The sequence below is a fragment of the Citrobacter sp. RHBSTW-01013 genome, assembly GCF_013781985.1.
Classification (GTDB): Bacteria; Pseudomonadota; Gammaproteobacteria; order Enterobacterales; family Enterobacteriaceae; genus Citrobacter; species Citrobacter braakii.
In genome coordinates this window covers 4,833,353-4,948,695 of the sequence record NZ_CP056185.1, presented here as the reverse complement: position 1 = coordinate 4,948,695, position 115,343 = coordinate 4,833,353, and the positions used below count along the sequence as shown (strand labels likewise).

Here is a 115,343-nt window from a genome sequence, read left to right as displayed (position 1 = left end):
TCAGTCATATTTAGCGCCAATAAAAATGGGGCTTTATCAGCCCCATCAACAGTGATGAAAATGCATTGAACGCGATTATAGGATAAAACGGCTCAGATCTTCATCTGCGACCAGCGCATCCAGATGTTTGCTCACATATTCGGCATCAATTGTGATGCTTTGGCCGTTTAAATCGCTCGCATCATAGGAAATATCTTCCATCAGACGCTCGAGAACGGTATGCAGACGACGTGCACCGATGTTTTCGGTGGTTTCATTGACCTGCCAGGCCGCTTCGGCAATGCGTTTAATGCCCGATTCGGTGAAGTTGATGTCCACACCTTCGGTCGCCATCAGCGCTTTGTACTGGACGGTGATGGAGGCATTCGGTTCGGTAAGGATACGCTCAAAATCGCTGGTGGTCAGCGCCTGCAGCTCGACACGAATCGGCAGACGACCCTGAAGTTCCGGGATCAGGTCAGACGGTTTCGCTACCTGGAATGCGCCAGAGGCGATAAACAGAATGTGGTCTGTTTTCACCATACCGTGTTTAGTGGAGACCGTGCAGCCTTCAACCAGCGGCAGCAGGTCGCGCTGTACGCCTTCACGGGACACGTCCGGGCCGGAGGATTCGCCGCGCTTACAGATTTTGTCGATTTCGTCGATAAACACGATTCCGTGTTGCTCAACGGCGTCGATAGCTTCCTGTTTCAGCTCTTCCGGATTCACCAGTTTGGCCGCTTCTTCTTCAATCAGCAGCTTCATCGCGTCTTTGATTTTCAGCTTACGCGGTTTTTGCTTCTGACCGCCCAGGTTCTGGAACATGGACTGTAGCTGGCTGGTCATCTCTTCCATTCCCGGAGGCGCCATGATTTCAACGCCCATCGGTGCGGCCGCGAGATCGATTTCGATCTCTTTATCATCCAGCTGGCCTTCACGCAGTTTTTTACGGAACGCCTGACGCGCTGCAGAAGGTTCCTGCGGCTGCTCTGACTGTCCCCAGTTATTTTTAGCCGGTGGGATCAGCACGTCGAGAATGCGCTCTTCCGCCATCTCTTCGGCACGGAAGCGGTTTTTCTCGATGGCCTGAACGCGGACCATTTTGATGGCAGCATCGGTCAGATCGCGGATGATAGAGTCAACTTCTTTACCAACATAGCCGACTTCGGTGAATTTTGTTGCTTCAACTTTGATGAACGGCGCGTTGGCCAGTTTTGCCAGACGACGGGCGATTTCGGTTTTACCGACGCCGGTTGGGCCAATCATCAGAATGTTTTTCGGCGTAACTTCATGGCGTAGCTCTTCGTTGAGCTGCATGCGGCGCCAGCGGTTACGCAGGGCAATCGCCACGGAACGCTTAGCGTTATCCTGGCCGATGATGTGTTTGTTCAGTTCGCTGACAATTTCGCGTGGGGTCATTTCAGACATGGGGGATCCTTACGCTTTGGAGTTCAATTCTTCGATGGTATGGAAGTGGTTGGTATAAATGCAGATATCCCCTGCAATATCCAACGCTTTCTCAGCAATCTCGCGTGCGCCAAGCTCGGTGTTTTCCAGCAGAGCGCGTGCAGCAGCCTGGGCGTAGGGACCGCCGGAGCCGATGGCAATCAGATCGTTTTCTGGCTGGATGACGTCGCCGTTACCGGTGATGATGAGTGATGCAGTTTCATCCGCAACGGCCAGCAGCGCTTCGAGTTTGCGCAGCATACGGTCAGTACGCCAGTCTTTTGCCAGTTCAACGGCAGCTTTCACCAGGTGACCCTGGTGCATTTCCAGCTTGCGTTCAAACAGTTCAAACAGCGTGAATGCATCCGCAGTACCGCCCGCAAAGCCCGCGATGACTTTGTCGTTGTACAGACGGCGGACTTTCTTCACGTTGCCTTTCATTACGGTGTTACCCAGTGTGGCCTGACCATCACCGGCGATTACCACATGGCCGTTACGGCGTACGCTTACTATTGTTGTCACGAGCAGACCCCTTGGTTACAAATGCAAAACACAGGCCCCGCGCAGTATGCGGGGCGTAATGCAAGTATAGATGGGGGGGATTTTGGGGGTTTCAACCCCCAGTGGCGAGTCGAATGCAGTTTGTGTGACCAGCCACTTTCAGGCGGCTGATGGTGTTGTCGGCATTCTCTTTGCCTTTGACCGGACCAATGACCACGCGATTCCAGCCGTTATTGGTGGTAATACGTGAGTTGAAGCCTTCAAAAGCCAACTGCGCGCGCACGGTTTCTGCCTGCTCAGCGCCTTTAAATGAGCCGCACTGTACCATCCAGCGGCGTTCATCTTTTTTCTCCGCCGTCTGTTTTGGCGGCTGCGTTTCATTTGTTATCGGCGCGGCCGGCTGCGTTTTCGGCTGAGCGGCGGTGGTATGCGCAGGTGTTTGCAGTAGATCCTGATACGGCTGTTGGGCCGCAGGTTTTGGCTGCGCCTTCGGCTGCTGTACCGGTGCGGTTTGCGCAGTACGCGTTTGCTGCTGCTGGTACGGCTGTTCCGTTACCCGTTGGCGCGGCTGTTGAGCCTGCTGTTGGGTGTTATTCCACTGCTGCTGTTGCACCTGACGTTGACGCTGCAGCGTTTGCTGGCGTTGTTCCGCAGTTTGTTCGTTCCACGGTACTTCGTTGAGCTGCGTTGGCTGTTGGCGCATATCGGCCTGCATTTGCGCCAACAACTGGCGCTGCTCATTGGTAAGCTGATCGGCGTTCAGTACCTCGCCGCCTGCAGACGGTTCGGTAGGCGCACGTACGCCAGGCTGACGGCTTTCCAGCTCTTTGATGTATCGCCAGCGCTCTTCCGGTTTTGGCGGGATGCCATTACCGGTGACTTTCTGGTTTTGCAGCGTTTCGGACTCTTCTTTCTTGTGATGCGTAATGAAGTACAGACCACCGATAAAGGTCACGAGTACGGCTGCAGCAATAGCAACCATAGCGGGCGATACCGCAGGCGTATTGCGTTGTTTTTTCCGTGATGTGCTCTTCTTGCGCCGCGAAGGTGCCGGTTGGCCGCGACGTACATAATCTCGTTGTGCCACTATCGTTTCGCTGTATTTATTCGTTCGTCAGCCCGCCATGTTACTTAAGCGGCGGGCCTTTGACCAGACAGGGGAGTCCGAAAGCACTTTACTTTACGTCAGTGCCCGGGTAGTGCCCCGAATAATAAGCTCGCAGTCCAGTAAACGTGAGCCACTGCTGACGTTCTGACCTTGTAATTGATCGAGCAGTAACAGCATAGCTTCACGTCCGATATCGAAACGCGGCTGTGCGACGGTTGTCAGGGGTGGATCACAAAATTCCGTGAGCGAAATATTATCAAAGCCAATGATGGATAAATCGTCAGGTACCTTCAGACCCTGACGTTTGGCGTAAGAGAGTGCCCCCAGCGCCATGACATCGCTGTGGCAAAAGACCGCAGTAGGTGGCTGTGGAAGCTCAAGGAGTTGCTTAAGCGCATTGGCTCCCGCTTCATAGGTAAAGTCACCACGCGCGATGAAATGCGGATCGACCGTAATTCCACTGCGACGCAATGCCTGAACGTAACCTTGCAGACGGTAATGGCACAGCGGCATATCCTCTGGTCCGGCGATACAGCCAATGCGTTTATGCCCCAGTTCCAGCAGATAGTTCATCGCGTTGAAGGCGGCAGTGAGATTATCAATGTGCACGGTGGGGAGTTCCAGCTCTGGCGCGAACTCGTTGGACATGACCATCGGCGGCAAGTTGCGCTGCTCTTCCACGCTGGCATCAAACGGCAGGCGCGAACTGAGCAGCACCATGCCATCGATCTGCTTGGTGATAATGAGGTTGAGGAAGGTCTTTTCCTGCTGATTCTGGTGGGCGCAGTCGCCGATAAGCACCAGATATCCCTGCTCAGCGGCGGTCACTTCTATGCCGCGAATCACTTCGCTAAAAAACGGATCGCAGATATCCGGCACAATCACCAGAATGGTACGTGATTCATTACGCTTAACGTTGCGTCCCATTGATTGGGGTAAATATCCCACTTCCAGCGCTGCCTGTTCAACCTTGTTACGGGTTGACTGCGAGACTTTGTCCGGGTTCATTAATGCGCGGGATACGGTTGCCGTTGAGACTTTCGCCTTCAGAGCAACATCTTTCATCGTAGCGGCGGCAACCTGCTTATTCGGTTTCACTCTTTCTCCTCGCCAGAGAGCTGCTGGCACAGACTCGTCCTTGAATAGCCTTCATCTGAAACATTTTTATCAGATAGTTAATGGAAGCGGTTACAGAATTTTCATAAAAAGTGTGATGGATCTTTAATTTTACGATCCGCCTCGCATCGTGAGGGATTATCCCTCGATGGGATCGACATCCAGCACCCATTTAACCTTACGTGCATCGGGTAACGTATTGATCAGCGCCAGTGTGCCGCTGACGATATGCTGCAGGCGAATTCGCGACGGATGTTGCAACAAAATTTGCCAGCGATAGCGACCGCCGCGCTTGGGGGCCAGGGCGGGAACTGGGCCGAGCACCCACAGTTTGTCATCTGCAAGCGGACTGGCCTGGATCAGATTTCGCAACTGTTGTAAGAACATAGGCGCATGCTGGTTGTTATGATCTTCTGCCCGCACGATCACATGGCTGGTCCACGGTGGAAGCTGGAGCGTTTGTCGCTCGGCCAGCGCCTGCTCGGCAAACGCGTCATAACCTTTGTACAGCAAAGTTTGCAGCAGCGGATGTTCAGGATGGTGCGTTTGTAGCACCACTTCGCCCTGTTTCCCGGCGCGTCCTGCTCGCCCGGAGACCTGCGTGTAAAGCTGGGCGAAGCGTTCTGCCGACCGGAAATCTGCAGAAAATAGTGCGCCGTCAACGTCCAGAAGCGCCACCAGGGTGACGTCCGGGAAGTGGTGGCCTTTGGCCAGCATTTGCGTGCCGATCAGAATTCGTGCGCCGCCGCGATGTACTTCCGCCAGATGCTGCTCCAGCGACCCTTTACGGCTGGTGGTGTCGCGATCGATGCGTGAGATTGGCACGCCGGGGAAAAAAGGGGTCAGAGCCTGCTCAAGCTGTTCGGTGCCGAGTCCAACCGGAACCATATGCGTTGAGCCGCAGGAAGGGCACTGACGTGGTATTGGGCGCTGGCTGTCGCAGTGGTGGCAGCGTAAATGGTGCTGTGCCTGATGCAGCGTGTAGTAGTGATCGCAGCGCGGACATTCGGCAATCCAGCCGCAGTCATGGCACAGCAGCGCAGGAGCAAAGCCCCGGCGGTTCAAAAACAGAATCACCTGGTTATCCGCCTGCAGGTGCTGACGCATACGGGTGATAAGCGCAGGGGCAAGTCCGGCCTGCACCTGCTGACCTTTGAGATCCAGCACGTGCTGAGTGGCGGGGCGCGCATTTCCGGCACGGCGCGTCAGGCGCAGCATGCGATATTTTTTCTGTCGCACGTTGCACAGCGTTTCCAGAGCCGGAGTGGCTGAGCCGAGAATAATCGGGATCTGCTCGCTGTGGGCGCGATAAACCGCGAGATCGCGCGCATGATAGCGCCAGCCTTCCTGCTGTTTATAAGAGCTGTCGTGCTCTTCGTCGATGACAATCACGCCGAGATTTTTAAACGGTGTAAACAGCGACGAGCGCGTGCCGATAACAATCGCCGCTTCGCCATTTTTTGCTTTCAGCCAGGCCGAAAGACGTTCGCTGTCGTTCAAACCGGAGTGCAGGACTTCGACCGGCGCATTGAAGCGTTCGCGAAAACGGGCAATAGTTTGCGGCGTCAGGCCAATCTCCGGCACCATCACCAGCGCCTGTTTGCCCTGGGCCAGGACATTTTCCAGTACGCTTAGATAGACCTCTGTTTTGCCTGAGCCCGTCACGCCCGCTAATAGCCAGGCGCTAAAACTGTCCGCGGCGCTGTGAATTGCTCCGACGGCGGTGGCTTGCTCGGTGTTCAGTCGAAGACGCTCACCTGAAACCGCGTAGTGGGTACGCCAGTCGCTAAAGCCTGGTGTTTCGCTCGCCAGATCGCACAGCCCTTTTTTCCGCAGCGCCTGTAATGCGGCGTCATTAAATTCGAGCTCAGCCACCTGGTCGCGCCAGATTTTTCCCTGGCGTAGCGCAGCCAGCGCCTGCTGCTGCTTGGGAGAGCGCTTCAGGCTGTTGAGATCAATAACCTGACCTTCTTCAGTGGCAAACCAGTACCATATGGGCGCGTTTGTCGCCGGGCGTCCCTGGCGCAGCAGAATCGGTAGGGCGTGAAACAGTACGTCGCCGATAGGATGGTGATAATAGTCAGCCGCCCACAGCAGCAGACGCCAGACGGAGGTCGAATAAACCGGCTCGCTGTCCAGCACTTCGAGAACGGCTTTCAATTCGCTCAGCGGCAGTTCGCTGTGCTCGCTGACGGATAGAACGATGCCCACGCGCTCCTGTTGCTTGCCAAAGGGCACGCGTACACGACACCCAGCTTTGGCGCTCATGCCTTCTGGCAGAAGGTAGTCAAAGGTGCGAGGTAGCGGAACGGGTAAGGCAACGTGCGCAACGGGCATTGAATCATCCTGACTTGAAATCTGGCGGGTTAGTATACACATTAGTGAAGGGTAGAATGCGGATCAGTTTGCATGAGCAGGTTAATTTCTGTATGATTCGCCGCCTTTGATGCAAATTGATTGCGTCAAACAATGACCATTACCCGAGAGTTTCAGGCTGTTGATGCAGCGTGAAAGGTGACGGGGAATAATTAACATCGCGTGGTGTCTGGCGTTAGGGCTGGAAGAGCGACGCGGCCTTAAACCGAGGTTTTCCCATGAAAAAAGATATTCACCCGAAATACGAAGAAATTACTGCAAACTGCTCTTGCGGTAACGTCATGAAAATCCGCTCTACCGTCGGTCACGATCTGAACCTGGACGTGTGCGGTCAGTGCCACCCGTTCTATACTGGCAAGCAGCGTGATGTTGCTACCGGTGGCCGTGTTGATCGCTTCAACAAGCGTTTCAGCATCCCAGGCAGCAAGTAAGTTTCAGCTGTCAGAAAAAAGCGCCTTATGGCGCTTTTTTTGTATCTGCGCCTGCAGACTGAAATTCGTATTGATGTATTGAATGATGTCTTTTATTTAATAAATAAAACAGCGTTTTTATTTTTACGACAAAATGTTTCAACTGGTGATCTGCATCGTTTTTATCTTCTTGTTTTTGCCACTTATGCCAATCTTTGGCAAAATACCAAAGGTTTCTTCCTTCTTTCTAAAATACACTTTCGTGGAAATATAAAATTATTCTTATTCCTTCATCGTTTCTTCATTTATGGACGGAGCGAGATGGGCAATTTCCTAGATTTAGTGTGAAGAGGGATGGTCATGAAATTTAAATCCGCGTTATTACTGATTTCATTATTCTCTGCGGCCGCGCAAGCGGGTTATGTTGATTATCGACATGAATATTATGATGATGGTCGTAATTACGACCGTGTTTATATGTCGCATCGTTTTGCTACTGGTTTTGGTGTCGCAGTCGAGGCCATTTCACGTTCCGAAAATACGCAATCTAATGATGCGTGGAATAATATGGAAAGTAATGGCAACGAGTATACGGCAAGCTACCAGTTCACCTGGAAGGACCTTATCTGGCAGCCGGGTATTGCGATCGAAACGGGCGATAACATCGCGATTTATAAGCCTTATATTCGTGTGCAGTATAACATCAATGACCATTGGTGGACCGCGTTCCGCTATCGTCAGGAGTACATGCGCAGAAACACTGACGGCAAGGATGATCGCATGGTCTATCGTCCGGAAGCATGGCTCGGTTACAACATCAATGACTGGATGTTTGAGCTGAACGGTATTTATAAAATTGCCGATAGCGAAGATTTATATAACAACCGAAAAGACGATTACGAATATAACTTCCGTGTGGCGTATAAAATAGGCTCATGGGTTCCATTTGTTGAGGTAGGTAACGTTTCCTCGGGGTATAACACCACAACCACAGACGATCGTCAGACCCGCTATCGCGTTGGTCTCGGTTATAACTTCTGACCGTTAATACACTTCGTATCGATTTATTACGCTGAGCATCGGTATACGCATAGTTTGCGTGAATAATGTGTCTAAGGAGTTAACATCATGTCTAATGATGGAACAATGATCGGAAGCAGTCAAAATATTGCCGTCAGGCCTTTCGGATTAAGAGATAAATTCGGTTATTTATGTGGTGACCTCGGAACCTGTTTTATTCTTGGACTGGTAAATAGTTTTTTAATGATTTATTACACCAACGTACTCGGTATTTCCGGTGTTATTGTTGGTTCACTCTATTTTGTGACCAAACTCTTTGATGCGTTTGTCGACGTTGGCGTAGGGCGCTTATGTGATACCTCTAAACTGACGGTTCATGGACGATTTAACCCCTGGGTGCGCCGCATGAAGTACCCGTTTTGCATCATTGCGGTCGTTCTGTTCCTGCCGTTTGTGCATGATTTTTCTTATACGGCGAAAATTATCTACATCTGCTGTTCCTATTTTATTTACGGTTCGCTGTTATCGACAGTGAGTATTCCGTATGGCGCCATGTCTGCGGCGATTAGCTCGAATCCGGAAGATCGCGTATCGCTGTCAACCTGGCGCAGCGTTGGGTCCGCCATCGGTGGCGGGACAACCGGCTTTTTTATTCCGATCCTGATGTACACCACTCTGGTGGACGGAAGCCAGGTGATCTCTGGGCAGCATTTCTTCTGGATTGCCATTGGTTGTTCTGTGCTGGGGTTTATCTTTTTAACGTTGACCTGTCAGTTAACGACGGAACGCGTGCGGGTGGAAAGAAAAGAGAGCATGCCGGTTTCTGTGCTGCTGAAGGGGTTGATACGCAATAAAGCGCTGATTGTTTTAGTGGTTGTGGATCTGCTGATTGTGATTAATCAGGGGTTGTCTGGTACCAACATGACTTACCTGTTTAATGACTATTTCCATAACAAAGAGGCCATGTCCGTTGCATTGCTCTTCACCTTTGGCTCTCTGGTTTTGCTGGCACCCTCAGCATCCTGGCTCACGAAGCGTTTTGGTAAGAAAGAAGCCAGCGTAGGCGCGCTGCTCTTTGCGGTAGCCATGTATGTGATTATGTACTTCACCCACATTACCGACGCGAAGGTTTATTTGGTTTTCCTGTTCCTGGCGACGCTGGGAGCCGGGTTATTCAACCTGATGATTTGGGCGTTTATGACCGATGTGTGTGATTATCACCAGTATGTCACTGGCGATCGTGAGGATGGGACCGTTTATGGCGTGAACTTCTTCGCCCGCAAGGTTGGCCAGGCGTGCGCTGGGGCTATTGGCGGCTTTATGCTGGCCATCATTGGTTATCAATCTTCGTCAACGGGTGGCGCTGTGCAAACCAGCATTGTGCAGGAAAACATCTATACGATGGCAAATCTGTTACCGGCTTTATGCCTGTTCTTGGCAGCGGTCATTCTGATTTATTTCTATCCATTGAACCGTAAAGAGACGCTCAAAATGGAAGAAACATTGAATAAGCTTAATGGTATCAGTAAGTAACGTAGTGAGAAGCGGCGGGAGTAATCCCGCCTTTTCTCATCTGTCTTGAAAAATCAGTATTCCCACGTTTCCGGGTTGATACCCAGTTCACGCATGATTACCTTTGCTTCTTCCGGGATTTCATCGCTGCGCTCTTTACGCAGGTCGTCATCGTTGGGTAATGGTTGCCCGGTAAAAGCATGCAGAAACGCTTCACACAGCAGTTCGCTGTTGGTGGCGTGACGCAGGTTGTTAACCTGACGACGCGTGCGTTCATCGGTAAGGATTTTTAACACCTTCAGAGGAATGGAAACCGTAATTTTTTTGACTTGCTCACTCTTCTTACCGTGCTCAGCGTATGGGCTGATATATTCGCCGCTCCATTCAGCCATGAGATACCTAATCCTCTTTGTCATTAATATTGAGGCCAGAACCTGAGCCCGGACCATAATTGCGCGTAGTTTATCGTAGTGGCGTGGCCCTGACACGAAGTAAGCCGACGCAGATGTACGCTAATGCATATAATTTTAACGGCTATTTCCGGTTTGCTCAATCTATACGCAAAGAAGTTTAGATGTCCAGATGTATTGACGGCTATCGTAACTATGATTACTCTGGTGTCTGACTTTTCACCGACTCAGCCAGGATCTCCTCAATATGACGCGTAAACAGGCCACCATCGCAGTGCGTAGCGGGTTAAATGACGACGAACAGTACGGTTGCGTTGTCCCGCCGATCCACCTCTCCAGCACCTATAACTTTACCGGTTTTAATGAGCCTCGCGCCCATGACTATTCGCGCCGCGGTAACCCAACGCGTGATGTCGTTCAGCGTGCGCTGGCGGAACTGGAAGGTGGGGCGGGGGCTGTACTGACCAATACCGGCATGTCGGCGATTCATCTGGTGACCACGGTATTCCTCAAGCCTGGCGATCTGCTGGTCGCACCACACGACTGCTACGGCGGGAGCTATCGTCTGTTTGACAGCCTGGCAAAGCGTGGCTGTTATCGCGTACTGTTTGTCGATCAAGGAGATGAGCAGGCGTTGCAGGCGGCACTGGCGGAAAAACCGAAGCTGGTGCTGGTAGAAAGCCCAAGCAACCCGCTGTTGCGCGTGGTGGATATCGCGAAAATCTGCCAGCTGGCGCGCGAGGCTGGTGCGGTCAGCGTGGTGGACAACACTTTTTTAAGCCCGGCACTGCAAAATCCACTGGCATTAGGCGCCGATCTGGTGTTGCATTCATGCACGAAATATTTAAACGGTCACTCCGACGTAGTGGCTGGTGTGGTGATAGCAAAAGATCCGGAAATGGTCACTGAACTGGCATGGTGGGCGAATAATATTGGTGTGACCGGCGGCGCGTTTGATAGTTATCTGCTGTTGCGCGGCCTGCGTACTCTGTCACCTCGTATGGAGGTGGCGCAACGTAATGCTCAGGCGATTGTGGATTATCTGCAAACTCAGCCGCTGGTGAAAAAATTGTATCACCCGTCATTGCCGGATAATCAGGGCCATGAGATTGCCGCGCGTCAGCAAAAAGGGTTTGGCGCGATGTTGAGTTTTGAGCTGGATGGCGATGAGCAAACGCTGCGTCGCTTCCTCGGCGGGTTGTCATTGTTTACGCTGGCGGAATCGTTAGGGGGCGTTGAAAGTCTGATCTCCCATGCCGCAACCATGACACACGCGGGAATGGCGCCAGAAGCGCGTGCTGCTGCCGGAATTTCGGAAACGCTGTTGCGTATCTCCACCGGTATTGAAGATGGCGAAGATTTAATTGCCGACCTGGAAAATGGCTTCCGGGCTGCAAACAAGGGGTAAACATGAGTGTGATTGCGCAGGCAGGGACGAAGGGTCGTCAACTGCACAAATTTGGTGGTAGTAGTCTGGCTGATGTGAAATGTTATCTGCGTGTCGCAGGCATTATGGCGGAGTACTCGCAGCCTGATGACATGATGGTTGTTTCAGCCGCAGGCAGTACCACTAACCAGTTGATTAGCTGGCTAAAATTAAGCCAGACCGATCGTCTGTCTGCGCATCAGGTTCAACAGGCGTTACGTCGCTATCAGAGTGAGCTTATCAGCGGTTTGTTACCTCCTGAGGTGGCGGATGGGCTGATCGGCGCGTTTATTCACGATCTGGAGCGTCTGGCCGGGTTACTCGACAGCGGCGTGAATGATGCCGTCTATGCTGAAGTCGTCGGGCATGGCGAGGTGTGGTCGGCGCGTTTGATGTCTGCCGTCCTTAACCAACAGGGGCTGGAGTCAGCCTGGCTGGATGCGCGCGATTTTTTACGTGCCGAGCGCGGCGCTCAGCCGCAGGTGGATGAAGGTCTTTCTTACCCATTGCTGCAACAACTGCTGGCGCAGCATCCGGGCAAACGCCTGGTCGTTACCGGTTTCATTAGCCGCAGCAACGCCGGTGAGACGGTACTGCTGGGGCGTAACGGCTCCGACTACTCGGCGACGCAGGTTGGCGCGTTGGCGGGGGTTTCCCGCGTAACCATCTGGAGCGATGTGGCCGGGGTTTACAGCGCGGATCCGCGTAAAGTAAAAGATGCCTGTCTGCTGCCGCTGCTGCGTCTGGATGAAGCCAGCGAGCTGGCGCGTCTGGCGGCTCCGGTTCTTCATGCCCGCACCCTCCAGCCGGTTTCCGGCAGCGATATCGATCTCCAGTTGCGTTGTAGCTATACGCCGGAGCAGGGATCGACGCGTATTGAACGCGTGCTGGCTTCCGGTACCGGGGCACGTATTGTGACCAGCCATGACGACGTTTGCCTGATTGAGTTTCAGGTTCCCACTGGCCAGGACTTTAAACTGGCCTATAAAGAGATTGATCAGATTTTAAAACGCACCCAGGTGCGTCCGCTGGCAGTGGGTGTGCATCCTGACCGCCAGTTGCTGCAATTTTGCTATACCTCCGAAGTCGCTGATGGCGCACTGAAAATTCTGGATGAAGCTGGCCTGCCGGGCGAACTGCGTCTGCGCCAGGGGCTGGCGCTGGTGGCGATGGTTGGGGCGGGCGTCACCCGTAACCCGCTGCACTGCCATCGCTTTTGGCAACAGCTGAAAGGTCAGCCGGTCGAATTCACCTGGCAGTCGGAAGAGGGCATTAGCCTGGTCGCCGTCTTGCGTACCGGGCCAACGGAGAGCCTGATTCAGGGTCTGCACCAGTCAATCTTCCGCGCGGAAAAACGCATTGGTCTGGTGCTGTTCGGCAAAGGCAACATTGGGTCGCGCTGGCTGGAGCTGTTTGCCCGCGAGCAGAGCACGCTCTCGGCGCGTACCGGATTAGAGTTCGTGCTGGCAGGAGTGGTTGATAGTCGCCGTAGTCTGCTGAATTACGAAGGGCTGGATGCCAGCCGCGCGTTGGCCTTCTTCGATGACGAGGCGCTAGAACAGGATGAAGAGTCATTGTTCCTGTGGATGCGCGCCCACCCGTATGATGATTTAGTGGTGCTGGACGTCACTGCCAGCGAGCAGTTGGCGGAGCAGTATCTGGATTTCGCCAGTCATGGCTTCCACGTTATCAGCGCCAACAAGCTGGCGGGGGCGAGCAGCAGTAATAATTACCGCCAGATTCATGACGCCTTTGAAAAAACCGGTCGCCACTGGCTGTATAACGCCACCGTCGGCGCAGGTTTGCCGATCAACCATACCGTGCGCGATCTGATTGATAGCGGAGATACTATTCTGTCGATCAGCGGGATCTTCTCCGGCACGTTGTCGTGGTTGTTCCTGCAATTTGATGGCACGGTCCCGTTCACCGATCTGGTGGATCAGGCGTGGCAGCAGGGTCTGACTGAACCTGATCCGCGCGTGGATCTTTCCGGCAAAGATGTGATGCGCAAGCTGGTGATTCTGGCGCGTGAAGCGGGTTACGACATCGAACCGGACCAGGTGCGCGTAGAGTCGCTGGTGCCTGCGCACTGTGAAGCAGGTTCTATTGACCATTTCTTTGAAAATGGCGATGAGCTGAACGAGCAGATGGTGCAACGCCTGGAAGCGGCACGTGAAATGGGACTGGTGCTACGCTATGTGGCGCGTTTTGACGCTAACGGTAAGGCACGCGTTGGCGTTGAAGCGGTACGCCCTGAGCACCCGCTGGCGGCACTACTGCCGTGCGATAACGTCTTCGCCATTGAAAGCCGTTGGTATCGTGATAACCCGCTGGTCATTCGCGGACCGGGGGCGGGCCGCGATGTGACCGCCGGGGCGATTCAGTCAGACATCAACCGTTTGGCGCAACTGCTGTAGTTTTTGTTGCCGGATAACATGTGTAAACATCGCCCTCAATGAGGGCGTTGTATTTATCTGCCAGCGATCTTATCGCCTGAAACACCGAATGGGCAGAGTAACGGGTACTTTGCTCAAATTCCGTCTGTTGCCGCAACCAGGCGAGAAAACGATGGCTTGCCGCCAGGGTTATTGACGCGCTTTCTTCAACCCGCCCCTGCGTTAACAAACACACCATTTTACGCATATCGCCTCGTTGCCAGATTTGCCACTGATTTCGCCACCATCCCTGATACGTTTTACCCAGCAATTGCCAGGGCAGCGTGCGCTTATCGCTATTCATTTCTTCATCAATAAACCACAGCGAGGCGCGATGATGGCGAAACTGTTCCGCCCATGCGGTTATCGCTGCGCCGCGCAGGAAGCATTCGTGGGCAATAATATGGGTTTTTACCTCTGGCCACAGATGGCTCAGCAGGCGGAAATGCCCATGGGCAGTAATGACCGGGCGTAAAATCGCGCCGCTGGCGTTCCGTTTGAGTATGGCGCTGCCGTACTGGATTTCATCAAACTGGCTGCGGCGTAAAAACTGGGTTTCCCGCTGACTCACTCGCTCAATGATATCGTCGTGAATGACTGTTGGCTCAGCACTGCCACGCCAGCGGTAAAGCAATGATATGCCGGCAGTGTGCGGCGTGAAGTTGCTGGAAATATGCAGAACATTGCCGCGAATAGCGTCAAAAGAGAGTAATACATAGAGTTGCTGGCCTGCACTAACGCCCTGAAAAGGGATGAGCAAGGGAATCGTCGCTATTTGTTCTGGCAAAACGATGCTGGTGGGAGGCGCCTGCTTTGGTGTCCACACTTTTTTGCAGTTTCGGCACTGGACGCGCTGGCTGCCCTGGGGATTATGCCCATAGCGGATGATTTCTCGTTGGTAGCAACATGGGCAAAACTGACCACGATTAGCGGCAAAATCCGCTAAATATGCCGACAACCAGCAACGGAACTGTTCCTCATCAAACAGCGGTGGAAGGCTGCCGCATGCCCGACAATGCAGTGCGGCATAACCCAGCCGATATTCTGGCCAGCTGTAATCAGCTGAACTCGCCAGCCCCAGATTTTTGCAGCCAAAGGATTTGCAGCAATTGATAGTGAACAGTGACGTCATCCTGTTACCAACGATTTTTAATGGTCGTTGATTTTGGCCTGCAACTATCACCGATGGATGTGAGTTTTCTCACATAAAAAAACCTTTCAGAACGTAACGTAGCGAATCTTTATATGACTGAAAGGGATTGGTTATGAAGCTAAAAATGCTTGCTGTCGGTGTTCTGGTATCTTTACCGCTCTGGGCGAGTGCCAAAGATGTCACGATTATTTATACCAACGATCTCCATGCCCATGTCGAACCTTATAAAGTGCCATGGATTGCCAATGGCACACGAGATATTGGCGGTTGGGCCAATATCTCGGCGATGGTGAAGCAGGAGAAAGCGAAAAATAGCGCCACCTGGTTTTTGGATGCTGGCGACTATTTCACCGGGCCATATATCAGCAGCCTGACCAAGGGGAAGGCGATTATCGATATCATGAACACCATGAATTTTGACGCTGTCACCATGGGTAATCATGAATTCGATCACGGTTGGGACAATACGCTGCTGCAGCTGAGCCAGGCAAAGTTTCCGATCGTGCAGGGCAACATCTTTTACCAAAACAGCAGCAAAATGTTCTGGGATAAGCCTTACACCATTATTGAAAAAGATGGCGTAAAGATAGGCGTGATTGGCCTGCACGGCGTGTTTGCTTTTGATGATACGGTTTCCGCTGCGACACGTGTCGGGATCGAGGCGCGGGATGAAGTGAAGTGGTTGCAACGCTATATCGATGAGCTGAAAGGCAAAGTCGATCTCACCGTGGCGCTGATCCATGAAGGCACGCCAGCGCGTCAGTCCAGTCTGGGGGGCACCGATGTACGCCGTGCGCTGGATAAAGACATCCAGACCGCAGGCCAGGTGCAGGGGTTGGACATCCTGATCACCGGTCATGCGCATGTGGGCACGCCGGAGCCGATTAAAGTAGGTAACACCCTGATTCTGTCTACCGACAGCGGCGGCATTGATGTGGGTAAACTGGTGCTGGATTACCAGCAAAAACCGCATCAATTTACCGTGAAGAACTTCGAGCTGAAAACCATTTTTGCTGATGAGTGGCAGCCAGACCCGCAGACGAAACAGGTCATTGATGGCTGGAATAAAAAGCTCGATAAAGTGGTGCAGCAGACGGTTGCCAACGCGCCGGTTGAGCTGACGCGTGCTTACGGTGAATCTTCTTCGCTGGGAAATCTGGCGGCAGATGCGTTGCTGGTTGCGGCGGGTAAAGATACCCAGTTAGCGCTCACTAACTCGGGCGGCATCCGGAATGAAATCCCTGCTGGAGTCATCACCATGGGCGCAGTCATTAGCACCTTCCCGTTCCCGAATGAGCTGGCAACCATGGATCTCACCGGGAAGCAGTTACGTAGCCTGATGGAGCACGGCGCGGGTTTAAGCAACGGTGTATTGCAGGTGTCCAAAGGACTGGAGATGAAGTATGACAGCAGTAAACCGGTTGATCTGCGGGTTAGCGTATTGACGTTAAACGGCAAACCCATTGAGGATGCCACGGTTTATCACATTGCCACCAATAGCTTCCTGGCTGACGGCGGTGATGGTTTCACGACATTTACTGAAGGTAAAGCGCGTAACACATCCGGCGGTTACTATGTCTCTAATGCGGTCGTGGATTATTTCAAAGCGGGAAATACGCTGACGGATGAACAACTCAAAGGCATGCGTGTGGAAGATGTGAAACCGTAGTGAGGTCAGGCCAGCAGATATTCCGCTGGCCTTTGTTTTAACCTCTGTGGGAGGCAAACACCTCTTTTGCAGCGAACAGGCCGTTTAGTGCTGCCGTTAACGTCGCTGAACCACCGACCGCTGTTCTGGTTCAAACGTGAACGTAACCCTGCTTTTTTTGATTACACTCGACACATTTTTCGTCGTGCCGGTTACTCTCCTGCCCTTATTGAGGAGCCGATGGAACATGACGTGTTGCTGGCACGGATCGCGCAGGGTGACGGTCTGAGCCTGGTTCCGGCCTCCTTTTCCGCTATCCAGCGTCAGGGCGTGATCTTCCTTCCGCTTACTGATACAGAATTGCGGCTTAGCATGGGGTTAGCGACGTTGCCTGAGAACGTAACAAAAGTAGAGTGGCTACAGACGGTCGTGACGCAATCCCTCACCATTTCAAGCTGATGTGAATTTTTTTCACGTTGGCTGAGTATTCCTCACCTTTAACGATGATTTTTGTGTTGACGCCAGCATGCTTTTCCGTCATTTTTACATCTAGACGTCTAAACGTATAGCAGTTCACAACACAACATATAACGACAAAAGATTGATGAGGTAAGGTATGAGCTTTTTTCACGCCAACCAGCGGGAAGCCCTGAATCAGAGCCTGGCAGAAGTGCAGGGTCAGATTAACGTTTCGTTTGAGTTTTTCCCGCCGCGCACCAGTGAAATGGAGCAAACCCTGTGGAACTCCATCGATCGCCTGAGCAGCCTGAAGCCGAAGTTTGTTTCAGTTACTTACGGTGCAAACTCTGGTGAGCGCGACCGTACGCACAGCATTATTAAAGGCATTAAGGATCGCACAGGTCTTGAAGCGGTCCCGCACCTGACATGCATTGATGCGACCCGTGATGAGCTGCGTACCATTGCTCAGGACTACTGGCATAACGGTATTCGTCATATTGTTGCCCTGCGCGGTGATCTGCCGCCGGGAAGCGGTAAACCGGATATGTATGCTTCCGACCTGGTGACTCTGCTGAAAGACGTTGCAGACTTCGATATCTCCGTTGCGGCTTACCCGGAAGTGCACCCGGAAGCGAAAAGCGCTCAGGCCGATTTGCTGAACCTGAAGCGTAAGGTTGATGCCGGTGCAAACCGCGCGATCACCCAGTTTTTCTTCGATGTAGAAAGCTATCTGCGCTTTCGCGATCGCTGTGTGTCTGCGGGAATCGATGTGGAAATTATTCCGGGCATCCTGCCGGTATCTAACTTTAAGCAGGCGAAAAAATTTGCTGACATGACCAACGTCCGCATTCCTGCGTGGATGTCGACCATGTTTGATGGTCTTGATGATGACGCGGAAACCCGCAAGCTGGTGGGCGCAAATATCGCCATGGATATGGTGAAAATTCTCAGTCGCGAAGGGGTGAAGGATTTTCACTTCTATACCCTCAACCGTGCCGAGATGAGCTACGCTATTTGTCACACACTGGGTGTAAGACCTAACTAAACAGATGCCCCAGCCCTCTACGGAGGGCTTTTTGTTGATCATTTTGATCTACATCTCTGTAACTTAAAATATAAAAGGAATTAGCTATCGAATCTGTGGGTTATTTCGACTATATCTTATCTCTGGTGGTGTATATCGTAGTCAGAACACTGTAAAGGGAGCATATAGATGAGCATGTCCGACGATAGCCAAAACGCATCAACTGCCGGTAAGTGTCCTTTTCATCAAGGCGGTCACGATCAGAGCGCGGGAGCAGGAACGAATAACCGCGACTGGTGGCCAAATCAACTCCGCGTTGATCTTTTAAACCAACATTCCAACCGTTCGAACCCGCTGGGTGAGGACTTCGACTACCGCAAAGAGTTTAGTAAACTCGACTATTCTGCCCTGAAAGGGGATCTCAGAGCCCTTCTGTCCGAATCTCAACCGTGGTGGCCCGCTGACTGGGGAACCTATGCCGGATTGTTTATCCGCATGGCATGGCACGGCGCGGGAACCTATCGCTCTATCGATGGACGCGGTGGAGCGGGTCGCGGACAGCAGCGTTTTGCACCACTGAACTCCTGGCCGGACAACGTCAGCCTTGATAAAGCACGTCGTCTGCTGTGGCCAATCAAGCAGAAATATGGTCAGAAAATTTCCTGGGCCGACCTGTTTATCCTCGCGGGTAACGTGGCGCTGGAAAACTCAGGTTTCCGTACCTTTGGCTTTGGTGCCGGTCGTGAAGATGTCTGGGAACCGGATCTCGACGTAAACTGGGGTGATGAAAAAGCCTGGCTGACTCACCGTCACCCGGAAGAGCTGGCAAAAGCGCCGCTGGGCGCCACCGAAATGGGCCTTATTTATGTGAACCCGGAAGGGCCGGACCATAGCGGCGAACCGCTTTCTGCGGCAGCGGCTATTCGCGCGACCTTCGGTAACATGGGGATGAACGACGAAGAAACCGTGGCGCTAATTGGCGGCGGTCATACGTTGGGCAAAACCCACGGCGCAGCAGCGGCATCGCACGTTGGCGCCGATCCAGAATCCGCACCGATTGAAGCGCAGGGCCTGGGTTGGGCCAGCAGCTACGGTAGTGGCGCGGGCGCGGATGCAATTACTTCTGGTCTGGAAGTGGTGTGGACGCAGACGCCTACTCAATGGAGCAACTATTTCTTCGAGAACCTGTTCAAATATGAGTGGGTGCAGACTCGCAGTCCGGCAGGCGCGATTCAGTTTGAAGCGGTTGACGCGCCAGAAATTATTCCCGATCCGTTTGATCCGTCGAAAAAACGCAAGCCGACGATGCTGGTTACCGACCTGACGCTGCGTTTCGATCCTGAGTTCGAAAAGATCTCTCGCCGTTTCCTGAACGATCCGCAAGCGTTCAACGAAGCGTTTGCCCGTGCGTGGTTTAAACTGACGCACCGCGATATGGGGCCAAAATCGCGTTACATTGGCCCGGAAGTGCCAAAAGAAGATCTGATCTGGCAAGACCCGCTGCCGCATGCGTTCTTCAACCCAAGCGAAGAAGATATCCTGAAGCTGAAGGCGACCATCGCTGCTTCCGGACTGTCCGTGGGCGAACTGGTATCGGTAGCGTGGGCTTCGGCATCGACTTTCCGTGGCGGGGATAAACGTGGCGGCGCTAACGGTGCGCGTCTGGCGCTGGACCCACAACGCGGCTGGGATGTGAATGCCACTGCGGCACGCGTTCTGCCTGTGCTGGAAGGTATTTATAAGTCTGCCCATACTGCCTCGTTGGCCGATATTATCGTGCTGGCCGGTGTTGTCGGTATCGAGCAGGCGGCTAGCGCTGCGGGTGTCAGCATCAAGGTACCTTTTGCGCCGGGTCGTGTGGATGCGCGTCAGGATCAAACGGATATTGAGATGTTTGAACTGCTTGAGCCGATTGCCGATGGTTTCCGTAACTACCGCGCTCGTCCTGACGTGTCGACCACCGAGTCGCTGCTGATCGACAAAGCGCAGCAGTTGACGCTAACCGCACCGGAAATGACCGTGCTGGTGGGCGGTATGCGCGTACTGGGCACCAACTTTGATGGTAGCCAGCACGGCGTCTTTACCGATCGCCCTGGCGTACTCAGCACTGACTTCTTCGTCAATCTGCTGGATATGCGTCATGAGTGGAAGGCGGTTGATGAGTCACAAGAGCTGTTTGAAGGTCGTGACCGTTCGAGCGGCGAAGTAAAATACACCGCAACTCGCGCCGATCTGGTGTTTGGTTCTAACTCTGTACTACGCGCAGTGGCTGAAGTTTATGCCTGCAGCGATGCTCACGAGAAGTTCGTGAGAGATTTCGTTGCCGCATGGGTGAAAGTGATGAACCTGGATCGTTTCGATCTGCTGTAACAGACCATGCCGGATGTCGCTTGCGCGGGTCCGGCATAGTATGAACAAAAAAATCCCCGCAATTGCGGGGATTTTTATTGGTCGGTTATTCCCACTCTTGCAGGTAACGTTGACCGTACTGGTCAGCCACCAGCAGGGCGGCATACACCTGGTCCGGCGTTGCGCCGCCAGGCATGTTGTGGATGGTTTCGCCTTCGGCACAGGCAGCTTCAGCCACAATGCGCATTTTCGCCGGAATATCCTGTTTGATGTCCAGTTGCGCCAGGGTAATCGGCAGGCCAACGGAATGACACAGCGCGGCAACAGTTTCAATTTCATCGATCGGCGCGTTTTCCAGTACCAGTTGCGTCAGCGTGCCGAAAGCCACTTTCTCGCCGTGGTAATAGTGATGCGCATCCGGGATTGCCGTCAGGCCGTTATGGATGGCGTGCGCCGCTGCCAGACCGCCGCTTTCAAAACCGACGCCGCTCAGATAGGTGTTGGCTTCAATAACGCGCTCCAGCGCAGGCGTTACCACGTGCTGCTCGGCAGCCAGCATAGCTTTTTCACCTTCTTCTATCAGCGTATTAAAGCACAGCTCAGCCAGCGCCAGCGCCGCCTGAGTGCACTGACCGCCCGCCATGGTGGTTGCGCCGCTGCGTGAACAGGCGCGCGCTTCGAACCAGGTCGCCAACGCATCGCCGATGCCCGCGGCTAACAGACGCGCCGGTGCGCCCGCGACAATTTTGGTATCAACAATGACCCTGTCCGGGTTATTGGGCAGCAGCAAATAGCGATCGAATTCACCGGCATCGGTGTAAATAACGGACAGCGCGCTGCACGGTGCATCGGTAGAGGCGATGGTTGGCGCAATGGCGACAGGCACGCCCATAAAGTGCGCCAGCGCTTTGGCGGTATCCAGCGTTTTACCGCCGCCAATACCAAGTACTGCGCCACATTGCGCTTTTTCTGCCACGCCGCGCAGACGGTCGATTTCGTTTTGTGAACACTCGCCGCCAAACGGTGCAATCTCCAGCGGCAGTCCGGCATCCTGGAAGCTTTTTTCCAGTGCGCCCTGGGCAAAGCCTAAGACAAACTTGTCCCCAACGACCAGCCAGCGCTCTGCCAGTGGTTTGAGGTAGTTGCCAAGACGGGTAATAACATCGGCACCCTGGATGTACTTACCAGGTGATTGAATAATGCGATCCATACTTTATTTCCCTCACAGGTTGATGTGACCAAATGTATTGTTCCAGTCATGTTCAAACTTCTCTATTGCTGACTCTACCGCAGGGGTATTGAGCATTTGTTGCGCTACGTCTAATGGCAGGGTGATTGCTTCGCATCCTGCCAGTAAGCAATCCAGCGCCTGACGAGGGGTTTTAAAGCTGGCTGCCAGTACCATGCTGTTTGGCGCATGCAGTTCCAGTAACGTTTGCAGTTCTTGTACCGTGCGAATTCCGTCGCCGCCCTGCGCGTCAATACGGTTAACGTAAGGCGCGATATATTTCGCTCCCGCCAGCGCTGCCAGTAATCCCTGAGAGGCACTGTACACGGCGGTTCCCAGCGTGGTGATGCCCTCTTTTTTCAGCATCTTGATCGCGGCCAGACCTTCGGATGTCACCGGGATTTTTACCACCAGACCGGGGACCGCGTTGTTCAGGCGTTTGGCTTCCTCCACCATGCCTTGTGCGTCGCGGCTCATGGTTTGGGCAAACAGAATGCCTTCTTCGCCAATGGCGTTTTGCAGGCGCGGCAGCACATCCCAGATGGATTCTTTGTTTGCTGCCACAATGCTTGGGTTGGTGGTGACACCCGCGATAGGGAAGATGCGTGCCAGACGTTCGACTTCCGCGACGTTGGCGGTATCAAGGTAAAGTTCCATACAAAAACACCCTCTTTAAAGTTCAAGTTCATGTTGCAGCAGGCTGGCGATAGCGTCGGCAGAGGCGGCGTTAACCAGCGCGTTACGGAATTCTTCATGCATAATGCGTCGTGCCAGACGCGAGAAAATACGCATATGCTGGTCGCCAGCGGCGTGTTTGTTGAGCGTCAGCATAATAATGAATTGCGCATCATCATCACCCCAACGTACCGGCGCTTGCAGGCGCGCTACGCTGATAGTGGACTGCTCAATATGTTCTGATTTGCTGTGCGGAATGGCGAAGCTAAAACCTAATCCGGTAGAGAAGACCGCTTCGCGCGCCCACAGATCGGCTTCCAGTTTACGCGGATAGCGGCAACGACCTGCCAGCAGGAGGTTGTCGGTCATCCCTTTGATGACCTCCTCTTTACTACGCCAGTCGCTATCCAGCGTGATGCACTCGGCGGTAACCAGAGGGGTATCCTGTTGGGTCATGCGGAACTGGGCCAGCAGATGTTCGACCTCCAGCGACGTTCGACACGCCATTGCTTGATTCAGCAACTGACGGCAGGCGCGGCTGTCAAGTTGCGCCATCCGCGCTTTGGCGGCGGGAATGGAGGGAGCGCTCATGCTGATCTCGTCCAGACCCAGTCCCACAAGCAGCGGTAGTACTGAACCTTTAGCGCCAAGTTCGCCGCACAGGCCAATCCATTTCCCCTGACGATGTACCGCCTGTACGGCGTAATCCAGTGCGCGCAAGAAGGCTGGATTCAGGCTGTTGTAATGGCGGGTAACTTTGGCGTTGTCGCGGTCGACCGCCAGCAGGTATTGCGTCAGGTCATTACTGCCAATACTAAAGAAATCAATTTCTTCGCAGCATTGATCGATGATGAACATCACCGACGGAACCTCCAGCATGATACCGAGCGGGATCTTCTCATCAAACGGGATGTGTTCAGTACGCAGTTGCTGTTTAGCTTCGGCCAGCTTCTCTTTGACCCACAGGATCTCTTCCATAGAGGAGATCATTGGGATCATGATTTTCAGGCTACCGTGCGCTGATGCGCGCAGGATCGATCGCAGTTGTGTGGTAAACAAAGCGGCGTATTCTTCATAGATACGCACCGCGCGATAACCGAGGAACGGGTTGGCTTCGGCAGGAATATTCAGGTAATCAACGGGTTTATCACCGCCGATATCCATGGTGCGCACAATGATGCTGCGTCCCTGTGCGGGCTCCAGCGCCTGGCAGAAAATGTTGTATAGCTCGTTCTCATCCGGGGCGCAGGTACGGTCCATATACAGCATTTCCGTGCGGAACAGGCCAACCGCTTCCGCACCGTTGCCAAAGGCTGCTTGCGCTTCCACGGAATGGGCGATGTTGGCGGCGACTTCCATGCGGATGCCATCACCCGTGCGCGCCTCCTGGGTCAGCCAGATACGTTGTTGTTCTCGAATGGCATCCTGGATACGGGCTTCCTGCTGGTAGTAACGTACGACGGATTCATCAGGGGCAACAATGACCGCTCCTGCGTTACCATCGATATAAACCGTTTGCTGCAGCCATGGCATCAAGGATTCAATATCCACGCCAACCAGCGTAGGAATGTTGAATGACCGGGCGAGAATCACCGTGTGTGAAGTGGTACCGCCGCTTTTTAACAGCAAGCCTTTCAGCAATGTTTTGTCCAGTTCGAGGAACTGGCTCGGTGTGAGCTCGTCCGCCATACAGACCGTAGGCTGGGTTAGTTTTCCCGGCGCAGGGAAACGCTGCTCTCCATAAATTTGCTGCAGAAGCTGGAAGCAGACATCGCGCACATCCAGCGCACGTTCCTGTAAATAACTGCTGCTGGAGCGGGCGAATTCATCACAAAAATGTCCGGCACTTTCGACAATCGCCTGGGCGCAGCTTAACCCGCGAGATACTCCAGCGAGCAGGTGCTGACGCAGTGAGAGGTCGCTTGCCAGCGAGCGGTGTGCTTCCAGAATCGCACTGGTTGCGCCGTCGCTGTCGAGTAACCGAAACGCAATATTCTTCATCAGCAGCGTTAAGCCGTTATCCAGTGCCGCCTGCTCGGTTTCAATATCTTTAGCGGATGGAAGATTGTTAAGGGCGTTGAGATCCAGCGAAGAGAGCAGACTCAGAACGCCTCCCGCACTGCCGCTGCAGACGGTGCGAGCGCGAAAAAACTGTGGGTTTAGATTGGTGAGGGATGCAGGAAGTGGCTCCAGCTCGTTGCTTTTGGCTTCCGCTAGCGGTGCATCGCAGTGTGGAAATTCATTACGTAACCATTGGGTTAAATGCTGGTGGGCTGCCTGTTCATCAGCACCGGAAATCAGCAACTGGCAGCTATCACCTGCCAGAGTATCGGTGCCAATCAGCGCCAATGCGCTCTTGGCGTTACCCCTACGTTCGGTACGCAGGTTGTGCCACTCAATGTGCGAAGTAAAGGTGTTGCACTGCGTTTCTATGTGACTTGCCGGGCGCGCATGTACGCCATTGGGCAGCTCACAGGTAAATTCCACAATCAGGGCCATAGCCTCATCTCCCATAACGATTTCTCGCTACAGGATAAAAGGGCAACGCCTGAGCCTGCCATCTGACAAATCTGCCAAAAACTGGATAAATGTAATGTAACCATCAAAGTGAGATATCCCTCACAAGTCAGCATGTCCTCTATAAATTCCGAGAAACTACAAGTTATGAGGCGGATCGCATTTTTGCGCTGACATTACAAAAGTCCAGCAAATGGCCTTTTTATCCACTGTTTGCGCCGCATCGGATTGCCTATTGTTTTCCGCAACAAGTTTATGGATATGGGCTTTAGCAGCCTGGGAGCGACTTATGAAAGAGTTGGTACAAATCCTGAAAAATACCCGTCAGCATCTGATGACGGGTGTTTCGCATATGATCCCCTTCGTAGTCGCGGGTGGAATTTTGCTGGCGGTCTCCGTCATGTTGTATGGCAAGGGCGCGGTACCGGATGCGGCGACCGATCCTAATCTCAAGAAACTGTTTGATATTGGCGTCGCAGGGCTGACGTTGATGGTGCCATTCCTTGCCGCTTACATTGGTTATTCCATTGCTGAACGTTCTGCTCTCGCCCCTTGTGCGATTGGCGCATGGGTGGGAAACAGCTTCGGCGCAGGTTTTTTCGGCGCGCTAATTGCCGGGATTATTGGCGGTATCGTCGTCCATTATCTGAAGAAGATCCCCGTACATAAGGTGTTGCGATCGGTAATGCCTATCTTCGTTATTCCTATTGTCGGCACCTTTATCACCGCAGGCATCATGATGTGGGGCTTGGGAGAACCCGTTGGCGCGTTAACCACTAGCCTGACCGAGTGGCTGCAGGGTATGCAGCAGGGCAGCATCGTGCTGCTGGCGGTAATTATGGGACTGATGTTGGCCTTCGATATGGGTGGGCCGATTAACAAAGTTGCCTACGCCTTCATGCTGATTTGCGTGGCGCAGGGTGTTTATACCGTGGTGGCAATCGCCGCGGTAGGGATCTGCGTGCCGCCGCTGGGCTTAGGTTTGGCGACGCTGATTGGTCGTAAGAATTTCTCTTCTGAAGAACGTGAAGCCGGTAAAGCCGCGCTGGTGATGGGCTGCGTTGGCGTAACGGAAGGCGCAATTCCTTTTGCTGCCGCCGATCCGCTGCGCGTTATCCCATCCATTATGGTGGGTTCCGCCTGCGGCACGGTAACCGCCGCGCTGTTTGGTGCGCAGTGTTATGCCGGCTGGGGCGGGCTGATTGTTCTGCCGGTCGTGGAAGGAAAATTGGGTTATATCGCGGCGGTTGCTGTGGGGGCTGTAGTGACCGCAGTGTGCGTTAACGTACTGAAAAGTCTGGCGCGGAAAAAAGTGTCTCAGGTCGACCAGAAAGAAGACGACCTGGATTTAGATTTTGAAATGAATTAAGTGAGGAATGAGTCATGACCAAGATTATCGCAGTAACTGCATGTCCTTCTGGCGTTGCCCACACCTATATGGCCGCCGAAGCGCTGGAAAGCGCCGCTAAAGCCAAGGGGTGGGAAGTAAAGGTTGAGACTCAGGGGTCGATCGGTCTGGAAAACGAACTGACCGCGGCGGATGTGGCAGAAGCCGACATGGTGATTCTGACCAAAGACATTGGTATTAAGTTTGAAGAGCGTTTTGCGGGCAAAACTATCGTTCGTGTCAACATCAGCGATGCAGTGAAACGTGCCGACGCCATCATGAACAAGATTGGCGCACACCTTGCGCAAACCGCATAACGGTTTGTTTGCCGGAGGGGGGGCGACTTATCCGGCCTACTGATACGTAGGCCAGATAAGCACAGCGCCATCTGGCATCAGTTTTTCTACAGGAGTTCCTCATGACTAACCGTATCCAACGTTTAAAAAACGCTCTGTTTCAGAATAACCGCGAAATTTCGCTTGAGCGTGCGCTGCTATATACCGCCAGCCACCAGCAGACGGAGGGAGAGCCGGTTATTCTGCGGCGGGCGAAAGCCACCGCATATATTCTTGAGCACGTTGAAATATCGATTCGTGATGAGGAACTGATAGCCGGGAACCGCACCGTTAAACCGCGGGCGGGCATAATGTCACCGGAAATGGATCCTTACTGGCTGCTCAACGAGCTGGAGCAGTTTCCAACCCGTCCGCAGGACCGTTTTGACATCAGCGAAGAGGATAAACATCTCTATCGCGATGTGCTGTATCCGTACTGGGAAAAGCGGTCGATGAAAGATTTCATCAACGGTCAGATGACCGATGAGGTAAAAGCCGCTGTCCGTACGCAGATTTTTAGCGTTAACCAGACGGATAAAGGTCAGGGGCATATCATTATTGATTATCCACGCCTGTTGAATCTCGGGCTTGGCGAACTGGTAGCGCAGATGCGGGCGCATTGTCTGCAGCAGCCGGATAACCACTTTTATCAGGCTGCGCTGCTGCTGCTTGAGGCTTCGCAAAGCCACATTCTGCGTTACGCCCTGCTGGCGGAACAAATGGCGGAAAACTGCCCGGATGCTCAGCGACGTCAGGAATTGCTGACGATTGCGGAAAACTCCCGCCATAACGCCCAGCATAAGCCGCAAACCTTCTGGCAAGCATGTCAGCTATTCTGGTACATGAACATTATTTTGCAATATGAGTCCAACGCCAGTTCGCTCTCACTCGGACGCTTCGACCAGTATATGCTGCCGTTTTATCAAACCTCGCTGACGCAGGGGGAAGATCCTGCATTCTTAAAAGAAATCCTCGAATCGCTATGGGTGAAATGCAATGACATTGTACTGCTGCGATCCACCAGCAGCGCGCGCTATTTCGCTGGCTTCCCAACGGGTTACACCGCACTGCTTGGGGGATTAACGGAGAATGGTCGTAGTGCGGTAAACGTACTGTCGTTTCTCTGCCTTGATGCTTATCAGAGCGTACAACTGCCGCAACCAAATCTCGGTGTGCGCACGAACGCGTTGATCGATACGCCGTTCCTGATGAAAACGGCACAGACCATTCGCCTCGGGACCGGCATCCCGCAAATCTTTAATGATGAAGTGGTGGTGCCCGCATTTCTTAACCGTGGCGTCTCGCTGGAAGATGCGCGAGATTACGCGGTAGTCGGCTGTGTCGAGCTGTCTATTCCTGGCAGAACATACGGTTTGCACGACATCGCCATGTTTAATCTGCTGAAAGTAATGGAAATCTGCCTGCATGAGAACGAAGGCAATCGCGCGCTGACGTACGAAGACCTGTTGAAGCATATTCGCGCCAAAATCAGCCACTACATTACGTTGATGGTCGAAGGCAGTAATATCTGCGATATCGGTCATCGCGACTGGGCGCCGGTGCCGCTGCTCTCCTCGTTTATTAGCGATTGTCTGGATAAAGGGTGTGATATTACCGACGGCGGCGCGCGTTATAACTTCTCCGGCGTACAGGGAATCGGCATTGCGAACCTGAGCGATTCGCTGCATGCGCTCAATGGACTGGTATTTGAACAACAGCGCTTAACTTTTGACGAACTTTTGTCGGTGCTAAAAGACAACTTTGCTACCCCGGAAGGCGAGAAAATTCGCGCCAGGCTGATTAACCGCTTCGAAAAATACGGCAACGATATTGATGATGTAGATAACATCAGCGCCGAACTGCTGCGTCATTACTGCAAAGATGTAGAGAAATACCAGAATCCACGCGGCGGGCAATTTACACCGGGTTCATATACTGTCTCTGCGCACGTGCCGCTGGGTTCGGTCGTCGGAGCGACACCAGATGGTCGCTTCGCCGGGGAACAGTTGGCGGACGGAGGGCTGTCGCCGATGCTGGGGCAGGATATGCAAGGGCCGACGGCGGTATTGAAATCGGTCAGCAAGCTGGATAACACATTGCTTTCCAATGGGACTTTGCTGAACGTGAAGTTTACGCCAGCCACACTGGAAGGTGAGGCTGGTTTACGCAAGCTGGCGGATTTTCTGCGGGCATTTACCCAGCTCAAGCTCCAGCACATCCAGTTTAATGTGGTGAATGCCGACACATTGCGAGAAGCGCAGCTGCGCCCACAAGATTTCGCCGGGCTGGTGGTGCGCGTGGCGGGTTACAGCGCCTTCTTTGTCGAGCTGTCGAAGGAGATCCAGGATGACATCATTCGCCGCACCGCGCATCAGCTGTGAGGTTATTGACCCACGTGGCGAGGACGTCGCGCGTATATTCAATATTCAGCGTTACTCACTGAATGATGGACAGGGTATTCGTACGGTAGTCTTTTTTAAAGGTTGTCCGCATACCTGCCCGTGGTGCGCCAACCCTGAATCTCTCTCCCCACGTATTGAAACAGTACGGCGGGAGAGTAAATGCCTGCACTGTACACCCTGTCTACGTGATGCTGATGAGTGTCCCTCCGGTGCGTTTGAACGTATAGGTCGTGATATCTCGCTGGACGAGCTGGAACGTGAAGTGATGAAAGATGATATTTTCTTTCGCACCTCTGGCGGGGGGGTGACGCTTTCCGGTGGTGAAGTGCTGATGCAAGCGCCCTTTGCCGTACGATTCCTGCAACGTCTCCGGCGCTGGGATGTTCGCTGTGCGATTGAAACGGCTGGCGATGCGCCAGCCAGTCGTTTGTTATCGCTGGCAAGAGAGTGCGATGAGGTGCTGTTTGACCTCAAAATTATGGATGTCCATTTGGCGCGTGAGACCATTAATATGAACCTGCCGCGCGTGCTGGCGAATTTACGACTAATGGTCGCTGAAGGGGTCAATGTCATTCCTCGCCTGCCGCTGATTCCGGGCTTTACGATGAATGTAGAGAACACGCAGCAGGCGTTGACGCTGTTGTCATCATTGGGCATAAAGCAGGTACACCTGCTACCGTTTCATCAATATGGCGAACCGAAATACAACCTGCTCGGATTACCCTGGTCGATGAAAGAAGTGCCCGTCCCGTCGGCGCAAGAGATAGGTTTTATACGTAAGATGGCAGAATGCGCCGGATTTCAGGTAACAGTAGGAGGATAGTATGGCCATCGCACCTGTACGATATCTGGTTGCTGTCACCGCGTGCGTAAGCGGCGTTGCCCATACTTATATGGCTGCTGAACGGCTGGAGAAACTCTGCCAGCAGGAGAAATGGAGCATCAAGATTGAAACTCAGGGCGCGTTGGGTACCGAAAATCGCCTGACGGAAGAAGATATTAACCGCGCTGATGCGGTGTTGCTCATTACCGATATTGAACTGGCAGGAGCAGAGCGATTTACGCAGAGCCGATACGTCCAGTCGGGCATTAGCGCATTTCTGCGTGAGCCGCAGCGGGTGATGAGCGCTGTGCGAAAGCTGCTTTCTGCACCACAGCACACACATCTTACTTTGGATTAGCTTTTATCTCCGTCAGCTGGCTGTGGTATTGCCGACGATATTCTGACGGCGAACGTTCGGTATTTTTGCGAAACAGGCGGCAGAAATAGTTGCTGTCAACAAACCCACAGGTGTGCGCCACTTCTTTGATCTTCAGCTCATAACCCTTCAGCAGCGTTTTCGCGTGTTCCAGTCGCGTGTGATTCAGGTATTCGTTAAACCCGATAGCGCCCGTTTTTTGAAACAGGTGGGAGAGGTAATTGGGTGAGATGTAAAACGCCTGCGCGACGGATTCCCGGGTGAGCGGCGAAGCGTAGCGTTCATCAATATAGTCGCGAATGGCTTCGAAAAGCGCCTGACTGCGTGATGCGGTCTGGATCTGGCTGCCCAGCAGATCGCGGCAGTGGCTCAGTAAGCTCGCAACGATTAGCCTGGCGGTTTGTTGCTCCTGCGGTTGCATCTGCATTTCATTGAGCGTTTGCAGCAGGAAAGAGCCAATTCGTGGCCCACGCCGCGCGACGTGCTGGCGGGTAAGATTTTGATATTGCTTGCCGTCCCACTGGACGATGCTGAAACCAAGTTGCTGTTTGCCGAACAGAATGCTGAGCGTGGTGACCGGTGTGAGCCACTGCGGAAAGTTCCAGCCGCCAGCCGGAACGAATAGCACATCGCAAGGCAGTAACGTCGCGGATGCGCCAGCAACTCCGTTATCGGTGAACTCACCTTCCAGCACAATTTCCAGCCGGGGAAAATCGACCTGATACGCCAGCTCCGGCGTTGAACTACTGCTGCTGGCAAAATAAACCTGTCGCAGCGGCGTGGGGCCGTTAATCAGGCGGGAGAGAAGATGGCTGACGTCGTGATACATGTTAATCCCTTGCAGGCAGCAGACAGGGGAAACAGTAACCGCCATCATAAAAAAAGGCCACTCTTTAAGAGTGGCCGATACGAGTATTACTGATTACCGATTTGATCGCCGTACGGCAGGCTATCGTAATCAATCAGGGCATTCTTTTTGTACGGATTGCCAATCCAGCGGGTCGTCTCTTTGAACTGCGGGCTGGTAATGGATCGGGTCGGATCGAAACCGTCGTAGGTGAATCCCGCTAAATCAGACCAGGTGTGGATAAGCTCTGAGCTGCTGTATTTACGATTCACATCCTGTGAGAAGTCACGCGGGTGTGCAGCCTGCCATTTTTCAGAGGTCCACAGCAGGAACGGTACCGTATACATATGGCGCGTCGGGTTGTCTTCATTACGACCCTGCGTTTTATGCGGTGGCGTATCGTATACCTCCTCCCCGTGATCGGAGAAGTAGAGCAGGAAGCCGTTCGGATCGGTCGCTTTATAGTCTTTGATCAGACTGGCAATGATATGGTCATTGTAGACATTCGCGCTGTCGTAATCGTTGTATGCTTCCAGCTCATCATCATCCAGGCCGGGGGGAACATGGTCGACATTGTTATCGAATTTACCCTGACCATCCGGATAGCGGAATTTGTACTTAATATGCGTACCCAGCAGGTGCACGATGATGAACTTTTTCGGTGCCGGGTCGGCCAGTACTTCTTTAAATGGCGCCAGCACATTGCTGTCATATTCGCGCGCACTTTGCGTACGCTGCTGATTCATATAGAACTGCTTATCCGTCTGCTTAGAGAACACGGTCAGCATGGTGTTGCGAGCCGTCATCGTCTGCTGATTGGTGATCCAGAAGGTTTTATAACCTGCCTGTTTCATCATATTCATCAGAGACGGTTGAGTCAGGTACAGGTCCGGATTCTTCTCATTGGCGAAGGTCAGCGCCTGTTGCAGGATTTCAATGGTGTACGGACGTGAGGTCACGACATTATTGAATACGGTGAAGTTAGGATCGGATTTATGCAATGCATCCAGTTCTGGCGTCGTTTCGCGCGGGTAACCATACAGGCTCATGCGACCACGCTGCGTTGACTCGCCAATGACCAGCACCAGCGTACGTGGGGCATCGCCGGAGTTATCTTTGAAGTTAGCCAGCGGCGGCAGGGCATTGTTCTCATTCAGCAGGCTATTGAGTGAGGTCAACTGCTGACGGTACTGATAATACCCGGAGATGAATTGCCACGGTGCGGCGGGCTCCATACGTGAGGCGAGACCATTTACCGTTTTTTCAAACGGCTTGTGTTTGATGAAAGTGTTAACGGCTATCGGATGCAGAATCAAACCGTATAACAACGCAAACGACACCAGATAGCGCCAGGGCGATGGAATATGAACAGGGCGCAGACGCGTCCACAGCAGAATAGCGATAGCCGTATAGGCCAGGGCGATAAGAACAATTTTTAGGCTGAAATACTGGCTGAGATATTCGCTGGCTTCGTTCGCATTGGTTTCAAACATCACATACAGAACGCTTTGCGAGAACTCTTGTCCGTAGATGACGTAATAGCTCAGAGCAGCCAGCGAGGCCGCCCATAGCACCATGCCAATGACGGCAGCAATAATACGGATACGGTTTGGAAATAAAAATACCGGGATCAACCACAGCGAACTGAATAGCAAGGAGTCGCGTAATCCATTAGTTCCGCTATATCCGGTTAAACAAATAACGACCTGGAGTAAAGTGGAAAAAAACCAAAAATAGAGGAGCGCCCAACCCAGGGCTTTCCAGCTAAATTTAGGTTTAGACTGGAGTTGTAAGGATTGCATAATGTGAGCCTGTCTTTAATCGTAGCGCCAAGAGTAGCGACTTAATATTAAGAGGAACTTAAGCATCACGATCTTAGGATCGTGTTTTGCTGTTGATATATTCACAATGTGAATATATTCAGGCGGGAATATATTGAAAAAGAAGCGGTTATGACAGCAGTTTTTGTTGTCGCCTTCGTACAATAGCACGAAGGCGACGAGGGGGGACGTTAGCCTGTATTACGCATGCCGGCTGCGACACCAGCGATTGTCACCATCAGCGCTTGTTCAACGCGCGGATCCGGTGCATTGCCTTGCTCTTCCGCCAGGCGTGAGCGGTGTAACAGCTCAGCCTGTAAGACATTCAGCGGGTCAGTATAAATATTTCTTAACTGAATGGACTCGGCAATCCACGGCAGGTCGGCCATCAAATGTGAGTCGTTGGCAATCGCCAGCACGACATCGATATCGGCTTCCAGGCGCTGACGCAGCTCTTCACCCAGCGGCCACAGTTCTTTTTTGACCAGGCGCTGATCGTAGTATTCTGCCAGCCACAGGTCTGCTTTGGCGAAAACCATTTCCAGCATGCCAAGACGTGTGGAGAAGAATGGCCAGTCGCGGCACATTGCTTCGAGTTCGCTTTGCTTACCGTCTTCAACCACTTTTTGCAGTGCGGTGCCTGCACCCAGCCACGCCGGGAGCATCAGGCGGTTCTGCGTCCAGGCAAAGATCCACGGAATGGCGCGCAGAGACTCTACCCCGCCGGTTGGGCGACGTTTTGCCGGACGTGAACCGAGCGGTAATTTACCCAGTTCCTGCTCTGGCGTTGCGGAGCGGAAGTAGGGGACGAAGTCTTTGTTTTCACGCACATATCCACGATAGAGCTCACAGGAAATATCGGAAAGCTCATCCATGATATGACGCCAGTTATCTTTCGGCTCTGGCGGCGGTAACAGGTTGGCTTCCAGAATTGCTGCGGTATACAGCGACAGGCTGCTGATGGTCACTTCCGGCAGGCCGTACTTAAAGCGGATCATCTCCCCTTGTTCTGTCACGCGCAGACCGCCTTTCAGGCTGCCGGGTGGTTGAGAGAGCAGCGCCGCATGAGCAGGCGCGCCACCGCGACCAATGGAGCCACCGCGACCATGGAACAGCGTCAGTTCGATACCGGCTTTTTCGCAGGTTTTGATCAACGCGTCCTGCGCCTGATATTGCGCCCAGGAGGCCGCCATCACGCCTGCATCTTTTGCGGAGTCAGAGTAGCCAATCATGACCATCTGTTTGCCCTGAATAAAGCCACGGTACCAGTCAATGTTCAGGAGCTGGGACATGACGTCATCGGCGTTGTTGAGGTCGTCCAGCGTTTCAAACAGCGGGGCAACCGGCATAGCAAAACCGATACCGGCTTCTTTCAGTAGCAGATGTACGGCCAGTACATCCGATGGCGTTTTCGCCATTGAGATAACATAGGCGGCAATGGAGCCATATGGGGCTTCGGCAATGACCCGGCAGGTGTCGAGCACTTCGCGGGTGTCGTTGCTCGGCTCCCAGTTACGTGGGAGCAGCGGACGCTTGGAGTTCAGCTCGCGGATCAGGAAAGCCTGTTTATCCGCTTCCGACCAGTTTTCGTAGTCGCCAATGCCCAGATAACGGGTCAGTTCGCCAAGGGCTTCAGTGTGACGGGTGCTTTCCTGACGAATATCAATACGTACCAGCGGTACGCCGAAACATTTCACGCGGCGTAGGGTATCGAGCAATTCGCCATTGGCGATAATGCCCATGCCACAGGCCTGCAGAGACTGATAGCACGCATATAGCGGGTCCCAGAGCTGTTCGTTTTGGGTGAGAAGTCCCGCAGGTTTCGGTAATTTCTCGCCTTTCAGACGGGCTTCCAGCCAGGCCTGGGTTGCCATCAGACGTGAACGCAGGGTTTTCATCAGATAACGGTAAGGTTCTGCTGCGCCTTCTTCGCCCACCAGCGCCAACAGTTCCGGTGTAGCATCCACCATCGACAGCTCAGAAATCAGAAACTGAATGTCTTTCAGGAACAGATCGGTCGCTTTCCAGCGGCTGAGTAGCAGCACGTGACGGGTGATATCCGCCGTTACGTTCGGGTTGCCATCGCGGTCGCCGCCCATCCAGGAGGTAAAGCGAACCGGGACAAAATCAACGGGCAGCTTATAGCCCAGATGCTCTTCCAGTTGTTCGTTCAGCTCGCGCAGATAATTTGGTACGCCTTCCCACAGGCTATTTTCAACCACCGCGAAGCCCCATTTGGCTTCATCAACCGGGCTTGGGCGCAGCTTGCGGATTTCATCCGTATGCCAGGACTGGGCAATCAACTGGCGCAGACGGCGCATCAGCTGATGGCGCTCGTAATCGACGAGGTCTTTGTTATCAAGTTGCTTGAGACAGGCGTTCACTTCACCCATTTTATGGATCAGCGTACGGCGGGTGATCTCGGTTGGGTGGGCGGTGAGAACCAGCTCCAGGGAGAGAGATTCGACGGCTTTTTTGATGGTGGCTTCATCGAGGTTGGGCTGCTCTTTCAGTTTACGCAGAGTGCGAGCAATCACTTCCGGGTTGCTGGCTGCTTCGCCTTTTGGCGAAATGCTGTGGTACTGCTCGGCGGTGTTGGCCAGGTTCAGAAACTGGCTAAACGCGCGGGCAACCGGCAGCAGCTCGTCGTTAGACAGGTTTTGCAGCGTAGTGAGCAGCTCCTGGCGATTGACTTCATTGCCGGCGCGGGATGATTTGGACAACTTACGGATTGTTTCTACGCGGTCAAGAATGTTCTCTCCCAGCGCATCCTTGATGGTCTCCCCCAGCACTTTGCCGAGCATACTGACATTACTACGCAACGCGGAATATTGTTCGTTCATATTAACCCAGACACCCCATCTTTAATTTATGCGTCCTGTATCTTTCGCGTGACATCGGCGTTGGCTGCGCTTGCCCATCTGGTCACTTACTTATGTAAGCTCCTTGTATGAGCTCGCTTGCCGCCTTGCTGTGACACGAAATCTCTCGGACTTTGTATGTTAGCCGTCTTTTATAAAGCCACGTAAAAGTCGTGACGTCAATTGCTGCGAAATCGGTTCAGCAAACGAAAAAATGGCGGGAATTTACGTTATTTAATTCACATCGAATCAAATAAGCTTTGCTTATGGAAATGTTAATAAATCGCCTCGCTTACCACTAAAGGGTTGGCGAGGCGATAAGCGGTTAATGCCAGCAGAAATGATGCACAACCTGGGTGATCAATTCGCGGGTTGGCTTAATAAAACGAGTTTCCAGATACTCATCCGGCTGATGCGCCTGATTAATGGAGCCAGGCCCTAACACCAGCGTCGGGCAAAGCGTCTGGATAAACGGCGCTTCGGTGCAGTAGTTCACCACTTCAGTCTGTGCGCCCAGCAGTTTCTCAACCACTTGTACCAGTTGATGATCCGGCGGGCACTCATAGCCTGGAATTGGCGGATGCAGCTCCGACACCGTCAGGCGACCCGGCCAGCGCTCGCTGACCGGGGCCAGCGCGTCGTTAAGTAAGCCATTGAGATCGTTAAGCGTCATGCCGGGCAGTGGGCGAATATCCATATGCAGCTCGCAGCAGGCGCAGATTCGGTTGGCGGCGTCACCGCCGTGGATGTGACCCAAATTTAATGTCGGATACGGGACGGTAAAAGCATCATGGTGATAGCGCTCTTTCAGATCATCGCGCAGATTCATGATATGGCCGATGACATCATGCATCAATTCAATGGCATTCACGCCACGAGCCGGATCGCTCGAGTGACCCGATTGTCCCAAAATGCGAATCGCATTAGAGATATGACCTTTGTGCGCGCGGACAGGTTGCAAAGAAGTGGGTTCGCCAATGATCGCGCAGTCCGGGCGTAAAGCGGTGGTTTCAGAGAAATAACGCGCTCCCGCCATGCTGGTCTCTTCATCGGCAGTGGCCAGAATGTACAGGGGCTTTTTCAGTTGAGTGACGTCGACGTCACGCAGCGCGTCGAGGATAAAGGCGAAGAAGCCTTTCATATCTGCCGTACCCAAACCGTAGAGCTTATTGTCATGCTCGGTCAGGGTGAACGGATCGCGCGTCCAGCGTCCGTCGTCAAAGGGGACGGTATCGGTATGGCCCGCCAACAACAAACCACCGGCTCCCTGTCCAATGCTTGCCAGCATATTGAATTTATTGCGCGTGTCGGGAACCGGCTGGACCTCCACATTAAAGCCCAAATCTTTGAACCAGCCCGCCAGCAGAGTGATTAAACCTGCATTACTTTGGTCGAGCGCTTCTTCGGTGGCGCTAATCGACGGCATGGCAATCAGAGCGCGGTATATCTCGATAAATGGCGGTAAATTGTTTTTCATTGTTGACACACCTCGGGTCATGATAGTATCAATATTCATGCAGTATTTGTGAATAAAAATACATTAACGTTGAGCGTAATAAAACCCACCAAGTGTAAGGTGAGGTGATAAAGGCTTATATCTGGCAACAGAATCTAAGAAGGTGAGCAGCCCCGATGTTGAATACGCTGATTGTGGGCGCCAGTGGCTATGCCGGCGCAGAGCTTGTGACCTATGTAAATCGCCATCCTGATATGACCATAACCGCTTTGACCGTCTCAGCGCAAAGCAATGATGCAGGAAAATTAATCTCCGATTTGCATCCGCAGTTGAAAGGCATTGTCGATTTACCGTTACAGCCAATGTCAGATATCAGCGAGTTTAGCGCAGGGGTGGACGTTGTGTTCCTCGCAACGGCGCATGAGGTGAGCCATGACCTGGCCCCGCAGTTTTTGCAGGCCGGATGCGTGGTGTTTGACCTCTCGGGCGCGTTTCGCGTAAACGACGGCGCGTTCTATGAAAAATATTACGGCTTTACCCATCAGCATCCCGACCTGCTGGAGCAGGCGGTTTATGGACTGGCGGAGTGGAGCGCAGACCAACTGAAAGACGCGAATTTGATTGCCGTGCCGGGTTGCTACCCGACGGCGGCGCAGCTGTCGCTGAAACCACTGATTGATGCCGGGCTGCTGGATCTCAGCCAGTGGCCCGTAATTAACGCCACCAGCGGCGTGAGCGGCGCGGGACGTAAGGCGGCTATTTCCAACAGCTTTTGTGAGGTGAGCCTGCAGCCGTATGGCGTGTTTACCCATCGCCATCAGCCGGAAATCGCTACTCACCTTGGTGCGGAGGTGATCTTCACCCCGCATCTGGGCAACTTCCCGCGCGGAATTCTGGAAACCATCACCTGCCGTTTGCAAGCGGGCGTAACCCATGCGCAGGTGGCTCAAACGTTGCAACAGGCGTATGGCGATAAGCCACTGGTGCGTCTGTATGACAAAGGCGTTCCGGCGCTGAAGAACGTGGTTGGCTTACCGTTCTGTGATATCGGGTTTGCCGTACAGGGTGAGCACCTGATCGTGGTGGCAACTGAAGACAACTTATTGAAAGGCGCGGCGGCACAGGCGATGCAGTGCGCAAATATTCGTTTTGGCTTTGCTGAAACGCAGTCTCTTATTTAAGGGTGCAACGATGAATCCATTAATTATCAAGCTGGGCGGCGTTTTACTGGATAGCGAAGAGGCGCTGGAGCGTCTGTTTACCGCACTGGTGAATTATCGTGAGTCGCACCAGCGACCGCTGGTCATTGTGCACGGTGGCGGCTGCGTGGTTGACGATCTTATGAAGCAGCTGAACCTGCCGGTGAAAAAGAAAAATGGTCTGCGCGTCACGCCAGCCGATCAAATTGACATTATTACCGGTGCCCTGGCGGGAACAGCGAATAAAACCTTACTGGCCTGGGCGAAAAAGCACCACATCGCATCCGTGGGTCTGTATCTTGGTGATGGCGATAGCGTAAAAGTGACGCCGCTCGATAAAGCGCTGGGTCATGTTGGACTGGCGCAGCCGGGTTCGCCTAAGCTGATTAACACACTGCTGGAAGGCGGTTTTCTGCCGGTAGTTAGCTCCATTGGCGTTACTGAAGACGGACTGCTGATGAACGTTAATGCCGATCAGGCGGCAACGGCGCTGGCGGCAACGCTGGGTGCGGATCTGATCCTGCTCTCTGACGTAAGCGGTATTCTGGATGGTAAAGGCCAGCGTATTGCCGAAATGACCGCCGCGAAAGCGGAACAACTGATTGAACAAGGTATTATTACTGACGGCATGATCGTGAAGGTCAATGCGGCGCTGGATGCCGCGCGCACGCTGGGTCGCCCTGTGGATATTGCCTCCTGGCGTCATGCCGAGCAACTTCCGGCGCTGTTTAACGGCATGCCAATTGGCACGCGGATTTTAGCGTAAACTATTTTGTACCCGATGGCGGTTACGCCTTATCGGGCCTACGTGAACCGAACCTGTACGCCGGATAAGCTAAGCGCCATCCGGCGTTGAAATTCAAGATATTAAGGAAGCAAGTTATGGCACTTTGGGGTGGGCGTTTTACACAGGCAGCAGATCAGCGGTTCAAACAGTTCAACGACTCGTTGCGTTTTGACTACCGCCTGGCAGAACAGGATATTGTCGGCTCTGTGGCCTGGTCTAAAGCGCTGGTAACGGTCGGCGTACTGACTGCCGATGAACAACTGCAATTGGAAGAGGCGCTGAACACTCTGCTGGAAGAGGTTCGCGTTAATCCGCAGCAGATCCTGCAAAGCGATGCCGAAGATATTCATAGCTGGGTGGAAGGTAAGCTGATTGATAAAGTCGGCCAGCTTGGTAAAAAACTGCATACCGGACGTAGCCGTAATGACCAGGTCGCGACCGATCTTAAACTGTGGTGTAAAGACACGGTTATTGAATTACTGTCGGCCAACCGTCAGCTGCAAAGTGCGCTGGTGGTGACGGCAGAGAATAACCAGGACGCCGTCATGCCGGGTTACACCCACCTGCAACGTGCGCAGCCGGTGACGTTTGCTCATTGGTGTCTGGCCTATGTCGAAATGTTGGCGCGTGACGAGAGCCGTCTGCAGGATTCGCTCAAGCGTCTGGACGTCAGTCCACTGGGCTGCGGCGCGCTGGCGGGTACGGCGTATGAAATCGATCGCGAGCAGCTGGCCGGTTGGCTGGGCTTTGCCTCGGCGACGCGTAACAGTCTGGACAGTGTTTCTGACCGTGACCACGTGTTGGAGTTACTCTCCAACGCCTCTATCGGCATGGTGCACCTGTCGCGTTTTGCTGAAGACCTGATTTTCTTTAATACCGGCGAAGCGGGCTTTGTCGAGCTGTCCGATCGTGTAACTTCGGGTTCATCTCTGATGCCGCAGAAGAAAAACCCGGATGCGCTGGAGCTGATCCGTGGCAAATGCGGTCGCGTGCAGGGTGCGCTGACCGGCATGATGATGACCTTAAAAGGTCTCCCGTTGGCGTACAACAAAGATATGCAGGAAGACAAAGAAGGGCTGTTCGATGCGCTCGACACCTGGCTGGACTGTCTGCATATGGCTGCGCTGGTACTGGATGGCATTCAGGTGAAACGTCCGCGTTGTCAGGAAGCGGCGCAGCAGGGTTATGCTAACGCCACCGAGTTGGCGGATTATCTGGTAGCAAAAGGCGTCCCGTTCCGCGAAGCACACCATATTGTGGGTGAGACGGTGGTCGAGGCGATTCGTCAGGGCAAACCGCTGGAAGCGCTGTCGCTTGCCGACTTACAAAAGTTCAGTCAGGTGATTGGCGATGACGTTTATCCGATCCTCTCGTTGCAATCGTGCCTGGATAAACGTGCGGCGAAAGGCGGCGTGTCGCCACAGCAGGTGGCGCAGGCGATCGACTACGCGAAGGCGCGGCTGGTGTAAAAAAAAAGAACCCCGTCGCTGTGAGCAGACGGGGTTCTGACTTTATGCGAAAAGGATTATTTCAGCATATCTTTCGTAACAACCAGTTTGGCGACGGTTGCCGGATTCGGTGTAACACGTTCAACGACAATGGTTTCACCTTCGGAGATGTCTCTTTCATCAGACGTTACCGTGGTGATATCTCCTGCTGCTTTGACAGAGCTGTAATAGCATTTACCGTTGTCACAACTGAAGATGTAGTTACCGTTTTTCGCGTCGCCCATCACTTTCACGACCCACGCAGAACCGTTCGCTGCTTTCCAGCCCAGCGCTTTGGCGTCAAAATCAACAACCACATTCGGTACGCCGTTGATTTTTTTAACCGTCAACGATTTCACTTCACCGGCATCCTTGACCGGATTGTTACCTTCCTGCATATCCCTCGTCACAGTGAGCTGTGCCAGGACTTCAGGATTCGGATTGGTACGTTTAACGGTGATCACTTTTCCTGGCGCTAACATGTAGGACATGCCACCGGTCCGTACCGTGCTTTGCGTACCGTAGTTAGAACGGTAGCTGTAGTAGACACTGTTGCCAGAGGTAGAGAAGGCATATTTACCATCCACATCTACCGAGTAACTGTTACTGCCGCTCAGCTTGCTGGTATCGAAATTTACATTGATGCGCTGCTGACCATCAAAAACATCGATATAAACCGCTTTCACATCACCGGCAAGATCGGTAGACGCTTCATCTGCGGAATTGTCATGCGTAAACGGCGCAAATACCTGGCTGTATGCGTACATCGGTGCCTGCTGTGCGGTCATGCCGCTGTGTTCCGGGCTGACCTGCTTCGCCACGCCCGGCTGATCGCGCGTCATCGACCACGCGCCAATCATGCCGAGGTTGCGTTTTTTCGCGTCGTCCATCACCAGTTTCGCATCGGACAGATAGAACACTTCGCCCTGTACATCGTTGTAACCGATCATCGGGGTGGTGCCCATCATGGCGTTGATCTCTTTGTCAGATTTCTCTGGCCAGATTTTTTTCAACTGGGTGAACATGTTGTCGATGGCGGACGTGGCGCATTTACCGTGGATGTTCTGCCCTTCGGTACCGTCTGACTGGCAGACGGCATTACCGTAGTCCATGGTCATTACGTTAATACCAGCCAGCTCAACGCCGACATGGCGCGCATTTTCCAGCACATACAGACCTTCAGCCGTCAGACCGGTCGGCAGAATCGGCAGGGTGTACCAGATACCGACTTTGCGACCTTCCTCTTTCCACTGAGCCTGAACCTCTTTTACTGCCTGGTTGCGGCGATCGATGGAATCCTGATCGGCCACCCATGTGCCTTCGATGTCAAAATCCAGCACGTTCAGGTTCAGGTTATCAACAATGTCGTAGTAGAGTTTTTGCAGATCTTTCACATTCTTACAGGCAGCCGCCAGCGGGGAGTTATTCGCTCCGCCAATGGAAACCATCACATCGCCACCAGCTTCACGCAGCGCTTTTATTTTGCTGTACTGTGAGTAATCCTGCAGATTATAGGCCGTACCCCAGGTTGGGATGCACTGCTCGCCACTTTTCGCGACGACAAACGCCATGGTGAAGTGGGTAATGTTTTGCTCTTTCGCCAGTTTCGCCAGATCCGGAATGCTGTTCAGGCTAAAGTCGACGTATGGTGCATAAACGTGGGCAGGCCATGGATTCTTCGGCGTCCCTACGCGCTCTTTGGTGCCAGTCCAGTTGGTATAAATCGCCCATGGGTTTTTATCATACGGCATAACGCCTTTGACTTTCGTCTGAGCGACATAAGGTATCCCTTTGTACACCGCCAGTTTGCCAGCTTCGTAAAGCGCAATGGAGTTGATCTGTGGGGCATTATTAAATTGTTCTTGGGTGAATTCGACCGTTGGGCCTAATGGTTTCCACGGACGGCCATTGGTGCTGGTCGGGTTCTGGTTACCTGCAATAGAAGGGTTTTCACCAACGGTATAGTACAGTGCTTCATAAGACTGGCCGTCAACTTTGACCTCATCCCCTTTGTTGTAAACCTGGCTGGAACGCCAGTCGGGGACTGGCGTATAGAGTTTCCACGGATTGTCGGCACCTGGGGTAAAGGAATAAGCCGGAACAGGGATTGCCGCTTCATATGTCACATCCTTATAAACGACAATATCATCTTCGGCATAATCTTTTTCGGCGCTGAAGGCGTCGTGGGCGACCGGCGTGGCGCTGCCCGCATCACAGGTCGTTGGGTTGCCGTATTGGTCTATTTCCGCTTTTGTGGCATCGCGCACATAACCCCACGGATTATCCCAGTTTTCAGCGGACGCGCCCTGTGGGCAATTATCGGCATTTACATACCAGCGGTTACTATAAACTTTACTGTCAAAAATAACTTCAATGGTGTTTCCACCTGCCTGACCGCTCCAGGCTTCCAGAGCGAATGCGTTTGCGGCGCACGACATCAGGCCTGCCGCGAGAAAATATCGCGAAATAGTATTGAGTTTCATAAAAGATTCCATTCGATAAATATTAGAAAAATATGGGTGAATGTACTCTAAGTAATTAGAGTGGCGAAGAAACGAGTGTTCTTGCGATTTGCCATATATTGAATATCGCGCGGTTATTATTTATGAACCTGACAGGGCGTCAAATATATAAATGATACAAAATGTTTTTGATTATTTTAATTTAATATGGTTTTAATTTAAATAATCGGATGAGAATATGTAATTTATATTTTGTATATATTTTTTTGAATGTGTTCGCGCCGGGCGCAAAAAAAATGCGGACTCAAGGTCCGCAAAAGTTCACGTTGGCTTTAGTTATTTCGAGTATGAGAGAAACTCTCAAAACGGACAGTAGCTTCAAGGGTTAAAGGGGTACCGTTCCGTTTCTGTGGTGCATTATTAAACAGAAAGCTTGATAGGGATAATCGTTCGTTGCTATTCTACCTATCGCTACGAACTATCGTGGCGATGGAGGATGAATAATGAATATTCGTGATCTTGAATACCTGGTGGCGCTAGCCGAACATCGTCACTTCCGACGAGCGGCAGACTCCTGTCACGTTAGTCAGCCAACGCTGAGCGGACAGATCCGCAAGCTGGAAGATGAGCTTGGCGTCATGCTGCTGGAGCGTACGAGTCGCAAAGTGCTGTTCACTCAGGCAGGTTTACTGCTGGTGGATCAGGCGCGCACCGTGCTGCGCGAGGTCAAAGTGCTCAAGGAGATGGCAAGCCAACAAGGCGAGACAATGTCTGGACCGCTGCATATTGGTTTGATCCCAACGGTGGGGCCATACCTGCTGCCGCATATTATTCCTATGTTGCACCAGACCTTCCCAAAACTGGAAATGTATCTCCATGAGGCGCAGACGCATCAGCTGTTGGCGCAACTGGATAGCGGTAAGCTCGACTGCGTCATTCTGGCGCTGGTGAAAGAGAGTGAGGCGTTCATCGAAGTACCGTTATTTGATGAGCCTATGCTGCTGGCGATCTATGAAGATCACCCATGGGCAAACCGCGACTGTGTGCCGATGTCCGATCTGGCGGGTGAGAAACTGCTGATGCTAGAGGATGGCCACTGCCTGCGCGATCAGGCGATGGGCTTCTGCTTTGAAGCGGGTGCTGATGAGGATACTCATTTCCGGGCGACCAGTCTGGAAACGCTGCGTAACATGGTGGCGGCAGGCAGCGGTATTACCTTACTGCCTGCGCTGGCCGTGCCGCCGGAGCGTAAGCGTGATGGCGTTGTCTATCTGCCCTGCATCAAGCCTGAACCGCGCCGTACGATTGGCCTGGTGTATCGTCCAGGTTCGCCGCTGCGCAGCCGTTATGAACAGCTGGCAGAGGCCATCCGTGGGTCAATGGATGGCCATTTCGACAGTGCGTTAAAACAGGCGGTTTAAGCCATTTAGCGCTGCTACCCGATAGGCTTCCGCCATGGTTGGGTAGTTAAAGGTGGTGTTAACGAAGTATTCGATGGTGTTACCACCACCTTTTTGCTCCATTATCGCCTGACCGATGTGAATAATTTCGGCCGCGCGTTCCCCAAAGCAGTGGATCCCCAGAATCTCTTTCGTTTCGCGATGGAACAGGATCTTCAGCGTTCCGACACTCATACCCACGATTTGCGCACGTGCCAGATGTTTAAACTGGGCGCGGCCAACCTCGTATGGAACTTTCATGGCCGTAAGCTGCTGCTCGGTTTTCCCGACGGAGCTGATTTCCGGAATGGTATAAATCCCGGTCGGGATATCTTCGATCAGATGCGCGGTAGCTTCGCCTTTTACTAATGCCTGGGCGGCAATGCGTCCCTGATCGTAGGCCGCCGATGCCAGACTCGGATAGCCGATCACATCTCCTACGGCATACACGTGCGGCAGCGCCGTCTGGTACATGCTGTTGACCTTCAACTGTCCGCGGCTGTCGGTTTTCAGCCCAATATTTTCCAGCGCCAGCGAATCGGTATTCCCGGTACGGCCATTGGCGTACAACAGGCAGTCGGCTTTCAGTTTCTTACCGGATTTCAGATGCATGATGACGCCGTCATCGCAACCTTCAATCTTCTCGTACTCTTCGTTGTGGCGAATGACCACACCGCTGTTCCAGAAGTGGTAAGAGAGCGAGTCGGACATCTCTTGATCGAGGAACGCAAGCAGACGATCGCGGGTGTTGATTAAATCGACTTTGACGTCCATTCCACGGAAGATCGACGCATATTCGCAGCCAATTACTCCCGCGCCATAAATCAAAACATGGCGGGGTTCATGGTGCAGGCTCAGGATAGAGTCGCTGTCATAAACCCGGGGATGGGAAAAGTCGACATCCACCGGATGATAGGGGCGTGAACCACAGGCGATGATGAACTTATCCGCGGTCAGCGTTTCCACCGTGCCGTCGTGGCATTCAAGGGCGAGTGTGTGTTCATCAACAAAACGGGCATTTCCCTGCAAAATTTCACAGTGGTTGCGCTCGTAAAATCCTTGCCGCATACGCGTTTGCTGATTAATAACGTTATCAGCGTGGTTGAGAATATCGGCGAAAGAAGAACGAAGGAGTCGGGAGTGGTCGCTGTAAAGTGGGTTCTGATTGAATTCAATAATACGGCTGACGGCGTGGCGGAGGGCTTTCGACGGGATGGTCCCCCAGTGGGTACAGCCTCCGCCGACGTTATGATAGCGCTCAATCACCGCGACGCGCGCTCCTTGCTTAACCAGACCCATTGCAGCGCCTTCGCCGCCGGGACCGGAACCTATTACTATTGCATCGTAATCGTAGGAATGTGACATGGTCAGGCTTACCTGTTCTTATACATAAAAGCAACAGAATAGTAACATCGTTGTCGGGATAACCCAATTATCGTTGTGCTTTTTTGCGAACCCGAAGCACAAACTGCGCGTAAACAATCATTCACAAAGCCATGCCAACCGCCTAATCTCTGGTATAGTGCCAGCAAGGTATGTGGAAGGATTCAGACATCGTGATGGGCGTTAGAGCGCAACAAAAAGAAAAAACCCGGCGTTCGCTGGTAGAAGCCGCATTTAGTCAACTCAGCGCTGAGCGTAGTTTTGCCAGCCTCAGTTTACGCGAAGTCGCTCGTGAAGCGGGCATTGCGCCAACCTCGTTTTATCGCCATTTCCGCGATGTGGATGAACTCGGCCTGACGATGGTGGATGAGAGTGGTTTGATGCTGCGTCAGTTGATGCGTCAGGCGCGTCAGCGTATCGCGAAGGGCGGGAGTGTGATCCGCACCTCGGTCTCAACATTTATGGAGTTCATCGGCAACAATCCCAACGCCTTCCGTTTATTATTGCGCGAGCGTTCGGGAACCTCCGCAGCGTTTCGCGCAGCGGTTGCTCGTGAAATTCAGCACTTCATTGCGGAACTTGCGGACTATCTCGAACTCGAAAACCATATGCCTCGTGCGTTTACTGAAGCGCAGGCCGAAGCCATGGTCACCATTGTGTTCAGCGCCGGGGCAGAAGCACTGGATGTTGGCGCCGAGCAGCGTCGACAGCTGGAAGAACGGCTGGTATTGCAACTGCGCATGATCGCGAAGGGCGCATTTTATTGGTATCGCCGTGAACAAGAGAAGATGACGCATCACTCCGAGTAACGAGAAGGACGAGCAATGAAACAGTCAGGTCAAGATAAAGGTACGCTGCTGCTGGCGCTGGTTGCTGGCTTATCGATCAATGGCACATTTGCGGCGCTGTTTAGCTCCATTGTGCCATTCTCAGTATTCCCAATTATTTCGCTGGTGCTGACGGTTTATTGTCTGCATCAACGCTATCAAAACCGCACCATGCCTGTGGGGTTACCGGGCCTGGCCGCCGCCTGTTTTATTCTCGGCGTTCTGTTGTACAGCACTGTGGTGCGCGCTGAATATCCGGATATTGGCTCAAACTTCTTCCCAGCGGTTCTGTCGGTGATTCTGGTGTTCTGGATCGGCTTTAAAGTGCGTAACCGTAGACAGGAAATCGTGGAGTAATATTTGTAGGCCGGGCAAGCGAAGCGCCCCCGGCCAGGACATCATTTACTTGGCGGTCAGTAATACTCCGCACTCCATATGGTGCGTATACGGGAACTGATCGAACAGAGCCAGGCGTGAAACATTGTGCGTCTGGCTTAACGTTTCCAGGTTCTTACACAATGTCTCTGGGTTACAGGAGATGTACAGAATTCGCGGGTACGCCTGCACCATTTTCTTTGTTTCGCTGTCCAGACCGCTGCGCGGTGGATCAACGAAAATGGTTTCACACTGGTAACTCTTCAGATCGATTCCCTGCAAACGGTTGAACTCACGAACCCCGTTCATCGCCTGAGTAAACTCTTCGGCCGCCATGCGGATAATTTGTACGTTATCAATATGGTTAGCCGCAATGTTGTATTGCGCAGCAGCCACGGACGGCTTAGCGATTTCAGTGGCCAGCACGCGGTTGAAGTTTTGTGCGAGGGCTAACGAGAAATTGCCATTGCCGCAGTACAGCTCAAGCAGGTCGCCTTTTGATCCCCTGGTGACATCAATCGCCCATTCCAGCATCTGAATATTCATGGCGGCATTCGGCTGGGTGAAGCTGTTCTCAACCTGGCGGTAGATAATCTCTTTACCCGCAACCGGCAAGCGTTCGTCAATGTAATCCTGGTCCAGCTCGATTTTGGTTTTGGTTGCCCGGCCAATCAGATGCACGTTCAGGTTTTGCGCCCGTAACGCATCCCGCAGCGCTTCAGCTTCCTGACGCCATTCATCATCCAGCTTTTTATGGTACAGCATCGATATCACCGCCTGATCGCTCAGGGTAGTGAGGTAATCAATCTGGAACAGTTTGTGGCGCAGGACGTGGTTGTTGCGAACGCCGTCGATCATTGCCGCCATCAGCGTGTTGATAAGCTCGCTGGCCGCCGGGAAACTGTCGACGCGGATACGGCTTTTGGTCTGGCTGTCAAACATGATGTGGTACAGATCATCCCCGTCATGCCACAGACGAAATTCCGCGCGCATACGGTAGTGGCTGACCGGCGAGCGAAACACTTCCGGAGCCTGTGCATAAAATGGCGTCATTAAGCTCTGCAGACGCACTACTTTTTCAGCTAACTGGGCGTCGTACTGTTCTGTCGGAAGGTGTTCGGGGGTCATGATGCGTCCTGAAAAATAAAAGTACGCGGGGATTGTAGGGATTGCTCAACAGATGTCCAGTCATTGATGATTTCCGATATTGTGATGCACGGTCTGGACACCAGGTTGTAACAAACTGTAGCATCCGTTTTCCGGTCCTGTGAGTTAAAAGGGAATCCAGTGTGAATCTGGAGCTGACGCGCAGCGGTAAGGAAGGTAGGAGATGATCGCACTTGGTGCAGACACTGCGGCTTGCCGTGGGAAGTCATCATCTCTTTAAGTTGCCTCCAAGCCCGAAGACCTGCCGGCTAACGTCGCATCTGGTTTTCATCATCGCGTACTATCGGTGGGACCTGCGGCATCCTTCTTATATTGTGGATGCTTTACAATGATTAAAAAAGCTTCGCTGCTGACGGCGCTCTCCGTCACGGCATTTTCTGGTTGGGCGCAGGACACTAGCCCAGATACTCTCGTCGTCACTGCCAACCGTTTTCAGCAGCCTCGTAGCGCTGTACTTGCCCCTATCACCGTTGTTACGCGTCAGGATATCGATCGCTGGCAATCCACTTCCGTCAATGATGTGCTTCGTCGCCTGCCGGGCGTGGATATCGCCCAATACGGTGGTATGGGACAAAATTCGTCTATTTCTATTCGCGGCACCAACGCCAGCCATGTGCTGGTGTTGATTGACGGCGTGCGTCTGAACCTGGCAGGGGTTAGCGGCGCAGCCGATCTTAGCCAGTTCCCAGTCTCGTTAGTGCAACGTATCGAATACATTCGTGGGCCGCGTTCGGCGGTTTATGGTTCTGATGCGATTGGCGGTGTGGTGAATATCATTACCACGCGTGAAAAGCCGGGGACGGAACTCACTGCCGGTGTGGGGAGCAATGGGTATCAGAATTATGATGTCTCAACCCAACAACAGCTTGGCGAAAATACGCGCGTCACATTAATGGGCGATTATGCCTATACCAAAGGTTTTGATGTTGTCGCATACGGTAGCACTGGCTCTCAGGCTCAGCCCGACAAAGACGGTTTCTTAAGTAAGACGCTGTATGGCGCGCTGGAACATAACTTTTCCGATACATGGAGCGGGTTTGTTCGCGGCTACGGCTATGATAACCGAACAGATTATGACGCGTATTATTATCCTGGGACGCCGTTAGTGGATACCCGTCAGCTCTATAGCCAAAGCTGGGATGCCGGGCTGCGCTTTAATGGCGAGCTTATCCAGTCACAACTGGTTTCCAGCTATAGCCATAGTAAAGATTACAACTATGATCCGGATTATGGCCGCTATGACTCCTCGGCCACACTGGATGATATGAAGCAATATAATGTTCAGTGGTCCAACAGTATGGTGCTTGGTCACGGTAACGTAGGCGCAGGCGTTGACTGGCAAAAGCAAACCACGACGCCTGGCACCGGGTATGTCACGGACGGTTACGATCAGCGTAATACGGGTCTCTACCTGACCGGGTTGCAGCAACTGGGCGACTTTACCTTTGAAGGTGCGGCGCGCAGTGATGATAACTCCGAGTTTGGCCGTCATGGCACATGGCAGACCAGCGCCGGATGGGAGTTTATTGAAGGCTATCGCTTTATTGCGTCCTACGGTACATCTTACAAAGCGCCTAATCTCGGACAGTTGCATGGTTATTACGGCAATTCGAACCTGGATCCTGAACAAAGTAAGCAATGGGAAGGGGCGTTTGAAGGCTTAACGGCGGGCGTGAACTGGCGTGTATCCGGATATCGTAATGATATTGACGACATGATCGATTACGACCCGCATACCGAGAAATACTTTAACGAAGGTAAAGTTCGTATTAAAGGTGTGGAAGCGACCGCAAACTTTGATACCGGGCCGTTGGCACATACGCTGAGCTACGATTATGTCGATTCGCGCAATGCGATTACGGACAAGCCGCTCGCACGGCGTTCTAAAAACCAGGTGAAGTACCAGCTCGACTGGCAGGTTTATGATTTTGACTGGGGCCTGACGTATCATTACCTGGGAACGCGTTATGACACTGACTACGTAACCTACCAGCCGGTAAAAATGGGTGGGGTTAGCCTGTGGGATCTTGGCGTGTCATATCCAATCACCTCACAGCTGACAGTTCGTGGTAAAATCGCCAACCTGTTCGATAAAGATTACGAGACAGTTTATGGCTACGCAACTGCAGGACGGGAATACACCTTGTCTGGCAGCTACACTTTCTGATCCGCGTCCCACCGTGCTGGTGTTTGATTCCGGCGTCGGTGGGTTGTCGGTCTATGACGAGATCCGGCGTCTTCTGCCGGATCTCCACTATATATACGCTTTCGACAACGTCGCCTTTCCTTATGGAGAGAAGAGCGAGGAGTTTATCGTCGAACGTGTTGTTGAGATTGTGACTGCGGTCCAGCAGCGCTATCCCCTCTCTCTTGCGGTCATCGCATGTAATACAGCAAGCACGGTATCTCTCCCTGCATTACGTGAGAAATTTGCCTTTCCGGTTGTGGGCGTGGTGCCTGCTATTAAACCGGCGGCGCGACTCACGGCGAATGGTGTGGTGGGACTGCTGGCTACGCGTGCAACGGTGAAGCGTTCATATACCCATGAGTTGATTGCACGGTTTGCTAACGAATGTCAGATAGCGATGCTGGGTTCCGCTGAGCTGGTGGAACTGGCGGAAGCGAAGCTGCACGGTGAAACCATTTCTCTGGAAGAACTGCGTCGTGTCCTGCGCCCTTGGCTGCGGATGTCGGAACCACCTGACACAGTGGTGCTCGGATGCACCCATTTCCCTCTATTACGGGAAGAACTTTTACAGGTCCTGCCCGAGGGGACGCGGCTGGTGGATTCTGGTGCCGCGATTGCGCGTCGTACGGCCTGGTTATTAGAACATGAAGCGCCAGACGCGAAATCAACTGATGAGAATGTCGCATTCTGCATGGCAATGACGGCAGAAGCCGAACAATTATTGCCCGTGCTGCAGCGTTATGGCTTTAAGACGCTCGAAAAACTGGCTGTTTAGGCTGTTTTGGTGGAAAAATAGGCACTCGGAAGATTATTTTAAATTTCCCCTTGTCAGCCTGAAATAACTCCCTATAATGCGCCTCCACTGACACGGAACAACGGATTACAAACCGCCGGGTCAGCGGGGTTCCACTGAGGATCTCGCAGAGAAAAGCAAAAATAAATGCTTGACTCTGAATGAGGAAAACGTAATATACGGGACCTCGCGACAGAGCGCTAAAGCGCGTCGCAACTGCTCTTTAACAATTTATCAGACAATCTGTGTGGGCACTCGAAGATACGGATTCTTAACGTCGCAAGACGAAAAATGAATACCAAGTCTCTGAGTGAACACGTAATTCATTACGAAGTTTAATTCACGAGCATCAAACTTAAATTGAAGAGTTTGATCATGGCTCAGATTGAACGCTGGCGGCAGGCCTAACACATGCAAGTCGAACGGTAGCACAGAGGAGCTTGCTCCTTGGGTGACGAGTGGCGGACGGGTGAGTAATGTCTGGGAAACTGCCCGATGGAGGGGGATAACTACTGGAAACGGTAGCTAATACCGCATAACGTCGCAAGACCAAAGAGGGGGACCTTCGGGCCTCTTGCCATCGGATGTGCCCAGATGGGATTAGCTAGTAGGTGGGGTAACGGCTCACCTAGGCGACGATCCCTAGCTGGTCTGAGAGGATGACCAGCCACACTGGAACTGAGACACGGTCCAGACTCCTACGGGAGGCAGCAGTGGGGAATATTGCACAATGGGCGCAAGCCTGATGCAGCCATGCCGCGTGTATGAAGAAGGCCTTCGGGTTGTAAAGTACTTTCAGCGAGGAGGAAGGTGTTGTGGTTAATAACCGCAGCAATTGACGTTACTCGCAGAAGAAGCACCGGCTAACTCCGTGCCAGCAGCCGCGGTAATACGGAGGGTGCAAGCGTTAATCGGAATTACTGGGCGTAAAGCGCACGCAGGCGGTCTGTCAAGTCGGATGTGAAATCCCCGGGCTCAACCTGGGAACTGCATCCGAAACTGGCAGGCTAGAGTCTTGTAGAGGGGGGTAGAATTCCAGGTGTAGCGGTGAAATGCGTAGAGATCTGGAGGAATACCGGTGGCGAAGGCGGCCCCCTGGACAAAGACTGACGCTCAGGTGCGAAAGCGTGGGGAGCAAACAGGATTAGATACCCTGGTAGTCCACGCCGTAAACGATGTCGACTTGGAGGTTGTGCCCTTGAGGCGTGGCTTCCGGAGCTAACGCGTTAAGTCGACCGCCTGGGGAGTACGGCCGCAAGGTTAAAACTCAAATGAATTGACGGGGGCCCGCACAAGCGGTGGAGCATGTGGTTTAATTCGATGCAACGCGAAGAACCTTACCTACTCTTGACATCCAGAGAACTTAGCAGAGATGCTTTGGTGCCTTCGGGAACTCTGAGACAGGTGCTGCATGGCTGTCGTCAGCTCGTGTTGTGAAATGTTGGGTTAAGTCCCGCAACGAGCGCAACCCTTATCCTTTGTTGCCAGCGGTTCGGCCGGGAACTCAAAGGAGACTGCCAGTGATAAACTGGAGGAAGGTGGGGATGACGTCAAGTCATCATGGCCCTTACGAGTAGGGCTACACACGTGCTACAATGGCATATACAAAGAGAAGCGACCTCGCGAGAGCAAGCGGACCTCATAAAGTATGTCGTAGTCCGGATTGGAGTCTGCAACTCGACTCCATGAAGTCGGAATCGCTAGTAATCGTGGATCAGAATGCCACGGTGAATACGTTCCCGGGCCTTGTACACACCGCCCGTCACACCATGGGAGTGGGTTGCAAAAGAAGTAGGTAGCTTAACCTTCGGGAGGGCGCTTACCACTTTGTGATTCATGACTGGGGTGAAGTCGTAACAAGGTAACCGTAGGGGAACCTGCGGTTGGATCACCTCCTTACCTTAAAGAAACGTTCTTTGTAGTGCTCACACAGATTGTCTGATGAAAATTAGCAGTAAGAAAATCTCTGCAGGCTTGTAGCTCAGGTGGTTAGAGCGCACCCCTGATAAGGGTGAGGTCGGTGGTTCAAGTCCACTCAGGCCTACCAAATTCGCCTCCGTGCTGTGTTACGGCGATGCTCGCATACTTCAGTATGCTTCGCACCACCGCGCCTTGCCCGGAAACGAATTAGGGTACAGAGATTAGCATTTACGATGGGGTTATAGCTCAGCTGGGAGAGCGCCTGCCTTGCACGCAGGAGGTCTGCGGTTCGATCCCGCATAGCTCCACCATCCTTTACTGCAAAAAAACAAGAAAACTTCAGAGTGTACCTGAAAAGGTTCACTGCGAAGTTTTGCTCTTTAAAAATCTGGATCAAGCTGAAAATTGAAACGACACACTGTTTCATTTCTCCGTAAACAAGAAATGAAAAGCGGTGTGTCCGAGTCTCTCAAATTTTCGCAACACTGAAGTGTTTTACGAAACATCTTCGGGTTGTGAGGTTAAGCGACTAAGCGTACACGGTGGATGCCCTGGCAGTCAGAGGCGATGAAGGACGTGCTAATCTGCGATAAGCGTCGGTAAGGTGATATGAACCGTTATAACCGGCGATTTCCGAATGGGGAAACCCAGTGTGATTCGTCACACTATCATTACGTGAATACATAGCGTAATGAAGCGAACCGGGGGAACTGAAACATCTAAGTACCCCGAGGAAAAGAAATCAACCGAGATTCCCCCAGTAGCGGCGAGCGAACGGGGAGCAGCCCAGAGTCTGAATCAGCATGTGTGGTAGTGGAACGGTCTGGAAAGTCCGGCGATACAGGGTGATAGTCCCGTACACAAAAGTGCATGTGTTGTGAACTCGAAGAGTAGGGCGGGACACGTGGTATCCTGTCTGAATATGGGGGGACCATCCTCCAAGGCTAAATACTCCTGACTGACCGATAGTGAACCAGTACCGTGAGGGAAAGGCGAAAAGAACCCCGGCGAGGGGAGTGAAAAAGAACCTGAAACCGTGTACGTACAAGCAGTGGGAGCCTCTTTATGGGGTGACTGCGTACCTTTTGTATAATGGGTCAGCGACTTATATTCTGTAGCAAGGTTAACCGAATAGGGGAGCCGAAGGGAAACCGAGTCTTAACTGGGCGTTAAGTTGCAGGGTATAGACCCGAAACCCGGTGATCTAGCCATGGGCAGGTTGAAGGTTGGGTAACACTAACTGGAGGACCGAACCGACTAATGTTGAAAAATTAGCGGATGACTTGTGGCTGGGGGTGAAAGGCCAATCAAACCGGGAGATAGCTGGTTCTCCCCGAAAGCTATTTAGGTAGCGCCTCGTGAATTCATCTTCGGGGGTAGAGCACTGTTTCGGCTAGGGGGTCATCCCGACTTACCAACCCGATGCAAACTGCGAATACCGAAGAATGTTATCACGGGAGACACACGGCGGGTGCTAACGTCCGTCGTGAAGAGGGAAACAACCCAGACCGCCAGCTAAGGTCCCAAAGTCATGGTTAAGTGGGAAACGATGTGGGAAGGCACAGACAGCCAGGATGTTGGCTTAGAAGCAGCCATCATTTAAAGAAAGCGTAATAGCTCACTGGTCGAGTCGGCCTGCGCGGAAGATGTAACGGGGCTAAACCATGCACCGAAGCTGCGGCAGCGACACTATGTGTTGTTGGGTAGGGGAGCGTTCTGTAAGCCGTTGAAGGTGTGCTGTGAGGCATGCTGGAGGTATCAGAAGTGCGAATGCTGACATAAGTAACGATAATGCGGGTGAAAAACCCGCACGCCGGAAGACCAAGGGTTCCTGTCCAACGTTAATCGGGGCAGGGTGAGTCGACCCCTAAGGCGAGGCCGAAAGGCGTAGTCGATGGGAAACAGGTTAATATTCCTGTACTTGGTGTTACTGCGAGGGGGGGACGGAGAAGGCTATGTTAGCCGGGCGACGGTTGTCCCGGTTTAAGCATGTAGGCGGAGATTCCAGGTAAATCCGGAGTCTTGTTAACGCTGAGGTGTGATGACGAGGCACTACGGTGCTGAAGTAACAAATGCCCTGCTTCCAGGAAAAGCCTCTAAGCATCAGGTAACACGAAATCGTACCCCAAACCGACACAGGTGGTCAGGTAGAGAATACCAAGGCGCTTGAGAGAACTCGGGTGAAGGAACTAGGCAAAATGGTGCCGTAACTTCGGGAGAAGGCACGCTGATATGTAGGTGAAGTGATTTACTCATGGAGCTGAAATCAGTCGAAGATACCAGCTGGCTGCAACTGTTTATTAAAAACACAGCACTGTGCAAACACGAAAGTGGACGTATACGGTGTGACGCCTGCCCGGTGCCGGAAGGTTAATTGATGGGGTTATCCGTAAGGAGAAGCTCTTGATCGAAGCCCCGGTAAACGGCGGCCGTAACTATAACGGTCCTAAGGTAGCGAAATTCCTTGTCGGGTAAGTTCCGACCTGCACGAATGGCGTAATGATGGCCAGGCTGTCTCCACCCGAGACTCAGTGAAATTGAACTCGCTGTGAAGATGCAGTGTACCCGCGGCAAGACGGAAAGACCCCGTGAACCTTTACTATAGCTTGACACTGAACACTGGTCCTTGATGTGTAGGATAGGTGGGAGGCTTTGAAGTGTGGACGCCAGTCTGCATGGAGCCAACCTTGAAATACCACCCTTTAATGGCTGGTGTTCTAACGTAGACCCGTAATCCGGGTTGCGGACAGTGTCTGGTGGGTAGTTTGACTGGGGCGGTCTCCTCCTAAAGAGTAACGGAGGAGCACGAAGGTTAGCTAATCCTGGTCGGACATCAGGAGGTTAGTGCAAAGGCATAAGCTAGCTTGACTGCGAGAGTGACGGCTCGAGCAGGTGCGAAAGCAGGTCTTAGTGATCCGGTGGTTCTGAATGGAAGGGCCATCGCTCAACGGATAAAAGGTACTCCGGGGATAACAGGCTGATACCGCCCAAGAGTTCATATCGACGGCGGTGTTTGGCACCTCGATGTCGGCTCATCACATCCTGGGGCTGAAGTAGGTCCCAAGGGTATGGCTGTTCGCCATTTAAAGTGGTACGCGAGCTGGGTTTAGAACGTCGTGAGACAGTTCGGTCCCTATCTGCCGTGGGCGCTGGAGAATTGAGGGGGGCTGCTCCTAGTACGAGAGGACCGGAGTGGACGCATCACTGGTGTTCGGGTTGTCATGCCAATGGCATTGCCCGGTAGCTAAATGCGGAAGAGATAAGTGCTGAAAGCATCTAAGCACGAAACTTGCCCCGAGATGAGTTCTCCCTGACCCTTTAAGGGTCCTGAAGGAACGTTGAAGACGACGACGTTGATAGGTCGGGTGTGTAAGCGTAGCGATACGTTGAGCTAACCGATACTAATGAACCGTGAGGCTTAACCTTACAACGCCGAAGATGTTTTGGCGAAAGAGACATCATTTTCAGTTTGATACAGATTACATCGACAGACCGAGAGGTGTGTTGATAGACAGAATTTGCCTGGCGGCTGTAGCGCGGTGGTCCCACCTGACCCCATGCCGAACTCAGAAGTGAAACGCCGTAGCGCCGATGGTAGTGTGGGGTCTCCCCATGCGAGAGTAGGGAACTGCCAGGCATCAAATAAGTGAAGAAGCCCATCCTGCCGGATGGGCTTTTTTGCGTCTGCAGGGAATGAGAACTGCCGGATGTGACCCCCCGCCTTATCCGGTCAGCGTCTGTTATTACCGGATACGGCGCCTGTAAACCTTATTCTGCCTGTGATTGCAGCCTCATCGGTTGCAAAGCAACATCCTAAGCTTCCATAACACAAGCCATCCTGCAGCATATACGGTAAACTAAGCGCGATTTTGCATCAGGAAAGCGTCTATGAATCACTCCCTTAAAGCCTGGAACACCTTCGGTATCGATCAACAAGCTAATGTGCTTGTCTGTGCCGAAAATGAGCAACAACTACTAAATGCCTGGCAATCAGCCAATGCATCACATCATCCAGTGCTAATCCTGGGTGAAGGGAGTAACGTCCTGTTTCTTGATGCCTTCCATGGAACGGTGATCGTCAACCGTATCAAGGGAATAGCGATTACAGAACAACCTGATGCGTGGCATTTGCACGTAGGCGCGGGTGAAAACTGGCATCATCTGGTAGAGCATACGCTGCAGCAAAGCATGCCCGGACTGGAAAATCTGGCGCTGATCCCCGGCTGCGTGGGTTCATCGCCGATCCAGAATATTGGTGCCTATGGCGTAGAACTGCGGCGCGTCTGTGAATACGTGGACTGCGTAGAGCTTTCGACCGGCAAACATCTGCGCGTTAGCGCCGCAGAATGCCGATTTGGTTACCGTGACAGTATCTTCAAACATGAGTATCAGGATCGTTTTGCGATTGTAGCTGTTGGTCTGCGCTTACCTAAACAGTGGCAACCCGTTCTCACATACGGTGACCTGACGCGTCTTGATCCTGCCACGGTAACGCCTCGGCAGGTTTTTGATTCTGTTTGCCATATGCGCACCACAAAACTGCCCGATCCAAAAGTAAACGGGAATGCGGGGAGTTTCTTTAAAAACCCGGTTGTCACCGCGGACATTGCGCAGGAGCTCTTGGTGAAATTCCCGACTGCACCTCATTACCCGCAGGCTGATGGCTCTGTGAAACTGGCTGCTGGCTGGCTTATCGATCAATGTCAGCTAAAAGGCATGCGCATTGGTGGCGCAGCGGTACATCAGCAGCAGGCACTGGTGCTGATCAATGCAGGCCATGCTACGAGTCAGGATGTGGTGCAACTGGCGCATCACGTACGCCAAAAAGTCGGTGAGAAATTCAATGTCTGGCTTGAACCGGAAGTCCGGTTTATTGGCCCACTGGGTGAAGTGAATGCCGTGGAGATCGTTGCATGAAGGATAATACCGTCCCCCTGACGCTTATTTCATTATTAGCCGATGGCGAATTTCACTCTGGTGAGCAACTCGGTGAAAAGCTGGGAATGAGCCGTGCGGCAATCAATAAACATGTCCAGACGCTACGTGACTGGGGTGTTGATGTATTTACTGTCCCTGGTAAAGGATACAGCTTACCTGAACCTATCCAGCTATTAGATTCATCACTTATTTATTCTCAGCTGGATGGCGGGAATATAACGGTCCTGCCGGTTATCGACTCAACCAATCAGTACCTGATGGATCGAATTGGTCAACTGGAGTCAGGGGACGCCTGCGTCGCTGAGTATCAGCAGGCCGGTCGTGGTCGTCGTGGACGTAAATGGTTCTCTCCCTTTGGCGCCAATCTGTACCTTTCAATGTTCTGGCGACTGGAACAAGGACCGGCAGCCGCGATTGGCCTGAGCCTGGTGATTGGTATTGTCATGGCTGAGGTTTTACGCGATCTGGGCGCGGATAAAGTACGTGTTAAATGGCCGAACGACCTCTATTTGCTCGACCGTAAACTGGCAGGGATCCTGGTTGAACTCACCGGAAAAACGGGCGATGCCGCACAGATTGTTATTGGGGCGGGTATAAACATGTCCATGCGTCGTGTTGAGGAGAATGTGGTTAATCAAGGCTGGATTAATCTGCAGGAGGCGGGTATTACCATTGACCGCAATACTCTGGCTGCCCGACTGATCCGCGAGCTGCGCGCTGCCCTGGTACTGTTTGAGCATGAGGGCCTGGCGCCGTATTTGTCCCGCTGGAGGGCGCTGGATAACTTTATCGACCGTCCCGTTAAACTCATTATTGGTGATAAAGAAATATTTGGCGTATCTCGTGGAATAGATGCGCAAGGTGCATTACTACTCGAACAAAATGGCGTGATAAAACCCTGGATGGGTGGGGAAATATCGCTTAGAAGCGCTGAATAATAAGAAGGGGAGCTATGGCTCCCCTTTATTTTTTATTTTCGTAATCTGACTTGCTCAACGGCATGATTGGCGCTTTTCGTCATGATTAAGCTGGCTCGCTCACGCGTTGGTAAAATATTCTGTTTTAAATTCAACCAGTTGATTTCTTTCCATAGCGATGTAGCCGTGTTGATTGCCTCGTCTTCCGACAATTTCGCATAGTTATGGAAATAAGAGTCTGGGTTGGTAAATGCCCCTTCGCGGAATTTCAGGAAGCGGTTGATATACCACGTCTGGAGTAATTCTTCTGGCGCATCAACATAAATAGAAAAGTCGACAAAGTCAGAAACAAATACATGATGTGGATCGTGAGGATAGTCCATCCCGCTTTGTAATACATTGAGCCCTTCGAGGATTAATATGTCGGGCTGGGCAACGGTTTTGTCGCCATCAGGGATCACATCATAGATCAGATGAGAATAGACCGGTGCTGTAACGTTGGGGACGCCAGACTTTAAATCGGAAACGAATTTAACCAGACGGTGCATATCATAGGACTGAGGAAAGCCTTTCTTCTTCATGAGCCCACGATCTTTCAACACCTGGTTAGGATGAAGAAAACCGTCAGTAGTGATCAGCTCAACCTTACGATGCTCGGGCCAGCGACTCAGTAACGCTTGCAACACACGTGCAGTCGTACTTTTGCCGACGGCGACGCTGCCAGCAATGCTAATAATATAAGGAATACGCTCGCCGTTGGTGCCTAAAAATTGCTCCAGCACAGCCTGACGCCGCAGGTTCGAACTGATGTAAAAATTTAGCAAACGCGATAATGGTAAATAAATCTCAGCAACTTCTTCCAGCGATAAGTCTTCGTTAATGCCTTTCAGACGAGCAATCTCTTCCTCGGTCAGAGTCATCGGCACGGAATCACGAAGCGCAGCCCACTGGTTGCGATCAAACTGTAGGTAAGGCGACGTTAACGCTTGCTCTTTTATACTCATACGCATGGTCTGGCTGTCATTGCTATATCAGGTCTGCGGTAAAAAACGAAATCATCCCCGGTACGCAATGGCACGCACATTTCAGTTAATTTGGACAATGGGCAGGAGGGTAACACCAGATGGGAGGGAATAATAAGAAAAAATCGTCCCCTGAAACGCAATGTGACGGCTATTCCAGATGTATAAAGATGCACTTTCTCTCTATTGATAACGGCATGCTGGAGCAAAATGCCTTCTGGGAGCGCGGCTGACGTTGGAAATTTGTTCAATTCGAAGAAGAAATAGATTATTTATCGGTCGTATAGCGCAAAATGTGAGCGATAGAACATTTTATGCAATTTTTTAGTTGCATGAGTGCGCATGTCTCCATAAAATGCGCGCTACTTGATGCCGACTTAGCTCAGTAGGTAGAGCAACTGACTTGTAATCAGTAGGTCACCAGTTCGATTCCGGTAGTCGGCACCATCAAGTCCGGTGGGGTTCCCGAGCGGCCAAAGGGAGCAGACTGTAAATCTGCCGTCACAGACTTCGAAGGTTCGAATCCTTCCCCCACCACCACTTTCTGGCAGCGTTATCGCCGCCTGAGTTGGTTAAAAAATTAATCAGCTCGAATAAAAAAGAGAGAAATCTCTTTTTTATTACAGAAAGAACTGGGTAGCCGAGTTTCAGGATGCGGGCATCGTATAATGGCTATTACCTCAGCCTTCCAAGCTGATGATGCGGGTTCGATTCCCGCTGCCCGCTCCAGACGTGCTGATATGGCTCAGTTGGTAGAGCGCACCCTTGGTAAGGGTGAGGTCCCCAGTTCGACTCTGGGTATCAGCACCACTTCACTTCTCCTTCCCGTTTCTCTCTGTTTACTTTTAAAAGCATTCAACAGCTCAGGCATATGGCCTGGTTGATGTGGTGATATCACCGATTTATCCGTGTCTTAGAGGGACAATCGATGTCTAAAGAAAAATTTGAACGTACAAAACCGCACGTTAACGTCGGTACTATCGGCCACGTTGACCATGGTAAAACAACGCTGACCGCTGCAATCACTACCGTACTGGCTAAAACCTACGGCGGTGCTGCTCGTGCATTCGACCAGATCGATAACGCGCCGGAAGAAAAAGCTCGTGGTATCACCATCAACACTTCTCACGTTGAATATGACACCCCGACTCGCCACTACGCACACGTAGACTGCCCGGGCCACGCCGACTATGTTAAAAACATGATCACCGGTGCTGCGCAGATGGACGGCGCGATCCTGGTTGTTGCTGCGACTGACGGCCCGATGCCGCAGACTCGTGAGCACATCCTGCTGGGTCGTCAGGTAGGCGTTCCGTACATCATCGTGTTCCTGAACAAATGCGACATGGTTGATGACGAAGAGCTGCTGGAACTGGTAGAAATGGAAGTTCGTGAACTTCTGTCTCAGTACGATTTCCCGGGCGACGACACTCCGATCGTTCGTGGTTCTGCTCTGAAAGCGCTGGAAGGCGAAGCAGAGTGGGAAGCGAAAATCATCGAACTGGCTGGCTTCCTGGATTCTTACATCCCGGAACCAGAGCGTGCGATTGACAAGCCGTTCCTGCTGCCTATCGAAGACGTATTCTCCATCTCCGGTCGTGGTACCGTTGTTACCGGTCGTGTAGAGCGCGGTATCATCAAAGTTGGTGAAGAAGTTGAAATCGTTGGTATCAAAGAGACTGCTAAGTCTACCTGTACTGGCGTTGAAATGTTCCGCAAACTGCTGGACGAAGGCCGTGCTGGTGAGAACGTTGGTGTTCTGCTGCGTGGTATCAAACGTGAAGAAATCGAACGTGGTCAGGTACTGGCTAAGCCGGGCTCTATCAAGCCGCACACCAAGTTCGAATCTGAAGTGTACATTCTGTCCAAAGACGAAGGCGGCCGTCATACTCCGTTCTTCAAAGGCTACCGTCCGCAGTTCTACTTCCGTACTACTGACGTGACTGGTACCATCGAACTGCCGGAAGGCGTTGAGATGGTAATGCCGGGCGACAACATCAAAATGGTTGTTACCCTGATCCACCCAATCGCGATGGACGACGGTCTGCGTTTCGCAATCCGTGAAGGCGGCCGTACTGTTGGTGCGGGCGTTGTTGCCAAAGTAATGAGCTAATTGCCGAATAACATTTGACGCAATGCGCAATAAAAGGGCATCATTTGATGCCCTTTTTGCACGCTTTCACACCAGAACCTGGCTCATCAGTGATTTTATTTGTCATAATCATTGCTGAGACAGGCTCTGAAGAGGGCGTTTAGTCCGAAACGCACCAGAGCATTTCGGTTTGGATCGCCTCGCTTACGCGGGGTGAAAATGTTTGTAGAATACTTCTGACAGGTTGGTTTATGAGTGCGAATACCGAAGCTCAAGGAAGCGGGCGCGGCCTGGAAGCGATGAAGTGGGTTGTTGTCGCTGTATTGCTGCTTGTAGCTATCGTTGGCAACTACCTCTATCGTGACATGATGCTGCCGCTGCGTGCGCTGGCCGTAGTGATTCTGATTGCCGCAGCGGGTGGTGTCGCGCTGTTGACAACAAAAGGTAAAGCGACCGTTGCTTTTGCCCGTGAAGCGAGAACCGAAGTCCGTAAGGTCATTTGGCCAACTCGCCAGGAAACATTGCACACCACATTAATTGTGGCTGCGGTTACCGCAGTAATGTCACTGATCCTGTGGGGACTGGATGGTATTCTGGTTCGCCTGGTATCCTTTATCACTGGCCTGAGGTTCTAAGATGTCTGAAGCCCCTAAAAAGCGCTGGTACGTCGTTCAGGCGTTTTCCGGTTTTGAAGGCCGCGTAGCTACATCGCTGCGCGAATATATCAAGTTACAAAATATGGAAGAGCTGTTTGGCGAAGTCATGGTGCCGACCGAAGAAGTGGTCGAAATCCGTGGTGGTCAGCGTCGCAAGAGCGAACGTAAATTCTTCCCGGGCTATGTATTGGTCCAGATGGTGATGAATGACGCAAGCTGGCACTTGGTGCGCAGCGTACCGCGTGTGATGGGCTTTATCGGCGGTACATCTGACCGTCCGGCTCCGATCAGCGACAAAGAAGTTGATGCGATCATGAACCGTCTGCAGCAGGTTGGCGACAAGCCGCGTCCGAAAACGATGTTTGAGCCAGGTGAAATGGTTCGCGTTAGCGACGGTCCGTTCGCTGACTTTAACGGCGTGGTTGAAGAAGTGGACTACGAGAAGTCTCGTCTGAAAGTTTCCGTATCTATCTTCGGTCGTGCGACTCCTGTTGAACTGGACTTCGCTCAGGTTGAAAAAGCCTAACACCCCGATCAAAAAAGCGACGATTTAATCGTTGCACAAGGCGCGAGATTGGAATACAATTTCGCGCCTTTTGTTTTTATGGATCCTATCCGTAAAACGAATTTAATCACGGGGAGCCTCCTTGAGGCGTTATAACCCAACTAGAGGAATTTAGAATGGCTAAGAAAGTCCAAGCCTATGTCAAGCTGCAGGTTGCAGCTGGTATGGCTAACCCGAGTCCGCCGGTAGGTCCTGCACTGGGTCAACAAGGCGTGAACATCATGGAATTCTGCAAAGCGTTCAACGCTAAAACTGATTCCATGGAAAAAGGTCTGCCAATCCCGGTTGTTATCACCGTTTACGCTGACCGTTCTTTCACTTTCGTTACCAAAACGCCTCCGGCAGCAGTTCTGCTGAAGAAAGCGGCTGGTATCAAGTCTGGTTCCGGCAAGCCGAACAAAGACAAAGTGGGTAAAATTTCCCGCGCTCAGCTGCAGGAAATCGCGCAGACCAAAGCTGCCGACATGACTGGTTCCGACATTGAAGCGATGACTCGCTCCATTGAAGGTACTGCACGTTCCATGGGCCTGGTAGTGGAGGACTAAGAAATGGCTAAACTGACCAAGCGCATGTCCGTGATCCGTGACAAAGTTGATGCTACTAAGCAGTATGACATCAACGAAGCTATCGCTCTGCTGAAAGAGCTGGCCACTGCTAAATTCGTAGAAAGCGTGGACGTTGCTGTTAACCTCGGCATCGATGCTCGTAAATCTGACCAGAACGTACGTGGTGCAACTGTACTGCCGCACGGTACTGGCCGTTCCGTTCGCGTAGCCGTATTTACCCAGGGTGCAAACGCTGAAGCTGCTAAAGCTGCAGGCGCTGAGCTGGTAGGTATGGAAGATCTGGCTGAACAGATCAAGAAAGGCGAAATGAACTTTGACGTTGTTATTGCTTCCCCGGATGCAATGCGCGTTGTTGGCCAGCTGGGTCAGGTTCTGGGTCCGCGCGGCCTGATGCCAAACCCGAAAGTTGGTACTGTAACTCCTAACGTTGCTGAAGCTGTTAAGAATGCTAAAGCTGGTCAGGTTCGTTACCGTAACGACAAAAACGGCATCATTCACACCACCATCGGTAAAGTGGATTTTGACGCTGACAAACTGAAAGAAAACCTGGAAGCTCTGCTGGTTGCGCTGAAAAAAGCAAAGCCGACTCAGGCAAAAGGCGTGTACATCAAGAAAGTTAGCATCTCCACCACCATGGGTGCTGGCGTTGCCGTTGATCAGTCCGGTCTGACTGCGACTGTGGCGAACTAATCTTCGCCTTTACGTGGGCGGTGATTTTGTCTACAATCTTACCCCCACGTATTCTGCTAATTGCAGACGTATATCCGAGATATTCAGGCTGTGGCAAGGCAGTCAACGCCGCTACAGATTGAATAACGACAGATAGAAAAGATTTGTTCGTTGGAGCCTGGCCTAATCCAGGCCTCCGTCGAAGACCGCAGGTGTTTCGTAAGAAACTTAATGCCCTGCGTAGACGGTGACAGAACGCTAAGATTATTTCTGATACTCTGGCTTGTTTCTGCTCACCGTATTTAGACGCTCTCTCCGTTGGGGGGAGTGAAGTGAGTTCCGGAACATGAGTTCCGGCAAACATCCAGGAGCAAAGCTAATGGCTTTAAATCTTCAAGACAAACAAGCGATTGTTGCTGAAGTCAGCGAAGTAGCCAAAGGCGCGCTGTCTGCAGTAGTTGCGGATTCCCGTGGCGTAACTGTAGATAAAATGACTGAACTGCGTAAAGCAGGTCGTGAAGCTGGCGTATACATGCGTGTTGTTCGTAACACCCTGCTGCGCCGCGTCGTTGAAGGTACTCAGTTCGAGTGCCTGAAAGACACGTTTGTTGGTCCGACCCTGATTGCATACTCTATGGAACACCCGGGCGCTGCTGCTCGTCTGTTCAAAGAGTTCGCGAAAGCGAATGCAAAATTTGAGGTCAAAGCCGCAGCCTTTGAAGGTGAGTTGATTACGGCATCGAATATCGATCGCCTGGCAACTCTGCCGACCTACGAAGAAGCAATTGCACGCCTGATGGCAACCATGAAAGAAGCTTCGGCTGGCAAACTGGTTCGTACTCTGGCTGCTGTACGCGATGCGAAAGAAGCTGCTTAATCGCAGTTATCTTTGTAAAGCATCTGCTTACGTATAAACTTATTCTGATTTTCAGGAACAATTTAAATGTCTATCACTAAAGATCAAATCATTGAAGCAGTATCCGCTATGTCCGTAATGGACGTTGTAGAACTGATTTCTGCAATGGAAGAAAAATTCGGTGTTTCTGCTGCTGCTGCTGTAGCTGTAGCTGCTGGCCCGGCTGAAGCTGCTGAAGAAAAAACTGAATTCGACGTAATTCTGAAAGCTGCTGGCGCTAACAAAGTTGCTGTTATCAAAGCAGTACGTGGCGCAACTGGCCTGGGTCTGAAAGAAGCTAAAGACCTGGTAGAATCTGCACCGGCTGCGCTGAAAGAAGGCGTGAGCAAAGACGACGCAGAAGCACTGAAAAAATCTCTGGAAGAAGCTGGCGCTGAAGTTGAAGTTAAATAAGCCAACTTTTCTGGTTGCAGCCTAAGAAATTAGGCTGATGGCTGGTGACTTTTTAGTCACCAGCCTTTTTGCGCTGTAAGGCGCCAGTAGCATTTCACACTGTTTGACTACTGCTGTGCCTTTCAATGCTTGTTTCTATCGACGTCTTAATATACTGCGACAGAACGTCAGTTCTGTGTAAATCGCAATGAAATGGTTTAAGCGTGATAGCAACAGGCATTGCGGAAAGTATTCGATTTTCCGGTCAACAAAATAGTGTTGCACAAACTGTCCCTTCGTCGGACAGATGGGTCGACTTGTCAGCGAGCTGAGGAACCCTAATGGTTTACTCCTATACCGAGAAAAAACGTATTCGTAAGGATTTTGGTAAACGTCCGCAAGTGTTGGACATACCTTATCTCCTTTCTATCCAGCTTGACTCGTTTCAGAAGTTCATCGAGCAAGATCCTGAAGGGCAGTATGGTCTGGAAGCAGCTTTCCGTTCCGTTTTCCCGATTCAGAGCTACAGCGGTAATTCCGAGCTGCAATACGTCAGCTACCGCCTTGGCGAACCGGTGTTTGACGTTCAGGAATGTCAGATCCGTGGCGTGACCTATTCCGCACCGCTGCGCGTAAAACTGCGCCTGGTGATCTACGAGCGCGAAGCGCCGGAAGGCACCGTAAAAGACATTAAAGAACAAGAAGTCTACATGGGCGAAATTCCGCTCATGACAGACAACGGTACCTTTGTTATCAACGGTACTGAGCGTGTTATCGTTTCTCAGCTGCACCGTAGTCCTGGCGTCTTTTTTGACTCCGACAAAGGTAAAACCCACTCTTCGGGTAAAGTGCTGTATAACGCGCGTATTATCCCTTACCGTGGTTCCTGGCTGGACTTCGAATTCGATCCGAAGGACAACCTGTTCGTACGTATTGACCGTCGCCGTAAACTGCCTGCGACCATTATTCTGCGTGCACTGAACTACACCACTGAGCAGATCCTTGACCTGTTCTTTGAGAAAGTTGTTTTCGAAATTCGTGACAACAAGCTGCAGATGGAACTGGTGCCGGAACGCCTGCGTGGTGAAACCGCCTCCTTTGACATCGAAGCTAACGGCAAAGTCTACGTCGAAAAAGGCCGTCGCATCACTGCGCGCCACATTCGCCAACTGGAAAAAGACGATATCAAACATATCGAAGTTCCGGTTGAATACATTGCTGGTAAAGTTGCGGCTAAAGACTACGTTGACGAATCTACTGGCGAGCTGATCTGCGCAGCTAACATGGAGCTGAGTCTGGATCTGCTGGCTAAGCTGAGCCAGTCTGGCCACAAGCGTATCGAAACGCTGTTCACCAACGATCTGGACCACGGTCCGTACATTTCTGAAACTGTACGTGTCGACCCAACCAACGATCGTCTGAGCGCGCTGGTAGAAATCTACCGCATGATGCGCCCTGGTGAGCCGCCGACGCGTGAAGCTGCTGAAAGCCTGTTCGAGAACCTGTTCTTCTCCGAAGACCGCTATGACCTGTCTGCGGTTGGTCGTATGAAGTTCAACCGTTCTCTGCTGCGCGACGAAATCGAAGGTTCCGGTATCCTGAGCAAAGATGACATCATCGAAGTGATGAAGAAGCTCATCGATATCCGTAACGGTAAAGGCGAAGTCGATGATATCGACCACCTCGGTAACCGTCGTATCCGTTCCGTAGGCGAAATGGCGGAAAACCAGTTCCGCGTTGGCCTGGTACGTGTTGAGCGTGCGGTGAAAGAGCGTCTGTCTCTGGGCGATCTGGATACCCTGATGCCTCAGGATATGATCAACGCTAAGCCGATTTCTGCAGCAGTGAAAGAGTTCTTTGGTTCCAGCCAGCTGTCTCAGTTTATGGACCAGAACAACCCGCTGTCTGAGATTACGCACAAACGTCGTATCTCTGCACTCGGCCCAGGCGGTTTGACCCGTGAACGCGCAGGCTTCGAAGTTCGAGACGTACACCCGACTCACTACGGTCGCGTATGTCCAATCGAAACGCCTGAAGGTCCGAACATCGGTCTGATCAACTCCTTGTCTGTGTACGCACAGACTAACGAATACGGCTTCCTCGAGACTCCGTACCGTAAAGTGACCGACGGTGTTGTAACTGACGAAATTCATTACCTGTCAGCTATCGAAGAAGGCAACTATGTTATCGCTCAGGCGAACTCCAACCTGGATGACGAAGGCCACTTTGTAGAAGATCTGGTTACCTGCCGTAGCAAAGGCGAATCCAGCTTGTTCAGCCGTGACCAGGTTGACTACATGGACGTATCCACCCAGCAGGTGGTATCCGTCGGTGCGTCCCTGATCCCGTTCCTGGAACACGATGACGCCAACCGTGCATTGATGGGTGCGAACATGCAACGTCAGGCGGTTCCGACTCTGCGTGCTGATAAGCCGCTGGTTGGTACCGGTATGGAACGTGCTGTTGCCGTCGACTCCGGTGTTACCGCAGTTGCTAAACGTGGCGGTACCGTCCAGTACGTGGATGCTTCCCGTATCGTTATCAAAGTTAACGAAGACGAGATGTACCCGGGCGAAGCAGGTATCGACATTTATAACCTGACCAAATACACCCGTTCTAACCAGAACACCTGTATCAACCAGATGCCTTGCGTATCTCTGGGCGAGCCGGTTGAACGTGGTGATGTGCTGGCAGACGGTCCGTCCACCGATCTCGGTGAACTGGCGCTCGGTCAGAACATGCGCGTGGCATTCATGCCATGGAATGGTTACAACTTCGAAGACTCCATCCTCGTATCTGAGCGTGTTGTCCAGGAAGACCGTTTCACCACCATCCACATTCAGGAACTGGCATGTGTGTCCCGTGACACCAAGCTGGGGCCGGAAGAGATCACCGCTGACATCCCGAACGTGGGTGAAGCTGCGCTCTCCAAACTGGATGAATCCGGTATCGTTTATATCGGCGCGGAAGTAACCGGTGGCGATATTCTGGTTGGTAAGGTAACGCCGAAAGGTGAAACCCAGCTGACGCCAGAAGAGAAGCTGCTGCGTGCGATCTTCGGTGAGAAAGCGTCTGACGTTAAAGATTCTTCTCTGCGCGTGCCAAACGGTGTTTCCGGTACGATTATCGACGTTCAGGTCTTTACTCGCGATGGCGTAGAAAAAGACAAACGTGCGCTGGAAATCGAAGAGATGCAGCTGAAGCAGGCGAAAAAAGACCTGTCTGAAGAACTGCAAATCCTCGAAGCTGGCCTGTTCAGCCGTATCTACGCTGTGCTGGTTTCCGGTGGTGTTGAAGCTGAGAAGCTCGACAAACTGCCGCGCGATCGCTGGTTAGAACTCGGCCTGACCGACGAAGAGAAACAAAATCAGCTGGAACAACTGGCTGAGCAGTACGACGAACTGAAACACGAGTTCGAGAAAAAACTCGAAGCGAAACGCCGTAAAATCACTCAGGGCGACGATCTGGCACCGGGCGTGCTGAAGATTGTTAAGGTTTATCTGGCGGTTAAACGTCGGATCCAGCCTGGTGATAAGATGGCAGGTCGTCACGGTAACAAGGGTGTAATCTCTAAGATCAACCCGATCGAAGATATGCCACACGATGCTAACGGTACGCCGGTAGATATCGTGTTGAACCCGCTGGGCGTACCATCGCGTATGAACATCGGTCAGATCCTTGAAACCCACCTGGGTATGGCTGCGAAAGGTATTGGCGATAAGATCAACGCCATGCTGAAACAGCAGCAGGAAGTCGCGAAACTGCGCGAATTCATCCAGCGTGCTTACGATCTGGGTTCAGATGTTCGTCAGAAAGTTGACCTGAATACCTTCAGCGATGAAGAAGTTCTGCGTCTGGCTGAAAACCTGAAAAAAGGTATGCCGATCGCAACGCCGGTGTTCGACGGTGCGAAAGAGTCTGAAATCAAGGAACTGTTACAGCTGGGTGGCCTGCCGACTTCCGGTCAGATCACACTGTTCGACGGTCGTACCGGTGAGCAGTTCGAGCGCCAGGTTACCGTTGGCTACATGTACATGCTGAAACTGAACCACCTGGTTGATGACAAGATGCATGCGCGTTCTACCGGTTCTTACAGCCTGGTTACTCAGCAGCCGCTGGGTGGTAAGGCTCAGTTCGGTGGTCAGCGCTTCGGGGAGATGGAAGTGTGGGCGCTTGAAGCATACGGCGCGGCATACACCCTGCAGGAAATGCTCACCGTTAAGTCTGATGACGTGAACGGTCGTACTAAGATGTATAAAAACATCGTGGACGGCAACCATCAGATGGAACCAGGCATGCCGGAATCCTTCAACGTACTGTTGAAAGAGATTCGTTCGCTGGGTATCAACATCGAGCTGGAAGACGAGTAACTCTCGATCAAACAGGTCACTGGTGCTGGCGTAACAGCCAGCGCCAGATTGTGCTAACTCCGACGGGAGCAAATCCGTGAAAGATTTATTAAAGTTTCTGAAAGCGCAGACTAAAACCGAAGAGTTTGATGCGATCAAAATTGCTCTGGCCTCGCCAGACATGATCCGTTCATGGTCTTTCGGTGAAGTTAAGAAGCCGGAAACCATCAACTACCGTACGTTCAAACCTGAACGTGACGGCCTTTTCTGCGCCCGTATCTTTGGGCCGGTAAAAGACTATGAGTGCCTGTGCGGTAAGTACAAGCGCCTGAAACACCGCGGTGTGATCTGTGAGAAGTGCGGCGTTGAAGTGACCCAGACTAAAGTACGCCGTGAGCGTATGGGCCACATCGAGCTGGCGTCTCCGACCGCTCACATCTGGTTCCTGAAATCTCTGCCGTCCCGTATCGGTCTGCTGCTCGATATGCCGCTGCGCGATATCGAACGCGTACTGTACTTCGAATCTTATGTGGTTATCGAAGGCGGTATGACTAACCTGGAACGTCAACAGATCCTGACTGAAGAGCAGTATCTGGACGCGCTGGAAGAGTTCGGTGACGAATTCGACGCGAAGATGGGTGCGGAAGCAATCCAGGCCCTGCTGAAGAGCATGGATCTGGAGCAAGAGTGCGAAACTCTGCGCGAAGAGCTGAACGAAACCAACTCCGAAACCAAGCGTAAGAAGCTGACCAAACGTATCAAACTGCTGGAAGCATTCGTACAGTCTGGCAACAAGCCAGAGTGGATGATCCTGACCGTTCTGCCGGTTCTGCCGCCAGATCTGCGTCCGCTGGTTCCGCTGGATGGTGGTCGTTTCGCAACATCAGATCTGAACGATCTGTACCGTCGCGTGATCAACCGTAACAACCGTTTGAAACGTCTGCTGGATCTGGCTGCGCCGGACATCATCGTACGTAACGAAAAACGTATGCTGCAGGAAGCGGTTGACGCCCTGCTGGATAACGGTCGTCGTGGTCGTGCGATCACCGGTTCTAACAAACGTCCTCTGAAATCTTTGGCCGATATGATCAAAGGTAAACAGGGTCGTTTCCGTCAGAACCTGCTCGGTAAGCGTGTTGACTACTCCGGTCGTTCTGTAATCACCGTAGGTCCATACCTGCGTCTGCATCAGTGCGGTCTGCCGAAGAAAATGGCACTGGAACTGTTCAAACCGTTTATTTACGGCAAGCTGGAACTGCGTGGCCTGGCCACTACCATCAAAGCCGCTAAGAAAATGGTTGAGCGTGAAGAAGCTGTCGTTTGGGATATCCTGGACGAAGTTATCCGCGAACACCCGGTACTGCTGAACCGTGCACCAACCCTGCACCGTCTGGGTATCCAGGCATTTGAACCGGTACTGATCGAAGGTAAAGCTATCCAGCTGCACCCGCTGGTTTGTGCGGCATATAACGCCGACTTCGATGGTGACCAGATGGCTGTTCACGTACCGCTGACGCTGGAAGCCCAGCTGGAAGCGCGTGCGCTGATGATGTCTACCAACAACATCCTGTCTCCGGCGAACGGCGAACCTATCATCGTTCCGTCTCAGGACGTTGTATTGGGTCTGTACTACATGACCCGTGACTGTGTTAACGCCAAAGGCGAAGGCATGGTGCTGACTGGCCCGAAAGAAGCTGAGCGTATCTATCGCGCAGGTCTGGCCTCTCTGCATGCGCGCGTTAAAGTGCGTATCACTGAATACGAAAAAGATGAAAACGGCGAATTCGTTGCGCACACCAGCCTGAAAGACACGACCGTTGGTCGCGCCATTCTGTGGATGATCGTACCGAAAGGTCTGCCTTTCTCCATCGTCAACCAGGCGCTGGGCAAGAAAGCAATCTCCAAAATGCTGAACACCTGTTACCGCATTCTGGGCCTGAAGCCGACCGTTATCTTCGCTGACCAGACAATGTACACCGGCTTTGCTTATGCAGCGCGTTCAGGTGCATCTGTTGGTATTGATGACATGGTCATCCCAGAGAAGAAACACGAGATCATCTCTGAAGCGGAAGCTGAAGTTGCTGAGATCCAGGAGCAGTTCCAGTCTGGTCTGGTAACCGCGGGCGAACGTTATAACAAAGTTATCGATATCTGGGCTGCGGCGAACGATCGTGTATCCAAAGCGATGATGGATAACCTGCAAACCGAAACCGTGATTAACCGTGACGGCGTAGAAGAGCAGCAGGTTTCCTTCAACAGCATCTACATGATGGCCGACTCCGGTGCGCGTGGTTCTGCAGCACAGATTCGTCAGCTGGCTGGTATGCGTGGTCTGATGGCTAAGCCAGATGGCTCCATCATCGAAACGCCAATCACCGCGAACTTCCGTGAAGGTCTGAACGTACTCCAGTACTTCATCTCTACTCACGGTGCTCGTAAAGGTCTGGCGGATACCGCACTGAAAACAGCGAACTCCGGTTATCTGACTCGTCGTCTGGTTGACGTTGCGCAGGACTTGGTTGTTACTGAAGACGATTGCGGCACGCTGGAAGGCATCACCATGACCCCGGTTATCGAGGGTGGTGACGTTAAAGAACCGCTGCGCGATCGCGTTCTGGGTCGTGTGACTGCTGAAGACGTTCTGAAGCCGGGTACGGCGGATATTCTGGTTCCACGCAACACGCTGCTGCACGAACAGTGGTGTGACCTGCTGGAAGAGAACTCCGTTGACTCCGTCAAAGTCCGTTCCGTTGTATCCTGTGACACCGACTTTGGTGTATGTGCGCACTGCTATGGTCGTGACCTGGCGCGTGGCCACATCATCAATAAAGGTGAAGCAATCGGCGTTATCGCGGCGCAGTCCATCGGTGAACCGGGTACACAGCTGACGATGCGTACGTTCCACATCGGTGGTGCGGCATCTCGTGCGGCTGCTGAATCCAGCATCCAGGTGAAAAACAAAGGTAGCATCCGTCTGAGCAATGCGAAGTCGGTTGTTAACTCCAGCGGTAAACTGGTTATCACCTCACGTAACACCGAACTGAAACTGATCGACGAATTCGGCCGTACCAAAGAAAGCTATAAAGTGCCTTACGGCTCCGTTATGGCGAAAGGTGATGGCGAACAGGTTGCTGGCGGCGAAACCGTAGCGAACTGGGATCCGCACACCATGCCGGTTATCACCGAAGTGAGTGGTTTCGTCCGCTTCACTGACATGATCGACGGCCAGACCATTACTCGTCAGACCGACGAGCTGACCGGTCTGTCTTCTCTGGTGGTTCTGGATTCTGCAGAACGTACTGCGGGTGGTAAAGACCTGCGTCCGGCACTGAAAATTGTTGATGCTCAGGGCAACGACGTTCTGATCCCAGGCACCGATATGCCTGCTCAGTACTTCCTGCCGGGTAAAGCGATTGTTCAGCTGGAAGATGGCGTACAGATCAGTTCTGGTGACACCCTGGCGCGTGTTCCGCAGGAATCCGGCGGTACCAAGGATATTACCGGTGGTCTGCCGCGCGTTGCGGACCTGTTCGAAGCACGTCGTCCGAAAGAGCCGGCAATCCTGGCTGAAATCAGCGGCATCATTTCCTTCGGTAAAGAAACCAAAGGTAAACGTCGTCTGGTTATCACCCCGGTAGACGGTAGCGAGCCGTACGAAGAGATGATTCCGAAATGGCGTCAGCTCAACGTGTTCGAAGGTGAACGTGTAGAACGTGGTGACGTTGTTTCCGACGGTCCGGAAGCGCCGCACGACATCCTGCGTCTGCGTGGTGTGCATGCTGTAACTCGTTATATCGTTAACGAAGTTCAGGACGTATACCGTCTGCAGGGCGTTAAGATTAACGATAAGCACATCGAAGTTATCGTTCGTCAGATGCTGCGTAAAGCCACCATCGAAAGCGCTGGTAGCTCCGACTTCCTGGAAGGCGAGCAGGTTGAATACTCCCGCGTCAAGATTGCTAACCGCGATCTGGAAGCGAACGGCAAAGTGGGTGCAACATTCTCCCGCGATCTGCTGGGTATCACCAAAGCGTCTCTGGCAACCGAGTCCTTCATCTCTGCAGCATCGTTCCAGGAAACCACGCGTGTCCTGACCGAAGCCGCTGTTGCAGGTAAGCGTGATGAACTGCGCGGTCTGAAAGAGAACGTTATCGTGGGTCGTCTGATCCCGGCGGGTACCGGTTATGCGTACCACCAGGATCGTATGCGCCGCCGCGCAGCGGGCGAACTGCCAGCTGCTCCGCAGGTGACTGCTGAAGATGCGTCTGCCAGCCTGGCAGAACTGCTGAACGCAGGCCTGGGCGGTTCTGACAACGATTAATCGTTGCTGACACTAATAAAAAACCCGCTTCGGCGGGTTTTTTTATGTCGATGGATTTAAGATGTATTATGTTGATCGGATAAGGCATCAGCTGCCATCCGGCATGATGACGCCAGGCTTATGAGGCCTACGGCTTACGCCATCCGATCAGTTTACTGGTGGCAAGCGTCGATACAGTTCAATCATATCGCCTGCCAGATCCTGAATCACCATGGCATTCATCAGGTGGTCCTGGGAATGGACGGTGATGAGATTAACCGGTAGTTTGCCGGTACCTTCGTCAATTCCGATCAGTTGGGTCTGGATTTTATGCGCTTGTTTAACATACTCGCGAGATTCCATCATCGCGTGTTCTGCCCCGGCGAAATCACCTTTACGCGCCAGTTGCAACGCCGTCAGGGCTTGACTGCGCGCAGCTCCGGCGTTTACCAATAATTCCATGATGATCGTTTCTAACTCTTCCATGCCATCACTCCAATAGTTTCAGCGCTTTGTCCAGTACCGCATCGCCTTTCATCATGCCGTAATCCATCATATCGATAACGGCGACTTTTTTTCCTAGCGGGTTGGCGAGCGCCTGCAGCTTGGCCTGTTCATACTTAACCTGTGGGCCGAGCAATACGATATCCGCAGTGGCGATATTCTCTTCAAACTCAGCCACCGGGACCGCTTTGATAGTGACGTCGACTCCTTTTTTCTGGGCGGCATCTTTCATCTTTTGCACCAGCATGCTGGTGGACATTCCGGCGGCACAGCATAAAACGATGTTTTTCATAAGCAGTCTCGATCAACATGTGTGGGTTGATAATTATCGCGAGCCAGCCGCAGCAACAACTGCTTTGCAACGATTGTGTGCAAGGCATCACAAAGAAAGTCACTTTTTCTGAAACCGGTTACAAAAAGAGGCTCAACCCTACGATCTGGCCCTGATTTGGCGATTGTTGACCCATTTATCATATGCAGGAATATATAATCACTGTTAATAAAGACATGTTATAAAAAACAGTATTGACAGCGTTTTTTAAACCCGTATGTTAATACTTAACAGCGGAGAAATTGTAGTTTGCTGTTAACGTAGTAAGTGTTAGTAGAGCTTGATTGGGGGTTGCGATAAAGGCCACGAAGTATTTTTGTATGGGATAGTCGATGCTGAAAACGCTATTTATTCACCTCGACAATGCTTTCAGGCCACGTAGTTGATATATCTAATCGCAAATAGTTAGTAAAACGCGACGATGTAACGCCATGATTTAATAGTAAATGTTTGCGGTTTCTGTTTTCTGGTTATCGCAAGGGAAATAAGGCAACGCATCAAAGAGTATATGTCGCGAGGGGAAGTGTACTTGTTTAGGTCACCAGCCTTGAGTTCTATTATCAAGCGGGTGGAATGTGTTTAACGGTAAATAGAGGACGGTTTTAGTTAGTATCAATATCCAATATTATCTGTAGTAAACGTGTACATTTTAAAGTAGTACCATCAGCAGTATTAAATCGTTAAGTTTATTAATGTTAAATTTGAAGTGTGTAGTAACTTAAAGCCCTGACTGCAATGGTCAGGGCTTTTGTTCATTTTAGATCAAGTTGTTACCTGAAATGCTCAACCGCGATGGTGTAACATTTCGGCGCTAATCGATTATTAAATAAATTAATGCTTGCTTATTGATTAGAAGTAAGTCTACTATAGCGACATCGGTTTGATACACAGACCTTATGAAAGCAGTTTTAGTAAAGCAGTTCTCAGTTCAAGCGTTATCCTCAGATACTCTTCTTCATGAGCCTCCTCCCTAAGTGCCCCATAAGTTAATTTCTGCAAAACAGGCCATCTTCGCTGCTTAAGCGGCTCAAAATATGAAAGGAAGTATCTATGTCTAACAAAATGACTGGTTTAGTAAAATGGTTTAACTCTGAGAAAGGCTTCGGCTTTATCACTCCTCAGGACGGTAGCAAGGACGTGTTTGTGCATTTCTCTGCTATCCAGAGTAACGATTTTAAAACATTAGACGAAGGTCAAAAAGTGGAGTTCTCTGTGGAGAATGGCGCTAAAGGCCCGTCTGCTGTTAACGTTGTCGCGCTGTAATCGCCGATAATTTCACTAATGCTTACGATAGCGATGAAGGCCAGAGCCTGAGCAGTTAAGTGACAGTGAAGAAAAACCCGCGAAAGCGGGTTTTTTCGTTTTATGCGATTGCTCCGGACTTACGGCATCTGCGAAGCGCGTCCCAGATAGCTGTCCCAGTCCTTCCACACGGGCTGTAACCCCTGCGCCATTAGTGCTTCAGCAACGGCTTCTGGGCGACGGGCGTCGTGTGGGGAGAACTGTTCCAGTTCAGGATGGTTATCGGCATAACCGCCGGGCTGTGTTTTTGAGAAGGCGCTGACGTTGTTGATCGCCAGCGGGATCACATGATCACGGAACCATGGTGATTCGCGGGTGGAGAGCGACAGCTCAATTTCTGGCGCCAGTAAACGAAACGCGCAAATGGTTTGGACCAACTGTCGCTCGTCCATGATCGATGCGGGTTCAACGCCACCGGTGCATGGGCGCAGGCGAGGGAAGGAGATGGAGTAGCGGCTCTGCCAGTAATGCTGCTGCATCCACAGCAGATGTTCAGCCACCATATAGCAATCGACCCGCCAGCTGTCGGACAAACCAATCAACGCGCCAAGACCGATTTTGTCGATCCCTGCGCGGCCCAGCCTGTCCGGCGTTTCCAGTCGCCAGAAGAAATCCTGCTTTTTCCCCTTCAGATGGTGGCGAGCGTAAATCGCCTCATGATAGCTCTCCTGATACACCATCACGCCATCCAGTCCCAGCGTCTTCAGCTCCGCATATTCAGCCTCTGACAGCGGCTGAACTTCCATCTGCAATGAGGCAAACTGGCGGCGAATGGTGGGCAAATGGCGACGAAAGTAATCCATTCCGACTTTTGCCTGATGTTCACCGGTGACCAACAACAGATGCTCAAAACCCAGCTCACGGATAGCGGTACACTCTCGTTTTATCTCATCTTCGTCCAGCGTTTTGCGTTTGATACGGTTGCTCATGGAAAAGCCGCAGTAGGTGCAGTCGTTGGCGCAAAGATTCGAGAGATACAGCGGAACATAAAAGCTGACCGTGTTGCCGAAGCGCTGCCGGGTCAGGCGCTGCGCTCGCTGTGCCAACGGCTCCAGAAAGTCGGCGGCGGCAGGGGAGAGCAACGCCATCAGATCGTCGCGACTAAGCTGTGAAGCGTTGAGGGCGTGCTCCACGTCAGCGGCGGTTTTACCGTTGATACGCAGGCGGATGTCATCCCAGTCAAGCTGGCGCCAGCGGTCGCTGAACGTTTTCATACGAAGGCCTCCAGGAATCCGGTTAACGGGCTGGTGGCGCTTGCCTGCGAACTTTTGCTTCCTGGTACCGCCTGGCGCGCCAGAAGGCCCGCTTCAACCGCCAGACGGAAGGCGGTAGCCATCGTGACCGGGCAGTCGGCCACGGCGATTGCCGTGTTGACCAGCACTGCGTCGGCACCCATTTCCAGCGCCTGTGTGGCGTGGCTGGGGACGCCGATACCCGCATCAACCACCACCGGTACGGTTGCCTGTTGGATAATAATCTCCAGCATCGCTTTCGTTTCCAGTCCCTGATTAGAACCGATGGGCGCGCCGAGCGGCATTACCGCCGCGCAGCCGACCTCTTCCAGCCGCTTACACAGCACCGGATCCGCGCCGCAGTAGGGCAGCACCACAAAGCCCTGTTTCACCAATGCTTCCGCGGCTTTTAACGTTTCAATCGGATCCGGCAATAGCCAGCGGGCGTCCGGGTGGATTTCTAATTTTAGCCAGTTTGTGCCCAGCGCTTCACGTGCCAACTGGGCGGCGAAAATAGCCTCTTCCGCGGTTTTCGCCCCAGAGGTGTTAGGCAGTAGCGTCACCCCCGCGTCGATAAGTGGGGCCAGAATGGCATCGTTGTGCTGGCGCAAATCCACGCGCTTCATCGCCAGCGTCACCAGTTGGCTGCCGGAGGCGCGAATCGCCTCGACCATCAGCTGCGACGAAGCAAATTTTCCGGTGCCGGTGAACAGATGTGAATCAAACGTTTTGTCGGCAATACGTAACATATCAACCCCCTGCAATAACCTGAAAAAGCAGGATCTGGTCGCCTTCCTGCACGATTTGCTGCTCCCACTGCTCGCGCGGCAGGATCTGCTGATTGAGCGCCAGCGCCGCTCCCGGTTTAAGTTGATTTAGCGCAGTGAGCAGCCCGCTGACGGTTTGTCCCTCGGCGCACTGCATCGGCTCATCATTGAACTGAATCTGCATGTTGTCCTCCGCAGACCGGGCAGCCGCTGGCACGACGCAGCGCGAGGCTGCGCCACTGGCTGGTTTTACCGTCGAACAGGCGTAGCTCTCCATTGGGAGTTTCAATGCCGCTGAGTAATTTAATCGCCTCCAGCGCCTGCAAGGTGCCCATCACGCCCACAACCGGGCCGACGATGCCGGCGGTGCGGCAGTTGCGTTCCGGCTCTACATCATCCGGCCACAGGCAACGGTAACAGCCTTGTTCCCACGGTGGCGTCAGTACCATTAGCTGGCCGCCAAAGCCCACAGCGCTGGCGGTGATGAGCGGAGTGTTGAGCATCACGCAGGCGGCGTTAATTTCCTGGCGCGTCGCCATGTTGTCGGTACAGTCGAGCACCACGTCGGCACGCGCTACCGCATGCCGGAGCGCCTCACCGGTCAGCCGCTGCTCAAGGACGACCAGCTCGCTGTCTGGATTAAGGCGTGCCAGATGTCGCTTTGCCGCCTGTGCTTTCGGGCGGGCGATATCATCGGTGGTGAACAATATTTGCCGCTGCAGGTTGCTCAGATGAACGTCATCATCGTCCGCCAACGTCAGCGTGCCGACGCCCGCTCCCGCCAGATACAGTGCCGCAGGCGAGCCGAGCCCACCTAAACCGACGATCAGCACATGGCTATCGAGCAGCTTTTGTTGGCCCTCAATGGCAATGTCGCCGAGCAGGATCTGGCGGCTGTAGCGCATAAAATCGCGGTCATTCATCGCCGGCTCCCGCAATGTCCAATAGCTGCGCCGTGGCTGCTTGCCAGTCTGCGGCGTGGGTTATGGCGCTGACCACGGCAATGCTGCCAACGCCGGTCGCCAGCACCGCTGGGGCGCGCTCAAGGCTGATGCCGCCGATAGCGACAGTGGGGTAATCCGCCAGTCGTTTACTATGGCTTGCCAGCTGCGTGAGACCCTGCGGGGCCGACGGCATCTGCTTGGTTTGCGTCGGGAAGACATGACCCAACGCGATATAAGAAGGCTTAGCAGCCAGCGCTACGTCTATCTCCATATCATCGTGAGTGGAAACACCCAGGCGTAGCCCCGCCGCCTGAATCGCCTTCAGGTCGGTGGTTTCGAGGTCTTCCTGGCCCAGATGCACGCCGTACGCGTTGTGCTTAATTGCCAGACTCCAGTAATCGTTGATAAACAGGCGAGCATCATAGCGACGCCCCAACTCAATGGCGGCAATGACGTCGGCTTCGACCTCTTCATTACGTTTATCTTTAATGCGCAGTTGGATCGTGCGCACACCTGCCTGCAGCAAGCATTCAATCCATTCAACGCTGTCTACCACCGGGTAAAGCCCGAGGCGGAACGGCACGGTCGGGAAATCAGGCTGGTACATCACGCCTCCTCTTTTTTGAGGTAGATTTCGCCGCCTTTGGCGCGGAAGTTCTCCGACATATCCGCCATTCCGATTTCAATGGTTTGTGCGGCGGCGTAGTCGCGGACCTCCTGGCTGATTTTCATCGAGCAGAACTTCGGCCCGCACATGGAGCAGAAGTGGGCAACCTTGCCGGACTCCTGTGGCAGGGTTTCATCGTGATAGGCGCGGGCGGTGAATGGGTCGAGTGCGAGGTTAAACTGGTCTTCCCAGCGGAATTCGAAGCGCGCTTTCGACATGGCGTTATCGCGGATCTGCGCACCCGGATGGCCTTTGGCTAAATCAGCGGCGTGGGCGGCAATCTTGTAGGTAATCAGCCCTTGCTTCACGTCTTCTTTGTTCGGCAGGCCAAGGTGCTCTTTTGGCGTGACGTAGCACAGCATCGCACAGCCAAACCAGCCGATCATCGCCGCACCAATGCCGGAGGTGAAGTGGTCATAGCCCGGCGCGATATCTGTCGTCAACGGCCCTAAGGTGTAGAACGGCGCTTCATGGCAGTGCTCCAGCTCTTCGGTCATATTGCGCTGGATCATATGCATCGGCACATGACCCGGGCCTTCAATCATCACCTGCACGTCGTATTCCCAGGCGATTTTGGTCAGTTCGCCCAGCGTATGCAGCTCGGAGAACTGCGCCTCGTCGTTGGCATCCTGAATCGAGCCTGGACGCAGGCCGTCGCCGAGAGAGAGCGAAACGTCATAGGCGGCACAGATTTCGCAAATCTCGCGGAAATGTTCAAACAGGAAGTTCTCTTTGTGATGAGAGAGACACCATTTCGCCATGATCGAACCGCCGCGCGAGACAATACCTGTCAGGCGTTTGGCGGTCATCGGCACGTAGCGCAGCAGTACGCCCGCGTGAATGGTGAAGTAGTCGACGCCCTGTTCGGCTTGTTCGAGCAGCGTGTCGCGGAAGGCTTCCCAGGTGAGATCTTCAGCGATCCCGTTAACCTTCTCCAGCGCCTGGTAGATCGGTACGGTACCGATCGGCACCGGGCTGTTACGCAGGATCCACTCGCGGGTTTCGTGAATATAGCGGCCGGTGGAGAGGTCCATCACCGTATCTGCGCCCCAGCGGGTCGACCACACCAGCTTCTCCACCTCTTCTTCAATGGAGGAGGTTACCGCCGAGTTACCGATGTTGGCGTTCACCTTCACCAGGAAGTTGCGGCCGATGATCATCGGCTCGGATTCCGGGTGGTTGATGTTGGCAGGAATAATCGCGCGGCCCGCAGCGACTTCATCACGCACGAATTCCGGGGTGATGTTTTCCGGCAGGCGAGCGCCAAAGTTCATCCCTGGATGCTGATGGCGCAGCACTTCACTACGAATGCGCTCGCGGCCCATGTTTTCACGGATGGCGATAAATTCCATCTCCGGGGTAACCATCCCCTGACGGGCATAGTGCAACTGGGTAACGCGCTTGCCGGCTTTGGCGCGTTTTGGCGTCAGCAGGCCGCTGAAACGCAGCTCGTCCAGGCCATCGTCGGCCAGACGTTCTTTGGTATAAGCGGAGCTACGGTCGTCTAATTCTTCGCTATCGTTACGCGCCGCAATCCATGGCTGGCGCAGTTTTGCCAGACCCTGCTGAACGTTAATCGCCACATCAGGATCGCCGTACGGCCCGGAGGTGTCGTACACCGGCACGGCTTCGTTCTCTTCAAACTGCGGGTTGTCTTTCGTACCACCAATCAGCGTAGGACTTAGCTGGATTTCGCGCATCGGGATGCGAATATCCGCCTGCGAACCGGTGATGTAGATACGTTTTGAGTTAGGAAAGGCGGTACCTTCCAGCGTGTCGATAAAGTGTTGGGCTTGGGCGCGTTGTTCGCGGCGTGATGGTTTAGTAGTGGCAGACATAGCTCATTCCAAATAAAAGTAAGGATATGGCTTGTCAGACGACGGATGAAGCAAGAGAGACGAACGCCAAAGGGCGATACGGTTGTAGATTGACTCTTGTTCCCTTCGCAGGTTTTAACCTGATCAGGTTCCGCGGATCCCGAATTAACGGTCTCAGCCTTTTCCACTCATGCTGCTGTGGAAAATAAGCACTCCGACAAGAAGTAACCTCAAAAAGAGGTAATGAATGTAAATTACGCGTTAATGTCGCAAATCTCAAGCAGGACGTTTGATCATGCCACTCTCGTGCATCGCATCAAAAACCAGCATGATCAGCTTATCTTCCAGCACGAACCGGGCTTCCAGCGCCTCGCCGATATCCGATAAGGCCTGTTGAAATTCAAGGAAGTTATCGTGATCAATGGCGGTCTCCAGACTGGAATCATAGTAGTCCATGATCAGTTGCGTATTGGCTTCCAGGAGCGGCCAAATTTTTGTGGCTTTTAAAAGCTGCCCGTTCCCTTCCAATTTATGGAGAATACGTTCATAAATACTGAAGTGTCCGGTGGAAAGGTAATCGACCAGGCTCTGGCAAAAATCATCCAGCGCCTTTTCATTGAGCCGCATGTACGATTCTTTGCCTGGCTTAATGCCAACCAGATTGTAGTAAGCCACGAGCAGGTGCTTACGTACATGTAGCCAGCGATCAACCAGTTTGTTACTTCCTCCGACGTGCTCCGTCAGGCTTTCCAGCTGGTTTAGCATGATTGACTCCGCAAGATGGTGTTTAGGAACGGCTCACCCGTAAATGTAAAAATAATGTAAACAACATGCCTGTGAAGCAAAGGTTGCGCAAGAGATATGGATCGTATAATTGAAAAATTAGATAGCGGCTGGTGGATTGTCAGTCATGAGCAAAAGTTATGGTTGCCTCATGGCGAACTACCTTACGGCGACGCAGCAAGTTTTGATCTGACCGGGCAGCGCGCACTTCCTATAGGCGAATGGGAAGGGGAGACGGTCTGGCTGGTGCAGCAGCAGCGTCGGCACGATATGGGGTCTGTGCGCCAGGTCATTGACCAGGATGTTGGCCTGTTTCAACTGGCCGGACGCGGTGTACAACTGGCCGAGTTCTACCGCTCACATAAATTCTGCGGTTACTGCGGTCATCCCATGCACCCGAGTAAAACGGAATGGGCGATGCTGTGTAGCCACTGTCGAGAACGCTACTACCCGCAAATTGCCCCCTGCATTATCGTCGCTATTCGCCGTGACGACGCTATCCTGCTTGCCCAACATGTTCGCCATCGTAACGGCGTGCATACCGTGCTGGCGGGTTTTGTCGAAGTGGGCGAGACCCTCGAGCAGGCGGTGGCGCGCGAAGTCATGGAAGAGAGCGGCATTAAGGTAAAAAACCTGCGCTACGTCACTTCTCAGCCGTGGCCGTTCCCACAGTCTTTGATGACCGCATTTATGGCGGAGTATGATAGCGGCGAAATTGTTATTGACCCGAAGGAACTGCTGGAAGCGAACTGGTATCGCTACGACGATTTACCGCTCCTGCCCCCGCCGGGCACCGTCGCGCGTCGATTGATTGAAGATACTGCCGCCCTCTGCCGGGCAGAGTATGAGTGACACACATGTTACACTGGCGTGAAATAGCTCAAGGAATGGAAAAATGACCGAACTGAAGAACGATCGTTATCTGCGTGCGCTGCTGCGCCAACCCGTTGATGTCACTCCGGTATGGATGATGCGCCAGGCGGGCCGCTATCTACCGGAATATAAAGCCACGCGCGCCGAAGCGGGCGATTTTATGGCGCTGTGCAAAAATGCCGAGCTGGCCTGCGAAGTCACGCTGCAGCCGCTGCGTCGCTATAAGCTTGATGCGGCGATCCTCTTTTCGGATATCCTGACGATTCCCGATGCGATGGGACTTGGGCTGTATTTTGAAGCCGGAGAGGGCCCACGCTTTACCTCACCGATCGTCAGCAAGGCTGACGTCGACAAACTGCCGATCCCGGACCCGGAAGATGGACTGGGTTATGTGATGAATGCGGTGCGCACTATCCGCCGTGAACTGAAAGGCGAAGTGCCGCTGATCGGCTTCTCCGGTAGCCCGTGGACACTGGCGACCTATATGGTCGAAGGCGGCAGTAGTAAGGCCTTCACCGTGATTAAAAAGATGATGTACGCCGATCCAAAGGCGCTGCATCTGCTGCTTGATAAGCTGGCGAAGAGCGTCACTCTGTACCTGAACGCGCAGATCAAAGCGGGCGCGCAGTCGGTAATGATTTTCGACACCTGGGGCGGTGTGCTGACCGGTCGCGACTATCAGCAGTTCTCCCTGTACTACATGCACAAAATCGTCGACGGCCTGATGCGCGAGAACGAAGGTCGTCGCGTACCGGTGACGCTGTTCACCAAAGGCGGTGGTCAGTGGTTGGAAGCGATGGCGGAAACCGGCTGTGATGCGTTAGGTCTGGACTGGACCACTGACATTGCCGATGCGCGTCGTCGTGTAGGTCATAAAGTGGCACTGCAGGGCAATATGGATCCGTCCATGCTGTATGCGCCGCCAGCCCGCATCGAAGAAGAGGTGGCGACGATTCTGGCCGGTTTTGGTAAGGGTGAAGGCCATGTCTTTAACCTGGGCCACGGCATTCATCAGGATGTCCCGCCAGAGCATGCGGGTGTCTTTGTGGAGGCGGTACATCGGTTGTCTGAACAGTACCACCGCTAAGGAGTCATTATGGATCTTGCGTCATTACGCGCACAGCAGCTTGAACTGGCCTCTTCAGTGATCCGCGAGGATCGCCTGAGGAGCGATCCGCCGGATCTGATCGGCGGGGCGGATGTTGGGTTCGAGCAGGGGGGCGAAGTGACGCGAGCCGCGGTGGTCTTACTGAAGTACCCCTCGCTGGAACTGGTTGAATACAAGGTGGCGCGAATCGCCACCACCATGCCCTACATTCCTGGCTTTCTCTCCTTTCGCGAAACACCCGCGCTGATGGCCGCCTGGCAGCAGCTTTCGCACAAGCCTGATCTGCTGTTCGTTGACGGTCACGGGATCTCTCACCCTCGCCGTCTGGGCGTGGCCAGCCATTTTGGCCTGCTGGTGGATGTCCCGACGATTGGCGTGGCGAAAAAACGGTTGTGCGGCAAGTTTGAGCCGCTCGCCGCCGAACCCGGAGCGTTAGCGCCGTTGTTGGATAAAGGTGAACAGCTGGCATGGGTTTGGCGCAGCAAAGCACGCTGTAACCCGCTGTTTATCTCTACGGGCCATCGCGTGAGCCAGGACAGCGCGTTAGCGTGGGTACAACGCTGTATGAACGGCTATCGTCTGCCGGAACCAACACGCTGGGCAGATGCGGTGGCATCCGAACGCCCTGCTTTTACGCGGCTTGCAGCAAAAACGCCCCATATCGGGTAAACTGCCGCTAATTTCCGTATTTGAGAACTCATCATGTTACAAAATCCGATTCACCTGCGTCTGGAGAAGCTGGAAAGCTGGCAGCACGTCACGTTTATGGCCTGTCTGTGCGAACGCATGTACCCCAACTACGCCATGTTCTGTAAGCAAACCGAATTTGGCGATGGACAAATTTACCGCCGAATTCTGGATTTGATTTGGGAAGCGCTGACGGTTAAAGACGCGAAAATCAATTTCGATAGCCAGTTGGAAAAATTTGAAGAGGCTATTCCTTCAGCAGACGATTACGATCTGTACGGCGTTTATCCGGCGATTGATGCCTGTGTGGCATTAAGCGAACTGATGCATTCGCGTCTTAGCGGTGAAACGCTGGAACATGCAATTGAGGTTAGTAAGGCTTCGATTACGACGGTGGCGATGTTGGAAATGACCCAGGCTGGTCGCGAAATGACCGATGAAGAGCTCAAAGAGAACCCGGCCGTTGAGCAAGAATGGGATATTCAGTGGGAAATTTTCCGACTTTTAGCCGACTGTGAAGAACGCGATATTGAGCTGATAAAAGGGCTTCGTGCAGACCTGCGCGAGGCTGGCGAGAGCAATATTGGTATAAATTTTCAGCAATGACACCATAAAACGTGATTTAACGCCTGATTTGTCGTGCCTGAAGGCTTCCCATCCGCCCCCGGTCTGGTCTACATTTGGGGGGCGAAAAAAAGTGGCTATCGGTGCGTGTATGCAGGAGAGTGCTTTTCTGGCATTTCCGTCGCACTCGATGCTTAGCAAGCGATAAACACATTGTAAGGATAACTTATGAACAAGACTCAACTGATTGATGTAATTGCAGACAAAGCAGAACTGTCTAAAACACAGGCTAAAGCTGCTCTGGAATCCACTCTGGCTGCTATTACTGAGTCTCTGAAAGAAGGCGATGCTGTACAACTGGTTGGTTTCGGTACCTTCAAAGTGAACCACCGTGCTGAGCGCACTGGCCGCAACCCGCAGACCGGTAAAGAAATCAAAATTGCCGCAGCTAACGTACCGGCATTTGTTTCTGGTAAAGCACTGAAAGACGCGGTTAAGTAATTCGCGTGGCAGTGAACAGTTTTATCGAAGGGGCGGTTTCGCCCCTTTTGTCCATCTGGCGTCATTCGCTTTGGCTTTCAGGTGTGCTGTTACTGTCTGCCTGTAGTCGCCACTCTGAGCTTCCTCCGTTCACGGCCAGCGGCTATGTTGGCGATCAGGGGGCGGTACGCATTTGGCGTAAAGATTCCAGCGACGATGTTCACTTGCTCTCGGTATTTAGTCCGTGGCGTAAAGGCGATACCACCACCAGTGAATACCGCTGGCAGGGTGATTCGCTCTCGCTGATAGAACTCAACACTTACAGTAAACCACCGGAACATGTCCGTATACGCTTCGATGACCGGGGCGAACTGAGTTTCATGCAGCGTGAAGTCGATGGGCAAAAGCAGCAGCTTTCCAGCGATCAAATTGCGCTTTACCGCTATCGTGCCGATCAAATCCGCCAGACCAGCGATGCGTTGCGTCAGGGACGGGTGATATTGCGTCAGGGGCGCTGGCATGCGAATAACACAGTCACGACCTGTGAAGGTGAAACACTGAAGCCCGATCTGGAATCGTGGGCGATAAACCACATTGAGCGCCGCCAGAGCCATTCATCTGTAGAAGTGAGTGTGGCATGGCTGGAAGCGCCCGAAGGGTCGCAGCTACTGCTGGTCGCTAATGAAGATTTTTGTCACTGGCAGCCTACTGCCAAAACCTTCTGAAAACCTGATGCCAGGACATCGGGCCAGATAAGGTGAAGCCGTCATCCGGCAAAAACCGTTTACCAGTGGCCCATTCCCATATGGCCGCCGCGATGGTTACCGCCACCGCCGCACCCGCCGTAGCCCATTCCCGCTCCGCGAGGTACGCCTGCCTGGGCCATTGCGACATCGCGTTTAACGCGCTGCTCATCCAGTGACTGATTCAACGCCTCCATCTCTTTTGCCACGGCATTAATTTTTGCAGTGTCCGGCGAGCTGGCTGTTAGCAACGCGTTGTACTCATAACGTTTAGAGGTCAGCTGTTGGCGCAAGGCGTTGGTCTGCGAGTAGTAATCGTCATAGATTTTCTGCGCGGTAGCCTGCTGCTCAGTGGTCATTGGCGTACCGCCTCGTTGCTGCATTCCATCACCATATCCCCAGTGATTCTGCGCCAGCGCCGGGGTAGAGCCCAACGCGATAAGAGAGAGTGCAATCAGCGCCAGTTTGTTGTTCCGTTTCATGGGTCGTTCTCCTGTTGGTTAGATTACATTTCCTATTGCATCTTCCGTGCCAAAGCGGCAATCCCGCTCCCGCGGGCGTTGTAGTCGTGGCCTTCACAGGGCGACGAGTAAAAATGACTCGCCAGAACGCGCAGGCGGGTCATTTTTACCCGCTACTTTCAGCGGTTTGTGTCTGAGGGCAGGGTTATCACTGAGAAAAAATGGCATGATTTCTGCTGTATACCTGCAACGATGAAAGGAACAGGTGGGATAAAGGGAGAGCGTATGCGTCTTTATAAGGACACGGCGGCCAAGTGGTTGAGCCGACTCTTGCTGGCGGCAATCCTGATTTTGGTCGGTTGGTTTTCGATTATGACCATTCGGGACTATGGGCGGGAAAGCGGCGCCGCGCGGCAAACGCTACTGGAAAAAGGCAGCGTGCTCATCCGCGCTCTGGAGTCTGGTACGCGCGTAGGTATGGGGATGCGCATGCATCATGCTCAACAGCAGACGCTGCTGGAGGAAATGGCCGTACAACCAGGCGTGCTATGGTTTGCCGTCGTTGACGATCATGGCGTTATTATTACGCACAGCAATTCCGCGATGGTCGGTAAAACGCTCTATTCACCGGATGTCCTGCGGCAACTAAGCCCCGGGGAACAAGAAAGCTGGCGGAATATTGACATGCCTACGGGGGACGGTGAAAAAACACCGGTCCTGGAAATTTATCGTCAGTTTCAGCCGATGTATGGTCCAGGACGTCATGGCATGGCGCGCTGTGCCAGCAATGACGGACAGCTTATCCCCCCCGCACAAACCATATTTATCGCTTTTGATGCCAGCGATCTGGCTGCGACTCAGGCAAGAGAGTGGCGTAACACCCTGATCGTCCTGTCTGCGCTGGCGGCCGTGCTGCTGGCCACTGTGCTGACGTTCTTCTGGTATCAACGCTATCAGCGCTCGTACAAAGAACTGCAGGATGCGATGAAGCGTAAAGAAAAACTGATGGCGCTCGGGCATCTGGCGGCCGGGGTCGCGCATGAGATTCGAAACCCGCTTTCATCGATCAAAGGTTTAGCGAAATATTTTGCCGAACGAACTCCGGTTGGTGGTGAGTCGCATGAGCTGGCGCAGGTGATGGCGAAAGAGGCGGACCGTTTAAATCGGGTGGTGAGTGAGCTGCTGGAGCTGGTGAAACCTGCGCATCTGACGCTGCAACAGGTGGATCTCAATGAGGTCATCACCCACTCATTAAACCTGGTGAGTCAGGATGCGGCAAGCCGGGAAATCCAGCTACGTTTTTCGGCCAGTTCCACGCTGCCCGCTATTCAGGCCGATCCCGACCGACTGACTCAGGTTCTGTTGAATCTGTATCTGAACGCCATTCATGCGATTGGTCGTCAGGGCACGATTACGGTTGAAGCGAGTGAAAGCAGCGGCGATCGCGTTAAAATCGTGGTTATTGATAGCGGGAAAGGGATTGCAGCGGAACAGCTGGAGGCCATTTTTACGCCTTACTTCACGACTAAAGCGGATGGAACCGGCCTTGGGCTGGCGGTAGTGCAGAACATAATTGAACAGCACGGTGGTACCATTCATGTGGCAAGTGTTGAGGGCAAAGGCGCAACCTTTACCCTCTGGCTGCCGACCAACGCGAAACAACAGGATTAACAAGGATGACGCGCGGAAAAATCAATATTCTGGTGGTAGATGACGATATCAGCCACTGCACCATTTTACAGGCGCTGCTGCGCGGCTGGGGTTATGAGGTCGCGCTGGCCTATAGCGGGCAAGCGGCACTGGAACAGGTGCGTGAACGCGTATTTGATTTAGTGCTGTGCGATGTGCGTATGGCGGAGATGGACGGCATCGCAACGCTGAAAGAGATTAAAGCGCTGAATTCGGCGATTCCGGTATTGATCATGACGGCGTTCTCCAGCGTGGAGACCGCCGTTGAGGCACTGAAAACCGGTGCGCTGGACTACTTAATCAAGCCGCTGGATTTTGATCGCCTGCAGGAGACGCTGGAAAAGGCGCTGGCGCATACGCGGGAAACGGGCGCTGAACTGCCGTCAGGGTCGGCTGCGCAGTTTGGCATGATTGGCAGCAGTCCGGCGATGCGGCAGTTGATCAATGAAATCGCGATGGTTGCGCCCTCGGATGCAACGGTGCTCATTCACGGAGACTCTGGTACGGGGAAAGAGCTCGTGGCCCGGGCGCTGCATGCCAGCAGTGCCCGCTGTGATAAACCGCTGGTGACGCTGAACTGTGCGTCGCTTAATGAATCGCTGCTGGAATCCGAACTTTTTGGTCATGAGAAAGGCGCGTTTACCGGCGCGGATAAGCGGCGGGAAGGGCGCTTTGTGGAAGCCGAAGGCGGCACGTTATTTCTTGATGAAATTGGCGATATCTCACCGCTAATGCAGGTGCGTCTGCTGCGGGCTATCCAGGAGCGGGAAGTGCAACGGGTTGGCAGCAACCAGACTATTGCGGTTGATGTCCGGCTGATCGCCGCCACACATCGCGATCTGGCGGAGGAAGTGAACGCCGGGCGCTTTCGTCAGGATCTCTACTATCGCCTGAACGTCATCACTATTGAAATGCCTGCGCTGTGCCAGCGTCGGGAAGATATTCCGCTGCTGGCCGAACATTTTCTCCAGCGTTTTGCCACACGTAATCGAAAAGCGGTGAAAGGCTTTACTCCGCAGGCGATGGATCTGCTGATCCACTATGACTGGCCGGGCAATATCCGTGAGCTGGAAAATGCGATTGAGCGTTCGGTGGTGCTGCTAACGGGGGAATATATTTCCGAACGCGAGCTGCCGATGGCGATTGCCGCGACACCGATAAAAACGGAATACAGTGGCGAGATCCAACCGCTGGTGGATGTCGAAAAAGAAGTGATTCTGGCGGCGCTGGAAAAAACGGGCGGCAATAAAACCGAAGCCGCCCGTCAGTTAGGTATTACGCGCAAAACGCTGCTGGCTAAGCTCAGCCGTTAGTTTTGCTCACGTTCGATGGCGCGCCAGCCGATGTCGTTACGGCTGAAGCTGCCGTCCCAACGGATGTCGGTCATCAGGGCGTAGGCACGCTGCTGCGCCTCGGCAACGGTGTTGCCCAGCGCGGTGGCGCACAGGACGCGACCGCCGTTGGTCAGCACGCGATCGTCAGCAGACAGTTTGGTGCCCGCGTGGAACACTTTACCGTCAGCGACTTCTTCCAGCGGCAGGCCGTGGATCTCATCGCCAGTATTGTAGTTGCCCGGATAACCGCCCGCGGCAATCACTACGCCCAAAGAGGCGCGTTCGTCCCACTCAGAGGTTTTCTCATCCAGCTTGCCGTCACAGGCGGCAAGGCACAGCTCCACCAGATCCGATTTCATACGCAGCATAATCGGCTGGGTTTCCGGATCGCCGAAGCGGCAGTTGAACTCGATAACCTTCGGGTTGCCCTGTTTGTCGATCATCAGACCCGCGTACAGGAAACCGGTGTAAGTGTTCCCTTCCGCCGCCATGCCTTTTACGGTTGGCCAGATGATGCGTTCCATGGTGCGCTGATGAACGTTATCAGTCACCACCGGTGCAGGTGAGTAAGCGCCCATACCGCCGGTATTCGGACCGGTATCGCCGTTGCCCACGCGTTTGTGGTCCTGGCTGGTGGCCATTGGCAGCACGTGCTCGCCGTCAACCATCACGATAAAGCTCGCTTCTTCACCGTCGAGGAACTCTTCGATCACGATACGGTGGCCCGCATCGCCAAAAGCGTTACCTGCCAGCATGTCATGAACAGCGGCTTCGGCTTCCTCCAGCGTCATCGCGACGATAACGCCTTTACCGGCGGCCAGGCCGTCGGCCTTGATAACGATCGGCGCGCCTTTCTCACGCAGATAGGCCAGCGCAGGCTCAATCTCGGTGAAGTTCTGATACTCCGCCGTTGGAATGTTATGACGGGCAAGGAAATCTTTGGTGAAGGCTTTGGAGCCTTCCAACTGCGCTGCACCTTCGGTTGGGCCGAAGATTTTCAGACCGGCGGCGCGAAACGCATCGACCACGCCAATTACCAGAGGCGCTTCTGGGCCAACGATGGTCAGATCGATCTTCTCATTCTGGGCAAAGCTCAGCAGCGCCGGAATATCGGTCACGCCGATTGCCACGTTTTGCAGCGCAGGTTCCAGCGCGGTGCCCGCGTTGCCTGGTGCAACAAATACCGTTTCGACTTTTGGCGACTGCGCCGCTTTCCAGGCCAGCGCGTGTTCGCGCCCGCCGTTGCCAATCACTAATACTTTCATCGTCTGCTCCGTGGATTAATGGCGGAAGTGGCGCATGTCGGTGAACACCATCGCTATGCCGTGCTCGTCGGCGGCAGCAATGACTTCATCATCACGGATAGAACCGCCCGGCTGGATCACGCAGGTCACACCAGCGGCGGCGGCGGCATCAATCCCATCGCGGAACGGGAAGAAGGCGTCGGATGCCATAGAGGAACCTTGAACTTCCAGACCTTCGTCGGCGGCTTTAATTCCGGCGATTTTTGCGGAATATACGCGGCTCATCTGGCCTGCTCCTATGCCGATAGTCATGTTCTCTTTGGCGTAAACAATGGCGTTGGATTTTACAAATTTAGCTACTTTCCAGCAGAACAGCGCATCGCGCAGTTCCTGTTCGGTCGGCTGACGTTTGGAAACTACGCGCAGTTCACCTTCGCTCACCATACCCAGGTCACGATCCTGAACCAGCAGACCGCCGTTAACGCGTTTGAAGTCCAGGCCCGGCACACGTTGTGCCCACTGACCGCAGGTCAGCACGCGGACGTTCTGTTTGGCGGCGGTGATTTTCAGTGCGTCTTCGGTTGCGGATGGCGCGATGATCACTTCCACGAACTGACGGGAAATGATGGCTTGAGCAGTTTCGGCATCCAGTTCGCGGTTGAAGGCGATGATGCCGCCGAACGCGGAGGTCGGGTCGGTTTTATAGGCGCGGTCGTAAGCATCGAGAATAGAGGTACTGACTGCCACGCCGCACGGGTTAGCGTGTTTGACGATCACACAGGCTGGCTCGTTGAATTCTTTTACGCACTCCAGCGCCGCATCGGTATCGGCGATGTTGTTGTAGGAAAGTGCTTTGCCCTGTACCTGCTGCGCGGTGGCAACGGACGCTTCTTTAACATTCTCTTCTATATAGAAGGCAGCCTGTTGGTGGCTGTTCTCGCCGTAGCGCATATCCTGCTTCTTAATGAAGTTCAGGTTCAGTGTACGTGGAAAGCGACCGGCGGCTTCTTTGCTTTCGCCGTGGTAGGCCGGAACCATGCTACCGAAGTAGTTGGCAATCATGCTGTCGTAAGCGGCGGTGTGTTCAAAGGCTTTAATCGCGAGATCGAAACGCGTGTCGAGGGTCAGAGAACCGTCGTTGGCATCCATCTCTTTAATAATGGCGACGTAGTCGCTGCTCTTCACAACGATAGCCACATCTTTATGGTTCTTGGCAGCGGAACGCACCATCGTCGGGCCGCCGATATCAATGTTTTCTACCGCATCTTCCAGCGAGCAGCCTTCACGGGCAACGGTCTCGGCGAACGGGTACAGGTTAACAACCACCATGTCGATAGGTGCGATGCCGTGCTGTTCCATAATCCCGTCGTCCTGACCGCGACGACCAAGAATGCCGCCATGGACTTTCGGATGCAGGGTCTTTACGCGTCCATCCATCATTTCCGGGAAGCCGGTGTAATCGGAAACTTCGGTCACTGGCAGGCCTTTCTCAGCCAACAGGCGCGCAGTGCCACCTGTAGACAGCAGCTCCACACCGCGTGCGGAAAGTGCCTGAGCGAATTCGATGATACCGGCCTTGTCAGAAACACTGAGCAGAGCGCGGCGGACTGGACGACGTTGTTGCATGGTAAATCCCCTGGATTTGACTATTACAGAGAGCGTTAGGTGAATTCTTGGCTAAAAACTCAGCTAACGCCCCTTACGGGGCATCCTTGTTGTGCGGGGGCATTGTAACGAAAACGTTTGCGCAACGCTCGCGAATTTTTAATTTTCGATTTTGACCTCTTCTTTTTCCGTTGAAGGATGCTCATATAAACAGAGAAGTGCACAAACGGTCGCGTGGTTTGTGGATAACTCTGTGTGTAAATGGGTATAAGGCGGGGTTTTGCTGTGGAATGCAGCGGTCAGTCATTTTTCTGCAATTTAAGGGTTGCGGGCCGCGGGAAACTCCCTATAATGCGCCTCCATCGACACGGCGGATGTGAATCACTTCACACAAACAGCCGGTTCGGTTGAAGAGAAAAACCTGAAAATGAGGGTTGACTCTGAAAGAGGAAAGCGTAATATACGCCACCTCGCGACAGAGCGCTAAAGCGCGTCGCAACCGCTCTTTAACAATTTATCAGACAATCTGTGTGGGCACTCGAAGATACGGATTCTTAACGTCGCAAGACGAAAAATGAATACCAAGTCTCTGAGTGAACACGTAATTCATTACGAAGTTTAATTCACGAGCATCAAACTTAAATTGAAGAGTTTGATCATGGCTCAGATTGAACGCTGGCGGCAGGCCTAACACATGCAAGTCGAACGGTAGCACAGAGGAGCTTGCTCCTTGGGTGACGAGTGGCGGACGGGTGAGTAATGTCTGGGAAACTGCCCGATGGAGGGGGATAACTACTGGAAACGGTAGCTAATACCGCATAACGTCGCAAGACCAAAGAGGGGGACCTTCGGGCCTCTTGCCATCGGATGTGCCCAGATGGGATTAGCTAGTAGGTGGGGTAACGGCTCACCTAGGCGACGATCCCTAGCTGGTCTGAGAGGATGACCAGCCACACTGGAACTGAGACACGGTCCAGACTCCTACGGGAGGCAGCAGTGGGGAATATTGCACAATGGGCGCAAGCCTGATGCAGCCATGCCGCGTGTATGAAGAAGGCCTTCGGGTTGTAAAGTACTTTCAGCGAGGAGGAAGGTGTTGTGGTTAATAACCGCAGCAATTGACGTTACTCGCAGAAGAAGCACCGGCTAACTCCGTGCCAGCAGCCGCGGTAATACGGAGGGTGCAAGCGTTAATCGGAATTACTGGGCGTAAAGCGCACGCAGGCGGTCTGTCAAGTCGGATGTGAAATCCCCGGGCTCAACCTGGGAACTGCATCCGAAACTGGCAGGCTAGAGTCTTGTAGAGGGGGGTAGAATTCCAGGTGTAGCGGTGAAATGCGTAGAGATCTGGAGGAATACCGGTGGCGAAGGCGGCCCCCTGGACAAAGACTGACGCTCAGGTGCGAAAGCGTGGGGAGCAAACAGGATTAGATACCCTGGTAGTCCACGCCGTAAACGATGTCGACTTGGAGGTTGTGCCCTTGAGGCGTGGCTTCCGGAGCTAACGCGTTAAGTCGACCGCCTGGGGAGTACGGCCGCAAGGTTAAAACTCAAATGAATTGACGGGGGCCCGCACAAGCGGTGGAGCATGTGGTTTAATTCGATGCAACGCGAAGAACCTTACCTACTCTTGACATCCAGAGAACTTAGCAGAGATGCTTTGGTGCCTTCGGGAACTCTGAGACAGGTGCTGCATGGCTGTCGTCAGCTCGTGTTGTGAAATGTTGGGTTAAGTCCCGCAACGAGCGCAACCCTTATCCTTTGTTGCCAGCGGTTCGGCCGGGAACTCAAAGGAGACTGCCAGTGATAAACTGGAGGAAGGTGGGGATGACGTCAAGTCATCATGGCCCTTACGAGTAGGGCTACACACGTGCTACAATGGCATATACAAAGAGAAGCGACCTCGCGAGAGCAAGCGGACCTCATAAAGTATGTCGTAGTCCGGATTGGAGTCTGCAACTCGACTCCATGAAGTCGGAATCGCTAGTAATCGTGGATCAGAATGCCACGGTGAATACGTTCCCGGGCCTTGTACACACCGCCCGTCACACCATGGGAGTGGGTTGCAAAAGAAGTAGGTAGCTTAACCTTCGGGAGGGCGCTTACCACTTTGTGATTCATGACTGGGGTGAAGTCGTAACAAGGTAACCGTAGGGGAACCTGCGGTTGGATCACCTCCTTACCTTAAAGAAACGTTCTTTGTAGTGCTCACACAGATTGTCTGATGAAAAGTAAATAGCAAGGCGTCTTGCGATTGAGACTTCAGTGTCCCCTTCGTCTAGAGGCCCAGGACACCGCCCTTTCACGGCGGTAACAGGGGTTCGAATCCCCTAGGGGACGCCACTTGCTGGTATGTGTGAGTGAAAGTCGCCGACCGAAGTATCTCAAAACAGACTTTCGAGTCTCGTTTGAGATATTTGCTCTTTAAAAATCTGGATCAAGCTGAAAATTGAAACGACACACTGTTTCATTTCTCCGTAAACAAGAAATGAAAAGCGGTGTGTTCGAGTCTCTCAAATTTTCGCAACACTGAAATGTTTTACGAAACATCTTCGGGTTGTGAGGTTAAGCGACTAAGCGTACACGGTGGATGCCCTGGCAGTCAGAGGCGATGAAGGACGTGCTAATCTGCGATAAGCGTCGGTAAGGTGATATGAACCGTTATAACCGGCGATTTCCGAATGGGGAAACCCAGTGTGATTCGTCACACTATCATTACGTGAATACATAGCGTAATGAAGCGAACCGGGGGAACTGAAACATCTAAGTACCCCGAGGAAAAGAAATCAACCGAGATTCCCCCAGTAGCGGCGAGCGAACGGGGAGCAGCCCAGAGTCTGAATCAGCATGTGTGGTAGTGGAACGGTCTGGAAAGTCCGGCGATACAGGGTGACAGCCCCGTACACAAAAGTGCATGTGTTGTGAACTCGAAGAGTAGGGCGGGACACGTGGTATCCTGTCTGAATATGGGGGGACCATCCTCCAAGGCTAAATACTCCTGACTGACCGATAGTGAACCAGTACCGTGAGGGAAAGGCGAAAAGAACCCCGGCGAGGGGAGTGAAAAAGAACCTGAAACCGTGTACGTACAAGCAGTGGGAGCCTCTTTATGGGGTGACTGCGTACCTTTTGTATAATGGGTCAGCGACTTATATTCTGTAGCAAGGTTAACCGAATAGGGGAGCCGAAGGGAAACCGAGTCTTAACTGGGCGTTAAGTTGCAGGGTATAGACCCGAAACCCGGTGATCTAGCCATGGGCAGGTTGAAGGTTGGGTAACACTAACTGGAGGACCGAACCGACTAATGTTGAAAAATTAGCGGATGACTTGTGGCTGGGGGTGAAAGGCCAATCAAACCGGGAGATAGCTGGTTCTCCCCGAAAGCTATTTAGGTAGCGCCTCGTGAATTCATCTTCGGGGGTAGAGCACTGTTTCGGCTAGGGGGTCATCCCGACTTACCAACCCGATGCAAACTGCGAATACCGAAGAATGTTATCACGGGAGACACACGGCGGGTGCTAACGTCCGTCGTGAAGAGGGAAACAACCCAGACCGCCAGCTAAGGTCCCAAAGTCATGGTTAAGTGGGAAACGATGTGGGAAGGCACAGACAGCCAGGATGTTGGCTTAGAAGCAGCCATCATTTAAAGAAAGCGTAATAGCTCACTGGTCGAGTCGGCCTGCGCGGAAGATGTAACGGGGCTAAACCATGCACCGAAGCTGCGGCAGCGACACTATGTGTTGTTGGGTAGGGGAGCGTTCTGTAAGCCGTTGAAGGTGTGCTGTGAGGCATGCTGGAGGTATCAGAAGTGCGAATGCTGACATAAGTAACGATAATGCGGGTGAAAAACCCGCACGCCGGAAGACCAAGGGTTCCTGTCCAACGTTAATCGGGGCAGGGTGAGTCGACCCCTAAGGCGAGGCCGAAAGGCGTAGTCGATGGGAAACAGGTTAATATTCCTGTACTTGGTGTTACTGCGAGGGGGGGACGGAGAAGGCTATGTTAGCCGGGCGACGGTTGTCCCGGTTTAAGCATGTAGGCGGAGATTCCAGGTAAATCCGGAGTCTTGTTAACGCTGAGGTGTGATGACGAGGCACTACGGTGCTGAAGTAACAAATGCCCTGCTTCCAGGAAAAGCCTCTAAGCATCAGGTAACACGAAATCGTACCCCAAACCGACACAGGTGGTCAGGTAGAGAATACCAAGGCGCTTGAGAGAACTCGGGTGAAGGAACTAGGCAAAATGGTGCCGTAACTTCGGGAGAAGGCACGCTGATATGTAGGTGAAGTGATTTACTCATGGAGCTGAAATCAGTCGAAGATACCAGCTGGCTGCAACTGTTTATTAAAAACACAGCACTGTGCAAACACGAAAGTGGACGTATACGGTGTGACGCCTGCCCGGTGCCGGAAGGTTAATTGATGGGGTTATCCGTAAGGAGAAGCTCTTGATCGAAGCCCCGGTAAACGGCGGCCGTAACTATAACGGTCCTAAGGTAGCGAAATTCCTTGTCGGGTAAGTTCCGACCTGCACGAATGGCGTAATGATGGCCAGGCTGTCTCCACCCGAGACTCAGTGAAATTGAACTCGCTGTGAAGATGCAGTGTACCCGCGGCAAGACGGAAAGACCCCGTGAACCTTTACTATAGCTTGACACTGAACACTGGTCCTTGATGTGTAGGATAGGTGGGAGGCTTTGAAGTGTGGACGCCAGTCTGCATGGAGCCAACCTTGAAATACCACCCTTTAATGGCTGGTGTTCTAACGTAGACCCGTAATCCGGGTTGCGGACAGTGTCTGGTGGGTAGTTTGACTGGGGCGGTCTCCTCCTAAAGAGTAACGGAGGAGCACGAAGGTTAGCTAATCCTGGTCGGACATCAGGAGGTTAGTGCAAAGGCATAAGCTAGCTTGACTGCGAGAGTGACGGCTCGAGCAGGTGCGAAAGCAGGTCTTAGTGATCCGGTGGTTCTGAATGGAAGGGCCATCGCTCAACGGATAAAAGGTACTCCGGGGATAACAGGCTGATACCGCCCAAGAGTTCATATCGACGGCGGTGTTTGGCACCTCGATGTCGGCTCATCACATCCTGGGGCTGAAGTAGGTCCCAAGGGTATGGCTGTTCGCCATTTAAAGTGGTACGCGAGCTGGGTTTAGAACGTCGTGAGACAGTTCGGTCCCTATCTGCCGTGGGCGCTGGAGAATTGAGGGGGGCTGCTCCTAGTACGAGAGGACCGGAGTGGACGCATCACTGGTGTTCGGGTTGTCATGCCAATGGCATTGCCCGGTAGCTAAATGCGGAAGAGATAAGTGCTGAAAGCATCTAAGCACGAAACTTGCCCCGAGATGAGTTCTCCCTGACCCTTTAAGGGTCCTGAAGGAACGTTGAAGACGACGACGTTGATAGGTCGGGTGTGTAAGCGTAGCGATACGTTGAGCTAACCGATACTAATGAACCGTGAGGCTTAACCTTACAACGCCGAAGATGTTTTGGCGAAAGAGACATCGAAATTCAGCTTGATTACAGATTACATCGACAGACCCGAGAGGTGTGTTGATAAACAGAATTTGCCTGGCGGCTGTAGCGCGGTGGTCCCACCTGACCCCATGCCGAACTCAGAAGTGAAACGCCGTAGCGCCGATGGTAGTGTGGGGTCTCCCCATGCGAGAGTAGGGAACTGCCAGGCATCAAATAAAAGCAAAAGGCCCGGTCGAAAGACCGGGCCTTTTGTTTTATCTGTGGTCTGTCGGTGAGTGCTCTCCTGAGGAGGACAAATCCGCCGGGAGCGGATTTGAACGTTGCGCAGCAACGGCCCGGAGGGTGGCGGGCAGGACGCCCGCCATAAACTGCCAGGCATCAAACAAGTGAAGAAGCCCATCCTGCCGGATGGGCTTTTTTGCGTCTGCAGGGAGTGAGAACTGCCGGATGCAGCGTACCATTTTATCCAGCCCATACTGTTGTAACCGGTGTTCAGGCCTGAGAAGCGCAGCACACCTGGCTCTCCCGGCAGCACATTGCCTGTTGCGCGAACGACGAATAGCATTCTCCTTTTTTCTTTACTGCACTAATCTACAGCAAGGAGCCGTGAAACTTTCTCAACTTGAGGATGCAGGCTCGACATTCGCATGATTCCTGGGTATCTTCAGCTATCTGGATGTCTAAACGTTTAAACGTATGTAGTGAGGTTATCAGGTTATGCCAATTCGCGTGCAGGACGAGCTACCCGCCGTCAATTTCTTGCGTGAGGAAAACGTCTTTGTGATGACGTCATCTCGCGCTTCCGGTCAGGAAATTCGTCCACTGAAGGTGCTCATCCTCAACCTGATGCCCAAGAAGATTGAAACGGAAAACCAGTTCCTGCGTTTACTCTCTAATTCACCGTTGCAGGTAGATGTTCAGCTATTGCGCATTGATGCCCGCGAGTCACGCAACACCCCTACGGAGCATCTGAATAACTTTTACTGTAATTTCGAGGATATCTGCGATCAGAACTTTGATGGACTGATCGTGACCGGCGCGCCGTTGGGTCTGGTTGAATTTAATGACGTGGCTTACTGGCCGCAGATTAAACAAGTGCTTGAATGGGCGAAAGATCATGTTACATCGACGCTCTTTGTCTGTTGGGCGGTGCAAGCCGCATTGAATATCCTGTACGGAATTCCCAAGCAAACCCGTACGGATAAACTCTCAGGCGTCTATGAGCACCATATTCTTCATCCTCATGCGCTGCTGACGCGTGGATTTGATGATGCGTTCCTGGCTCCGCATTCGCGCTATGCCGATTTTCCTGCTGCCCTTATCAGGGACTACACCGATCTCGAGATTTTTGCCGAAACAGAAGAGGGAGATGCCTACCTGTTTGCCAGCAAAGATAAACGTATCGCCTTCGTAACGGGCCATCCTGAATATGACGCCCATACACTCGGCAGTGAATATTTTCGTGACGTCGAAGCGGGCTTAACGCCGGAAGTGCCCTATAACTACTTCCCAAAAGATGACCCGCAAAATAAACCGCGGGCAACCTGGCGTAGCCACGGCAATCTGTTGTTTACCAACTGGCTCAACTATTACGTTTACCAGATCACGCCATATGATCTGCGTCACATGAATCCAACGCTGGATTAATCTTCTGTAACAGACGATCCTTAAGCGTTTCAGCATGTTGAATCAGGCACCTTCGGGTGCCTTTTTTATTTCCGAAACGCACCTCAATGTGTAATTAAATTTTATTTATATTGTTATCAATAAGTTAATTGATAATTAAATTAAAAATGGAAATTGTTTTTGATTTTGAAATTTAAATGAGTAGTCTTAGTTGTGCTGAACGAAAACCGCACAACGATCCTTCGTTCGCATTGGGGATGTGTTTGGATCAATGACGAGGAACTACGCAATGAATCAACAGGCAACGACAACCGATGAACTGATCTTCACCAGGCCGCGTGGCGAACAGGAACAGCAGATTCTGACCGCTGAAGCGGTGGAGTTTCTGACCGAGCTGGTGACAAGATTTACGCCAAAGCGGAATAAACTTCTGGCTGCACGTATCCAGCAGCAGCAGGATATTGATGACGGTAAGTTGCCTGACTTTATTTCGGAAACAGCTTCCATTCGCGAAGGTAACTGGAAAATTCGTGGTATTCCTGATGATTTACTGGATCGCCGTGTAGAGATTACCGGACCGGTTGAGCGCAAGATGGTTATCAACGCGCTGAACGCGAACATCAAAGTCTTTATGGCTGATTTTGAAGATTCGCTGGCTCCTGAGTGGAACAAAGTTATCGACGGGCAGATCAACTTGCGCGATGCAGTCAATGGCACCATTAGCTACACCAACGAAGCCGGTAAAATTTATCAACTCAAACCCAATCCGGCCCTGTTAGTGTGCCGCGTTCGCGGTCTGCACCTGCCGGAAAAACACGTCACCTGGCGTGGCGAATCGATCCCGGGCAGCCTGTTCGACTTCGCCCTCTATTTCTTCCACAACCACAAAACGTTGCTGGCAAAAGGCAGTGGCCCTTATTTCTATCTACCCAAAACGCAGGCCTGGCAAGAAGCGGCATGGTGGAGTGAAGTGTTCAGCTATGCAGAGGATCGCTTTAATCTGCCGCGCGGCACAATTAAAGCGACCCTGCTGATTGAAACGCTGCCAGCCGTTTTCCAGATGGACGAAATTCTGCACGCGCTGCGTGACCACATTGTGGGCCTGAACTGCGGTCGCTGGGACTATATTTTCAGTTATATCAAAACCCTGAAGAACCACCCGGATCGCGTGTTGCCGGACCGTCAGGTGGTGACGATGGATAAGCCATTCCTCAGTGCGTATTCGCGTCTGCTGATTAAAACCTGTCATAAACGCGGCGCGTTCGCGATGGGCGGCATGGCCGCGTTCATTCCCAGCAAAGATGCGGAACGTAACAACCAGGTTCTGACCAAGGTAAAAGCGGACAAAGCGCTGGAAGCCAATAACGGTCATGACGGCACATGGATTGCCCATCCAGGACTGGCAGATACCGCAATGGCGGTGTTCAACGACGTACTCGGTGAAAACAAAAATCAGCTGTTCGTGACCCGTGAAGAAGATGCGCCGATTACCGCAGAACAATTGCTGGCACCCTGTGAAGGTGAGCGTACTGAAGAAGGTATGCGTGCCAACATTCGTGTCGCGGTGCAGTACATCGAAGCGTGGATCTCCGGTAATGGCTGCGTACCGATTTATGGTCTGATGGAAGATGCGGCCACCGCCGAAATCTCTCGTACTTCCATCTGGCAGTGGATCCACCACCAGAAAACGCTCAGCAACGGCAAACCGGTTACCAAACCGTTGTTCCGCCAGATGCTGGCCGAAGAGATGTTGGTGATTCAGGACGAACTGGGCGAACACCGCTACAGCAGCGGGCGTTTTGACGATGCCGCGCGCCTGATGGAGCAAATCACCACTTCCGACGAGTTAATTGACTTCCTGACGTTACCGGGCTACCGCCTGTTGGCCTAATTTACCCACAATTTATCCTAATGGAGCATCTGCACATGAAAACCCGTACTCAACAAATCGAAGAATTACAGAAAGAATGGACTCAACCGCGCTGGGAAGGCATCACCCGCCCCTATAGCGCGGAGGAAGTGGTGAAATTACGTGGCTCGGTCAACCCGGAATGCACGCTGGCGCAGCTTGGCGCGGCGAAAATGTGGCGTCTGCTACACGGCGAATCGAAGAAAGGTTATATCAACAGCCTCGGTGCGCTGACTGGTGGTCAGGCGCTGCAGCAAGCGAAAGCTGGTATTGAAGCGGTCTACCTTTCAGGCTGGCAGGTGGCGGCAGATGCCAACCTGGCGTCCAGCATGTATCCGGATCAATCGTTGTATCCAGCGAACTCCGTTCCGGCGGTGGTGGACAGGATCAACAACACATTCCGTCGTGCCGATCAGATCCAATGGTCAACCGGTATTGAGCCGAACGATCCGCGCTATGTGGATTACTTCCTGCCGATCGTTGCCGATGCGGAAGCGGGTTTTGGCGGGGTACTGAACGCGTTTGAACTGATGAAATCGATGATTGAGGCTGGTGCAGCGGCCGTTCACTTCGAAGATCAGCTCGCATCGGTGAAAAAATGTGGTCACATGGGCGGCAAAGTCCTGGTGCCGACTCAGGAAGCTATCCAGAAACTGGTGGCAGCCCGTCTGGCTGCAGACGTTATGGGTGTTCCGACGCTGGTGATTGCGCGTACCGATGCTGACGCAGCCGATCTGATTACGTCTGATTGCGACCCATACGATAGCGAGTTCATCACTGGCGAACGTACCAGCGAAGGGTTCTACCGTACGCATGCGGGCATTGAGCAGGCGATCAGCCGTGGTCTGGCTTACGCACCGTATGCGGATCTGGTGTGGTGTGAAACCTCCACGCCGGACCTCGAACTGGCGAAGCGCTTTGCCGATGCTATTCATGCGAAATTCCCAGGCAAACTGCTGGCCTACAACTGTTCGCCATCGTTTAACTGGCAGAAAAACCTGGATGACAAAACCATTGCCAGCTTCCAGCAACAGCTGTCCGATATGGGTTACAAATACCAGTTCATTACGCTGGCGGGTATTCACAGCATGTGGTTCAACATGTTCGACCTCGCGCATTCCTATGCGCAGGGTGAAGGCATGCGCCACTACGTTGAGAAGGTTCAGCAGCCGGAATTTGCGGCGGCTAAAGATGGTTACACCTTCGTGTCCCATCAGCAGGAAGTAGGGACAGGCTACTTCGACAAAGTAACCACCATCATTCAGGGTGGCACTTCTTCAGTGACCGCGCTGACCGGCTCGACTGAAGAATCGCAGTTTTGATCAATGCCCGGTGGCGCTGCGCTTACCGGGCCTACGAAGGGATGTAGGCCGGATAAGCGAACGCGCCATCCGGCATGACATTGTGCCGGATGGGAGAAATTGATGACGCGTGGCCTGGAATTACTGATTGCTCAGACGATTTTGCAAGGTTTCGACGCCCAGTACGGGCGTTTTCTGGAAGTGACATCCGGCGCGCAGCAGCGTTTTGAACATGCCGACTGGCACGCGGTTCAGCAGGCGATGAAAAGCCGTATCCACCTTTACGATCATCATGTGGGTCTGGTGGTGGAGCAACTGCGCTGCATTACTGACGGCAAAAGTACCGACGCGGATTTTTTACTTCGCGTGAAAGAGCATTACACCCGGCTATTGCCAGATTACCCGCGCTTCGAGATTGCGGAGAGTTTCTTTAACTCCGTCTATTGCCGGTTATTTGACCACCGCTCGCTGACTCCCGAGCGACTGTTTATTTTCAGCTCTCAGCCAGAGCGCCGTTTTCGCACGATCCCACGCCCGTTGGCGAAAGACTTTTTTCCCGATACCGGCTGGGAGTGGCTGCTTACGCGCGTCCTCAGCGATCTGCCCTTGCGTCTGCCGTGGCAGAACAGACATCGGGATATCCACTACATCATCGAACACCTGACCGAAACGCTGGGGGCGGATGTGTTGCAGCGCAGTCATTTGCAGGTGGCGAACGAACTGTTTTATCGCAACAAGGCCGCCTGGCTGGTCGGTAAGTTGAATACCCCTTCCGGGACGCTGCCGTTTTTACTGCCAATTCACCGTACTGACGAGGGTGAACTGTTTGTCGATACCTGCCTGACCACGACGGCGGAAGCCAGTATCGTGTTTGGCTTCGCCCGCTCGTATTTTATGGTTTACGCCCCACTGCCCGCCGCGTTAGTGGAGTGGCTGCGCGAGATCCTGCCCGGTAAAACCACCGCTGAATTGTATATGGCGATCGGCTGTCAGAAACACGCGAAGACCGAAAGTTACCGCGAATATCTGCTCTATCTTGCCCATTGCGATGAGCAATTTATCGAAGCGCCGGGGATCCGCGGCATGGTGATGCTGGTATTTACCCTGCCAGGCTTCGACCGCGTCTTTAAAGTCATCAAAGACAAATTTGCGCCGCAAAAAGAGATGTCGGCCGCCCACGTCCGCGCCTGTTATCAACTGGTCAAGGAGCACGATCGTGTCGGGCGGATGGCTGATACTCAGGAGTTCGAGAACTTTGTGCTGGATAAACGGCAAATCGATCCGTCGCTGATGGCGCTGTTGCTACAGGAAGCCCCGGAAAAAATTACCGATCTCGGCGAGCAGATTGTCATTCGCCATTTGTATATCGAACGACGGATGGTGCCGCTGAATATCTGGCTGGAGCAGGTCGAAGGCCAGCAACTGCGCGATGCTATTGAAGAGTACGGCAATGCCATTCGTCAGCTGGCCGCCGCCAATATTTTCCCCGGCGATATGCTGTTTAAGAACTTCGGCGTGACTCGCCACGGGCGCGTGGTGTTCTACGACTACGATGAAATTTGCTACATGACGGAGGTGAATTTCCGTCATATCCCGCCGCCGCGTTACCCGGAAGATGAGATGAGCGCTGAACCGTGGTATAGCGTATCGCCGGGGGATGTCTTCCCGGAAGAGTTTCGTCACTGGCTATGCGCTGACCCGCGTATCGGGCCGCTATTTGAAGAGATGCATGCTGACCTGTTCAGTGCCGACTACTGGAGAGGTCTGCAAACGCGGATCCGTGAAGGACACGTGGAAGATGTTTACGCCTACCGGCGCAAACAGCGGTTTTGCATCAGATTTGCGGCTTGATGCCCGGCAACCCTTTCTTAACGAAATCCGCCGTATGCCAGCGTGACTTCTTTCGCCGCTTTGATCGCCATGGCACCAAACTCGGTCACTCGATCGTCGGTAATGCGCGAAATGGGCCCGGAGATGGAAATAGCGGCAAACGGCTCGCGGTGTTCATCATAAATGCACGACGCCACGCAGCGCAGACCCAGCGCATGCTCCTCATCATCAAAGGAGTAGCCGCGCTTGCGCGTTTGGGCTAAATCCTCTTTCAGATGCACCGGCGACACCAGCGTGGCGTGGGTGTATGCGTGCAGCCCTTTACGGTGCAGCAGGCCAGTCACCTGTTCTTCACTCAGTTGGGATAAAAACGCCTTACCCGCACCGGAGGCGTGCATCGGCAGTTTGCCGCCGATAGGCGCGGACATGCGCATCAGTTGGGTACACTGCACCTGGTCGATAATAATGGCCTGATGGTCGCTTTGATCCAGCACGGCAAGGTTTACCGTCTCACCGGAGTCTTCCATCAGCTTGCGCAGGATCGGGTGGACAATCGCCAGCAAATTACGGCTTTGCAAAAAGCTGCTGCCGACGATAAACGCATGCGCACCCACGGCCCAGTGGCCTAATTCACCCACCTGACGGACAAATCCTTGCTGCTGCATGGTGGTCAACAAACGGTGAGTCGTGGAGTTTGGCAAGCCGGCCTGCTGTGCCAGTTCGGTTAGCGCCACGCTGCCGTTGGATTCCGCAATCCACTCCAGTAGCTTCAGGCCGCGGGTCAGAGACTGAACCTGCCCGGTTGCAGGCGTGGTAGCAGCGGCGGGTTTTCTACCGCGTTTCGCGGGGATTGTGGCAACCATGGCGGACTCCTTTTCTGTATCGTGGAAATCATTTTCGTTTTATTCAATTATAATGCAAGAATTCCTGTACTGATCGGATGAGTGAAGCTGAACATGTCTCATGTTGACCGTTGTTCTCTTTTCCACCTCTCAGGTTTGTGCCAGTATGGTCTGTTGAGTTTTTTTCGGTCTGGTTGAGCGTTGTCGGGAGCGAGTGTGAGCAGCAAAGTTGAACAATTACGTCAGCAGTTAAATGAACGTATTCTGGTGCTGGACGGCGGTATGGGCACCATGATCCAGGGATATCGTCTGAGCGAAGAGGATTTCCGCGGCGAACGCTTTGCCGACTGGCCGTGCGATCTGAAAGGCAACAACGACCTGTTGGTGCTCAGCAAACCTGAGGTGATCGCCGCCATCCATAACGCCTATTTTGAGGCGGGCGCGGATATCATCGAAACCAACACCTTTAACTCCACGACTATCGCCATGGCGGATTACCAGATGGAATCCCTGTCGGCGGAAATCAACTTTGCGGCAGCCAAACTGGCGCGCGCAGCGGCAGACGAATGGACGGCACGCACACCGGAAAAACCGCGTTATGTCGCGGGCGTGCTCGGCCCAACCAACCGTACGGCGTCTATCTCGCCTGACGTCAACGACCCGGCTTACCGCAATATTACCTTTGATCAGCTGGTGGCCGCCTACCGTGAATCCACCAAAGCGCTGGTGGAAGGTGGCAGCGACCTGATCCTGATTGAAACCGTCTTCGATACCCTGAACGCCAAAGCCGCTATTTTCGCGGTTAAAACCGAGTTCGAAGCGCTGGGCGTTGAGTTGCCGATTATGCTCTCCGGCACCATCACCGATGCTTCCGGGCGTACGCTCTCCGGTCAGACAACCGAAGCGTTCTATAACTCACTGCGCCACGCCGATGCGCTGACCTTCGGTCTGAACTGCGCCTTAGGCCCGGACGAGTTGCGCCAGTACGTGCAGGAGCTGTCGCGCATTGCCGAATGCTACGTTACCGCGCACCCGAACGCCGGGTTGCCGAACGCCTTTGGCGAATACGATCTCGATGCCGACACCATGGCGGCGCAAATACGCGAGTGGGCGCAAGCGGGCTTCCTCAACGTGGTCGGCGGCTGCTGCGGCACCACGCCGGAACACATCGCCGCGATGAGCCGCGCAGTGGAAGGCTTGCCGCCGCGCCGCTTGCCGGAAATCCCGGTAGCCTGCCGTCTGTCTGGCCTTGAACCGTTGAATATTGGCGACGATAGCCTGTTTGTGAACGTCGGCGAGCGTACCAACGTCACCGGTTCGGCGAAATTTAAGCGACTGATCAAAGAAGAGAAATACAACGAAGCGCTGGATGTCGCCCGTCAGCAGGTGGAAAGCGGCGCACAGATTATCGATATCAACATGGATGAGGGGATGCTCGACGCCGAAGCGGCGATGGTGCGTTTTCTAAACCTTATCGCCGGTGAGCCGGATATCGCCCGCGTGCCGATTATGATCGACTCCTCAAAATGGGACGTCATCGAAAAAGGGCTGAAGTGCATTCAGGGTAAAGGCATCGTTAACTCCATCTCGATGAAAGAGGGGGTTGAGACCTTTATCCACCACGCGAAGTTGCTGCGACGCTACGGTGCCGCAGTGGTGGTGATGGCCTTTGACGAGCAGGGGCAGGCCGACACCCGAGCGCGTAAAATTGAGATTTGCCGGCGGGCGTACAAAATTCTTACCGAAGAGGTAGGCTTCCCGCCGGAAGACATCATCTTCGACCCGAACATCTTTGCGGTCGCGACCGGGATTGATGAGCACAACAACTACGCCCAGGACTTTATCGGCGCCTGTGAGGACATCAAACGCGAACTACCGCACGCGCTGATCTCCGGCGGCGTCTCCAACGTGTCATTCTCCTTCCGTGGTAACGACCCGGTTCGTGAAGCCATTCACGCGGTATTCCTTTACTACGCCATTCGCAACGGCATGGACATGGGGATCGTCAACGCCGGACAACTGGCGATCTACGACGACCTGCCCGCCGAGCTGCGCGATGCGGTTGAAGATGTGATCCTCAACCGTCGTGACGATGGCACCGAGCGTCTGCTGGAGCTGGCTGAGAAATATCGCGGTAACAAAACTGATGACACTGCCAATGCCCAGATGGCGGAATGGCGCAGTTGGGACGTGAAAAAGCGCCTCGAATATTCGCTGGTGAAAGGCATTACCGAATTTATTGAGCAGGATACTGAAGAAGCTCGCCAGCAGGCCGCGCGTCCGATCGAGGTGATTGAAGGGCCGCTGATGGACGGGATGAACGTGGTTGGCGATCTGTTTGGCGAGGGAAAAATGTTCCTGCCGCAGGTGGTGAAATCCGCCCGCGTGATGAAGCAGGCGGTAGCCTACCTCGAACCGTACATTGAGGCCAGCAAAGAGAAAGGCTCCAGCAACGGTAAGATGGTCATTGCGACCGTGAAGGGCGATGTGCACGATATCGGCAAAAACATCGTTGGTGTGGTGCTGCAATGTAACAACTACGAAATCGTCGATCTTGGCGTGATGGTGCCAGCGGAGAAAATCCTCAGAACGGCACGTGAAGTGAATGCCGATCTGATTGGTCTTTCCGGGCTGATTACCCCGTCGCTGGACGAAATGGTCAACGTGGCGAAAGAGATGGAGCGTCAGGGGTTCACTATTCCGTTGCTGATTGGCGGCGCGACCACCTCAAAAGCGCACACGGCGGTGAAAATAGAGCAGAACTACAGTGGTCCGACGGTTTATGTGCAGAACGCCTCGCGTACCGTTGGCGTAGTCGCCGCACTCCTCTCTGACACTCAGCGCGATGACTTTGTCGCCCGTACGCGTAAAGAGTACGAAACCGTGCGTATCCAGCATGCGCGTAAGAAACCGCGGACCCCACCAGTAACGTTACAGGCTGCCCGCGACAACGATCTGGCCTTCGACTGGGAAAACTATACGCCGCCGGTGGCGCACCGCCTCGGCGTACAGAGTGTTGAAGCCAGCATCGAAACGCTGCGCAACTACATCGACTGGACGCCGTTCTTTATGACCTGGTCGCTGGCCGGGAAATACCCGCGTATCCTCGAAGATGAGGTGGTGGGAGAAGAGGCGAAACGTCTGTTCAAAGACGCCAATGACATGTTGGATAAACTCAGCGCTGAGAAAACCCTGAATCCGCGCGGCGTGGTGGGCTTGTTCCCGGCTAACCGCGTGGGGGACGACATCGAGATTTACCGTGACGAGACGCGTACGCACGTCATCAACGTCAGTCATCACCTGCGCCAGCAGACGGAAAAAGTCGGTTTCGCCAACTACTGCCTGTCTGACTTTGTTGCGCCGAAACTGAGCGGCAAAGCGGATTACATCGGTGCTTTCGCAGTTACCGGCGGTCTGGAGGAAGATGCACTGGCGGACGCCTTCGAAGCCCAGCATGACGACTACAACAAGATCATGGTGAAAGCGATCGCCGACCGCCTGGCGGAAGCGTTCGCGGAATATCTGCACGAGCGCGTGCGTAAAGTCTACTGGGGCTATGCGGCGAATGAGAACCTCAGTAACGAGGAACTGATCCGCGAAAACTACCAGGGAATTCGCCCGGCACCGGGCTATCCGGCTTGCCCGGAACACACCGAAAAGGCCACCATCTGGGAACTGCTGGATGTAGAAGCGCACACCGGGATGAAGCTCACCGAATCCTTCGCGATGTGGCCAGGTGCGTCGGTTTCCGGCTGGTATTTCAGTCATCCAGACAGCAAGTACTACGCCGTGGCGCAAATCCAGCGCGATCAGGTTGAAGATTACGCCTTCCGTAAAGGCATGAGCGTGGCGGAAGTCGAACGTTGGTTAGCGCCTAATCTGGGTTATGACGCTGACTGATTCACAAAACTGTCATCTTTATTTACAACAAACAAGGCACTCAATGAGTGCCTTGTCTCTTTATTACGTTTAAACCCTTATACTGAAAGAACGTTCATCGGTACTGCTTGCCGGATGGCGGCGTAAACACCTTATCCGGCTACTGGCATATTTTTGTAGGCCTGATAAGCGTGGCGTCATCAGGTGTTATGTCATCGCTATGAACCTCAGGAACATATAACGATAAGGAGAACCTGATTCCGTGCTAACTCTGTTACACCTGCTTTCTGCTGTCTCTATGCTGGTTTGGGGTACGCATATTGTGCGCACCGGCGTGATGCGCGTCTTCGGCGCCCGTTTGCGTACCGTACTCAGCCGTAGTGTTGAAAAGAAGCCGCTCGCCTTTTGTGCGGGTATCGGCGTGACGGCGCTGGTACAAAGCAGCAACGCCACCACCATGCTGGTGACCTCGTTTGTCGCGCAGGACCTCGTCGCGCTCACCCCTGCGCTGGTGATTGTACTCGGCGCCGACGTCGGGACCGCGCTGATGGCGCGTATCCTGACCTTCGATCTCTCCTGGCTGTCGCCACTGCTGATTTTTATCGGCGTGATCTTCTTTCTCGGACGTAAGCAGTCCCGTGTGGGGCAACTGGGGCGGGTTGGTATTGGACTGGGGTTGATTTTACTGGCGCTGGAACTGATTGTGCAGGCGGTAACACCGATCACCCAGGCTAACGGCGTACAGGTTATTTTCGCCTCGCTCACCGGCGATATCATGCTGGATGCGCTGATTGGCGCTATGTTCGCGATTATCAGTTACTCCAGCCTTGCGGCGGTGCTGCTGACGGCAACGCTGACCGCGGCAGGAATTATCTCGTTCCCGGTGGCGTTGTGTCTGGTGATTGGCGCCAACCTCGGCTCTGGCCTGCTGGCGATGCTTAATAACAGCGCCGCTAACGCCGCCGCCCGCCGTGTGGCGCTCGGTAGCCTGCTGTTTAAGCTGGTGGGAAGCCTGATTATCCTGCCGTTTGTTCATCCGTTGGCAAATCTGATGGATGAACTGCCGCTGCCGAAATCTGAACTGGTTATTTACTTCCATGTCTTCTACAACCTGGTGCGCTGCGTGGCGATGGTGCCGTTTGCAGAACCGATGGCGCGTTTTTGTAAGCGCATCATCCGCGATGAGCCGGAGCTGGATGCGCATCTGAAGCCCAAGCATCTGGACGTCAGTGCGCTGGATACGCCGACGCTGGCCCTGGCCAATGCCGCTCGTGAAGCTCTGCGCATCGGCGACGCGATGGAGCAGATGATGGACGGGCTGAAGAAGGTGATGCACGGCGAGCCGCGTGAAGAGAAAGAGCTGCGCAGGATGGCGGACGACATTAACGTGCTATACACGGCAATCAAGCTCTATCTGGCGCGGATGCCAAAGGATGAACTGGCGGAAGAGGAATCACGCCGTTGGGCGGAGATTATCGAAATGTCGCTTAACCTCGAGCAGGCTTCCGATATTGTCGAACGTATGGGCAGTGAGATAGCGGATAAGTCGCTGGCTGCTCGTCGCGCATTCTCCGTGGAAGGATTGAAAGAGCTGGATGCGCTCTTCGATCAGCTGCTCAGCAATCTGCAGCTGGCGATGTCGGTGTTCTTCTCAGGTGACGTGACCAGCGCCCGTCGTCTGCGCCGTAGCAAGCACCGTTTCCGTATTCTCAACCGTCGGTATTCGCATGCGCACGTTGACCGTCTGCATCAGCAGAACGTGCAGAGCATCGAGACCAGCTCCTTGCACCTGGCGCTGCTGGGCGATATGCAGCGTCTGAACTCGCTGTTTTGTTCCGTGGCCTATAGCGTGCTGGAACAGCCGGATGAGGACGATGAGCGCGACGATTATTGAGTGAGGTGGACCGGTTGGCCGGATAAGGCATTTATGCCGTTATCCGGCAACGTCGGTTAGAAGCAGTGACCTGCTTCGAGGGCAACCGCGTCTTCACCCGCTTTAAAGACGTAAGTAGTGTTCGGACCGCCAAGAACCGCCTGGCCGTTACTCACCTTAATCCAGTTTCCTTCCGGCAAACCAATTACCGTCAGCTCTGGTGCCACAACCAGAAGCTCGCGAATACGCTGTTCACGCGTTTCGCCTTTGTGGCCTTCCGGAAGCGCATTGGTGAAATGTGGGTTAATCTGCAGCGGGAACAGACCCAGGGCATCAAAACCTTTTGGATCGACAATCGGCATGTCGTTGGTGGTGCGGATGGTCTGGCAGGCGAGGTTAGAACCTGCGCTCCAGCCGATGTACAGCGCACCGCGTTTGACGACATCCACAATCGGCGCCAGCAGTCCGCGCTCGCGGCTCTCTTTCAGTAACTGGAAGGTGTTACCCCCGCCGACAATCACCAGCTCTGCGTTTTCAATGGCAGCGATCGGATCGGCAACGGTATGAATGCCAGTAACGTTGACGCCCATTGGCGCAAAGATGGCTGCCGTTTTCGCCGTGTATTCATCCCAGGTTTGCGTCACGCCAGCGAACGGAATAAACACCGCCGTACGGCGACCATTCAACTGCTCAGCAATCAGCGGTAGCGCATGTTCCATCCAGCCTTTGCCCGGCAGCGTCGAGTTACTCAATAAAAGCAGTTCCATCATTTCTCCATGTAATCAGAAAATTACAAACCGCGCTAATGCTACCACTATCAGCGTAACGCCTTACTGATATGGCTCACGATGTTGGAAGGGGGGAAAAGTCGAACGGGTTAACCACAACCTCCTGTTGGAAAAGCCCGTTCGGACTTAACAACGATCAATCTATTGAAACAGCGTCCTTTTGCGTAGTGGCAAACGCCAGGCCTTCGTCCTCCCAGCCCTTAATACCACCAATCATTATTTTCACCGGTCGACCTAGCTGCGCCAACTTCAGCGCCGCGCGATCGGCCCCGTTACAGTGTGGGCCAGCGCAATAGACGACAAACAGTGTGTCCTGTGGCCATTTTTTCAAGGATTCCGTATTTATCTGTCGATGGGGAAGATGAATCGCGCCAGGGATATGACAACGGGAAAAACTCTCTGCACTCCCCACTACATGTAAAAGCACAAAATCTTTGTCGTCAGCAGCCATCGCGGAATGAACGTCAGAACAATCCGTCTCCATATTCAGACGTTGCTGGAAATGGGCGATAGCTTGTGCAGATGAAGCGGCTGGAATATCAGTTACGGTACTCATATTGTTGTTTTCTCTTGTGGTGAAATCAGCTGTTGTGTTACCTCTTATCTCATCAAAAAATTAACCTCGAAACACCCTCTGACCATGACAGATTCCGCCAGGATCATGACAACATCTTCTCGCCCGTTGGTCGTTGCACTCGCTTATGACGGGCTATGTACTTTCGAGTTTGGCGTCGCAGTGGAAGTTTTTGGGCTTCCGCGACCTGAACTGGGAGAGCGCTGGTATCGTTTTGCCGTGGCTTCGGTTGATCAAGGTGAATTAAGGGCAACTGGCGGGGTTCGTATCGTGGTGGACGGTGGATATGAATTGCTGCAGGAAGCAGACACTATTGTCATTCCTGGCTGGCGTGACGTGAGCTCACCGGTCCCGGAAGCATTATGCGATGCGCTTCGTGAAGCACATCAACGCGGTTGTCGAGTCATCTCTATCTGTTCTGGTGTATTTGTTCTGGCTGCGGCAGGTTTGCTGGATGACCGTAAGGCGACGACGCACTGGCGTTACGTCAGTGAACTCCAGCGACGCTTTCCCGCCATCAACGTCGTGGAAGATGTCCTGTATGTCGGTGACCACGACGTGCTCACTTCGGCAGGTAGTGCGGCAGGGATTGATTTATGTTTGCATGTGGTGCGCACTGATTTTGGACTTGAGATTGCCAATAACGTGGCCCGTCGCCTGGTGCTGCAGCCCCACAGGGATGGCAGCCAGACTCAGCAGCAACTGCGTCCTGTTGCCCGCAGTCGGGAAAGCCAGCGTTTTGGTCTTTTGCTTGACTGGTTACATAACAATATCGCGCAGAAGCATACCCTTGACGCTCTGGCCAGCCAGGTCGGTATGAGTCCCCGAACGTTGATGCGGCGATTTCAGGAGTCAACGGGGCTTACTCCCGCACGTTGGCTGATGAATGAACGGCTAAACCGTGCGCAGCAGGCGCTCAATACATCCCATATCAGTATTGAGCAGATCGCGCAGCAAACCGGGTTCGGCAGCGCAAACTCTTTGCGTTACCACTTTCAAAAACGATTTGGTATCAGCCCGCAGGCATTACGTAATCAGATGCGATAGCACATTTTCACGCTCTGCTTTTTTATCCCCCGCAAGGTAGGGTATATTTCGCTGTCAAAGGAGAAATTATGCTGCCCGACTCATCCATCCGATTAAATAAATACATCAGTGAAAGCGGAATCTGCTCGCGCCGCGAGGCGGATCGCTTTATCGAACAAGGGAATGTCTTCCTGAATGGTAAACGCGCCACCATTGGCGATCAGGTGATGCTTGGCGACGTCGTAAAAGTGAATGGTCGGTTGATTGAGCCGCGTGAAGCGGAAGATCTGGTTTTTATCGCGCTGAACAAGCCGGTAGGGATTGTCAGCACCACTGAAGACAGCGAACGCGACAACATTGTTGATTTCGTTAACCACAGCAAGCGCGTGTTCCCAATCGGTCGTCTGGACAAAGATTCCCAGGGACTTATCTTTCTGACCAACCACGGCGATCTGGTGAATAAAATCCTGCGTGCCGGTAACGATCACGAAAAAGAGTATCTGGTGACGGTAGATAAGCCGGTCACTGATGACTTTATCCGTGGGATGAGTGCCGGTGTGCCAATCCTTGGCACCGTTACCAAGAAATGTAAGGTC

General features: G+C 53.1%; 84 protein-coding genes, 7 tRNA genes, 6 rRNA genes, 2 pseudogenes and 2 riboswitches (2 of these 101 running past the window's edge). Of the genes and pseudogenes, 64 read left to right on the top strand and 35 right to left on the bottom strand.

Going from position 1 to position 115,343, the window contains the following annotated elements; genetic code table 11:
* The 6 genes from menA to priA form a co-directional block, all read right to left on the bottom strand.
* A protein-coding gene (gene menA, locus HV350_RS23645; protein WP_181629425.1) for a 1,4-dihydroxy-2-naphthoate polyprenyltransferase crosses the window boundary here: on the bottom strand, window positions 1-8 show its 5' end (the start). The gene continues 922 nt to the left of window position 1, outside the view; the window shows 8 of its 930 coding nt (coding positions 1-8); the start codon lies at window positions 6-8; its stop codon lies beyond the left edge, outside the window.
* A 67-nt stretch (window positions 9-75) separates the two neighbouring features.
* Window positions 76-1,407: an HslU--HslV peptidase ATPase subunit gene (hslU, locus tag HV350_RS23640; protein WP_003028803.1), complete on the bottom strand. Its 1,332-nt coding sequence runs from the start codon at window positions 1,405-1,407 to the stop codon at window positions 76-78.
* A 9-nt stretch (window positions 1,408-1,416) separates the two neighbouring features.
* Window positions 1,417-1,947 carry an ATP-dependent protease subunit HslV gene (gene hslV, locus HV350_RS23635; protein WP_003028805.1) on the bottom strand — a complete coding sequence of 177 codons (531 nt, stop codon included), beginning with the start codon at window positions 1,945-1,947 and terminating at the stop codon, window positions 1,417-1,419.
* A gap of 91 nt (window positions 1,948-2,038) precedes the next feature.
* Window positions 2,039-3,013, bottom strand: a complete 975-nt coding sequence (ftsN, locus tag HV350_RS23630) for a cell division protein FtsN (protein ID WP_071600361.1) — start codon at window positions 3,011-3,013, stop codon at window positions 2,039-2,041.
* A gap of 93 nt (window positions 3,014-3,106) precedes the next feature.
* Complete coding sequence (cytR, locus tag HV350_RS23625) at window positions 3,107-4,132, bottom strand: DNA-binding transcriptional regulator CytR (protein ID WP_016157916.1); 1,026 nt, start codon at window positions 4,130-4,132, stop codon at window positions 3,107-3,109.
* 156 nt (window positions 4,133-4,288) lie between these two features.
* Window positions 4,289-6,487: a primosomal protein N' gene (priA, locus tag HV350_RS23620; RefSeq protein WP_049269708.1), complete on the bottom strand. Its 2,199-nt coding sequence runs from the start codon at window positions 6,485-6,487 to the stop codon at window positions 4,289-4,291.
* A 257-nt stretch (window positions 6,488-6,744) separates the two neighbouring features.
* On the opposite strand from priA, the gene rpmE reads away from it, so the two are divergent.
* The 4 genes from rpmE (at window position 6,745) to HV350_RS23600 (ending at window position 9,489) form a co-directional block, all read left to right on the top strand.
* Window positions 6,745-6,957: a 50S ribosomal protein L31 gene (rpmE, locus tag HV350_RS23615; protein WP_008787040.1), complete on the top strand. Its 213-nt coding sequence runs from the start codon at window positions 6,745-6,747 to the stop codon at window positions 6,955-6,957.
* A 27-nt stretch (window positions 6,958-6,984) separates the two neighbouring features.
* Window positions 6,985-7,284: a hypothetical protein gene (locus HV350_RS23610; protein WP_181629423.1), complete on the top strand. Its 300-nt coding sequence runs from the start codon at window positions 6,985-6,987 to the stop codon at window positions 7,282-7,284.
* A gap of 12 nt (window positions 7,285-7,296) precedes the next feature.
* Window positions 7,297-7,977: an oligogalacturonate-specific porin KdgM family protein gene (locus HV350_RS23605; protein ID WP_115191123.1), complete on the top strand. Its 681-nt coding sequence runs from the start codon at window positions 7,297-7,299 to the stop codon at window positions 7,975-7,977.
* Window positions 7,978-8,064: 87 nt separating this feature from the next.
* Window positions 8,065-9,489: a glycoside-pentoside-hexuronide (GPH):cation symporter gene (locus tag HV350_RS23600; protein ID WP_181629421.1), complete on the top strand. Its 1,425-nt coding sequence runs from the start codon at window positions 8,065-8,067 to the stop codon at window positions 9,487-9,489.
* Between the two features lie 53 nt (window positions 9,490-9,542).
* Here HV350_RS23600 and metJ read toward each other — a convergent pair whose 3' ends face one another.
* Window positions 9,543-9,860, bottom strand: coding sequence for a met regulon transcriptional regulator MetJ (gene metJ, locus HV350_RS23595; protein WP_003825168.1), 318 nt, complete (start codon window positions 9,858-9,860; stop codon window positions 9,543-9,545).
* Window positions 9,861-10,125: 265 nt separating this feature from the next.
* On the opposite strand from metJ, the gene metB reads away from it, so the two are divergent.
* Window positions 10,126-11,286 carry a cystathionine gamma-synthase gene (metB, locus tag HV350_RS23590; protein ID WP_016155267.1) on the top strand — a complete coding sequence of 387 codons (1,161 nt, stop codon included), beginning with the start codon at window positions 10,126-10,128 and terminating at the stop codon, window positions 11,284-11,286.
* A gap of 2 nt (window positions 11,287-11,288) precedes the next feature.
* Complete coding sequence (gene metL, locus HV350_RS23585; protein ID WP_016157920.1) at window positions 11,289-13,721, top strand: bifunctional aspartate kinase/homoserine dehydrogenase II; 2,433 nt, start codon at window positions 11,289-11,291, stop codon at window positions 13,719-13,721.
* Here metL and HV350_RS23580 read toward each other — a convergent pair.
* Window positions 13,696-14,871: a cytoplasmic protein gene (locus HV350_RS23580; protein ID WP_181629420.1), complete on the bottom strand. Its 1,176-nt coding sequence runs from the start codon at window positions 14,869-14,871 to the stop codon at window positions 13,696-13,698. The genes metL and HV350_RS23580 overlap by 26 nt on opposite strands.
* Before the next feature lie 133 nt (window positions 14,872-15,004).
* On the opposite strand from HV350_RS23580, the gene HV350_RS23575 reads away from it, so the two are divergent.
* The 4 genes and pseudogenes from HV350_RS23575 to katG all read left to right on the top strand — a co-directional run bounded on the left by HV350_RS23575 (window position 15,005) and on the right by katG (window position 20,393).
* Window positions 15,005-16,561 (top strand): bifunctional UDP-sugar hydrolase/5'-nucleotidase, encoded by a 1,557-nt coding sequence (locus HV350_RS23575; RefSeq protein ID WP_181629418.1) that lies wholly within the window; start codon window positions 15,005-15,007, stop codon window positions 16,559-16,561.
* Between the two features lie 96 nt (window positions 16,562-16,657).
* Window positions 16,658-16,999, top strand: a pseudogene (locus tag HV350_RS23570) (LysR family transcriptional regulator); the annotation flags it as partial.
* A 157-nt stretch (window positions 17,000-17,156) separates the two neighbouring features.
* Complete coding sequence (metF, locus tag HV350_RS23565) at window positions 17,157-18,044, top strand: methylenetetrahydrofolate reductase (protein WP_016155273.1); 888 nt, start codon at window positions 17,157-17,159, stop codon at window positions 18,042-18,044.
* Window positions 18,045-18,212: 168 nt separating this feature from the next.
* The gene (gene katG, locus HV350_RS23560; RefSeq protein WP_016155274.1) at window positions 18,213-20,393 is read left to right on the top strand and encodes a catalase/peroxidase HPI; all 2,181 of its coding nucleotides are present in this window, start codon (window positions 18,213-18,215) and stop codon (window positions 20,391-20,393) included.
* Between the two features lie 85 nt (window positions 20,394-20,478).
* Here the strand turns inward: katG and HV350_RS23555 are convergent, their stop codons facing one another.
* The 3 genes from HV350_RS23555 to ptsP are packed head-to-tail and all read right to left on the bottom strand — an operon-like array spanning window position 20,479 to window position 24,774.
* Entirely contained in the window at window positions 20,479-21,582 is a 1,104-nt protein-coding gene (locus tag HV350_RS23555) for a glycerol dehydrogenase (protein ID WP_181629417.1), read from the bottom strand.
* Between the two features lie 12 nt (window positions 21,583-21,594).
* Window positions 21,595-22,257, bottom strand: coding sequence for a fructose-6-phosphate aldolase (gene fsa / locus HV350_RS23550; RefSeq protein ID WP_181629415.1), 663 nt, complete (start codon window positions 22,255-22,257; stop codon window positions 21,595-21,597).
* A 15-nt stretch (window positions 22,258-22,272) separates the two neighbouring features.
* A complete protein-coding gene (gene ptsP, locus HV350_RS23545) occupies window positions 22,273-24,774 on the bottom strand; it encodes a phosphoenolpyruvate--protein phosphotransferase (protein WP_181630686.1) in 2,502 nt (833 codons plus the stop codon).
* Window positions 24,775-25,081: 307 nt separating this feature from the next.
* On the opposite strand from ptsP, the gene HV350_RS23540 reads away from it, so the two are divergent.
* The 5 genes from HV350_RS23540 (at window position 25,082) to HV350_RS23520 (ending at window position 30,097) form a co-directional block, all read left to right on the top strand.
* Window positions 25,082-26,161, top strand: a complete 1,080-nt coding sequence (locus HV350_RS23540; RefSeq protein WP_003825153.1) for a PTS fructose transporter subunit EIIC — start codon at window positions 25,082-25,084, stop codon at window positions 26,159-26,161.
* A gap of 14 nt (window positions 26,162-26,175) precedes the next feature.
* Window positions 26,176-26,496 (top strand): PTS fructose-like transporter subunit IIB, encoded by a 321-nt coding sequence (locus HV350_RS23535; protein ID WP_016155279.1) that lies wholly within the window; start codon window positions 26,176-26,178, stop codon window positions 26,494-26,496.
* Between the two features lie 101 nt (window positions 26,497-26,597).
* Entirely contained in the window at window positions 26,598-28,895 is a 2,298-nt protein-coding gene (locus tag HV350_RS23530; protein WP_181629414.1) for a formate C-acetyltransferase, read from the top strand.
* On the top strand, window positions 28,861-29,739 hold the full coding sequence (locus HV350_RS23525) for a [formate-C-acetyltransferase]-activating enzyme (protein WP_046276410.1): 879 nt from the start codon (window positions 28,861-28,863) through the stop codon (window positions 29,737-29,739). Before HV350_RS23530 ends, HV350_RS23525 begins: the two co-directional genes overlap by 35 nt.
* Window position 29,740: 1 nt before the next feature.
* Window positions 29,741-30,097 carry a PTS fructose-like transporter subunit IIB gene (locus tag HV350_RS23520; protein WP_016155282.1) on the top strand — a complete coding sequence of 119 codons (357 nt, stop codon included), beginning with the start codon at window positions 29,741-29,743 and terminating at the stop codon, window positions 30,095-30,097.
* On the opposite strand, the gene HV350_RS23515 is transcribed toward HV350_RS23520, so the two are convergent.
* From HV350_RS23515 to argE, 4 genes are all read right to left on the bottom strand, one after another.
* Window positions 30,084-30,944 carry an AraC family transcriptional regulator gene (locus HV350_RS23515; RefSeq protein ID WP_049040573.1) on the bottom strand — a complete coding sequence of 287 codons (861 nt, stop codon included), beginning with the start codon at window positions 30,942-30,944 and terminating at the stop codon, window positions 30,084-30,086. The two genes, HV350_RS23520 and HV350_RS23515, sit on opposite strands and share 14 nt — an antisense overlap.
* Before the next feature lie 86 nt (window positions 30,945-31,030).
* Window positions 31,031-32,764, bottom strand: coding sequence for a phosphoethanolamine transferase CptA (locus HV350_RS23510; RefSeq protein WP_047497602.1), 1,734 nt, complete (start codon window positions 32,762-32,764; stop codon window positions 31,031-31,033).
* A gap of 209 nt (window positions 32,765-32,973) precedes the next feature.
* Window positions 32,974-35,625 (bottom strand): phosphoenolpyruvate carboxylase, encoded by a 2,652-nt coding sequence (gene ppc / locus HV350_RS23505; protein WP_016157932.1) that lies wholly within the window; start codon window positions 35,623-35,625, stop codon window positions 32,974-32,976.
* Between the two features lie 343 nt (window positions 35,626-35,968).
* Window positions 35,969-37,120, bottom strand: a complete 1,152-nt coding sequence (gene argE / locus HV350_RS23500; RefSeq protein WP_181629412.1) for an acetylornithine deacetylase — start codon at window positions 37,118-37,120, stop codon at window positions 35,969-35,971.
* A 155-nt stretch (window positions 37,121-37,275) separates the two neighbouring features.
* Between argE and argC the strand changes: the two genes are divergently transcribed.
* From argC to argH, 3 genes are all read left to right on the top strand, one after another.
* Complete coding sequence (gene argC, locus HV350_RS23495) at window positions 37,276-38,280, top strand: N-acetyl-gamma-glutamyl-phosphate reductase (protein WP_016155287.1); 1,005 nt, start codon at window positions 37,276-37,278, stop codon at window positions 38,278-38,280.
* A gap of 10 nt (window positions 38,281-38,290) precedes the next feature.
* Window positions 38,291-39,064, top strand: coding sequence for an acetylglutamate kinase (gene argB, locus HV350_RS23490; protein WP_016155288.1), 774 nt, complete (start codon window positions 38,291-38,293; stop codon window positions 39,062-39,064).
* A gap of 116 nt (window positions 39,065-39,180) precedes the next feature.
* On the top strand, window positions 39,181-40,554 hold the full coding sequence (gene argH / locus HV350_RS23485) for an argininosuccinate lyase (RefSeq protein ID WP_049040576.1): 1,374 nt from the start codon (window positions 39,181-39,183) through the stop codon (window positions 40,552-40,554).
* A 56-nt stretch (window positions 40,555-40,610) separates the two neighbouring features.
* Here argH and HV350_RS23480 read toward each other — a convergent pair whose 3' ends face one another.
* On the bottom strand, window positions 40,611-43,055 hold the full coding sequence (locus HV350_RS23480; RefSeq protein WP_181629410.1) for a glycosyl hydrolase family 18 protein: 2,445 nt from the start codon (window positions 43,053-43,055) through the stop codon (window positions 40,611-40,613).
* A 482-nt stretch (window positions 43,056-43,537) separates the two neighbouring features.
* On the opposite strand from HV350_RS23480, the gene oxyR reads away from it, so the two are divergent.
* Entirely contained in the window at window positions 43,538-44,455 is a 918-nt protein-coding gene (oxyR, locus tag HV350_RS23475; RefSeq protein WP_003028858.1) for a DNA-binding transcriptional regulator OxyR, read from the top strand.
* Here oxyR and sthA read toward each other — a convergent pair.
* Complete coding sequence (gene sthA, locus HV350_RS23470) at window positions 44,438-45,838, bottom strand: Si-specific NAD(P)(+) transhydrogenase (protein ID WP_016155291.1); 1,401 nt, start codon at window positions 45,836-45,838, stop codon at window positions 44,438-44,440. The genes oxyR and sthA overlap by 18 nt on opposite strands.
* 191 nt (window positions 45,839-46,029) lie before the next feature.
* Between sthA and fabR the strand changes: the two genes are divergently transcribed.
* Both fabR and HV350_RS23460 read left to right on the top strand, forming a co-directional pair.
* On the top strand, window positions 46,030-46,665 hold the full coding sequence (fabR, locus tag HV350_RS23465) for an HTH-type transcriptional repressor FabR (protein ID WP_003028862.1): 636 nt from the start codon (window positions 46,030-46,032) through the stop codon (window positions 46,663-46,665).
* 15 nt (window positions 46,666-46,680) lie between these two features.
* A complete protein-coding gene (locus tag HV350_RS23460) occupies window positions 46,681-47,040 on the top strand; it encodes a YijD family membrane protein (RefSeq protein WP_016155292.1) in 360 nt (119 codons plus the stop codon).
* A 45-nt stretch (window positions 47,041-47,085) separates the two neighbouring features.
* Here the strand turns inward: HV350_RS23460 and trmA are convergent, their stop codons facing one another.
* Window positions 47,086-48,186 carry a tRNA (uridine(54)-C5)-methyltransferase TrmA gene (gene trmA / locus HV350_RS23455; RefSeq protein ID WP_181629409.1) on the bottom strand — a complete coding sequence of 367 codons (1,101 nt, stop codon included), beginning with the start codon at window positions 48,184-48,186 and terminating at the stop codon, window positions 47,086-47,088.
* A gap of 115 nt (window positions 48,187-48,301) precedes the next feature.
* Window positions 48,302-48,489, top strand: a riboswitch (cobalamin riboswitch).
* A gap of 64 nt (window positions 48,490-48,553) precedes the next feature.
* Between trmA and btuB the strand changes: the two genes are divergently transcribed.
* The 9 genes from btuB to birA all read left to right on the top strand — a co-directional run bounded on the left by btuB (window position 48,554) and on the right by birA (window position 59,002).
* Complete coding sequence (gene btuB, locus HV350_RS23450) at window positions 48,554-50,392, top strand: TonB-dependent vitamin B12 receptor BtuB (RefSeq protein ID WP_103848124.1); 1,839 nt, start codon at window positions 48,554-48,556, stop codon at window positions 50,390-50,392.
* Complete coding sequence (gene murI, locus HV350_RS23445) at window positions 50,337-51,188, top strand: glutamate racemase (RefSeq protein WP_046276418.1); 852 nt, start codon at window positions 50,337-50,339, stop codon at window positions 51,186-51,188. Before btuB ends, murI begins: the two co-directional genes overlap by 56 nt.
* Window positions 51,189-51,563: 375 nt before the next feature.
* A 16S ribosomal RNA gene (locus HV350_RS23440) occupies window positions 51,564-53,105 on the top strand.
* Window positions 53,106-53,176: 71 nt separating this feature from the next.
* A tRNA-Ile gene (locus HV350_RS23435) sits at window positions 53,177-53,253 on the top strand.
* A 108-nt stretch (window positions 53,254-53,361) separates the two neighbouring features.
* A tRNA-Ala gene (locus HV350_RS23430) sits at window positions 53,362-53,437 on the top strand.
* A 208-nt stretch (window positions 53,438-53,645) separates the two neighbouring features.
* Window positions 53,646-56,552 (top strand): 23S ribosomal RNA (locus HV350_RS23425).
* Window positions 56,553-56,647: 95 nt separating this feature from the next.
* Window positions 56,648-56,763 (top strand): 5S ribosomal RNA (gene rrf, locus HV350_RS23420).
* The 16S, 23S and 5S rRNA genes sit together here with 2 tRNA genes alongside, the layout of an rRNA operon.
* 251 nt (window positions 56,764-57,014) lie before the next feature.
* Window positions 57,015-58,043 carry a UDP-N-acetylmuramate dehydrogenase gene (murB, locus tag HV350_RS23415; protein WP_047414898.1) on the top strand — a complete coding sequence of 343 codons (1,029 nt, stop codon included), beginning with the start codon at window positions 57,015-57,017 and terminating at the stop codon, window positions 58,041-58,043.
* Window positions 58,040-59,002: a bifunctional biotin--[acetyl-CoA-carboxylase] ligase/biotin operon repressor BirA gene (gene birA, locus HV350_RS23410; protein ID WP_047498825.1), complete on the top strand. Its 963-nt coding sequence runs from the start codon at window positions 58,040-58,042 to the stop codon at window positions 59,000-59,002. The genes murB and birA overlap by 4 nt, the downstream gene beginning before the upstream one ends.
* Window positions 59,003-59,034: 32 nt before the next feature.
* Here the strand turns inward: birA and coaA are convergent, their stop codons facing one another.
* Entirely contained in the window at window positions 59,035-59,985 is a 951-nt protein-coding gene (coaA, locus tag HV350_RS23405) for a type I pantothenate kinase (protein WP_003031107.1), read from the bottom strand.
* A gap of 301 nt (window positions 59,986-60,286) precedes the next feature.
* Window positions 60,287-60,355: pseudogene (locus HV350_RS26750) on the bottom strand (hypothetical protein); the annotation flags it as partial.
* Window positions 60,356-60,374: 19 nt separating this feature from the next.
* Between HV350_RS26750 and HV350_RS23400 the strand changes: the two are divergent.
* The 13 genes from HV350_RS23400 (at window position 60,375) to rpoC (ending at window position 74,509) form a co-directional block, all read left to right on the top strand.
* Window positions 60,375-60,450 (top strand) — tRNA-Thr (locus tag HV350_RS23400).
* A gap of 8 nt (window positions 60,451-60,458) precedes the next feature.
* A tRNA-Tyr gene (locus HV350_RS23395) sits at window positions 60,459-60,543 on the top strand.
* Between the two features lie 114 nt (window positions 60,544-60,657).
* Window positions 60,658-60,732 (top strand) — tRNA-Gly (locus tag HV350_RS23390).
* Between the two features lie 5 nt (window positions 60,733-60,737).
* Window positions 60,738-60,813 (top strand) — tRNA-Thr (locus HV350_RS23385).
* 118 nt (window positions 60,814-60,931) lie between these two features.
* Window positions 60,932-62,116, top strand: a complete 1,185-nt coding sequence (gene tuf, locus HV350_RS23380) for an elongation factor Tu (RefSeq protein ID WP_003031109.1) — start codon at window positions 60,932-60,934, stop codon at window positions 62,114-62,116.
* 230 nt (window positions 62,117-62,346) lie between these two features.
* Complete coding sequence (secE, locus tag HV350_RS23375) at window positions 62,347-62,730, top strand: preprotein translocase subunit SecE (RefSeq protein WP_003033128.1); 384 nt, start codon at window positions 62,347-62,349, stop codon at window positions 62,728-62,730.
* Between the two features lies 1 nt (window position 62,731).
* The gene (gene nusG / locus HV350_RS23370) at window positions 62,732-63,277 is read left to right on the top strand and encodes a transcription termination/antitermination protein NusG (RefSeq protein ID WP_003033125.1); all 546 of its coding nucleotides are present in this window, start codon (window positions 62,732-62,734) and stop codon (window positions 63,275-63,277) included.
* A gap of 155 nt (window positions 63,278-63,432) precedes the next feature.
* Window positions 63,433-63,861 carry a 50S ribosomal protein L11 gene (gene rplK / locus HV350_RS23365; RefSeq protein WP_003033122.1) on the top strand — a complete coding sequence of 143 codons (429 nt, stop codon included), beginning with the start codon at window positions 63,433-63,435 and terminating at the stop codon, window positions 63,859-63,861.
* Between the two features lie 3 nt (window positions 63,862-63,864).
* Complete coding sequence (rplA, locus tag HV350_RS23360) at window positions 63,865-64,572, top strand: 50S ribosomal protein L1 (RefSeq protein WP_016155300.1); 708 nt, start codon at window positions 63,865-63,867, stop codon at window positions 64,570-64,572.
* A gap of 358 nt (window positions 64,573-64,930) precedes the next feature.
* Window positions 64,931-65,428 carry a 50S ribosomal protein L10 gene (gene rplJ / locus HV350_RS23355; RefSeq protein WP_005132895.1) on the top strand — a complete coding sequence of 166 codons (498 nt, stop codon included), beginning with the start codon at window positions 64,931-64,933 and terminating at the stop codon, window positions 65,426-65,428.
* 66 nt (window positions 65,429-65,494) lie between these two features.
* Window positions 65,495-65,860, top strand: a complete 366-nt coding sequence (gene rplL, locus HV350_RS23350; protein ID WP_000028882.1) for a 50S ribosomal protein L7/L12 — start codon at window positions 65,495-65,497, stop codon at window positions 65,858-65,860.
* A gap of 320 nt (window positions 65,861-66,180) precedes the next feature.
* Window positions 66,181-70,209 (top strand): DNA-directed RNA polymerase subunit beta, encoded by a 4,029-nt coding sequence (gene rpoB, locus HV350_RS23345; RefSeq protein ID WP_003033111.1) that lies wholly within the window; start codon window positions 66,181-66,183, stop codon window positions 70,207-70,209.
* 76 nt (window positions 70,210-70,285) lie between these two features.
* Window positions 70,286-74,509: a DNA-directed RNA polymerase subunit beta' gene (rpoC, locus tag HV350_RS23340; protein WP_016155301.1), complete on the top strand. Its 4,224-nt coding sequence runs from the start codon at window positions 70,286-70,288 to the stop codon at window positions 74,507-74,509.
* A 147-nt stretch (window positions 74,510-74,656) separates the two neighbouring features.
* Here rpoC and HV350_RS23335 read toward each other — a convergent pair whose 3' ends face one another.
* Window positions 74,657-74,974, bottom strand: coding sequence for a PTS lactose/cellobiose transporter subunit IIA (locus HV350_RS23335; protein WP_016155302.1), 318 nt, complete (start codon window positions 74,972-74,974; stop codon window positions 74,657-74,659).
* 4 nt (window positions 74,975-74,978) lie between these two features.
* Window positions 74,979-75,284, bottom strand: a complete 306-nt coding sequence (locus HV350_RS23330) for a PTS sugar transporter subunit IIB (protein ID WP_075849244.1) — start codon at window positions 75,282-75,284, stop codon at window positions 74,979-74,981.
* Between the two features lie 1,089 nt (window positions 75,285-76,373).
* Between HV350_RS23330 and HV350_RS23325 the strand changes: the two genes are divergently transcribed.
* Window positions 76,374-76,586 carry an RNA chaperone/antiterminator CspA gene (locus tag HV350_RS23325; protein ID WP_016155304.1) on the top strand — a complete coding sequence of 71 codons (213 nt, stop codon included), beginning with the start codon at window positions 76,374-76,376 and terminating at the stop codon, window positions 76,584-76,586.
* A 119-nt stretch (window positions 76,587-76,705) separates the two neighbouring features.
* Here the strand turns inward: HV350_RS23325 and thiH are convergent, their stop codons facing one another.
* The 7 genes from thiH to HV350_RS23290 form a co-directional block, all read right to left on the bottom strand.
* Window positions 76,706-77,839, bottom strand: coding sequence for a 2-iminoacetate synthase ThiH (thiH, locus tag HV350_RS23320; RefSeq protein ID WP_016157943.1), 1,134 nt, complete (start codon window positions 77,837-77,839; stop codon window positions 76,706-76,708).
* Window positions 77,836-78,606 (bottom strand): thiazole synthase, encoded by a 771-nt coding sequence (gene thiG, locus HV350_RS23315; RefSeq protein ID WP_016157944.1) that lies wholly within the window; start codon window positions 78,604-78,606, stop codon window positions 77,836-77,838. The genes thiH and thiG overlap by 4 nt, the downstream gene beginning before the upstream one ends.
* A gap of 1 nt (window position 78,607) precedes the next feature.
* On the bottom strand, window positions 78,608-78,808 hold the full coding sequence (thiS, locus tag HV350_RS23310) for a sulfur carrier protein ThiS (protein WP_016155307.1): 201 nt from the start codon (window positions 78,806-78,808) through the stop codon (window positions 78,608-78,610).
* Window positions 78,789-79,547 (bottom strand): HesA/MoeB/ThiF family protein, encoded by a 759-nt coding sequence (locus tag HV350_RS23305; RefSeq protein ID WP_016155308.1) that lies wholly within the window; start codon window positions 79,545-79,547, stop codon window positions 78,789-78,791. The genes thiS and HV350_RS23305 overlap by 20 nt, the downstream gene beginning before the upstream one ends.
* The gene (thiE, locus tag HV350_RS23300) at window positions 79,540-80,175 is read right to left on the bottom strand and encodes a thiamine phosphate synthase (protein WP_046276270.1); all 636 of its coding nucleotides are present in this window, start codon (window positions 80,173-80,175) and stop codon (window positions 79,540-79,542) included. The genes HV350_RS23305 and thiE overlap by 8 nt, the downstream gene beginning before the upstream one ends.
* Window positions 80,175-82,073 (bottom strand): phosphomethylpyrimidine synthase ThiC, encoded by a 1,899-nt coding sequence (gene thiC, locus HV350_RS23295; RefSeq protein WP_016155310.1) that lies wholly within the window; start codon window positions 82,071-82,073, stop codon window positions 80,175-80,177. Before thiC ends, thiE begins: the two co-directional genes overlap by 1 nt.
* A gap of 83 nt (window positions 82,074-82,156) precedes the next feature.
* A riboswitch (TPP riboswitch) is annotated at window positions 82,157-82,279 on the bottom strand.
* 49 nt (window positions 82,280-82,328) lie between these two features.
* A complete protein-coding gene (locus tag HV350_RS23290; RefSeq protein ID WP_016155311.1) occupies window positions 82,329-82,817 on the bottom strand; it encodes an Rsd/AlgQ family anti-sigma factor in 489 nt (162 codons plus the stop codon).
* 96 nt (window positions 82,818-82,913) lie between these two features.
* On the opposite strand from HV350_RS23290, the gene nudC reads away from it, so the two are divergent.
* From nudC to HV350_RS23260, 6 genes are all read left to right on the top strand, one after another.
* Complete coding sequence (gene nudC / locus HV350_RS23285) at window positions 82,914-83,687, top strand: NAD(+) diphosphatase (RefSeq protein WP_181629408.1); 774 nt, start codon at window positions 82,914-82,916, stop codon at window positions 83,685-83,687.
* 43 nt (window positions 83,688-83,730) lie between these two features.
* Entirely contained in the window at window positions 83,731-84,795 is a 1,065-nt protein-coding gene (gene hemE, locus HV350_RS23280; protein ID WP_181629407.1) for a uroporphyrinogen decarboxylase, read from the top strand.
* 9 nt (window positions 84,796-84,804) lie between these two features.
* A complete protein-coding gene (gene nfi, locus HV350_RS23275; protein WP_101701279.1) occupies window positions 84,805-85,485 on the top strand; it encodes a deoxyribonuclease V in 681 nt (226 codons plus the stop codon).
* A 33-nt stretch (window positions 85,486-85,518) separates the two neighbouring features.
* A complete protein-coding gene (locus HV350_RS23270; protein ID WP_003842015.1) occupies window positions 85,519-86,109 on the top strand; it encodes a YjaG family protein in 591 nt (196 codons plus the stop codon).
* Between the two features lie 186 nt (window positions 86,110-86,295).
* The gene (gene hupA / locus HV350_RS23265) at window positions 86,296-86,568 is read left to right on the top strand and encodes a nucleoid-associated protein HU-alpha (RefSeq protein ID WP_001044509.1); all 273 of its coding nucleotides are present in this window, start codon (window positions 86,296-86,298) and stop codon (window positions 86,566-86,568) included.
* Window positions 86,569-86,579: 11 nt separating this feature from the next.
* On the top strand, window positions 86,580-87,272 hold the full coding sequence (locus HV350_RS23260) for a DUF1481 domain-containing protein (protein WP_047359007.1): 693 nt from the start codon (window positions 86,580-86,582) through the stop codon (window positions 87,270-87,272).
* 59 nt (window positions 87,273-87,331) lie between these two features.
* Here the strand turns inward: HV350_RS23260 and zraP are convergent, their stop codons facing one another.
* Window positions 87,332-87,772, bottom strand: a complete 441-nt coding sequence (zraP, locus tag HV350_RS23255) for a zinc resistance sensor/chaperone ZraP (protein WP_016155316.1) — start codon at window positions 87,770-87,772, stop codon at window positions 87,332-87,334.
* A 264-nt stretch (window positions 87,773-88,036) separates the two neighbouring features.
* On the opposite strand from zraP, the gene zraS reads away from it, so the two are divergent.
* Both zraS and zraR read left to right on the top strand, forming a co-directional pair.
* The gene (zraS, locus tag HV350_RS23250) at window positions 88,037-89,422 is read left to right on the top strand and encodes a two-component system sensor histidine kinase ZraS (protein ID WP_047416004.1); all 1,386 of its coding nucleotides are present in this window, start codon (window positions 88,037-88,039) and stop codon (window positions 89,420-89,422) included.
* 5 nt (window positions 89,423-89,427) lie between these two features.
* Window positions 89,428-90,753 carry a sigma-54-dependent response regulator transcription factor ZraR gene (gene zraR, locus HV350_RS23245; RefSeq protein ID WP_049043230.1) on the top strand — a complete coding sequence of 442 codons (1,326 nt, stop codon included), beginning with the start codon at window positions 89,428-89,430 and terminating at the stop codon, window positions 90,751-90,753.
* On the opposite strand, the gene purD is transcribed toward zraR, so the two are convergent.
* Window positions 90,750-92,039, bottom strand: coding sequence for a phosphoribosylamine--glycine ligase (purD, locus tag HV350_RS23240; protein ID WP_181598672.1), 1,290 nt, complete (start codon window positions 92,037-92,039; stop codon window positions 90,750-90,752). The genes zraR and purD overlap by 4 nt on opposite strands.
* A 15-nt stretch (window positions 92,040-92,054) precedes the next feature.
* A complete protein-coding gene (gene purH / locus HV350_RS23235) occupies window positions 92,055-93,644 on the bottom strand; it encodes a bifunctional phosphoribosylaminoimidazolecarboxamide formyltransferase/IMP cyclohydrolase (protein ID WP_019078474.1) in 1,590 nt (529 codons plus the stop codon).
* 619 nt (window positions 93,645-94,263) lie between these two features.
* Here purH and HV350_RS23230 point away from each other — a divergent pair.
* From HV350_RS23230 to aceK, 8 genes are all read left to right on the top strand, one after another.
* A 16S ribosomal RNA gene (locus HV350_RS23230) occupies window positions 94,264-95,805 on the top strand.
* A gap of 85 nt (window positions 95,806-95,890) precedes the next feature.
* A tRNA-Glu gene (locus HV350_RS23225) sits at window positions 95,891-95,966 on the top strand.
* A 220-nt stretch (window positions 95,967-96,186) separates the two neighbouring features.
* Window positions 96,187-99,093 (top strand): 23S ribosomal RNA (locus tag HV350_RS23220).
* A 98-nt stretch (window positions 99,094-99,191) separates the two neighbouring features.
* Window positions 99,192-99,307: ribosomal RNA gene (gene rrf / locus HV350_RS23215) — 5S ribosomal RNA — on the top strand.
* 509 nt (window positions 99,308-99,816) lie between these two features.
* Complete coding sequence (gene metA, locus HV350_RS23210; RefSeq protein WP_016155321.1) at window positions 99,817-100,746, top strand: homoserine O-succinyltransferase; 930 nt, start codon at window positions 99,817-99,819, stop codon at window positions 100,744-100,746.
* 268 nt (window positions 100,747-101,014) lie between these two features.
* On the top strand, window positions 101,015-102,616 hold the full coding sequence (aceB, locus tag HV350_RS23205; protein ID WP_181629405.1) for a malate synthase A: 1,602 nt from the start codon (window positions 101,015-101,017) through the stop codon (window positions 102,614-102,616).
* A 35-nt stretch (window positions 102,617-102,651) separates the two neighbouring features.
* A complete protein-coding gene (gene aceA / locus HV350_RS23200; RefSeq protein WP_016155323.1) occupies window positions 102,652-103,956 on the top strand; it encodes an isocitrate lyase in 1,305 nt (434 codons plus the stop codon).
* A gap of 102 nt (window positions 103,957-104,058) precedes the next feature.
* Window positions 104,059-105,786: a bifunctional isocitrate dehydrogenase kinase/phosphatase gene (gene aceK, locus HV350_RS23195; RefSeq protein ID WP_016155324.1), complete on the top strand. Its 1,728-nt coding sequence runs from the start codon at window positions 104,059-104,061 to the stop codon at window positions 105,784-105,786.
* Between the two features lie 17 nt (window positions 105,787-105,803).
* On the opposite strand, the gene iclR is transcribed toward aceK, so the two are convergent.
* Complete coding sequence (gene iclR, locus HV350_RS23190; RefSeq protein ID WP_047357748.1) at window positions 105,804-106,628, bottom strand: glyoxylate bypass operon transcriptional repressor IclR; 825 nt, start codon at window positions 106,626-106,628, stop codon at window positions 105,804-105,806.
* A gap of 195 nt (window positions 106,629-106,823) precedes the next feature.
* Between iclR and metH the strand changes: the two genes are divergently transcribed.
* Both metH and HV350_RS23180 read left to right on the top strand, forming a co-directional pair.
* The gene (gene metH / locus HV350_RS23185) at window positions 106,824-110,507 is read left to right on the top strand and encodes a methionine synthase (protein ID WP_181629403.1); all 3,684 of its coding nucleotides are present in this window, start codon (window positions 106,824-106,826) and stop codon (window positions 110,505-110,507) included.
* 241 nt (window positions 110,508-110,748) lie between these two features.
* Window positions 110,749-112,380 (top strand): Na/Pi cotransporter family protein, encoded by a 1,632-nt coding sequence (locus tag HV350_RS23180; RefSeq protein ID WP_016155327.1) that lies wholly within the window; start codon window positions 110,749-110,751, stop codon window positions 112,378-112,380.
* A 56-nt stretch (window positions 112,381-112,436) separates the two neighbouring features.
* On the opposite strand, the gene pepE is transcribed toward HV350_RS23180, so the two are convergent.
* Both pepE and HV350_RS23170 read right to left on the bottom strand, forming a co-directional pair.
* Complete coding sequence (pepE, locus tag HV350_RS23175; protein ID WP_016155430.1) at window positions 112,437-113,126, bottom strand: dipeptidase PepE; 690 nt, start codon at window positions 113,124-113,126, stop codon at window positions 112,437-112,439.
* 157 nt (window positions 113,127-113,283) lie between these two features.
* The gene (locus tag HV350_RS23170; protein WP_016155329.1) at window positions 113,284-113,703 is read right to left on the bottom strand and encodes a rhodanese-like domain-containing protein; all 420 of its coding nucleotides are present in this window, start codon (window positions 113,701-113,703) and stop codon (window positions 113,284-113,286) included.
* 84 nt (window positions 113,704-113,787) lie between these two features.
* Between HV350_RS23170 and ftrA the strand changes: the two genes are divergently transcribed.
* Both ftrA and rluF read left to right on the top strand, forming a co-directional pair.
* On the top strand, window positions 113,788-114,768 hold the full coding sequence (ftrA, locus tag HV350_RS23165; RefSeq protein ID WP_016155330.1) for a transcriptional regulator FtrA: 981 nt from the start codon (window positions 113,788-113,790) through the stop codon (window positions 114,766-114,768).
* Window positions 114,769-114,836: 68 nt separating this feature from the next.
* Window positions 114,837-115,343, top strand: partial view of a 23S rRNA pseudouridine(2604) synthase RluF gene (rluF, locus tag HV350_RS23160; RefSeq protein ID WP_181629401.1) — the 5' portion only. Its footprint extends 369 nt past the window's final position; only the first 507 of its 876 coding nucleotides appear in the window; it begins with the start codon at window positions 114,837-114,839; the stop codon falls past the right edge of the window.

What these genes read in the sequence shown, in the direction of transcription:
- ppc (WP_016157932.1), bottom strand. Translation starts at nt 35,625, where the DNA reads ATGAACGAACAATATTCCGCGTTGCGTAGTAATGTCAGTATGCTCGGC.
- aceA (WP_016155323.1), top strand. Translation starts at nt 102,652, where the DNA reads ATGAAAACCCGTACTCAACAAATCGAAGAATTACAGAAAGAATGGACT.
- purH (WP_019078474.1), bottom strand. Translation starts at nt 93,644, where the DNA reads ATGCAACAACGTCGTCCAGTCCGCCGCGCTCTGCTCAGTGTTTCTGAC.
- purD (WP_181598672.1), bottom strand. Translation starts at nt 92,039, where the DNA reads ATGAAAGTATTAGTGATTGGCAACGGCGGGCGCGAACACGCGCTGGCC.
- HV350_RS23460 (WP_016155292.1), top strand. Translation starts at nt 46,681, where the DNA reads ATGAAACAGTCAGGTCAAGATAAAGGTACGCTGCTGCTGGCGCTGGTT.
- metL (WP_016157920.1), top strand. Translation starts at nt 11,289, where the DNA reads ATGAGTGTGATTGCGCAGGCAGGGACGAAGGGTCGTCAACTGCACAAA.
- nfi (WP_101701279.1), top strand. Translation starts at nt 84,805, where the DNA reads ATGGATCTTGCGTCATTACGCGCACAGCAGCTTGAACTGGCCTCTTCA.
- HV350_RS23335 (WP_016155302.1), bottom strand. Translation starts at nt 74,974, where the DNA reads ATGGAAGAGTTAGAAACGATCATCATGGAATTATTGGTAAACGCCGGA.
- zraS (WP_047416004.1), top strand. Translation starts at nt 88,037, where the DNA reads ATGCGTCTTTATAAGGACACGGCGGCCAAGTGGTTGAGCCGACTCTTG.
- rpmE (WP_008787040.1), top strand. Translation starts at nt 6,745, where the DNA reads ATGAAAAAAGATATTCACCCGAAATACGAAGAAATTACTGCAAACTGC.
- rpoB (WP_003033111.1), top strand. Translation starts at nt 66,181, where the DNA reads ATGGTTTACTCCTATACCGAGAAAAAACGTATTCGTAAGGATTTTGGT.
- aceK (WP_016155324.1), top strand. Translation starts at nt 104,059, where the DNA reads ATGACGCGTGGCCTGGAATTACTGATTGCTCAGACGATTTTGCAAGGT.
- birA (WP_047498825.1), top strand. Translation starts at nt 58,040, where the DNA reads ATGAAGGATAATACCGTCCCCCTGACGCTTATTTCATTATTAGCCGAT.
- HV350_RS23580 (WP_181629420.1), bottom strand. Translation starts at nt 14,871, where the DNA reads ATGACGTCACTGTTCACTATCAATTGCTGCAAATCCTTTGGCTGCAAA.
- HV350_RS23510 (WP_047497602.1), bottom strand. Translation starts at nt 32,764, where the DNA reads ATGCAATCCTTACAACTCCAGTCTAAACCTAAATTTAGCTGGAAAGCC.
- HV350_RS23305 (WP_016155308.1), bottom strand. Translation starts at nt 79,547, where the DNA reads ATGAATGACCGCGATTTTATGCGCTACAGCCGCCAGATCCTGCTCGGC.
- sthA (WP_016155291.1), bottom strand. Translation starts at nt 45,838, where the DNA reads ATGTCACATTCCTACGATTACGATGCAATAGTAATAGGTTCCGGTCCC.
- metF (WP_016155273.1), top strand. Translation starts at nt 17,157, where the DNA reads ATGAGCTTTTTTCACGCCAACCAGCGGGAAGCCCTGAATCAGAGCCTG.
- thiE (WP_046276270.1), bottom strand. Translation starts at nt 80,175, where the DNA reads ATGTACCAGCCTGATTTCCCGACCGTGCCGTTCCGCCTCGGGCTTTAC.
- nusG (WP_003033125.1), top strand. Translation starts at nt 62,732, where the DNA reads ATGTCTGAAGCCCCTAAAAAGCGCTGGTACGTCGTTCAGGCGTTTTCC.
- zraR (WP_049043230.1), top strand. Translation starts at nt 89,428, where the DNA reads ATGACGCGCGGAAAAATCAATATTCTGGTGGTAGATGACGATATCAGC.
- HV350_RS23575 (WP_181629418.1), top strand. Translation starts at nt 15,005, where the DNA reads ATGAAGCTAAAAATGCTTGCTGTCGGTGTTCTGGTATCTTTACCGCTC.
- HV350_RS23535 (WP_016155279.1), top strand. Translation starts at nt 26,176, where the DNA reads ATGACCAAGATTATCGCAGTAACTGCATGTCCTTCTGGCGTTGCCCAC.
- ptsP (WP_181630686.1), bottom strand. Translation starts at nt 24,774, where the DNA reads ATGGCCCTGATTGTGGAATTTACCTGTGAGCTGCCCAATGGCGTACAT.
- HV350_RS23530 (WP_181629414.1), top strand. Translation starts at nt 26,598, where the DNA reads ATGACTAACCGTATCCAACGTTTAAAAAACGCTCTGTTTCAGAATAAC.
- pepE (WP_016155430.1), bottom strand. Translation starts at nt 113,126, where the DNA reads ATGGAACTGCTTTTATTGAGTAACTCGACGCTGCCGGGCAAAGGCTGG.
- HV350_RS23555 (WP_181629417.1), bottom strand. Translation starts at nt 21,582, where the DNA reads ATGGATCGCATTATTCAATCACCTGGTAAGTACATCCAGGGTGCCGAT.
- trmA (WP_181629409.1), bottom strand. Translation starts at nt 48,186, where the DNA reads ATGACCCCCGAACACCTTCCGACAGAACAGTACGACGCCCAGTTAGCT.
- HV350_RS23520 (WP_016155282.1), top strand. Translation starts at nt 29,741, where the DNA reads ATGGCCATCGCACCTGTACGATATCTGGTTGCTGTCACCGCGTGCGTA.
- zraP (WP_016155316.1), bottom strand. Translation starts at nt 87,772, where the DNA reads ATGAAACGGAACAACAAACTGGCGCTGATTGCACTCTCTCTTATCGCG.
- murB (WP_047414898.1), top strand. Translation starts at nt 57,015, where the DNA reads ATGAATCACTCCCTTAAAGCCTGGAACACCTTCGGTATCGATCAACAA.
- hupA (WP_001044509.1), top strand. Translation starts at nt 86,296, where the DNA reads ATGAACAAGACTCAACTGATTGATGTAATTGCAGACAAAGCAGAACTG.
- argE (WP_181629412.1), bottom strand. Translation starts at nt 37,120, where the DNA reads ATGAAAAACAATTTACCGCCATTTATCGAGATATACCGCGCTCTGATT.
- HV350_RS23170 (WP_016155329.1), bottom strand. Translation starts at nt 113,703, where the DNA reads ATGAGTACCGTAACTGATATTCCAGCCGCTTCATCTGCACAAGCTATC.
- oxyR (WP_003028858.1), top strand. Translation starts at nt 43,538, where the DNA reads ATGAATATTCGTGATCTTGAATACCTGGTGGCGCTAGCCGAACATCGT.
- argB (WP_016155288.1), top strand. Translation starts at nt 38,291, where the DNA reads ATGAATCCATTAATTATCAAGCTGGGCGGCGTTTTACTGGATAGCGAA.
- aceB (WP_181629405.1), top strand. Translation starts at nt 101,015, where the DNA reads ATGAATCAACAGGCAACGACAACCGATGAACTGATCTTCACCAGGCCG.
- HV350_RS23525 (WP_046276410.1), top strand. Translation starts at nt 28,861, where the DNA reads ATGACATCATTCGCCGCACCGCGCATCAGCTGTGAGGTTATTGACCCA.
- HV350_RS23270 (WP_003842015.1), top strand. Translation starts at nt 85,519, where the DNA reads ATGTTACAAAATCCGATTCACCTGCGTCTGGAGAAGCTGGAAAGCTGG.
- rplL (WP_000028882.1), top strand. Translation starts at nt 65,495, where the DNA reads ATGTCTATCACTAAAGATCAAATCATTGAAGCAGTATCCGCTATGTCC.
- HV350_RS23480 (WP_181629410.1), bottom strand. Translation starts at nt 43,055, where the DNA reads ATGAAACTCAATACTATTTCGCGATATTTTCTCGCGGCAGGCCTGATG.
- argC (WP_016155287.1), top strand. Translation starts at nt 37,276, where the DNA reads ATGTTGAATACGCTGATTGTGGGCGCCAGTGGCTATGCCGGCGCAGAG.
- iclR (WP_047357748.1), bottom strand. Translation starts at nt 106,628, where the DNA reads ATGGTTGCCACAATCCCCGCGAAACGCGGTAGAAAACCCGCCGCTGCT.
- HV350_RS23515 (WP_049040573.1), bottom strand. Translation starts at nt 30,944, where the DNA reads ATGTATCACGACGTCAGCCATCTTCTCTCCCGCCTGATTAACGGCCCC.
- hemE (WP_181629407.1), top strand. Translation starts at nt 83,731, where the DNA reads ATGACCGAACTGAAGAACGATCGTTATCTGCGTGCGCTGCTGCGCCAA.
- thiG (WP_016157944.1), bottom strand. Translation starts at nt 78,606, where the DNA reads ATGTTACGTATTGCCGACAAAACGTTTGATTCACATCTGTTCACCGGC.
- metA (WP_016155321.1), top strand. Translation starts at nt 99,817, where the DNA reads ATGCCAATTCGCGTGCAGGACGAGCTACCCGCCGTCAATTTCTTGCGT.
- metJ (WP_003825168.1), bottom strand. Translation starts at nt 9,860, where the DNA reads ATGGCTGAATGGAGCGGCGAATATATCAGCCCATACGCTGAGCACGGT.
- HV350_RS23600 (WP_181629421.1), top strand. Translation starts at nt 8,065, where the DNA reads ATGTCTAATGATGGAACAATGATCGGAAGCAGTCAAAATATTGCCGTC.
- HV350_RS23290 (WP_016155311.1), bottom strand. Translation starts at nt 82,817, where the DNA reads ATGCTAAACCAGCTGGAAAGCCTGACGGAGCACGTCGGAGGAAGTAAC.
- thiH (WP_016157943.1), bottom strand. Translation starts at nt 77,839, where the DNA reads ATGAAAACGTTCAGCGACCGCTGGCGCCAGCTTGACTGGGATGACATC.
- thiS (WP_016155307.1), bottom strand. Translation starts at nt 78,808, where the DNA reads ATGCAGATTCAGTTCAATGATGAGCCGATGCAGTGCGCCGAGGGACAA.
- ftrA (WP_016155330.1), top strand. Translation starts at nt 113,788, where the DNA reads ATGACAGATTCCGCCAGGATCATGACAACATCTTCTCGCCCGTTGGTC.
- metB (WP_016155267.1), top strand. Translation starts at nt 10,126, where the DNA reads ATGACGCGTAAACAGGCCACCATCGCAGTGCGTAGCGGGTTAAATGAC.
- rplK (WP_003033122.1), top strand. Translation starts at nt 63,433, where the DNA reads ATGGCTAAGAAAGTCCAAGCCTATGTCAAGCTGCAGGTTGCAGCTGGT.
- rplJ (WP_005132895.1), top strand. Translation starts at nt 64,931, where the DNA reads ATGGCTTTAAATCTTCAAGACAAACAAGCGATTGTTGCTGAAGTCAGC.
- hslU (WP_003028803.1), bottom strand. Translation starts at nt 1,407, where the DNA reads ATGTCTGAAATGACCCCACGCGAAATTGTCAGCGAACTGAACAAACAC.
- tuf (WP_003031109.1), top strand. Translation starts at nt 60,932, where the DNA reads ATGTCTAAAGAAAAATTTGAACGTACAAAACCGCACGTTAACGTCGGT.
- secE (WP_003033128.1), top strand. Translation starts at nt 62,347, where the DNA reads ATGAGTGCGAATACCGAAGCTCAAGGAAGCGGGCGCGGCCTGGAAGCG.
- HV350_RS23605 (WP_115191123.1), top strand. Translation starts at nt 7,297, where the DNA reads ATGAAATTTAAATCCGCGTTATTACTGATTTCATTATTCTCTGCGGCC.
- katG (WP_016155274.1), top strand. Translation starts at nt 18,213, where the DNA reads ATGAGCATGTCCGACGATAGCCAAAACGCATCAACTGCCGGTAAGTGT.
- btuB (WP_103848124.1), top strand. Translation starts at nt 48,554, where the DNA reads ATGATTAAAAAAGCTTCGCTGCTGACGGCGCTCTCCGTCACGGCATTT.
- nudC (WP_181629408.1), top strand. Translation starts at nt 82,914, where the DNA reads ATGGATCGTATAATTGAAAAATTAGATAGCGGCTGGTGGATTGTCAGT.
- fsa (WP_181629415.1), bottom strand. Translation starts at nt 22,257, where the DNA reads ATGGAACTTTACCTTGATACCGCCAACGTCGCGGAAGTCGAACGTCTG.
- rplA (WP_016155300.1), top strand. Translation starts at nt 63,865, where the DNA reads ATGGCTAAACTGACCAAGCGCATGTCCGTGATCCGTGACAAAGTTGAT.
- HV350_RS23540 (WP_003825153.1), top strand. Translation starts at nt 25,082, where the DNA reads ATGAAAGAGTTGGTACAAATCCTGAAAAATACCCGTCAGCATCTGATG.
- argH (WP_049040576.1), top strand. Translation starts at nt 39,181, where the DNA reads ATGGCACTTTGGGGTGGGCGTTTTACACAGGCAGCAGATCAGCGGTTC.
- thiC (WP_016155310.1), bottom strand. Translation starts at nt 82,073, where the DNA reads ATGTCTGCCACTACTAAACCATCACGCCGCGAACAACGCGCCCAAGCC.
- HV350_RS23610 (WP_181629423.1), top strand. Translation starts at nt 6,985, where the DNA reads ATGGCGCTTTTTTTGTATCTGCGCCTGCAGACTGAAATTCGTATTGAT.
- priA (WP_049269708.1), bottom strand. Translation starts at nt 6,487, where the DNA reads ATGCCCGTTGCGCACGTTGCCTTACCCGTTCCGCTACCTCGCACCTTT.
- murI (WP_046276418.1), top strand. Translation starts at nt 50,337, where the DNA reads ATGGCTACGCAACTGCAGGACGGGAATACACCTTGTCTGGCAGCTACA.
- coaA (WP_003031107.1), bottom strand. Translation starts at nt 59,985, where the DNA reads ATGAGTATAAAAGAGCAAGCGTTAACGTCGCCTTACCTACAGTTTGAT.
- HV350_RS23325 (WP_016155304.1), top strand. Translation starts at nt 76,374, where the DNA reads ATGTCTAACAAAATGACTGGTTTAGTAAAATGGTTTAACTCTGAGAAA.
- HV350_RS23330 (WP_075849244.1), bottom strand. Translation starts at nt 75,284, where the DNA reads ATGAAAAACATCGTTTTATGCTGTGCCGCCGGAATGTCCACCAGCATG.